The 114,619-nt window shown below is 66.2% G+C and carries 95 protein-coding genes, 7 tRNA genes and 1 pseudogene (2 of these 103 running past the window's edge); 50 read left to right on the plus strand and 53 right to left on the minus strand.

Going from position 1 to position 114,619, the window contains the following annotated elements; genetic code table 11:
- The 3 genes in view from icmH to tssJ are tightly spaced (at most 40 nt apart) and all read right to left on the minus strand, a layout consistent with a single transcriptional unit that may run on beyond the window.
- A protein-coding gene (gene icmH, locus NRS07_RS09465) for a type IVB secretion system protein IcmH/DotU (RefSeq protein WP_259212945.1) crosses the window boundary here: on the minus strand, positions 1-90 show its 5' end (the start). It extends 672 nt beyond the left edge of the window; the window shows 90 of its 762 coding nt (coding positions 1-90); the start codon lies at positions 88-90; the stop codon falls past the left edge of the window.
- The gene (tssK, locus tag NRS07_RS09470) at positions 87-1,538 is read right to left on the minus strand and encodes a type VI secretion system baseplate subunit TssK (RefSeq protein ID WP_259212954.1); all 1,452 of its coding nucleotides are present in this window, start codon (positions 1,536-1,538) and stop codon (positions 87-89) included. The genes icmH and tssK overlap by 4 nt, the downstream gene beginning before the upstream one ends.
- A gap of 40 nt (positions 1,539-1,578) precedes the next feature.
- On the minus strand, positions 1,579-2,139 hold the full coding sequence (tssJ, locus tag NRS07_RS09475) for a type VI secretion system lipoprotein TssJ (RefSeq protein WP_259212959.1): 561 nt from the start codon (positions 2,137-2,139) through the stop codon (positions 1,579-1,581).
- 197 nt (positions 2,140-2,336) lie between these two features.
- On the opposite strand from tssJ, the gene NRS07_RS09480 reads away from it, so the two are divergent.
- The 7 genes from NRS07_RS09480 to tssA all read left to right on the plus strand — a co-directional run bounded on the left by NRS07_RS09480 (position 2,337) and on the right by tssA (position 9,777).
- A complete protein-coding gene (locus tag NRS07_RS09480; RefSeq protein WP_259212960.1) occupies positions 2,337-2,933 on the plus strand; it encodes a M48 family metallopeptidase in 597 nt (198 codons plus the stop codon).
- A gap of 68 nt (positions 2,934-3,001) precedes the next feature.
- Positions 3,002-3,514 (plus strand): type VI secretion system contractile sheath small subunit, encoded by a 513-nt coding sequence (gene tssB, locus NRS07_RS09485; protein WP_259212962.1) that lies wholly within the window; start codon positions 3,002-3,004, stop codon positions 3,512-3,514.
- A gap of 1 nt (position 3,515) precedes the next feature.
- The gene (tssC, locus tag NRS07_RS09490) at positions 3,516-5,015 is read left to right on the plus strand and encodes a type VI secretion system contractile sheath large subunit (RefSeq protein WP_259212964.1); all 1,500 of its coding nucleotides are present in this window, start codon (positions 3,516-3,518) and stop codon (positions 5,013-5,015) included.
- 32 nt (positions 5,016-5,047) lie between these two features.
- Positions 5,048-5,539 carry a type VI secretion system tube protein Hcp gene (locus NRS07_RS09495; protein WP_259212974.1) on the plus strand — a complete coding sequence of 164 codons (492 nt, stop codon included), beginning with the start codon at positions 5,048-5,050 and terminating at the stop codon, positions 5,537-5,539.
- A gap of 68 nt (positions 5,540-5,607) precedes the next feature.
- Positions 5,608-6,069: a type VI secretion system baseplate subunit TssE gene (gene tssE, locus NRS07_RS09500; RefSeq protein WP_259212976.1), complete on the plus strand. Its 462-nt coding sequence runs from the start codon at positions 5,608-5,610 to the stop codon at positions 6,067-6,069.
- A 37-nt stretch (positions 6,070-6,106) separates the two neighbouring features.
- The gene (tssH, locus tag NRS07_RS09505) at positions 6,107-8,803 is read left to right on the plus strand and encodes a type VI secretion system ATPase TssH (protein ID WP_259212978.1); all 2,697 of its coding nucleotides are present in this window, start codon (positions 6,107-6,109) and stop codon (positions 8,801-8,803) included.
- Complete coding sequence (gene tssA / locus NRS07_RS09510; protein ID WP_259212989.1) at positions 8,797-9,777, plus strand: type VI secretion system protein TssA; 981 nt, start codon at positions 8,797-8,799, stop codon at positions 9,775-9,777. Before tssH ends, tssA begins: the two co-directional genes overlap by 7 nt.
- 93 nt (positions 9,778-9,870) lie before the next feature.
- On the opposite strand, the gene phaP is transcribed toward tssA, so the two are convergent.
- From phaP to NRS07_RS09535, 5 genes are all read right to left on the minus strand, one after another.
- Positions 9,871-10,422: a TIGR01841 family phasin gene (phaP, locus tag NRS07_RS09515; protein ID WP_259212992.1), complete on the minus strand. Its 552-nt coding sequence runs from the start codon at positions 10,420-10,422 to the stop codon at positions 9,871-9,873.
- Between the two features lie 52 nt (positions 10,423-10,474).
- Complete coding sequence (locus tag NRS07_RS09520; RefSeq protein WP_259212997.1) at positions 10,475-10,675, minus strand: hypothetical protein; 201 nt, start codon at positions 10,673-10,675, stop codon at positions 10,475-10,477.
- Between the two features lie 142 nt (positions 10,676-10,817).
- Positions 10,818-10,902: transfer RNA gene (locus NRS07_RS09525), tRNA-Leu, on the minus strand.
- Between the two features lie 73 nt (positions 10,903-10,975).
- A tRNA-Leu gene (locus tag NRS07_RS09530) sits at positions 10,976-11,060 on the minus strand.
- A 62-nt stretch (positions 11,061-11,122) separates the two neighbouring features.
- Positions 11,123-11,207: transfer RNA gene (locus NRS07_RS09535), tRNA-Leu, on the minus strand.
- A 370-nt stretch (positions 11,208-11,577) separates the two neighbouring features.
- Here NRS07_RS09535 and rnr point away from each other — a divergent pair.
- The 4 genes and pseudogenes from rnr to NRS07_RS09555 all read left to right on the plus strand — a co-directional run.
- Positions 11,578-13,795 (plus strand): annotated as a pseudogene (gene rnr / locus NRS07_RS09540) (ribonuclease R); the annotation flags it as partial.
- Between the two features lie 874 nt (positions 13,796-14,669).
- Positions 14,670-15,422 carry a 23S rRNA (guanosine(2251)-2'-O)-methyltransferase RlmB gene (gene rlmB / locus NRS07_RS09545; protein WP_259205818.1) on the plus strand — a complete coding sequence of 251 codons (753 nt, stop codon included), beginning with the start codon at positions 14,670-14,672 and terminating at the stop codon, positions 15,420-15,422.
- Between the two features lie 163 nt (positions 15,423-15,585).
- A complete protein-coding gene (gene cysE / locus NRS07_RS09550) occupies positions 15,586-16,323 on the plus strand; it encodes a serine O-acetyltransferase (protein WP_259205819.1) in 738 nt (245 codons plus the stop codon).
- 8 nt (positions 16,324-16,331) lie between these two features.
- Positions 16,332-17,021 carry a YceH family protein gene (locus NRS07_RS09555; RefSeq protein ID WP_259205820.1) on the plus strand — a complete coding sequence of 230 codons (690 nt, stop codon included), beginning with the start codon at positions 16,332-16,334 and terminating at the stop codon, positions 17,019-17,021.
- Here the strand turns inward: NRS07_RS09555 and NRS07_RS09560 are convergent.
- From NRS07_RS09560 to NRS07_RS09575, 4 genes are read right to left on the minus strand one after another with little or no spacing between them, the layout of a single operon-like run.
- Positions 16,981-17,778 (minus strand): hypothetical protein, encoded by a 798-nt coding sequence (locus tag NRS07_RS09560; RefSeq protein WP_259205822.1) that lies wholly within the window; start codon positions 17,776-17,778, stop codon positions 16,981-16,983. The two genes, NRS07_RS09555 and NRS07_RS09560, sit on opposite strands and share 41 nt — an antisense overlap.
- Before the next feature lie 2 nt (positions 17,779-17,780).
- Positions 17,781-18,749, minus strand: a complete 969-nt coding sequence (locus NRS07_RS09565) for an ABC-2 transporter permease (protein WP_259205825.1) — start codon at positions 18,747-18,749, stop codon at positions 17,781-17,783.
- Positions 18,746-19,618, minus strand: coding sequence for an ABC transporter ATP-binding protein (locus NRS07_RS09570; protein ID WP_259205827.1), 873 nt, complete (start codon positions 19,616-19,618; stop codon positions 18,746-18,748). Before NRS07_RS09570 ends, NRS07_RS09565 begins: the two co-directional genes overlap by 4 nt.
- Complete coding sequence (locus NRS07_RS09575; protein WP_259205828.1) at positions 19,615-19,995, minus strand: GntR family transcriptional regulator; 381 nt, start codon at positions 19,993-19,995, stop codon at positions 19,615-19,617. Before NRS07_RS09575 ends, NRS07_RS09570 begins: the two co-directional genes overlap by 4 nt.
- Before the next feature lie 199 nt (positions 19,996-20,194).
- On the opposite strand from NRS07_RS09575, the gene NRS07_RS09580 reads away from it, so the two are divergent.
- Positions 20,195-20,590 carry a type II toxin-antitoxin system MqsA family antitoxin gene (locus NRS07_RS09580; RefSeq protein WP_259205829.1) on the plus strand — a complete coding sequence of 132 codons (396 nt, stop codon included), beginning with the start codon at positions 20,195-20,197 and terminating at the stop codon, positions 20,588-20,590.
- 36 nt (positions 20,591-20,626) lie between these two features.
- On the opposite strand, the gene NRS07_RS09585 is transcribed toward NRS07_RS09580, so the two are convergent.
- From NRS07_RS09585 to NRS07_RS09595, 3 genes are all read right to left on the minus strand, one after another.
- Positions 20,627-21,382, minus strand: coding sequence for a UDP-2,3-diacylglucosamine diphosphatase (locus tag NRS07_RS09585; RefSeq protein WP_259205830.1), 756 nt, complete (start codon positions 21,380-21,382; stop codon positions 20,627-20,629).
- On the minus strand, positions 21,382-21,873 hold the full coding sequence (locus NRS07_RS09590; RefSeq protein ID WP_259205831.1) for a peptidylprolyl isomerase: 492 nt from the start codon (positions 21,871-21,873) through the stop codon (positions 21,382-21,384). Before NRS07_RS09590 ends, NRS07_RS09585 begins: the two co-directional genes overlap by 1 nt.
- Before the next feature lie 63 nt (positions 21,874-21,936).
- Complete coding sequence (locus NRS07_RS09595) at positions 21,937-22,581, minus strand: peptidylprolyl isomerase (RefSeq protein WP_259205832.1); 645 nt, start codon at positions 22,579-22,581, stop codon at positions 21,937-21,939.
- Positions 22,582-22,835: 254 nt separating this feature from the next.
- On the opposite strand from NRS07_RS09595, the gene cysS reads away from it, so the two are divergent.
- The 13 genes from cysS (at position 22,836) to NRS07_RS09660 (ending at position 40,467) form a co-directional block, all read left to right on the plus strand.
- Positions 22,836-24,224 (plus strand): cysteine--tRNA ligase, encoded by a 1,389-nt coding sequence (gene cysS / locus NRS07_RS09600; protein WP_259205833.1) that lies wholly within the window; start codon positions 22,836-22,838, stop codon positions 24,222-24,224.
- Complete coding sequence (locus NRS07_RS09605; protein ID WP_259205834.1) at positions 24,224-24,919, plus strand: DNA-3-methyladenine glycosylase; 696 nt, start codon at positions 24,224-24,226, stop codon at positions 24,917-24,919. Before cysS ends, NRS07_RS09605 begins: the two co-directional genes overlap by 1 nt.
- Positions 24,920-25,040: 121 nt before the next feature.
- Positions 25,041-26,018 carry an acetyl-CoA carboxylase carboxyltransferase subunit alpha gene (locus tag NRS07_RS09610; protein WP_259205835.1) on the plus strand — a complete coding sequence of 326 codons (978 nt, stop codon included), beginning with the start codon at positions 25,041-25,043 and terminating at the stop codon, positions 26,016-26,018.
- An 11-nt stretch (positions 26,019-26,029) separates the two neighbouring features.
- Positions 26,030-27,439: a tRNA lysidine(34) synthetase TilS gene (gene tilS / locus NRS07_RS09615; protein WP_373889819.1), complete on the plus strand. Its 1,410-nt coding sequence runs from the start codon at positions 26,030-26,032 to the stop codon at positions 27,437-27,439.
- A gap of 148 nt (positions 27,440-27,587) precedes the next feature.
- Entirely contained in the window at positions 27,588-28,835 is a 1,248-nt protein-coding gene (locus tag NRS07_RS09620) for an aspartate kinase (protein WP_259205836.1), read from the plus strand.
- Positions 28,836-28,930: 95 nt separating this feature from the next.
- Positions 28,931-29,023 (plus strand) — tRNA-Ser (locus NRS07_RS09625).
- A 195-nt stretch (positions 29,024-29,218) separates the two neighbouring features.
- Positions 29,219-30,742 (plus strand): pilus assembly protein TadG-related protein, encoded by a 1,524-nt coding sequence (locus tag NRS07_RS09630; RefSeq protein WP_259205837.1) that lies wholly within the window; start codon positions 29,219-29,221, stop codon positions 30,740-30,742.
- Positions 30,739-31,221 (plus strand): TadE/TadG family type IV pilus assembly protein, encoded by a 483-nt coding sequence (locus tag NRS07_RS09635; RefSeq protein WP_259205838.1) that lies wholly within the window; start codon positions 30,739-30,741, stop codon positions 31,219-31,221. Before NRS07_RS09630 ends, NRS07_RS09635 begins: the two co-directional genes overlap by 4 nt.
- Positions 31,208-31,807 carry a TadE/TadG family type IV pilus assembly protein gene (locus NRS07_RS09640; RefSeq protein WP_259205840.1) on the plus strand — a complete coding sequence of 200 codons (600 nt, stop codon included), beginning with the start codon at positions 31,208-31,210 and terminating at the stop codon, positions 31,805-31,807. Before NRS07_RS09635 ends, NRS07_RS09640 begins: the two co-directional genes overlap by 14 nt.
- A 195-nt stretch (positions 31,808-32,002) precedes the next feature.
- A complete protein-coding gene (locus NRS07_RS09645; protein ID WP_259205841.1) occupies positions 32,003-33,937 on the plus strand; it encodes a PAS domain S-box protein in 1,935 nt (644 codons plus the stop codon).
- A 346-nt stretch (positions 33,938-34,283) separates the two neighbouring features.
- Positions 34,284-36,902: an ATP-binding protein gene (locus NRS07_RS09650; RefSeq protein WP_259205843.1), complete on the plus strand. Its 2,619-nt coding sequence runs from the start codon at positions 34,284-34,286 to the stop codon at positions 36,900-36,902.
- Between the two features lie 334 nt (positions 36,903-37,236).
- The gene (locus NRS07_RS09655; RefSeq protein ID WP_259205844.1) at positions 37,237-37,638 is read left to right on the plus strand and encodes a hypothetical protein; all 402 of its coding nucleotides are present in this window, start codon (positions 37,237-37,239) and stop codon (positions 37,636-37,638) included.
- A gap of 150 nt (positions 37,639-37,788) precedes the next feature.
- Positions 37,789-40,467, plus strand: a complete 2,679-nt coding sequence (locus tag NRS07_RS09660; RefSeq protein ID WP_259205845.1) for a bifunctional acetate--CoA ligase family protein/GNAT family N-acetyltransferase — start codon at positions 37,789-37,791, stop codon at positions 40,465-40,467.
- Between the two features lie 17 nt (positions 40,468-40,484).
- Here the strand turns inward: NRS07_RS09660 and NRS07_RS09665 are convergent, their stop codons facing one another.
- From NRS07_RS09665 to NRS07_RS09675, 3 genes are all read right to left on the minus strand, one after another.
- Positions 40,485-41,732 (minus strand): DEAD/DEAH box helicase, encoded by a 1,248-nt coding sequence (locus NRS07_RS09665; RefSeq protein ID WP_259205846.1) that lies wholly within the window; start codon positions 41,730-41,732, stop codon positions 40,485-40,487.
- 90 nt (positions 41,733-41,822) lie between these two features.
- Positions 41,823-41,945: a hypothetical protein gene (locus NRS07_RS09670; protein WP_259205847.1), complete on the minus strand. Its 123-nt coding sequence runs from the start codon at positions 41,943-41,945 to the stop codon at positions 41,823-41,825.
- A gap of 106 nt (positions 41,946-42,051) precedes the next feature.
- Complete coding sequence (locus tag NRS07_RS09675) at positions 42,052-42,729, minus strand: hypothetical protein (RefSeq protein WP_259205848.1); 678 nt, start codon at positions 42,727-42,729, stop codon at positions 42,052-42,054.
- A 254-nt stretch (positions 42,730-42,983) separates the two neighbouring features.
- On the opposite strand from NRS07_RS09675, the gene NRS07_RS09680 reads away from it, so the two are divergent.
- Positions 42,984-43,499 carry a hypothetical protein gene (locus NRS07_RS09680; protein ID WP_259205849.1) on the plus strand — a complete coding sequence of 172 codons (516 nt, stop codon included), beginning with the start codon at positions 42,984-42,986 and terminating at the stop codon, positions 43,497-43,499.
- A 99-nt stretch (positions 43,500-43,598) separates the two neighbouring features.
- Positions 43,599-44,936, plus strand: a complete 1,338-nt coding sequence (locus NRS07_RS09685; protein WP_259205850.1) for an NAD(P)/FAD-dependent oxidoreductase — start codon at positions 43,599-43,601, stop codon at positions 44,934-44,936.
- Positions 44,937-44,939: 3 nt separating this feature from the next.
- Here the strand turns inward: NRS07_RS09685 and NRS07_RS09690 are convergent, their stop codons facing one another.
- Positions 44,940-45,704: a sensor histidine kinase gene (locus NRS07_RS09690; RefSeq protein ID WP_259205852.1), complete on the minus strand. Its 765-nt coding sequence runs from the start codon at positions 45,702-45,704 to the stop codon at positions 44,940-44,942.
- A gap of 252 nt (positions 45,705-45,956) precedes the next feature.
- On the opposite strand from NRS07_RS09690, the gene NRS07_RS09695 reads away from it, so the two are divergent.
- Both NRS07_RS09695 and NRS07_RS09700 read left to right on the plus strand, forming a co-directional pair.
- Positions 45,957-46,412 (plus strand): hemerythrin domain-containing protein, encoded by a 456-nt coding sequence (locus tag NRS07_RS09695; protein ID WP_259205854.1) that lies wholly within the window; start codon positions 45,957-45,959, stop codon positions 46,410-46,412.
- A gap of 201 nt (positions 46,413-46,613) precedes the next feature.
- A complete protein-coding gene (locus tag NRS07_RS09700; protein WP_259205855.1) occupies positions 46,614-47,033 on the plus strand; it encodes a hypothetical protein in 420 nt (139 codons plus the stop codon).
- 243 nt (positions 47,034-47,276) lie between these two features.
- Here the strand turns inward: NRS07_RS09700 and NRS07_RS09705 are convergent, their stop codons facing one another.
- From NRS07_RS09705 to NRS07_RS09720, 4 genes are all read right to left on the minus strand, one after another.
- Positions 47,277-48,281, minus strand: a complete 1,005-nt coding sequence (locus NRS07_RS09705; RefSeq protein WP_259205856.1) for a diguanylate cyclase domain-containing protein — start codon at positions 48,279-48,281, stop codon at positions 47,277-47,279.
- Between the two features lie 129 nt (positions 48,282-48,410).
- Entirely contained in the window at positions 48,411-51,485 is a 3,075-nt protein-coding gene (locus tag NRS07_RS09710; RefSeq protein WP_259205857.1) for an ATP-binding protein, read from the minus strand.
- Positions 51,482-52,564: a 5-methyltetrahydropteroyltriglutamate--homocysteine methyltransferase gene (locus NRS07_RS09715; RefSeq protein WP_259205858.1), complete on the minus strand. Its 1,083-nt coding sequence runs from the start codon at positions 52,562-52,564 to the stop codon at positions 51,482-51,484. The genes NRS07_RS09710 and NRS07_RS09715 overlap by 4 nt, the downstream gene beginning before the upstream one ends.
- Positions 52,565-52,676: 112 nt before the next feature.
- Positions 52,677-53,519 carry a response regulator gene (locus NRS07_RS09720; RefSeq protein ID WP_259205859.1) on the minus strand — a complete coding sequence of 281 codons (843 nt, stop codon included), beginning with the start codon at positions 53,517-53,519 and terminating at the stop codon, positions 52,677-52,679.
- 647 nt (positions 53,520-54,166) lie between these two features.
- On the opposite strand from NRS07_RS09720, the gene NRS07_RS09725 reads away from it, so the two are divergent.
- Positions 54,167-54,766, plus strand: a complete 600-nt coding sequence (locus NRS07_RS09725) for a YfiR family protein (RefSeq protein ID WP_259205860.1) — start codon at positions 54,167-54,169, stop codon at positions 54,764-54,766.
- A gap of 2 nt (positions 54,767-54,768) precedes the next feature.
- The gene (locus tag NRS07_RS09730) at positions 54,769-56,655 is read left to right on the plus strand and encodes an ATP-binding protein (RefSeq protein ID WP_259205861.1); all 1,887 of its coding nucleotides are present in this window, start codon (positions 54,769-54,771) and stop codon (positions 56,653-56,655) included.
- 165 nt (positions 56,656-56,820) lie between these two features.
- Here NRS07_RS09730 and NRS07_RS09735 read toward each other — a convergent pair whose 3' ends face one another.
- The 4 genes from NRS07_RS09735 to NRS07_RS09750 all read right to left on the minus strand — a co-directional run bounded on the left by NRS07_RS09735 (position 56,821) and on the right by NRS07_RS09750 (position 58,467).
- Positions 56,821-57,366, minus strand: coding sequence for an FxDxF family PEP-CTERM protein (locus NRS07_RS09735; RefSeq protein ID WP_259205862.1), 546 nt, complete (start codon positions 57,364-57,366; stop codon positions 56,821-56,823).
- A 487-nt stretch (positions 57,367-57,853) separates the two neighbouring features.
- Positions 57,854-57,930: transfer RNA gene (locus tag NRS07_RS09740), tRNA-Arg, on the minus strand.
- Between the two features lie 200 nt (positions 57,931-58,130).
- Positions 58,131-58,207 (minus strand) — tRNA-Arg (locus NRS07_RS09745).
- 183 nt (positions 58,208-58,390) lie between these two features.
- A tRNA-Arg gene (locus NRS07_RS09750) sits at positions 58,391-58,467 on the minus strand.
- Between the two features lie 108 nt (positions 58,468-58,575).
- Between NRS07_RS09750 and NRS07_RS09755 the strand changes: the two genes are divergently transcribed.
- Complete coding sequence (locus NRS07_RS09755; protein WP_259205863.1) at positions 58,576-62,508, plus strand: two-component regulator propeller domain-containing protein; 3,933 nt, start codon at positions 58,576-58,578, stop codon at positions 62,506-62,508.
- Between the two features lie 20 nt (positions 62,509-62,528).
- Here the strand turns inward: NRS07_RS09755 and NRS07_RS09760 are convergent, their stop codons facing one another.
- Positions 62,529-63,476: a D-2-hydroxyacid dehydrogenase gene (locus NRS07_RS09760; RefSeq protein ID WP_259205864.1), complete on the minus strand. Its 948-nt coding sequence runs from the start codon at positions 63,474-63,476 to the stop codon at positions 62,529-62,531.
- A 149-nt stretch (positions 63,477-63,625) separates the two neighbouring features.
- Between NRS07_RS09760 and ligD the strand changes: the two genes are divergently transcribed.
- Complete coding sequence (ligD, locus tag NRS07_RS09765) at positions 63,626-66,142, plus strand: DNA ligase D (RefSeq protein ID WP_259205866.1); 2,517 nt, start codon at positions 63,626-63,628, stop codon at positions 66,140-66,142.
- Positions 66,143-66,155: 13 nt separating this feature from the next.
- On the opposite strand, the gene NRS07_RS09770 is transcribed toward ligD, so the two are convergent.
- Entirely contained in the window at positions 66,156-67,610 is a 1,455-nt protein-coding gene (locus tag NRS07_RS09770) for an App1 family protein (protein ID WP_259205867.1), read from the minus strand.
- Between the two features lie 148 nt (positions 67,611-67,758).
- Between NRS07_RS09770 and ampC the strand changes: the two genes are divergently transcribed.
- Positions 67,759-68,928 (plus strand): class C beta-lactamase, encoded by a 1,170-nt coding sequence (gene ampC / locus NRS07_RS09775; RefSeq protein WP_259205868.1) that lies wholly within the window; start codon positions 67,759-67,761, stop codon positions 68,926-68,928.
- Positions 68,929-68,965: 37 nt separating this feature from the next.
- Here the strand turns inward: ampC and NRS07_RS09780 are convergent, their stop codons facing one another.
- The 3 genes from NRS07_RS09780 to NRS07_RS09790 are packed head-to-tail and all read right to left on the minus strand — an operon-like array spanning position 68,966 to position 71,355.
- The gene (locus NRS07_RS09780; protein ID WP_259205869.1) at positions 68,966-69,199 is read right to left on the minus strand and encodes a hypothetical protein; all 234 of its coding nucleotides are present in this window, start codon (positions 69,197-69,199) and stop codon (positions 68,966-68,968) included.
- 3 nt (positions 69,200-69,202) lie between these two features.
- On the minus strand, positions 69,203-70,321 hold the full coding sequence (locus tag NRS07_RS09785; RefSeq protein ID WP_259205870.1) for a Ku protein: 1,119 nt from the start codon (positions 70,319-70,321) through the stop codon (positions 69,203-69,205).
- 32 nt (positions 70,322-70,353) lie between these two features.
- Entirely contained in the window at positions 70,354-71,355 is a 1,002-nt protein-coding gene (locus NRS07_RS09790; protein ID WP_259205871.1) for an SDR family oxidoreductase, read from the minus strand.
- A gap of 163 nt (positions 71,356-71,518) precedes the next feature.
- Between NRS07_RS09790 and NRS07_RS09795 the strand changes: the two genes are divergently transcribed.
- The 3 genes from NRS07_RS09795 (at position 71,519) to NRS07_RS09805 (ending at position 76,764) form a co-directional block, all read left to right on the plus strand.
- Entirely contained in the window at positions 71,519-72,988 is a 1,470-nt protein-coding gene (locus NRS07_RS09795; RefSeq protein ID WP_259205873.1) for a diguanylate cyclase, read from the plus strand.
- Between the two features lie 69 nt (positions 72,989-73,057).
- A complete protein-coding gene (locus tag NRS07_RS09800) occupies positions 73,058-74,713 on the plus strand; it encodes a SulP family inorganic anion transporter (protein WP_259205874.1) in 1,656 nt (551 codons plus the stop codon).
- A 209-nt stretch (positions 74,714-74,922) separates the two neighbouring features.
- Positions 74,923-76,764: a DUF1302 domain-containing protein gene (locus NRS07_RS09805; protein WP_259205875.1), complete on the plus strand. Its 1,842-nt coding sequence runs from the start codon at positions 74,923-74,925 to the stop codon at positions 76,762-76,764.
- Positions 76,765-76,774: 10 nt separating this feature from the next.
- Here NRS07_RS09805 and NRS07_RS09810 read toward each other — a convergent pair whose 3' ends face one another.
- Entirely contained in the window at positions 76,775-77,407 is a 633-nt protein-coding gene (locus NRS07_RS09810; RefSeq protein WP_259205876.1) for a 1-acyl-sn-glycerol-3-phosphate acyltransferase, read from the minus strand.
- A 190-nt stretch (positions 77,408-77,597) separates the two neighbouring features.
- On the opposite strand from NRS07_RS09810, the gene arsC reads away from it, so the two are divergent.
- Positions 77,598-77,945: an arsenate reductase (glutaredoxin) gene (arsC, locus tag NRS07_RS09815; protein WP_307729877.1), complete on the plus strand. Its 348-nt coding sequence runs from the start codon at positions 77,598-77,600 to the stop codon at positions 77,943-77,945.
- Positions 77,946-77,979: 34 nt separating this feature from the next.
- On the opposite strand, the gene NRS07_RS09820 is transcribed toward arsC, so the two are convergent.
- From NRS07_RS09820 to NRS07_RS09840, 5 genes are all read right to left on the minus strand, one after another.
- Complete coding sequence (locus NRS07_RS09820) at positions 77,980-79,206, minus strand: right-handed parallel beta-helix repeat-containing protein (RefSeq protein WP_259205877.1); 1,227 nt, start codon at positions 79,204-79,206, stop codon at positions 77,980-77,982.
- Between the two features lie 164 nt (positions 79,207-79,370).
- Complete coding sequence (locus tag NRS07_RS09825; RefSeq protein WP_259205878.1) at positions 79,371-79,757, minus strand: VOC family protein; 387 nt, start codon at positions 79,755-79,757, stop codon at positions 79,371-79,373.
- A 54-nt stretch (positions 79,758-79,811) separates the two neighbouring features.
- A complete protein-coding gene (pepN, locus tag NRS07_RS09830; protein WP_259205879.1) occupies positions 79,812-82,481 on the minus strand; it encodes an aminopeptidase N in 2,670 nt (889 codons plus the stop codon).
- A 151-nt stretch (positions 82,482-82,632) separates the two neighbouring features.
- Entirely contained in the window at positions 82,633-83,688 is a 1,056-nt protein-coding gene (locus tag NRS07_RS09835; RefSeq protein ID WP_259205880.1) for an alkene reductase, read from the minus strand.
- 11 nt (positions 83,689-83,699) lie between these two features.
- Positions 83,700-83,996 (minus strand): helix-turn-helix transcriptional regulator, encoded by a 297-nt coding sequence (locus NRS07_RS09840; RefSeq protein ID WP_259205881.1) that lies wholly within the window; start codon positions 83,994-83,996, stop codon positions 83,700-83,702.
- 165 nt (positions 83,997-84,161) lie between these two features.
- Between NRS07_RS09840 and sugE the strand changes: the two genes are divergently transcribed.
- Positions 84,162-84,482 carry a quaternary ammonium compound efflux SMR transporter SugE gene (gene sugE / locus NRS07_RS09845; protein ID WP_259205882.1) on the plus strand — a complete coding sequence of 107 codons (321 nt, stop codon included), beginning with the start codon at positions 84,162-84,164 and terminating at the stop codon, positions 84,480-84,482.
- A 19-nt stretch (positions 84,483-84,501) separates the two neighbouring features.
- Here sugE and NRS07_RS09850 read toward each other — a convergent pair whose 3' ends face one another.
- Positions 84,502-85,476, minus strand: a complete 975-nt coding sequence (locus tag NRS07_RS09850; protein WP_259205883.1) for a succinylglutamate desuccinylase/aspartoacylase family protein — start codon at positions 85,474-85,476, stop codon at positions 84,502-84,504.
- Positions 85,477-85,586: 110 nt separating this feature from the next.
- On the opposite strand from NRS07_RS09850, the gene NRS07_RS09855 reads away from it, so the two are divergent.
- A complete protein-coding gene (locus tag NRS07_RS09855; protein WP_259205884.1) occupies positions 85,587-86,693 on the plus strand; it encodes an acyltransferase in 1,107 nt (368 codons plus the stop codon).
- Here the strand turns inward: NRS07_RS09855 and NRS07_RS09860 are convergent.
- The 3 genes from NRS07_RS09860 to NRS07_RS09870 all read right to left on the minus strand — a co-directional run bounded on the left by NRS07_RS09860 (position 86,690) and on the right by NRS07_RS09870 (position 88,765).
- The gene (locus NRS07_RS09860; RefSeq protein ID WP_307729878.1) at positions 86,690-87,145 is read right to left on the minus strand and encodes a hypothetical protein; all 456 of its coding nucleotides are present in this window, start codon (positions 87,143-87,145) and stop codon (positions 86,690-86,692) included. The two genes, NRS07_RS09855 and NRS07_RS09860, sit on opposite strands and share 4 nt — an antisense overlap.
- 100 nt (positions 87,146-87,245) lie before the next feature.
- Positions 87,246-88,115, minus strand: a complete 870-nt coding sequence (locus NRS07_RS09865; RefSeq protein WP_259205887.1) for a pirin family protein — start codon at positions 88,113-88,115, stop codon at positions 87,246-87,248.
- Positions 88,116-88,168: 53 nt separating this feature from the next.
- On the minus strand, positions 88,169-88,765 hold the full coding sequence (locus NRS07_RS09870; protein WP_259205888.1) for an FMN-dependent NADH-azoreductase: 597 nt from the start codon (positions 88,763-88,765) through the stop codon (positions 88,169-88,171).
- Between the two features lie 103 nt (positions 88,766-88,868).
- Here NRS07_RS09870 and NRS07_RS09875 point away from each other — a divergent pair, with 103 nt between their 5' ends.
- The gene (locus NRS07_RS09875; RefSeq protein ID WP_259205889.1) at positions 88,869-89,786 is read left to right on the plus strand and encodes a LysR family transcriptional regulator; all 918 of its coding nucleotides are present in this window, start codon (positions 88,869-88,871) and stop codon (positions 89,784-89,786) included.
- 58 nt (positions 89,787-89,844) lie between these two features.
- Here NRS07_RS09875 and asd read toward each other — a convergent pair whose 3' ends face one another.
- Positions 89,845-90,645 (minus strand): archaetidylserine decarboxylase, encoded by an 801-nt coding sequence (gene asd, locus NRS07_RS09880; protein ID WP_259205890.1) that lies wholly within the window; start codon positions 90,643-90,645, stop codon positions 89,845-89,847.
- Between the two features lie 310 nt (positions 90,646-90,955).
- On the opposite strand from asd, the gene NRS07_RS09885 reads away from it, so the two are divergent.
- Complete coding sequence (locus NRS07_RS09885; protein WP_259205891.1) at positions 90,956-93,139, plus strand: TonB-dependent siderophore receptor; 2,184 nt, start codon at positions 90,956-90,958, stop codon at positions 93,137-93,139.
- Between the two features lie 4 nt (positions 93,140-93,143).
- Here NRS07_RS09885 and NRS07_RS09890 read toward each other — a convergent pair whose 3' ends face one another.
- The 5 genes from NRS07_RS09890 to NRS07_RS09910 form a co-directional block, all read right to left on the minus strand.
- Positions 93,144-94,421 carry an MFS transporter gene (locus NRS07_RS09890; RefSeq protein WP_259205893.1) on the minus strand — a complete coding sequence of 426 codons (1,278 nt, stop codon included), beginning with the start codon at positions 94,419-94,421 and terminating at the stop codon, positions 93,144-93,146.
- A 64-nt stretch (positions 94,422-94,485) separates the two neighbouring features.
- A complete protein-coding gene (locus tag NRS07_RS09895) occupies positions 94,486-95,178 on the minus strand; it encodes an HD domain-containing protein (protein ID WP_259205894.1) in 693 nt (230 codons plus the stop codon).
- Positions 95,162-95,878, minus strand: a complete 717-nt coding sequence (locus NRS07_RS09900) for a reverse transcriptase-like protein (RefSeq protein ID WP_259205895.1) — start codon at positions 95,876-95,878, stop codon at positions 95,162-95,164. Before NRS07_RS09900 ends, NRS07_RS09895 begins: the two co-directional genes overlap by 17 nt.
- Before the next feature lie 65 nt (positions 95,879-95,943).
- Positions 95,944-96,606 carry a thrombospondin type 3 repeat-containing protein gene (locus tag NRS07_RS09905; RefSeq protein ID WP_259205896.1) on the minus strand — a complete coding sequence of 221 codons (663 nt, stop codon included), beginning with the start codon at positions 96,604-96,606 and terminating at the stop codon, positions 95,944-95,946.
- Between the two features lie 186 nt (positions 96,607-96,792).
- Positions 96,793-97,008 (minus strand): hypothetical protein, encoded by a 216-nt coding sequence (locus NRS07_RS09910; protein ID WP_259205897.1) that lies wholly within the window; start codon positions 97,006-97,008, stop codon positions 96,793-96,795.
- A 270-nt stretch (positions 97,009-97,278) separates the two neighbouring features.
- Between NRS07_RS09910 and NRS07_RS09915 the strand changes: the two genes are divergently transcribed.
- From NRS07_RS09915 to NRS07_RS09945, 7 genes are all read left to right on the plus strand, one after another.
- Positions 97,279-100,479 (plus strand): penicillin-binding transpeptidase domain-containing protein, encoded by a 3,201-nt coding sequence (locus NRS07_RS09915; protein WP_259205898.1) that lies wholly within the window; start codon positions 97,279-97,281, stop codon positions 100,477-100,479.
- A gap of 32 nt (positions 100,480-100,511) precedes the next feature.
- Positions 100,512-101,867: a hypothetical protein gene (locus NRS07_RS09920; RefSeq protein ID WP_259205899.1), complete on the plus strand. Its 1,356-nt coding sequence runs from the start codon at positions 100,512-100,514 to the stop codon at positions 101,865-101,867.
- The gene (locus NRS07_RS09925; protein ID WP_259205900.1) at positions 101,867-102,418 is read left to right on the plus strand and encodes a hypothetical protein; all 552 of its coding nucleotides are present in this window, start codon (positions 101,867-101,869) and stop codon (positions 102,416-102,418) included. Before NRS07_RS09920 ends, NRS07_RS09925 begins: the two co-directional genes overlap by 1 nt.
- A gap of 15 nt (positions 102,419-102,433) precedes the next feature.
- Positions 102,434-103,477 carry a hypothetical protein gene (locus NRS07_RS09930; RefSeq protein ID WP_259205901.1) on the plus strand — a complete coding sequence of 348 codons (1,044 nt, stop codon included), beginning with the start codon at positions 102,434-102,436 and terminating at the stop codon, positions 103,475-103,477.
- Positions 103,474-104,520: a hypothetical protein gene (locus NRS07_RS09935; RefSeq protein ID WP_259205902.1), complete on the plus strand. Its 1,047-nt coding sequence runs from the start codon at positions 103,474-103,476 to the stop codon at positions 104,518-104,520. Before NRS07_RS09930 ends, NRS07_RS09935 begins: the two co-directional genes overlap by 4 nt.
- Positions 104,521-104,585: 65 nt before the next feature.
- Positions 104,586-106,580, plus strand: a complete 1,995-nt coding sequence (locus tag NRS07_RS09940) for a hypothetical protein (RefSeq protein WP_259205903.1) — start codon at positions 104,586-104,588, stop codon at positions 106,578-106,580.
- 8 nt (positions 106,581-106,588) lie between these two features.
- The gene (locus NRS07_RS09945; RefSeq protein ID WP_259205904.1) at positions 106,589-108,802 is read left to right on the plus strand and encodes an SUMF1/EgtB/PvdO family nonheme iron enzyme; all 2,214 of its coding nucleotides are present in this window, start codon (positions 106,589-106,591) and stop codon (positions 108,800-108,802) included.
- A gap of 214 nt (positions 108,803-109,016) precedes the next feature.
- Here the strand turns inward: NRS07_RS09945 and NRS07_RS09950 are convergent, their stop codons facing one another.
- From NRS07_RS09950 to NRS07_RS09960, 3 genes are all read right to left on the minus strand, one after another.
- Positions 109,017-110,585, minus strand: coding sequence for an FHA domain-containing protein (locus NRS07_RS09950; protein ID WP_259205905.1), 1,569 nt, complete (start codon positions 110,583-110,585; stop codon positions 109,017-109,019).
- 115 nt (positions 110,586-110,700) lie between these two features.
- A complete protein-coding gene (locus tag NRS07_RS09955; protein WP_259205907.1) occupies positions 110,701-111,684 on the minus strand; it encodes a PP2C family serine/threonine-protein phosphatase in 984 nt (327 codons plus the stop codon).
- 78 nt (positions 111,685-111,762) lie between these two features.
- Positions 111,763-113,142 carry an MFS transporter gene (locus NRS07_RS09960; RefSeq protein ID WP_259205909.1) on the minus strand — a complete coding sequence of 460 codons (1,380 nt, stop codon included), beginning with the start codon at positions 113,140-113,142 and terminating at the stop codon, positions 111,763-111,765.
- A gap of 71 nt (positions 113,143-113,213) precedes the next feature.
- On the opposite strand from NRS07_RS09960, the gene NRS07_RS09965 reads away from it, so the two are divergent.
- Positions 113,214-113,684, plus strand: a complete 471-nt coding sequence (locus tag NRS07_RS09965) for a GNAT family N-acetyltransferase (protein WP_259205910.1) — start codon at positions 113,214-113,216, stop codon at positions 113,682-113,684.
- Here NRS07_RS09965 and NRS07_RS09970 read toward each other — a convergent pair.
- Entirely contained in the window at positions 113,681-114,133 is a 453-nt protein-coding gene (locus NRS07_RS09970; protein WP_259205911.1) for an SH3 domain-containing protein, read from the minus strand. The genes NRS07_RS09965 and NRS07_RS09970 overlap by 4 nt on opposite strands.
- Positions 114,134-114,140: 7 nt before the next feature.
- A protein-coding gene (locus NRS07_RS09975; protein ID WP_259205912.1) for a hypothetical protein crosses the window boundary here: on the minus strand, positions 114,141-114,619 show its final stretch. It continues 1,096 nt past the right edge of the window; the window shows 479 of its 1,575 coding nt (coding positions 1,097-1,575); the start codon falls outside the window, past its right edge; it ends in the stop codon at positions 114,141-114,143.

The following is a 114,619-nucleotide window of genomic DNA, read 5'->3' on the forward strand; positions in this document are numbered from 1 at the left end:
TTCGTACATGATGTCGCTAAGGCGCTGCGGCGGGCGCGCCACCCGTTCGCCCGGCTGCGGCGCGACGCGGCGTTCGACAAAGGCGTTCATGCCGCCACCGCGATCAGTTCGAGGCGCAGGTCGCGGATCCGGTTCGGGACATGCCCGTTCGGGACATGCCCGTTTGGAACGTGCCCGTTCGGGAGATGTCCCTCCGGGACGTAGACCGAGATCGCCTGCGCTTTGAGCATCGTTTCATACAGCATGCCACGGTTCTCCAGGATGAAGTAATAGGTATCGGGCCGCACCGGCACCGCCGCAGGCACCTGCGGCGCGTGCACCAGCTTTACGCCGGGCAGGGCCGACAGCACGAACTTGTCGACGTCTTCGGGCGCCCCGATCTTGAACTGCAGGGGCACGACTTCAACCAGTTGCAGCGCAGGCATATCGGCCGCCACCGCCAGGTAGAGCGTGGTCTGCAGGTTGATGCGTCCCGAATCGAGCGCGCCCAGGTAGTAGCAAGGGCGTTCGCGGTTCAGGGCGATCGTGAAATAGCGCGACGAGATCACGGTATCGAGCAGTTCGCGGATGATGCCGTCGAGCCGTGCGAACTGGGGGCCGGGGTCGGCATGGACATAGGACGGCAGGTCTTCGAGCCGGTAGCTGCGCGAATAGGTCATCAGGCCCCCGGCCAGCGACAGCAGCTCGCCGAACAGGCGTTCGGGATGCAGGTCGCGGTGGCCAAGAAAATGCGACAGCCCCGCGTAACCGGTGCTGGCGGTATGCAGCAGCCAGAATGCCGAGACGTCGCCGCCGCGGATCTCGACCACGTTCTTGCTGGGCTCGCGCAGGTGCCCGTACAGGGCGTTGACCTTGGCCAGCAGCTTTTCCATCAGGCGCGCCAGGTTCAGGTGCAGGCCGGGCACGGCGTCAATCGACATGCTCGGCGGCACGAACGACGGGTCGGCTTCGAAGCCCCCAAGCGCGATGCGCCGCAGCCGCAGCAGCGGAAAGCTGTCATAGGCTTCGAGCGCGTCGCTGTCGGCGACCAGCTTCAGGCTCTTGCGCAGGTAGGTGACCGGCGCCTCGGCCGCGCCGGTGAACAGGTCCTGGGTATCGCGCTCGTGGCTGGTGAAGCGTGCATCAACACCTAGGCTGTCCGGCCCATCGACGGTGCCCGGGTGCGCGCAATTGTCGCCATAGGTCTTGAGCGAGGGCAGGGCGGCGTGGAAGGTCACGGTCTGCACGCCGGCCGGCAGCTCGCCCAGGCGTACCTGAAGGGGCAGGGGATCGGCGCACGGTGCGCGGTAAACTTCGCCATCGGGGAACAGGATCGACAATTCCTCGATGCGCAGCACGTCGTGGCGCAGCGCGTCGTGGTCGATTGTCAGCTTGCGCACCCCCCAGGCATACGGATGAAGCGCACAAGCGGTCTGGTTCAGGCGCGCCTCGTGGTAGCGGTCCTGTTGCTGAAAGTGCTGGGGCCGCAGGAACAGGCCTTCGCCCCAGAGTAGTTTCGCTGGCATGCTCACATCGACCTCGCCTTCAGTGCCCGCCATTCGTGCGGAAATTCCTAGCTTGGCGGAAACAACAACCGATTCATTGACAGCGCACAGACGAAAGCGACGGCGCCGGTGAACTGGCGCCGGCCGTCAAGGCGCAGGCATGCAAGCCCAGCGTCAGGCCGGTGCGCTCGGCCTCGCCGGCCGGGAAACTGGCGCGCCAGCGCCCGGCGGCCGGCCGCTGGAACAAGGCGACCACGGCCAGGTGGCTGGCTTCGCGGCCGACCTTTTCCAGCACCTCGTAGCGCTGGCCCGGCACCAGCATGATTTCCCGCACCTGCACCAGGTCGCTACCCAGGTTGGCGCGCTCGGCCTGGGGGCTCAGAAAGACGGCATAGGGCGCCTGCTCAAAGGCTTCCTTGTGGCGCAGCTGGTAGATGCGCACCGCCAGCGCCAGTGGCTGCCCGTTCCTGTCGGCGTTGAGCTTGTGCGATGCATGCAGGCGTAGCGCCACCGTACGCGCTGCCTTTTGCGCATCGGGCAATTCGGGCGGCTTGCGCAGCCCGACCGCTTCCAGTGCCGCGCCCGCCATCCCGTTGCTGGCACACCCGGACAGGGCGGCCGCCAAGCCCAGCGCCAGCAGATAAATTTTTCTCATTGCTATGTCCTCTGATCAAAAACCGCAAGGCCAAGCAGGGATTGAACCGGACTGGCGCATGACTGCGCTGATCGCGCGCAAGTTCATGCCGTCGCGTGCAGGTTTGAGCCGAACTCGGCGTTCGTTGACAGTGCGCAATTTCGCAAAGTTGGGTATGCGAATAATGGTGGCTGGTTTAACTGTCGTGGAGAATCAACATGATGTTGAAACGCTTGATGCCCCTGATCGTGGGAGTCGTCACCCTGGCCGGGTGCGCCACTGGTCCGCAAGGCGTGGCCCGCCAATCGCATGTCGCCGTCGGAGAACAGGTCTTTGCCGAAGCCGACCAGGCGATCGCGGCGAAACAGGAAGAAAAAGCCTATGCGATGCTCAAGGCCGCCGGCGATGCCCACCCGGTCGACAAGCGCCCTTGGGTGAAAATGGCGCAGATCCGCTTCAACGCTGGTGTGTACGGCGAAGCCATCTCTCATGCCCACGAGGCGCTCGAACGCGATCCGGACGACAAGGTGGCGCACAGCATCGTCGCCGTCAGCGGCCTGCGGGTGGCCAGCAAGGCGTTGGCCGACCTGACCCGCAAGAACAATCTGCAGGGAGACGTCAAGAGCGAGGCCCAGGACCTGGCCCTCATGCTGCGCACCAGCCTGGGTGAGCCCAACCTGTTCAAGCCCGCAGCCGCGACGAAAAGTCCCACGGCGCGGGCGCGGGCGCCACGCGACGCCGCGCCGGCCCCGGCCAGGGCGGCCAGCAGCAGTAGCGCCAGCAACGACAAGGACCCGTTCAGCGGTCTTAAGTAATCTCCCCGGCCGGCTTCCTGGCCGGCTTCCCGGCCTCAACTTATCCCATCCCGCAACCTGGAGTCGACATGTCCAAGAATGAAAGCGTCCAGAAACGCTTGCAGAAGGTGCGCGCGCCGCGCGTGCAGATGACCTATGACGTCGAGATCGGCGACGCCACCGAGAACAAGGAACTGCCGTTCGTGGTGGGCGTGGTAGGTGATTTCGGCAACGACCCACACGCCGAAAAGAAGCGGCTCAAGGACCGTAAATTCGTCAATGTCGACGCTGGAAATTTCGATGAGGTGCTCGGCGCGGTGGCGCCGGTGGCCAGCTTCATGGTGGAAAACCACCTGTCGGCGCCGGGTGGCCAGATCGGGGTGGAGCTGCAGTTCAAGACGATGGACGACTTCCGCCCGGAGTCGGTGGTGCGCCAGGTCAAACCCTTGAGCGGCCTGCTCGAAGCGCGTACCAAGCTGGCCGACCTGCGCAACAAGCTGGCCGGGAACGACAAGCTCGAGGATATCCTCAGCGAGGTACTTGGCAACACCGAAAAACTCGACGGCCTGCGCAAGCAAGCCCTGCCACCCAAGGAGGCCTGAGATGGCGGCCGTCCTCGATATTCCGGCCAGCCAGGGTGCGCCGGCCCAGGCCGTGGAGCTGGAAACCTCGCTGCTCGACCAGATCGTCGAGCAAAGCCGGGTGGCCAGGTCCACCAGCGAGCACGAACGCGCGCGCGACCTGATTTCGGAGCTGGTGACCCAGGTCATGCAGGGCACGATGGTCGTGTCGAACAACCTGTCGGCCACCATCGACGCGCGGCTGGCAGAGCTCGACCGCATGATCTCCGAGCAGCTATCAAGCGTGATGCATGCGCCCGAATTCCAGAAGCTCGAGCGCAGCTGGACCGGGCTGCATTACCTGGTGAAGAACAGCGCCACTGGCGCCAACCTGCAGGTGCGCATGCTCAATGCCAGCAAGCGCGAGCTGGTCAAAGACTTCCAGACGGCCATGGAGTTCGACCAGAGCGCCATATTCAAGAAGGTCTACGAAGAAGAATTCGGCAGCTTCGGCGGCGCGCCCTACGGCACCTTGATCGGCGACTTCGAGATTTCGCGCCAGCCCGAAGACATCTACTTTCTGGAGCAGATGTCGCACGTCGCTGCCGCCAGCCACGCGCCTTTCATCACATCGAGTTCGCCGGAACTGTTCGGGGTCGACAGCTTCGGCGACCTGGGCAAGCCGCGCGATCTGGCCAAGGTATTCGACACTGTCGAATACGCCAAATGGAAGGCCTTTCGCGAGTCGGAAGATGCGCGCTATGTCGGCCTGACCCTGCCGCGCTTCCTGGGACGCCTGCCTTACCATCCGGCCGATGGCATGACCACCGAAGGCTTCAATTACGTCGAGGATGTCGATGGCAGCGACCACCAGAAATACTTGTGGTGCAATGCCGCCTACGCGTTTGCCTCGAAATTGACCAAGGCCTTCGAGGACTATGGCTGGTGCGCCGCGATCCGCGGCGTCGAAGGCGGCGGCCTGGTGGAGAACCTGCCGGCGCATACTTTCAAGACCGACGAAGGCGAAGTTGCACTCAAGTGCCCGACCGAGCTGGCCATTACCGACCGCCGCGAAAAAGAGCTGTCGGACCTCGGTTTCATCTCGCTGGTGCACTGCAAGAACACCTCGTACGCGGCCTTCTTCGGCGCCCAGTCGGCGCAGAAGGCCAAGAAATACAACAACGAGGCGGCCAACGCCAATGCGGTGCTGTCTTCGCAGCTGCAGTACATCTTCGCGGTCTCGCGCATCGCGCACTACATGAAAGCCATGATGCGCGACAAGATCGGCAGCTTCGCCGCCGCCGCCAACGTCGAGGATTACCTGAACCGCTGGCTGACCCAGTACGTGCTGCTGGACGACAACGCGAGCCAGGACCAGAAGGCCCAGTTCCCGCTACGCGAAGCCAGCGTCCAGGTGTCGGAAGTTGCGGGCCGTCCGGGCGTATACCGCGCGGTGTCCTTCCTGCGTCCGCATTTCCAGCTCGACGAGCTGTCCGTTTCGCTCCGACTGGTCGCGGAGCTGCCGCAATCGACCAAAAGCTAAGCAGTTTTCACTCACCCTCAACGGAGTAGAACATGGCAATCGACGTATATCTGCAGATCGATGGTATCAAGGGCGAATCGATGGACGACAAGCACAAGGATTGGATCGAGTGCATTGCCGTCGACTGGGGCGTGAAGCAGCCGCGCTCGGCGACTGCGTCAACTGGCGGTGGCCACACCGCCGAACGCTGCGAGCACGAAGAAATCTCGTTCAAGAAGCTGGCCGACCTGGCCTCGCCGATCTTGCTGCAGACCTGCTCGGCCGGCAAGACGATCCCCAAGGCGAAGATGGAGTTCATGCGCGCCGATGGCCAGGGCGACCGGGTGAAGTATTTCGAGATCGAACTCGAGAACGTCCTGATCGGCGGCGTCCAGCCCAGCGTCAAGGAAGGCAGCATTATCCAGGAAGAAGTCGGCCTGAAGTTCTCGAAGATCAAATGGAAGTACACGCAGCAGAAGATTGGCGGCGGCACCGGCGGCAATACCTCGGGTGGTTGGGACCTGGCGGCCAACAAGGTGGTCTGACAACGCTTCGTCGTTCTGCGCGGCGCCACGCAGCTCAGCGCGGCGCCGCGCCTGTTTCTGGAGAGACCATGAAGGCCCATACCCCGGGGCTGCTTGATCGCCTCATGGACCAACGCCCGCCGGACGCGGCCGGCACACCGGTCACGGGCGAACAGCTCAAGGACAGCGTGGCGCGCGACCTCGAGGCGCTGCTCAACACGCGCCTGGCCTTCGACCCGGCGCTCCTGGCCCCCTATGCGGAGGCGCGCGGCTCGCTGCTGCACTACGGCCTGGCGGATTTCGCCGGCTACTGCCTTACCAGCAGCGTCGACCGCGCCGTCGTCTGCGCCAGTATCCAAAACGCGATCAAAGCCCACGAGCCGCGCCTGGTCGACATCAGTGCCACGCTCGAACCCGACCAGGGCAGTGTCAACCGCCTTCACTTCGCCATCCATGCCCGGCTCGCCGTCTCCGCGGGCGCAGAGACGGTTAACTTCAATGCGGTGCTGCAGCCGTCGTCGCTGCACTACGCCGTCAAGCGCAAGCGCTAGTCCCCCGCTAGTGCCCCCTTTCTTAGAAAGCGACACCATGGACATCAATCTGAAGACCCTGATCGGCAAGCTTAACGACACGACCCGCGCCGCCGCGACGCGCGCGGCCTCGATCTGCGTTGGCCTGGGGCAGTACGAAGTCGAGATCGAGCACTTGTGCCTGGGCCTGATCGAGCAGCCGGACAGCGACCTGGCCATTGTCGCGCAGGCCAGCGGTATCAGCCTCACGGGCCTGGAGAGCGATCTGCGCAACGAGGTCGCGCGCTTTGCCACCGGCAGCACGCGCACGCCGGTGTTTTCGCGCCACCTGCCGACACTGTTCGAGCACGCCTGGCTGATCGCGTCGCTCACGCCAGGCGCCAATGGGCAAGCCATCCAGATCCGCAGCGGCCACCTGCTGCTGGCGCTGCTCACCGAGCCTTCGCTGGCGCAACTGGCGCAGCGGGCCTCGCCGCTGTTCAGGGCATTCCCGATCGACCGCCTCAAGCACGATTTCGTCAAGATTACGCATGGCTCGCGCGAAGCGCAGCCGGTAGCGATGCCAGTGGAGGAGAGCGCGGGCGACGCCGCCAGCGAGATCGCGGCCAGTCCAGGGCGCGCCACCGCGGCGCTCGACCGGTACACCACCTGCCTGACCGGGCGCGCACGCGCGGGCCAGGTCGACCCGGTGATCGGGCGCGATCCAGAGATTCGCCAGGCCATCGATATCCTGATGCGGCGGCGCCAGAACAACCCGATCCTGACCGGCGAGGCGGGCGTGGGCAAGACCGCCGTGGTCGAGGGCCTGGCCTTGCGCATCGCGCTGGGCCAAGTGCCCGAGGTGCTGCGCGGGGTCGAGATCCATACGCTCGACATGGGTCTGCTGCAGGCTGGCGCCAGCGTCAAGGGCGAGTTCGAGAACCGCCTCAAGAGCGTGATCGACGAGGTCAAGCGCAGCCCGCACGCCATCATCTTGTTCATCGACGAGGCGCATACCATGATCGGCGCCGGCGGCGCGGCCGGCCAGAACGACGCGGCCAACCTGCTCAAACCGGCGCTGGCGCGCGGCGAACTGCGCACCATCGCGGCCACCACCTGGAGCGAGTACAAGAAGTATTTCGAGAAAGACGCAGCCCTGGCGCGCCGCTTCCAGGTGATCAAGGTGGAAGAACCCGACGAAGCCACCGCCGGCGCCATGCTGCGCGCCATGGCGCCGCTGATGGAAAACCATTTCGGCGTACGCATCCTCGACGAAGCCGTGCTCGAGGCGGTACGCCTGTCGCACCGCTATATCAGCGGGCGTCAGCTGCCCGACAAGGCGATCAGCGTGCTCGATACGGCCTGCGCCAAGGTGGCACTGGGTAGGAGCTCGACGCCGGCTGCGCTGGAAGACTGCAGCGGCCAGATCGAGCGCATCGACGCCCAGGTCAGTGCGCTGCAGCGCGAAGCCAATGCCGGCGCCAGTCACGAAGACAAGCTGGCGCAGCTGCGCCAGCAGCGGTCCGCGCTGGACGACGAGCGTATCGGCCTGCAGCGCCGCTGGGACGAAGAGCAGCGCATCGTCGCCGAGATTGGCGCCATGCGCTGCGCGCTCGAGGACGCAGCCGTGGCCGACACCGATGACGGCCGGCCGGCCGGCGTGGCCGCGCTGCGCGCCCGCACCGAGCTCTTGCGAGGCCTGCAGGGCGAGTCGCCGCTGGTGCCGGTGCAGGTGGACAGCCACACGGTGGCGGAAATCGTCGCCAGCTGGACCGGCATTCCGCTGGGCCGGATGGTCAAGGACGAGCTGCGCACGGTGGTCAAGCTGCAGGCGCTGCTGGACGAACGCATTCTGGGCCAGCCGCAGGCCAGCGGCGCGGTGGCCCAGCGGGTGCGCACGGCGCGCGCCAACCTCGATGACCCCAACAAGCCGAAAGGCGTGTTCCTGTTCGTCGGCAGCTCCGGTGTTGGCAAGACCGAGACCGCACTGGCGCTGGCCGACATCCTGTATGGCGGCGAGCGCAAGCTCATCACCATCAACATGAGCGAATACCAGGAGTCGCACAGCGTCGCGAGCCTGAAAGGCTCGCCGCCGGGCTATGTCGGCTACGGCGAGGGCGGGGTGCTGACCGAAGCGGTGCGGCGCAATCCCTACAGCGTGGTACTGCTCGACGAAGTCGAGAAAGCCCATGCCGACGTGCTGGAATTGTTTTTCCAGGTGTTCGACAAAGGCGTGCTCGACGATGCCGAGGGGCGCCAGATCGATTTCCGCAACACCATCATCATCCTGACCTCGAACGTCGGTTCCAGCCAGATGATGGGCGCCTGCCTGAACAAACCCGTACACGAGCTGCCGGATCCGGCACAGCTGGCCGACCTGATTCGCCCGCAACTGATGCGGCACTTCAAGCCCGCCTTCCTGGGGCGCCTGTGCGTGGTGCCGTTCTACCCGATCCGCGACGAGGTCCTGGGCCGGATCATCCGGCAAAAGCTCGACCGCATTGCAGAACGCGTCATGAGCAATCACCGCGCGCGCTTCGAGTACGACGAAGCACTGGTGGCGGCGGTGCTCAGGCGCTGTACCGAGGTCGATTCCGGCGCGCGCAATGTCGACCACATCCTTAATGGCACGCTGCTGCCCGAGATCGCCGACAGCGTGCTGGCGCAGATGGCCGAAGGCGGCGCGATCGCCCGCGTGAAGGTAAGCGCGACCAAGGCCGGCAAATTCAAGTACGCGATCGATGCCGCCGAGCTTTCCCGGGAGCTGGCATGCTGAACCTCGCTGCACTGCTGGTCCCGATCAGCATCGAACAGCCCTGCGGCGAGGACCTCGCGTTCGCGCCCGAGCTCGACGCCATCAGCCGCGCGCGCCAGGCCGACGATCCATCGATCGAGCAGGGCGCCTGGGTCACGACGCTCAAGGAAGCGGACTGGAAGTTTGTCGCGCAGCGCTGCATCGAATTGCTCGAGACCCGCAGCAAGCATCTGCAGCTGGCAGTCTGGCTGGCCGAGGCCAGCGCCAAGACGGCCGGGCTGCGCGGCCTGGCCGATAGCCTGCGCCTGGTGGCCGGATTGTGCGAACGCTACTGGGAGCAGGTGCATCCGCTGCCCGACGAAGAGGGTCACGAGCGCCGCATCGGCAACCTGGCCTGGGTGGCGGCGCGGGTGGCGCCGCTGGCCAGGGACATCCCGGTGGCCGACGGCGTCACCGTGCTGGCCTGGGAAGCGGCGCGCGCGCGCGGGCCCGAAGCGCTGGCCGAGCTTGAGGCGGCGCGGGCGCGTGCCACGCCGGCCGCGCGCCAGGCTTTGCTACGCGATGCACAAGACTGCAGCGCGGCCTTGGACGAACTCGAAAGCGTGCTAGATGGCCGGCTCGGTACCGATGGCCCCAGTTTCGGTGCGGCCCGGGTGGCCTTGCGCGACCTGGCCGACCTGGTCGCGCCCGCGGTGGCGGCGCTTACGCCGCTGCAGGCGCGGCCGCCAGCTTCGGCGAGCGCGGTCGCGATGGCGCCCGCGCAGTCGACGCTCCTGCTGGACGGTCCGCTGCAAAGCCGCGAACAGGCCCTGGCGCAGCTGCGCGGCGTGGCCGAATTCTTCCGCCGCACCGAACCGCACAGCCCGGTCGCTTACCTGGCGGAGAAAGCGGCGCGCTGGGGCGAGCAGCCCTTGCATGCATGGCTGCGCTCGGTCATCAAGGATGACGCGTCGCTGGCGCGGCTGGAGGATTTACTGGGAATAGAGGACAGCTGAGGGCGCTGATTGATGCTTTGGAATGTGAAAGAAAATTTCATATGGAGCAACAATTTGAAATTTTCTTTCACGGTATGACGAAGTGATCGTTGACTATTCAGCCGGTTTCTGGGTTCCCGGCTGGACCATCGAGCTGGCCTTGGCGATCTGTTCCTCGACGCTCTGCACCGCCTGGCGGGTAGCCTGCGTCACCTGCTCATAACCCTTGAAGGCGTTGTCGATCGCGGTCTTGATGATCTCGACGGCGTTCTCGGAACCCGGCTTGACGTTCTGGGTGACGTCGTAGATCAGTGCCGACAGCGTGCTCTTGGCTTCGGCCACGTGGGTATCGGCGGCCTGGCGGAACTCCTGCTGCATTTCGTCGATGATGGTCTTCATCTGCTCGCGGTACTCGCTGGCGCCGGCCGCGCCAGGCTGCATGCGGGCATGCAGGGCGGCGATCGCCGCTTTCGGGTCGCTGGCCTTGGCCATCTCCTGGCCGGCGGCAATCGAGCCTTCCATCGAGCTCTTCGCTACATTCATGTTCAGCGCCACTACTTGCTCCACGCCTTTCACGGTCTTGCTGGCGAGGGCGTTAAAGGTCTGCATCTGCAGGTCGAACAGGGTCTTGGTGGCGTTGGCGAACTGCTCCGGACTGGTGAACATCGGTGTCTCCTCCGTAATTGGAATGGATCGTTGAGCTGCGCTTGCAACCCCATTATTTAGCAACAATGGGTTTTTCGCAACGCGCGTCCCGATACGGCCCGCTGGATTTTTCCCAGCCGGGTCCGAGCGGCGTTTGCGAACAGGCCAGCGCACCGTTGAGTTTGCTGCGCCACTGGAACCAGGGCGCCGGGCCCGCCAGCGCGGTATTCGCCGCGAGGACGAGGATCAGGAGACAGGGAACAATGATTTTCATGGCCAGTCGAGCTTACCCTCATGGTGCTGCAAGTCAAGCGGCGCCTGGCCTGCATGTGAAAATCGAACGCGCCAACGCAAAACGCCGTAAGCCTTTTTCAAAGCTTACGGCGTTTTGCGGGATATGACATCCAGGTAGAGTTTGGTGCCCACGGAGGGACTCGAACCCCCACACCTCGCGGCACATGGACCTGAACCATGCGCGTCTACCAATTCCGCCACGTGGGCACTGTTACTGCTACTGCAAACACAAACAACGGTGAAACGGTACAACGAACTGCTGCGGATAAAGCCAGTAGAGTGGTGCCCACGGAGGGACTCGAACCCCCACACCTCGCGGCACATGGACCTGAACCATGCGCGTCTACCAATTCCGCCACGTGGGCACTGGTACTGCAACAACAGACAACGATGACAACGAACTGCTGCGGATCTACTACCGGTAGAGTGGTGCCCACGGAGGGACTCGAACCCCCACACCTCGCGGCACATGGACCTGAACCATGCGCGTCTACCAATTCCGCCACGTGGGCACTGAACTGCTTACTCTGATACAATAACAGGCTTTGGCGCTTTTCGCCAGATCAACTTTCTGAACCATCCAGTCGATCATCGCTGCAAAACCCACTTCCTGCTACTGCCTTTTCTTCTGCTGCGGCTTGCGCCCCTTGCTGAAGAGACCGAGATTATAGCGGAAGGTTTGCAAAAGTCAAAGACCCCGCAGTGGCGATGCGCGCGGGTTCCTGCAAGCACGCTGCGCGCCCGCTTGACGCCATATGCTAGGCGAATCGCCGCGTCCTCCGTTACACTACGCCTGTCAAGGTGTCAATCAAACCCAATCCCGCGCGTCTGCTCAGGTCCTGCAATGACGGCGCCCACAATCAAGAGAAATAAGAAAACGATTTGAAGCAACCTACTCATACCATTCCGAGCCGCGAGGACATCCTCGCCGTCTTTCGTACTGCCACCGGCCCGCTCGATGCGGCCGAACTGGCACGTGTTCTGCAGGTCAAGCCTGCCGCCCAGGAAGTTCTGGGCCGCCGCCTGAACGCCATGGAGCGTGACGGCCAGATCCGTTCCGACAGCAGCGGCACCTATTCGCTGGCCGACCAGTCCAGCTTCATCACCGGGCGCGTCAGCGCGCACCGCGATGGCTACGGCTTCGTCATTCCAGACGAGAGCGGCGACGACCTGTTCTTGAACGACAAGGAAATGAACAAGGTACTCAACGGCGACCGCGTGCGCGCACGCGTCACCGGCACCGACCGCCGCGGCCGCCTGGAAGGGACGATCGTCGAAGTCATCCAGCGCGCCAATACCCACATCATCGGACGCCTGATGAACGAGGGCGGCGTCTGGATCGTCGCGCCCGAGGACAACCGCATGAGCCAGGACATCCTGGTGGCGGGCGGGCCGGGCAAGGCCAAGGCCGGCCAGATCGTCAGCGTCGAAGTCATCGAGCAGCCGTCGCGCTTCCAGCAGCCGACCGGCAGAATCCACGAAGTGCTCGGCGAGCTGGACGACCCGGGCATGGAGATCGAAATCGCAGTGCGCAAGTTCGGCGTGCCGCACGTGTTTTCGGCTGCCGCTCTGAAGCAGGCCAACCGCCTGCCGAGCGAAGTCATCGATGCCGACCTGGCCAACCGGGTCGACCTGCGCGACGTGCCGCTGGTAACCATCGATGGCGAAGATGCGCGCGACTTCGACGATGCGGTGTATTGCGAGCCAGTCATGCTGGGCGCGGCGCGCGGCTACCGCCTGCTGGTGGCGATCGCCGACGTCAGCCATTACGTCAAGCCGAACGACGCGCTCGACGAAGACGCGATCGAGCGCAGCACCTCGGTGTATTTCCCGCGCCGCGTGATCCCGATGCTGCCCGAGAAGCTGTCCAACGGCCTGTGCTCGCTGAACCCGGCGGTCGACCGCTGCACCCTGGTATGCGACATGGTCGTCACGCTCGACGGCGAAGTCACGGCCTACCAGTTCTACCCGGCCGTGATCCATTCGGCCGCGCGCATGACCTATAACGAGGTGGCCGACATCCTGGGCAACACCAAGGGTCCGGAAGCGGCGCGCCGCCCGGGCATCGTGCCGCACCTGCTGCACCTGAACGAAGTGTTCCGCGCGCTGCTCAAGGCGCGCCAGGAGCGCGGTGCGATCGACTTCGAAACCACCGAAACCTATATCGTGTGCAACGCGGTAGGCAAGATCGAGAAGATCATCCCGCGCACCCGCAACGATGCGCACCGCCTGATCGAAGAGTGCATGCTGGCCGCGAACGTGTGCGCCGCCGACCTGCTGATCCACCACAAGCATCCGGGCACCTTCCGCATCCACGCCACCCCGACCGAGGAAAAGCTCAATCAGCTGCGCACCTTCCTGAAGCTGGTGGGCCTGAACCTGGGCGGCGGCACCAAGCCGACCGCGCGCGACTACGCCGACACGCTCCAGAAGATCAAGGAGCGCCCCGATGCCGCGCTGTTGCAGACCATGCTGCTGCGCTCGATGCAGCAGGCGGTCTATAGCCCGGACAATGTTGGCCACTTCGGCCTGGCCTACGAGGCCTACGCCCACTTCACCAGCCCGATCCGGCGCTATCCCGACCTGCTGACCCACCGCGCCATCAAGGCGATCCTGCAGGGCAAGAAGTACGAGCCGAAGGGCATCGAACTGGCCAAGCTCAATACCACGGTGTCGAATTCGGCGCGCAAGCAGGCGGCCAAGGACAAGGCCGATGGCAAGCCGAAGAAGGGCGAGAAAGACCTGACCATCTGGGATGCGCTGGGTGTGCACTGTTCGGCCAACGAGCGCCGCGCCGACGAAGCCTCGCGCGATGTCGAGAACTGGCTCAAATGCTTCTTCATGCAAGACAAGCTGGGTGAAGATTTCACCGGCACCGTGTCCGGCGTGACCGCCTTTGGCATTTTCGTGACCCTCGACGACCTGTATGTCGAAGGCCTGGTGCATATCAGCGCCCTCGGGACCGATTACTTCCAGTACGACGAAGCGCGCCACGAGCTGCGCGGCGAGCGTTCCGGCCAGCGCTACGGCCTGACCAGCAAGGTGAACGTCAAGGTCGCGAAAGTCGACCTCGAGTCGCGCAAGATCGACCTGGTGCTGGCCGATAGCGCCGATGGCGCACAGAGCAGCCCGGCGCCGGTCGAGCGCGCCCGCCAGGACGCCGGCGAGACCACTGAACCGAGGACCCAGAAATCGGACAAGTCCTCGGGTTCGCGCCGTGGGCGCGACAAGGAGCGCAGCCGCAACAATAAAGGCAAAGGCAAAGGCAAGGGCAAGGGCGAGAGCCGCGCGCCTGAAGCCGGCGCGGGCGTCGCACCGTCGCGCTTCGCGAGCACCGAACCGGCGGCCGCGAGCGAGCCGGACGTGGCAGCGCCATCGAAGCGCCTGTCGCGCAGTGCGCGCAAGGCCGCTGCCGCCGCCAGGAACGCGGGCGACGGCGCAGGCCACAGCGCAGGCCATAGCGCAGGCCACAGTGCAGGCGCGCGCAGCCCGAAAGTCGTGGAGGCGCCTGCCGTCACGGCTGTCGTGGTTCCTGCCGTGTTACCTGCCGCGATACCTGCCGCAATACCTGCCCAGGTACCGGTCGCTGCGGCGCCAGCCAAGCCAGCCAAGGCCCCGGCCAAGGCGAAAGCCAAGCTGGTAGCCGAGGCTGCGGCACCGGTCGAGGCGCCGATCAAGGCCAAGGCACCGGCCAAGGCCAAAGCGCCGGCCAAGGCCAAGGCACCGGTCGAAGCTGCAGCAGAAGCCCCGCTCAAGGTCAAGGCCCCGGCCAAGGCCAAGGCACCAGCCAAGGCTGCGGCCGACGAGGCGCCGGCCAAGCGTGCCGCCAAGGCGCCGGCCAAGACCGCAAGCAAGACCGCAAGCAAGACCCCAAGCAAGAGTGCCGCCAAGACGAGCGCACCGCAAACCGAGGCGCAGGCTGCGCCACCTGCCGCCAAAACTAGCCGGAAGAAGTAAGCAATGAGAGCAAAGCAATGAAAAATAAAATGTTATTCGGGTTCCACGCGGTGACTTCGCGCCTGCGCCACGAGGCGCAGTCGGTGGAAGAGATCTTCGTCGACGCCACGCGCCAGGACCGCCGCATGCACGACCTGATCGCCAACGCCAAGTCGGCCGGCGTGCGCGTGATGCCGGTCGATGCCGCGCGCCTCGACAAGATCACCGGTACCCGCCGCCACCAGGGCGTGATCGCCTTCGCCAGCCAGCTGGCGCTGGCGCGCAACCTCGACGAGCTGCTCGACGCAGTCGACGGCCCGCCGCTGCTGCTGATCCTCGACGGCATCACCGATCCGCACAACCTGGGCGCCTGCCTGCGCGTGGCCGACGGTGTCGGCGCGCATGCGGTCATCGTCCCGAAAGACCGCGCGGTGGGCCTGAACGCCACCGCCGCCAAGGTCGCCAGCGGCGCCGCCGAGACCGTGCCCTACATTACGGTCACCAATCTCGCGCGCACCATGCGCGAGCTGAAGGAACGCGACATCCTCCTGATCGGTACCACCGACGACGCCGACAAGGGCCTGTACGAAGCCGATTTCACCGGCCCGGCCGCACTGGTGATGGGTTCCGAGGGCGAAGGCATGCGCCGCCTCACGCGCGAGACCTGCGACGTGCTGGTCGGAATTCCCATGTTCGGCTCGGTTGAGAGCCTGAACGTGTCGGTGGCATCGGGCGTGTGCCTGTATGAGGCACGCCGTCAGCGCATCGCGCGCGAAGGCGCGGTGGGCTAGCGCTCGCTGTAACCGGTTTCACGCACGATTTGGGGGGAACCATGCCACAGGCGTCGTTCCCCCCAAGTTCGTTCCGGGCACGCAGCCCGGGCTTTCCCTTGCCCCTCAAGCAAACCCCCGCCACATACGCTACCATCGCATCTAGCCGGCGATCATCCACATTATGTTTTCTCATCTACGCGAAGATATTCGCAACATCCTCCAGCGCGACCCTGCCGCCCGTAACGGCTGGGAAGTCCTGACCTGCTATCCTGGCCTGCATGCCGTGATCATGCATACCTGGGCGCATGCCTGCTGGAAGCGCGACCTGAAATGGATCGGCCGCTTCATTTCCTACCTCGCGCGCGTCGTCACCGGCATCGAGATCCATCCCGGCGCCGTCATCGGCCGCCGGGTATTCATCGACCATGGTTTCGGGGTGGTGATCGGCGAGACCGCCGTCGTCGGCGACGAATGCACGATCTACCAGGGCGTGACCCTGGGCGGCACCACGCTGGTGGCCGGCACCAAGCGCCATCCGACGCTCGAGCGCGGCGTGATCGTCGGCGCCGGCGCCCAGGTGCTGGGCGCCTTTACGGTCGGCGAATACGCCAAGATCGGCTCCAACGCCGTCGTCGTCAAACCGGTGCCGGGCGGCGCGACCGCGGTCGGCAACCCGGCCCATATCATCCGCAAAGAAGAGCAGTCGCGCAGCGCCCAGCTGTTTGCCGCCTACGGCGTCACGCCCAGCGGCGACGATCCGCTGTCGAAGGCGCTGCGCGGCTTGATCGACCATGTCGCGCGCCAGGACGAACAGATCGAGCGCCTCACCAACACCATGCGCGAGGCCGGCCTGTGCTGTCCGAAGGTCGAGGAGGGTGCTAAACTCGACTCGGAACAACTGAACCGACTGGTCGACTAAGGAAACGCATGACGAATGAATTGACCGCAGCGCCGGCAGCGGGCGGCAATGCCGCTGCCGTGCTCGATCCCCAGGAAATCCGTGTGCTCGCGGTGCTGGCCGAGAAAGAAGCGCTGACACCCGATAATTATCCGATGTCGCTCAACGCGATCGTCAACGGCTGCAATCAGCTGACCAGCCGCGATCCGATCATGCAGATGACCGACGACAGCGTGCAGGACACGCTGCAGCGCCTGATCGAACGCAAGCTGGTCAGCGCGATTTCTCAGGCTGGCGCGCGGGTCGTGAAATACGAGCACCGCATGCGCATCAAATGGACGCTCGAGCAAGACAAGGTGGCGGTGCTCAGCATCCTGATGCTGCGCGGCTTGCAGACCGCCGGCGAAATCCGCACCCGTAGCGGGCGCCTGCACGACTTCAAGAGCGTGCCGGATGTCGAGACCGCGCTGCAATTTTTGATCGATAAATACCCGCCGCTGGTGGCGCGGCTGGAGCGCGCGCCGGGCACCAAGGAATCGCGCTACGGCCACCTGCTGGGCGGCGAGCTCCCGGCCAATGCCTACGAACCCGCGGCCGCCGGCACTGCAGGTAGCGGCGGCGGCCGCGTCGGCCAGCTCGAACACGAAGTCGCCGTACTGCGCGGCGAACTCGAAGACCTCAAGGCGCAGTTCGAGGCGTTTCGCCAGCAGTTCCAGTAGGCGGCCCGGCGAAGTGCAGTTCGACGATTGCGTCGTCGCTCCAGGTGGAGTTGCCGATCGGGACGTTAAACGAGCTGCCGCTGACCTCCAACAATGCCGAGCGGTTCCCGTCGATCAGCACGGCCTGCGCCAAGGGGGCTTCGGCGCGCGAGCCAAAGGTCGCCTCTTTCGCCACGCCCCCGTAGGCCGTCGACGTTTCATCGCCGAAGAAACTGCACCAATCGGTTCGCAGCAGGACGCCGTTGACCAGGGCCACACCCCAGAGCGGCATCTCTTCCTTGCCGATGGCGATCATCACCTTGCATTCCAGCCGCAGGTCGCCCAGCCGGCGCTGGTTGGCGGCCAATCCCGGTGTGCGGATGTCGGGCTCGATCCGGTAGGCGCGCCGCTTGCGGTTCAGTTCCAGCTCGCTCTTCGCAGCCAGCGCCGCCGCGTTGCGCGGCACCTCGAACCGGTTCCCGGCGTCTAGCGCCAGCGGCAGCCGGAAGCCGTCATCGCCGGCCAGGCGCACCGCCAGCGGCTCGGGCATCTCGTCCTTGCCGCGCGCGCTCAAGCGAAACTGCAGCTTGCCGACCGCAGGTGCCAGCCCGTGGTACTTGTCGAAGGTGTCCAGGCCGGCCAGAATCGCCTTGTATTTCTTCACCTCCGGGTTGCGCATGGCATTCACATGCACCGGGTCGAGTTCCTTCACAGGCGCAGCCGGTGCGGCGCCACTCAGGAGCAGGCCGCCGATAACAATAGCCTTCAGTGCGCGCATGCTCAACCCTCGTCGCGGAAGCGGCGCAGGCGCACCGCAGCGAACAGCATCGCCACCCCGGCCGCCACGCCCAGCCACACACCCGGCGTCGCCAGGGTCAGGTAGGACTGGGCCAGCAGCAGCGCCGGATCGAGGCCCTCGTCGTTGTTCACGAACGCCGACATGTCGGCCGCGCCCAGCCAGATCCCCGGCAGCAGGCCGCCCAGGCCGCGCACCACCACCTGCTCGACGAACCAGTCGAGGTCGATGAGCGTGGCCGACACCTGGCCGAGCAGGAAATTGAACCACTTGAGCAGCACGACCGTCACCAGTGGAATGCCAACCGCCCACAGGAAGACCTTCGAGCGCGCCCAGCTCGACACCATCAGCAGCCAGCCCACGGTCGGCAGCGCCCACAGGATGTAGAGCGGCAAAAAGGCCAGCAGGTACAGGGGGCTGAGGTAGAGGTTCGGTTGGGTCAGCACCGGTGCGAACAGGTTCAGGCCCTTGCCCGCCGCGCTGAACATGCCCAGCACCAGCAGCAGCAGCGCGACCGCCACCGCGATGGCGATCGTGATCAAGGGCACCACGCACAGGGCGGTGATGACTTTCGAGGCCACGGTGTCACGGTCCGACAGCGGCAGCGATTTCCAGAACAGGATGCTGCGGTCGCGCCGGTCGTCATGCAGCGCCGACAGGCAGTAGAAGAACACCACCACCGGCAGCACGACGAACAGCGGCGCCGCAATGCCCATGTAGCTCGATGCCAGGATGTGCGCGATCTTGTAGCGCAGCTCAGGCGGGAAGCCCTGGATCGACACCACGTTGTGGCCGTCGATCTGGATGTTGTCCATGCCGCCGAAGGTCATCGTGTACATGAAGCCGCCGCCGATGAACAGCACCAGCGCGCAGCCCACCGCGACCGGCGCCCAGAAGAATGCGCCCTTGTGCTCCCAGAACTCGCGCCGGAGCAGCCATTTCATCGTTTTCATGCGTAGCTTCCTTTCATGGTCGCGACGAACAGGTCGGCGACGCTGGGGTTACGGGTTTCGCCCAGCTGGGCCAGCTGGCTGCGCGCGACACCGCCCGGCCTGCTCGAATCGAACAGCATCACCGATTTGCCGAACACGGTGCGCTGGTCGATCGGCTGCAGCGCATTGGCGGCGGTGAGCTTGTCGGCCGAGACCATCACTTCGGTATAGCGCTCGCCGATTTCTTCCATCGACGCGGCCAGCACGATCTTGCCGTCGCGGATGAACATCAGGTCGGTCAGGATATGCTCGACCTCTTCCACCTGGTGGGTGGTGATGATGATGGTTTTCAGTTCGTCAAAATAGTCTTCCAGCAGGTTCTGGTAGAACTGCTTGCGGTAGATGATGTCCAGGCCCAGCGTCGGTTCATCCAGTACCAGCAGCTTGGCATCGATCGCCATCACCAGTGCCAGGTGCAGCTGGACGATCATGCCCTTCGACATCTCCTTGACCTTCATATTCGGGGCGAGCTTGGTATTGGCAATGTAGCGCTCGGCCTTGCTGCGGTCGAAGCGCGGGTGCACCCCTGCCACGAAGTCGATCGCGTCGCGTACCCGCAGCCAGCGCGGCAGGATCGCCACGTCGGCAATGAAGCAGACGTCCTTCATCAGGTCGTCGCGCTGGGTGCGCGGGTCGTAGCCCAGTACCGACAGCTGGCCGTCGAAGGCAATCAGGCCGAGGGCGGCCTTGAGCGTGGTGGTCTTACCCGAGCCGTTGGGGCCGATCAGCCCGACGATGCGCCCGGCGGCAATGTCGAAATCGATGCCGTCGATGGCGGTACGCTTGCCGTAGCGCTTGGTCAGGCCGCGTGCTTCGATCACGGCGCTCATGCCCTGCCTCCGGGCGCTGCGCCGGGCTGGGCGGCGCGCAGCAGCTGTTCGATGTCCAGGCCAAGGCGGCGAATGCGCTCGACCATGGCGGGCCACTCTTCGCGGATGAAGCGCTCGCGTTCGGTGGTCAAGAGTTTCTCGCTTGCTCCTTCGGTGACATACATGCCAATTCCCCTTCGCTTTTCCACTAAGTTCTCGTCGACCAGTTCCTGGTAAGCCTTCGATACGGTGATCGGATTGAGTTGATATTCAGCCGCGACCTGGCGCACCGAGGGCAGGGCGTCGCCCGCCTTGAGCAAGCCGTCGAGCATCATGCCCACCACCCGCTCCTTGAGCTGGCGGTAGATGGGGGTGTTGTCATTCCAGCCGACTGTCATGTCCAGCCCTCCTTGGTCGTAAAGCGGTGTGATGCATCGCTGCCTCCGGTTTGGGTAAGTGGTTGATATGGTGTGGTAGTAAGGTATAACAGTAGTGTGGAAAATGTCAACATACAGACGCGAGATTGTTCTCACCTCCGGACGGGCGCGCCCCGGGCGCGCTCTTTGGTAGGATGGCTGTCAAGCAAACAAGGAGAGCATGATGCATCACTGCCCGAGCTGCGGCCTGGCTCCACTGGTCCACGCCACCCGCGACATGGTCTACAGCTACAAGGGGAAGCACACCACCATCCCCGAAGTCATGGCCGACTGCTGTGCCGGCTGCAACGAGGTGATCTTCACGGTGGGCGAGTTGGAGCACTATGGCGACCTGATCCGCGCCTTCCGGCGCGGGGTGGATCGAGCCGGGCCGCGTGACATCCGCGCCATGCGCAAGGCGCTCGGACTCAGCCTGGGCAGGGCCGATGCGATGTTCGGTGAAGAAGAGGGTGGATTTGCCCGCTACGAGGCGGGGCAGGCGCAGGCGCCGGTGGCGCTGGTCAAGCTGCTGGAATTACTGGGACGGCACCCGCGCCTGCTCGATGAGCTGGCCTAGCCCGGGCGGGCAGGGCGCTAGCCCTGCCGAAGCAGCTCAGTCGATCGTGTGCGCCGCAAACTGCCCTGCAGCATCAAGCTCCAGCCAGCCACCGCGCAGGGGCTCGCTGTCGCGCTCCCAGTCCGGCAGTACATAGCGCAGCTTGCCGCCCACCGCATGCACGGCCGGCCGGTGCGTATGTCCGTGGACGATCACGTCCGCCCCGGTATCGGCAAACAGCGCCTCCACCGCGCTCGGTGTCACGTCCATGATCTCGTAGGCTTGCCCGGCCTGTGCTTCGCGGCTGCCTTCGCGCAGGCCGGCAATGATGCTCTTTCTCTGTGCCAGCGGCATGCCGAGAAAATGCTGCTGCCATGCGCGGTCGCGCACCTGGGCACGGAAGGCCATGTACTTGAGGTCGGCCGTGCACTGGGCGTCGCCGTGCACCAGCGCGATGCGCTTGCCGCCAAGTTCGATCACGTGCGGCTCGGCCAGCAGCTCCAGGCCGGCCGCTTCGGCCAGGCCCGGACCTACCAAAAAATCGCGGTTGCCGGCCAGCCAATAGACACTCACGCCCGCGGCGCTAACGGCGCGCAGCGCCGCGATGACGCTCTGGTGGAAAGGCTCGTCCAGATCGTCGTCGCCGGCCCAGTATTCGAAAATATCGCCGAGCAAATATAGCCTCTCGGCATGCACCGCGCGCTCGGCCAGGAAGCGGAAGAAAGCCTCGGCCGTGCGCGGATGCGCCGCCTGCAGGTGCAGGTCGGAGACGAACAGCGCCAGGGTGCGCGCGGGCGCGCGCACGGTGCGCATCAGATGACTTCGGCTTTTTCGATGATGATCGGGTCGACCGGCACGTCCGCGTGCATGCCAGTGCGGCTGGTCTTGACGGCATTCATCTGGTCGACGATGTCCTGGCCTTCGGTGACCTTGCCGAATACGGCATAACCCCAGCCGTCCTGGCCCGGATAGTTCAGGAAGGCATTGTCCTTGGTGTTGATGAAGAACTGGGCCGATGCCGAGTGCGGGGCCGAAGTGCGGGCCATGGCGACGGTGTACTTGTCGTTCTTCAGGCCGTTCTTGCCCTCGTTCTCGACGGTGGCATCGGTGTCTTTCTGCTTCATGCCCGGCTCGAAACCGCCGCCCTGGACCATGAAGTCCTTGATCACGCGGTGGAAGATGGTGTTGCTGAAGTGGCCCTTGTTGACATAGTCAATGAAATTGGCGACCGTCTTCGGCGCTTTTTCCGCGTCCAGTTCGATGGTGATGTTGCCCATGTTGGTAGTCATGCGTACGCTGGTCATCGATGATCCTTTTAGTGGTTGTTGTTTAAGGGGTGCAAGAACGGAATGCGCCTCCACAGCGCGCTATTTTACAAGCTTGTCGCCCTTGAGGACGCTCACCGACTGAATGTGGATCGGGATCACCGGCACGTTCTGCATGCCCTTGACGTCGTCCACCAATACCATCTTGATCTTGTCGACGACGTCCTGGCCTTTCACGACCTTGCCGAACACGGTATAGCCCGAGCCTTTGTAGTTCGGAAAATCGATGCCGGAATTGTCGGCCACGTTGATGAAGAACTGCGAGGTCGCCGAATCGGGATGGTCTTCGCGCGCCATGGCCACCGTATACGGCTGGTTCGACAGGCCATTGCTTGATTCGTTCTTGACTGGCTTGTTGGTCTTGCGACCCTCGAATTTTTCGTTCATGCCGCCGGCCTGGATCATGAAGCCTTCGATCACGCGGTGGAAGATCGTGCCCTTGTAGAAGCCTTGCTTGACGTACTGCATGAAGTTGTCCACGGTCCTGGGCGCCCGGTCCTGGTCGAGCTGAAGGACAATCTCGCCCTTCGAGGTCTTGATCGACACTTGCGGGCCGTTGACGGGTGCAGCGGCAGTCTCGACGTTCGCCAGGGCAGGCGCGTCGGCCCAGGCCGCACCGGCGAGCAGCAGGGCGCCGGAGCCGAGCGCGAGGCGGCGCAGAAGGACAGTGCGGAAGGATCTGGTCATCGGCGGGACTCTCCTGGAGTGGGCATCGCGCAAGGCGATGTCAAGTCTTTTACGGAAAAATAAAGCTGAACCATATGCGGACAGCCGGGATTTTAACAATGCTATACTTTGCGCAGAACGTCCCATTCTATCAAAGAAGAACAACACCAAGGGTCCAGGCGATCTCGACGCAATCCCGCCGTGCCGGCACACGCCTAGCAAGCGTTCGTGCCGCTACCGCATTGCCCGATCCCTCCCCTTGTTAGAACACATCCATGAGCCAACTCAAGATCTACAACACGCTCGCGCGTGACAAGCAGGTATTTGTCCCGATAGAACCCGGCAAGGTCGGCATGTATGTGTGCGGCATGACCGTCTACGACTACTGCCATATCGGGCACGCGCGGATGATGATGGCCTTCGACGTCATCTATCGCTGGCTGATGGTGTCGGGCTACCAGGTCACCTATGTCCGCAACATTACCGACATCGACGACAAGATCATCAAGCGCGCGGTCGAGAATGGCGAGAGCATCAAGCAGCTGGTCGACCGCAACGTTGCCTACATGGACGAGGACATCGCCGCACTCAACATGCTGCCGCCGAGCGTCGTGCCGCGCGCCACCGACTACGTGCCGCAGATGCTGTCGATCATCGAGCAGCTCGAAGCCAAGGGGCTGGCCTACCGGGGTGATGATGGCGACGTCAACTATGCGGTGCGCGGCTTCCAGGGTTATGGCAAGCTCTCCGGCAAGTCGCTCGACGACCTGCGCGCCGGCGAGCGCGTCGACGTCAACAGCGGCAAGCGCGATCCGCTCGACTTCGTGCTATGGAAGGCCGCCAAGGATGCCGAGCCGCTGGACGCCAAATGGCATTCCAAATGGGGTCAGGGCCGTCCGGGCTGGCATATCGAATGCTCGGCCATGTCCTGCGCCACGCTCGGCGAGCATTTCGACATCCACGGTGGCGGCGCCGACCTGCAGTTCCCGCACCACGAGAACGAAATCGCCCAGTCCGAAGGCGCCTTCGGCGGCGACATGGTCAACTACTGGATCCACAACGGCTTCGTGCGCGTGGACAACGAAAAAATGTCCAAATCGCTGGGCAATTTCTTCACCATCCGCGACGTGCTCAAGCAATACGATGCCGAAGTCATCCGCTTCTTCATCCTGCGCGCGCACTACCGCAGCCCGCTGAACTATTCCGATGCCCATATCGACGACGCCAGGGGCGCCCTCAATCGCCTGTACACGGCGCTGTCGATGGTCGAGCTCGGAAGTGAAATCCCCGCGGTCAACTGGGACGAAGCCCACGCGCTGCGCTTTCGCGAAGCCATGGACGACGACTTCAATACCGCGCTGGCAGTGGCCGAGCTGTTCGACCTGGCCGGCGAAGTCAACCGCACCAAGTCGGTCGACGCCGCGCGCCAGCTCAAGGCCTTGGGCGGTGTGCTGGGACTGCTCGAGCGTTCGCCGCAGGCTTACCTGCAAGGCGGCAGCAAGGGTGGCGACGACGCCGGCGTCGCCGACGCCATCGCGCGCCGCAGCGCGGCCAAGGCGGCCCGCGACTTTGCGCAGGCCGATGCCATTCGCGCCGAACTGACCGCCGCCGGGATCATCCTGGAAGACAAGCCGGACGGAACGACGACCTGGCGCCGCGCATAATGGCTGCCGACCAGGACAAGCCGGTGGCGGCCCCGGAGCTGGTGACCGAGCCGCGGGTAGAGCGGCGCGGCGACCCGCTGGGCGAAGCGCAAGTGCCCGCCTACTGGGCCGAAGCGAAGGCCGCGCTGATGGCGCGCGACCGCATCATGAACAAGCTCATTCCGCAATTCGGCGACCTGCACCTGCGCGGCCATCCCGACCCGTTCACCACGCTGGCGCGCTCGATCGTCGGCCAGCAGGTCACGGTCAAGGCCGCCGACCTGGCCTGGGGCAAGCTGCTGGCGATCTGCCCCAAGCTGTCGCCGGCGCAGGTGCTCAAGGCCGGCGCGCCAGAGCTGGCCGGTTGTGGTTTGTCCAAGCGCAAGACCGAGTACATCCTCGATCTGGCCGACCATTTCAAGGCCAAGCGCGTGCATGCCGACCAGTGGTCCGAGATGGACGACGAGGCCGTCATCGCCGAACTGGTCCAGATCCGTGGCATCAGCCGCTGGACAGCAGAGATGTTTTTGATCTTTAATCTGCTCCGGCCCAATGTCCTGCCACTCGACGACGCTGGCCTGATCCAGGGCATCAGCCAGAACTATTTTTCCGGCGAGCCGGTCTCGCGCAGCGACGCGCGCGAGGTGGCGGCCAACTGGGAACCGTATCGCACGGTCGCGACCTGGTACCTGTGGCGTAGCCTGGACCCGGTTTAGGCATTCCTCGGCTGGCAGGGGTACGGTAAAATAGCGCCCGCAACGTGGCCTGTGCAGGGCAGGGTCCCAAGCGTGCCGTAGCAAAGAAACCGCTGCGGCCACGAAATAATCCGGAGGTACAATGACTAAAACAACTTTCCTTAATTTCGAGCAGCCTATTGCCGAGCTCGATTCCAAGATTGAAGAGCTGCGCTTCGTGCAAGACGATTCCGCGGTCGACATTTCCGAAGAAATCGACCGCCTGGCCAAGAAAAGCCAGCAGCTGACCAAGGATATCTACGCCAAGCTGACCCCCTGGCAGGTGTCGCAGATTGCCCGTCACCCGCAGCGTCCCTACACCATGGACTACGTGAACGAGATCTTCACCGACTTCCACGAGCTGCATGGCGACCGCAGTTTCGCCGACGACCAGTCGATCATCGGCGGCCTGGCCCGTTTCAACGGCCAGGCCTGCATGGTCATCGGCCACCAGAAGGGGCGCGACACCAAGGAACGCGCGCTGCGCAATTTCGGCATGCCCAAGCCAGAAGGCTACCGTAAGGCGATGCGCCTGATGAAGGTCGCCGAGAAGTTCGGCCTGCCGATCTTTACCTTCGTGGATACCCCCGGCGCCTTCCCCGGCATCGACGCCGAAGAGCGCGGCCAGTCCGAAGCGATCGGCCACAACCTGTACGTCATGGCCGAACTGAAAGTGCCGCTGATCGCCACCATCATCGGTGAAGGCGGTTCCGGCGGCGCACTGGCCATTGCCGTGGGCGACGCGGTGCTGATGCTGCAATACGCGACCTATTCGGTGATTTCCCCGGAAGGCTGCGCGTCGATCCTGTGGAAGACCTCCGAGCGCGCCTCCGACGCCGCCGACGCCCTGGGCCTGACCGCGCATCGCCTGAAAGCCATGGGCCTGATCGACAAGATCGTCAGCGAGCCGCTGGGCGGCGCGCACCGCGATCCGAAAGGCATGGCGCAGATGCTCAAGCGCGCGCTGGCCGACACGCTGCGCCAGTTCACCGGCGTCAAGACCAAGGACCTGCTGGAAGCCCGTCACCAGAAACTGATGAGCTACGGCAAGTTCAAGGAAACATTGCCGAGCGAAGAGTAAGTGGGCTTATCTTGAGCCGCACCCGGGCCGGCCAGGTGCCGGCAGCCTTTGCCCAGGCCATGAACGGCCTGTGCAGCGCTTACGCTCCGGCATCCATTGCCATCGCCTGCAGTGGCGGCCTCGACTCGATGGCGCTGCTGCGGCTGGCGCACGACTGGGCGCGTGACCAGGACATTGCGCTGCATGCCCTCCATGTCCACCACGGACTGAGCCCGAACGCCGATGCCTGGCTGGCGCACTGCGCGCAAGCCTGCGCGGCGCTGGGCATAGCTTTTGACCACCGCCGGGTGGACGTGGTCAAAGGCCGGGATGGCCTCGAGTCAGCTGCGCGCACGCTGCGCTACCGGGCACTGGGCGAGATGTGCCGGCGACACGGCGTGTCCCTGCTGCTTACCGCCCACCACCTCGACGACCAGGCCGAAACCGTGCTGCTGCAACTGCTGCGCGGCTCGGGCCCGGCCGGCCTGTCCGGCATGGATAACGCCAACCATGCGCCCGAGCTGCTGGGCGACCCTGGCCTGGTCATGGCGCGCCCGCTGCTGCCGGTGGCGCGCGCCGCGCTCGAAGCGTATGCGCAGGCGGAACACCTGGCATGGGTAGAAGACGAATCCAACAGCGATCCGCGCTATGCGCGCAATGCCCTGCGTCACACGGTGATGCCGGCGCTGGGCGCCGCCTTTCCCGGCTTCCAGCAGCGCCTGGCGCGCGGCGCGGCGCACGTCCAGGCGGCCCAGCGCATGCTCGACGAGCTGGCGGCGCAAGACCTGGCGCATTGCCGCGATGGCGAGACGGTCGACCTGGCACGCCTGCAATTGCTCAGTCGCGAACGGGTCGACAACCTGCTGCGCCACCTGTTCGCGCTGCGCGGCCTGGCCATGCCATCGACGGCCTGGTTGGCCGAGATGGTGTCGCAGCTGTTTTCCGCGCGCGAAGATGCCCAGATCAAGGTCACGCACCCGGCCTGCCATATCCGCCGCCATCGCGGCAAGCTGCACCTGACGCCGCGCTTGCCCGACCTTGCTGGCATGCGCGACCCGGACGATGAAGGCGTGATCGAGAAACTGGGCCAGGAGTTTCGCTGGACGGGCGAGCCGTCGCTGGCTTTTCCTGCCTATGGCGGGGTGCTGCATTTCGATGCCGCGCCGGCAGGCCTGGATGCCCTTTGGCTGCGCGCCCAGCCCCTGACGATCGATTTCCGCAAGGGTGGCGAGCGCCTCAAGCTGGCGCCGAATCGCCCGACGCGCGGCCTGAAAGCGCATTTCCAGTCGCTTGGCGTGCCGGCCTGGGAGCGCGAGCGCGCGCCGGTCGTCAGCGCCGGGCGCGCGCTCTTGTTCGCCGCCGGCATCGGCATGGATTGCCATCACCTGGGCGCGGAGCAGGGCGGCGGCATCGTGCTGCGCTGGGTGGCGGACGCGCGCTAGTTCCTGCACCCGGCAGGCATACCTATATTTTCTTTTCGTATAGCATTTTTGAATGCCCTGCCTTGTGATACTGCGCTGCAGCATGCTAGAGTGAGGGTCGCTTTCTGGTCTTCTTATTGATCCTTCTACATGCTGGAACCCTCCTGATATGGCTTTAATTGTCCACAAATACGGCGGGACGTCGATGGGCTCGACGGACCGTATCAAGAATGTCGCCGCGCGCGTGGCCAAGTGGCACGACGCCGGCTACCAGATCGTGGTCGTGCCGTCGGCGATGTCCGGCGAAACCAACCGCCTGATCGGACTGGCCAAGGAAATCATGGCCCAACCCGATCCGCGCGAGCTCGACATGATTGCCTCGACTGGAGAGCAGGTCTCGGTCGGCCTGCTGGCGATGGCGCTGCTGGCGATCGGCAAGGATGCGGTGTCCTACACCGGCTGGCAGGCTGGCATCCGCACCGACTCATCGTTCACCAAGGCGCGCATCCAGTCGATCGACGACACCCGCGTGCGCGGTGACCTCGCCGCTGGCAAAATCGTGATCATCACGGGCTTCCAGGGCATGGACGACGATGGCAATATCTCGACCCTCGGCCGCGGCGGCTCGGATACCTCGGCGGTGGCGATCGCCGCTGCGCTCAAGGCCGACGAATGCCTGATCTATACCGATGTCGACGGCGTGTACACGACCGATCCGCGGGTGGTGGACGAGGCGCGCCGCCTGTCCAAGATCACCTTCGAGGAAATGCTCGAACTGGCCTCGCTGGGCTCGAAAGTGCTGCAGACGCGCTCGGTCGAATTTGCCGGTAACTACCAGGTCCCGACGCGCGTGCTGTCGTCGCTGACCGATCCCCTGATGCCGCTGGACGAAGAAGCCAAGTCCGGCACCCTGATTTCGTTTGAGGAAGAAAGCAATATGGAACAAGCCGTTATCTCCGGTATCGCCTTCAATCGCGATGAAGCCAAGATCACCGTCCTGGGCGTGCCCGACAAGCCGGGCGTCGCCTTCCATATCCTTGGCCCTATTGCCGAGGCCAATATCGAAGTGGACATGATCATCCAAAACCAGTCAGTCGACGGCAAGACCGACTTTACCTTTACCGTATCGCGCAACGACTACGTGCAGGCGATGAGCGTGCTGGAAGGCCAGCGCGAGGCGCTGGGCGCGGCCAAGGTGCTGGGCGACGCCAAGGTGTCGAAGGTGTCGGCTGTCGGCGTGGGCATGCGCAGTCACGTCGGCGTGGCGTCGCAGATGTTCCGCACGCTGTCGGAAGAGGGCATCAATATCGCGATGATCTCGACCTCGGAGATCAAGATCTCGGTACTGATCGACGAGAAATACATGGAGCTGGCCGTGCGCGCGCTGCACAAGGCATTCAACCTCGAGCAGGCGTAATTATTTTCAGAAATTTTGCCGTGCAATCTTGACCAATCCGGGTCCAGACCTTAAGATGCCTGCACTCAGCGCTGACTGCGAAGTTGGTCCTGACTGGAGACGTGGCCGAGTGGCCGAAGGCACATCCCTGCTAAGGATGCATACGGCTTATACCTGTATCGTGGGTTCGAATCCCACCGTCTCCGCCAAGTTTGATGAAAAAAGCCACCGCAAGGTGGCTTTTTTCTTTCCGCCTCTGCCAACTGCTCGCTTGGTGTCCGCCAGCGTCGCCACCTCCGTTACCACCTGATAACTTGCGCAGGCGCAATCTTCACCCCCGCTCTTTGTCTAAACTTTCTTGCAGCCGATAGTTTATCGGATACATCCTAGACAATGGCTGACCCATGCTCGATCAGGAACCTCTCCAGCGCGTTGCCATCCCTTGCCGTCAGCACCGTGCCTGCCACCGTCAGCAGGGGGCCATTGCCGTCATGGCGGCCGGCTGCCTGCTGCTGATGCTTGCCGTGTGCGGTATCGCTCTCGACATCGCCCAGGTCTACAATCGGAACATGGAACTGCAGTCGCTGGCCGACGCCGCCGCGCTGGCGGCGGCGAGCCAGCTTGACGGCACCCAGCAGGGTGTTTCCAACGCGCTGGACAAGGCGCGCGATGTTGTCGAAGAAGGAAGCAAGACGCTGCGCGTGAAATATGGCGCCACCAAGGTGAACTGGAATGACGCTGCGATTTCGTTCGGCAGGTCTGCGGCCACAGATGCCGAATGGTCCGATGCAGCCAGCGCAGCGCAGGCTGCCGCGGGCATGCTGTACGCGCGGGTCGATACCCGGCCCCTGGGCGACGGGTACGGGCTCGTCAGTACTGTATTCATGCACGTGCTGGCGCCGCAGTCCGGCAACGCGGTGCTGTCGGCGCGTTCGGTCGCGGGGCGCTCGTCGGTGAACGTCACCCCGCTCGCGGTGTGCGCCATGTCGCCGACTGACCGCGAAGGACGCAGCAATCCCGCCAACGGCAGCACGCCGGCCAATGTCGAGCTGGTCGAATTCGGCTTTCGGCGCGGCGTCAGCTACGACCTGATGCAGCTCAATTCGAACGGCACCACGCCGGCCCATTTCATCGTCGATCCAGTGACGCCGCCTGGCGTGCTCGGCTCTGCTGCGCATGTCACGACCAGTGCCGTCGCGCCGTTTGTGTGCAGCGGCACGATGGCAGTTGGGGAACTTACCAGTGGCAACGTCACGGTAGTTCGCAACTTTCCCCTCGACGAACTTCATGGGGCGCTGAACTCGCGGTTCGGCGACTACTCGAGCGGACTGTGCACCGCCAATGGCGCACCGCCCGACTTCAATGTCAGGCCCTACCAGTATTCCAGCGGTGTCAGCTGGATGAGCACGCCGCGCAGCGGGCAGGCTGCCCAGTCCTTTTCTGGAAATGGCAAGCTGCAGACGATCGCCGACCCGAGTCCGCCGCCGGTTGCCGCCACTGCCGCCGCGTATGGCCCCTTGTGGGCCTATGCCCGGGCCGTTCCGTTCTCGGCATACAGGGCCGGGGTGCCGGAACCGGCGAGCGGCTACACGCCGTTTGCAACCAACACCTGGCCCGCCCTGTACGGTCCGGGCAAGCCGGTTGCCTCGGGCTATCCGAGCGGCAGTGGGACGCCTTACACGTCCTATGGCGGAAGTTTTTTCATGGCGGCCCCGATGGCGTCGCGGCCGGGCGTGCGGCAGCGCAGGGTGCTCAATGTCCTGCTGCTGCGCTGTCCAGTGGTTGGCGCCGGCCTGGGGCAGGCCACGGTGGCAGGAATCGGGCGCTTCTTCATGACGGTGCCGGCAACGACAACCACGCTTGTCGCGGAATTCGCTGGGCTGGCTTCCGAATCGGTGCTGGGCAGGCATGTGGAGCTATACAGATGAGCAAACTGTGCAATTGGCGACGGCGGCATCGAGAAGCGGGGGTGGCAGCCGTCGAACTGGCCCTGTTCATGCCCATGTTGGTTGTCTTGTTCGCGGCGCCCCTATTTTTCGGTCGCGTCTTCCTGCACTACAGCATGGCCCAGAAAGCTGCGCACGATGCAGTGCGCTTCCTGGCCACCGCACCACGGCGCGATATCATGTGGTACACGGTCGAAGGCAACGAAATAGGATCCGCAGCGCTGGCGCGCGCCATTGCCCGCGCCGAGTTGGGCGAGGCGAACACCGGCCGCGCACGGCCTGTTATCGACGTCTTTTGCGACGGCGAGACCTGTGCCGGAAATTCGATCCCCAGCAGGGTTCAGGTCATCGTAACGATGCGCATGGCCGATGTTCTGTTCGACGGACTCACCGGTGCCTATGCTGGCGATGCTGGGCTCGCAATCCGCGCAGATGTGACGATGGCCTATGCCGGCAAATAAGCGCTACGGGGTGCCGCCAGGACCGACGAAGCGCCAGTCAGGCGTGGCAGCGGTCGAATTCGCGCTGGTCGCGGTGCTGTTCTTCACCTTCGTGTTTGGTATCGTCGAAGTCGCCCGGGCAATGTATGTGTTCAATACCCTGCAGGAAGTGACCCGGCGCGCCGCGCGCGACGCGGCCAACACCGACTTTCGCGACGCCGCCGCGCTGGCGCTGGTGCGGCAACGGGCAGTGTTCCGCACGGCGCCGGGTGCCTTGCTGCTGGCCGATCCGGTCAGCGATGCCTACATCCGGATCGACTACCTTGCGATCCAGCGCGGCCTGGAGGGCAGCCAGACCATGCTGCCGATTGCCGACGCGAATCTGCCGGCATCCGCGGCCGAGAATCGGCGCCTGTGCCTGGCCGACCCGAACGACGCCCAATGCATCCGGCTGGTCCGGGTCCGGGTTTGCATGCCCGGCGAGGACGGCTGCGCGCGTGCGCAGTTCCGGACCATGCTTGCCTTCGTCGAATTGCCCCTGTCTTTACACAGTGCGACCACCATCGTCGCGGCTGAATCGCTGGGCGAGATTCCCGGCGCCCCGTAGGCAGGCCTGGTCACGCGCGCCGCCGCTGCCCGCCAGCCTTGCGTCCCGGATAGGACAGGATAGTCACGGTGATGCCCACGATCGACACGAGTCCGGTGTTCAAAACTCGGTAAGTCTGCATTGGAAACGTGCGTATCTGGTACAGTTCGCTGTGGGCGGCGCACATGGCGCAACCCCTGACCATGACGGACGTTTATGCCTGCTGCCCCCTTGCCACCGGACGAACTTGACCGGCTGTCGCTGCTCGACGCACTCGACCTGCTCGATACCCCCCCCGAACCCGTATTCGACCGCGTCACCCGTCTGGCGAGCCACATGCTCGGGGTGCCGATGGCGCTGTTTTCGCTGGTCGACGCCGACCGCCAGTGGTTCAAGTCGCGCGTCGGGCTGGACGTCGTGCAGACCCCGCGCGAGCACGCCTTTTGCGCGCACGCGATTGGCATGTCCGAGCCGCTGGTCGTGACCGATGCGCAGCACGACGAGCGCTTCAGCGGCAACCCGCTGGTCGATGGCGCGCCCCATATTCGCTTCTACGCCGGGGTGCCGATCCGCACCAGTGCCGGGCTGGCGATCGGCACGCTGTGCGCGCTTGACACCCGGCCGCGCGAACTGAGCCCCGCAGAAGCCGAGATACTGGAAGACCTGGCCGCGATCCTGACGAAAGAAGTGCAGTATCGCGAGCGCCTGACGCTGGCGCGCGACCAGCTGCGGCGCTCGAACGATGTGCTGGGCGCAAGCGACGCGCGCTTTCGCACCATCTTCGATATCGCCAGCGTCGGAATCGCGCTGGTGGCGCCAGGCGGCGGCTGGATCCGGGTCAACGCAGCGCTGTGCGACATCGTCGGCTATTCCGAAGAAGAACTGCTCGGCCGCACCTACAAGGACATCACCCACCCGGATGACCTCGCGCTGGATGTGGCCCTGCTGCAGTCGATGCATCGCGGCGAGATCAACCAGTATCAGCTCGAGAAGCGCTACATCCGCAAGGACGGGAGCGCGGTCTGGGTCAACCTGAACGTGTCGCCCAAGCGCAACGAGCAGGGCGACATCGAATACCATGTCGCCCTGATCAAGGATATCGAAGCGCGGAAACGGGCGCAGGAAGGCATTGCGGCGCTCAACGCCGACCTCGAGCGCCGCGTGGCCGAACGCACCGCCGAGCTGCAGCAAGCCAATCAACAATTGCTCGATGCCGCAGAACGCGAGCGCATCGTGCAAGCAGAACTGCGCGCACGCGAAGCCGAGATCCGTAGCGTCGTCGAGAACGCCAACGACGCCTATATCGGGATGGACGAGGCAGGCGTCGTCACCGCCTGGAACCGCCAGGCCGAGAAAACCTTCGGCTGGTCGTCTGGCGAGGCGCTCGGCCAGCCCCTGGAACACTTGATCATTCCGCTCGACTTCCACGAGCGCCACCGCAACGGCATGCGGCGCTACCTGGAAACCGGCGTGGCCACGATCGTCGACCAGCGCCTCGAGCTGCCGGCCCGGCGGCGCGACGGCAGCACGCTGACGGTCGAGGTGCGTATCCGCGCGCTCGACGTCAATGGTCGCATCATGTTCAGCGCCTTCCTGCACGACATCACGCAGCGCAAGCAGGAGCAGGCCCAGCGCGAGTACGAAAGCCGGCACGACATCCTGACCGGCTTGCTGAACCGGCGCGCGCTGATGGAAGCGGTGCCGCTGGCGCAGGCACGTTCCAGCCGCAGCGGCAAGACCGTCGGCATGCTCTTCATCGACCTCGACGGCTTCAAGGCAGTCAACGATTCGCATGGCCACGAAGCGGGCGATACCTTGTTGCGGGTGATTGCCGAGCGGCTGCGGCAAGGCGTGCGCAAGACCGACAGCGTATTTCGGCTCTCCGGCGACGAATTCACGGTGCTGCTCGAAGAAATGGCTGACACCTTCGACGATGCCCACGCCGTGGCCGAGAAGCTTATCGCGAGCATCTCCGAGCCGGTGGAACTGCCGGGCCGCGCGGTGCGCGTGCGCGCCAGCGTCGGCATCGCCCTCGACTTCTCCGGCTCGGTGCGCACTCCGGACGAGCTGCTCAAAGAGGCCGACAACTTCATGTACCAGGCCAAGAAGGCCGGGCGCGGACGCGTGTGCTCGGCCAAGCGAGCCTGCTGACGGTGCAAGGCATCGGCCTGCAATCTGGCCAGAAGCGTGGCGCGCACGTGCGTATCATGCGGGGTGGGTAGGCCGGCCTCTTATTTTGGTCGTATCGCGTAAATATCGCTCACAAGCCCAGCCTTTTGGGCTATATTTTTGATAAGTATCAAATCACGGCAGCATCTTGGCAGCAGCAGGGAGCTTGGGCAGGCACAGCACGATTCCATCGGTCCGCATTCCATCGGGATGACACATGCGATACGGTGTTCTGGCAGAACCAGCAGATCTCGCGAAGCACCCCCCCACCCGGCGACAGCTGCGCACTGTCCTAGGCGTCCTCGTTTTCCTCGCAGTGGTGTTCGGCATGCTGGCGCCGTTTGCCAGCATGCCGCTGCCATCGGCTCCCGCATTCGTACCGATCTTCCAGTCGATGCTCATCAGCAGCAACGTGTTGATCGGCATCCTGCTGCTCGGCCATGTACACACCAGCCGCTCCTGGTCGCTCGGCATCCTGACGCTGGGCTATCTGTTCACGGCGCTGATGGCGCTGGCGCACATGCTGACCTATCCTGGCCTGTTCTCGGCTGGTGGCGTGCTGGGTGGGAACGGCCAGACCACGCCGTGGCTGTTCGTGTTCTGGCATGCGCTGTTCCCGCTGTTCGTGCTGGCCTACACCGGCAACTACCGGCGTCCGCTGCCGCCGCATTTCATCCGGGTCGGGCTGCTGCTCGCCACGCTGTTCGTGGCCTTGCTGGTGCTGGCCTGCACCGCCGGCGTGCGCTACCTGCCGGCGCTGGTGGCGGCTGGCCAGTACCTCGATACCCAGCGCTGGGTCGGGCTGGCGATCCTGGGCTTGCCGCTGCTGGCCCTGTGGAAGCTTGGTACCAAGCAGCCGCGCGCGGTACTCGACGCCTGGCTGATCGTGGCCATGACCGCCTGGGTCTTCGAGATTTTGCTGACCTGCGTGCTCAACAGCGGGAGCTACGACCTGGGTTATTACGCGGGCCGGCTGTATGGCCTGGCGGCCTCGCTGTTCGTTCTCGGCGCGGTCGCCATCGATAACATTGCGCTGCACGCGCGCCTGCGCGATACCTTCGAAGAGATGATCGAAACGCGCGCCCGGGCCCAATGGCAAAGCCTGCTCGGTTCGGTGCTGCAGCAGTTGCCCGACGGGGTCGTGATCGTCGATGCGGGCGGCCGCTGCATGATGGCGAACGACCAGGCTACGCGCATCGCCGCGCGCTTCGCCCACGCCAGCAAGGGCGGCCTGGGCAGGGAGCACGGTCCCGAGGCCATGCTGGCGCTGATCGGCGAGCCGGTGCGGCGGGCCATCGACGGGGTGCCGTTTCGCGGGGCGATGTTGGAGAGCGTCGGCGAGGACGGTCGCCGCATGTTTACGGTCAGCGGAGCGCCTCTGCGCGAGGGCGCCTCCGAGCTGGCGGCGGCCGTGATCGTTCTTGATGACATCACCGAACGCAGCGCAGCCAGCGTGGCGCTGGCGCGGGCGCTCGACCAGGCCAGGTACCTGATCGAGAACACACCGCTGGCGGTCATCGAATGGGACCGCGATTTCGTCATCCGCCTGTGGAACCGGCGCGCCGAGGAGCTGTTCGGCTGGAGCGCGGCGCAAGCGATAGGCCAGCGCATCGACGGCCTGCCGGTGATCCACGAAGACGATGCCGGCAAGGTGGCAATGACGATGGGGCGCCTGATCGACTCGGCTGCGAAATACGTCAAGTCGAGCAACCGCAACCGCACCCGCGATGGCCGCACCTTGCGCTGCGAGTGGTACAACTCGGTGCTCTACGACGAGCAGGGCGAAATCGACAAGGTGTTCTCGCTGGTGCTGGACGTGAGCGAGCGCGAGGAGGCGATGGACCGGCTGACCGAAGCCGACCGCCGCAAGGACGTGTATATCGCGACGCTGGCGCACGAACTGCGCAACCCGCTGGCGCCGATCGCCAACGCGGCCTCGCTGCTGCGCTCCAAGCAACTGGCGCCCGAACGCATCGAATGGATCGCCGCCATGATCGGCCGCCAGACGGCACAGATGTCGCGCCTGCTGGACGACTTGCTGGACGTGTCGCGCATTAGTCGCGGCAAGATCGAATTGCGGCGCGCGCCGCTCGAACTGGGGCGGCTGGTACGCGAAACCCTGCAAAGCAGCATGCCGCTGGTCGAAGCCGGCCGCCACCAGGTGGCGCTGGAGGTGTGCGAGGAGCCGCTCTGGGTCGATGGCGACGCGATGCGCCTGACCCAGGTGCTGGCCAATTTGATCAACAACGCCGCCAAGTACACGCCACCGGCCGGCCAGATCGAGATCAGCCTGACGCGCGAGGGCAGCGAGGCGCAGGTGCAGGTGCGCGACAACGGCATCGGTATCGAGCCCGAGATGCTGGGGCGGGTATTCGGCGCTTTCGTGCAGGTCAGCAGCGCCAGCCACCTGGCCCAGGGTGGGCTCGGGATCGGTTTATCGCTGGCCAAGGGACTGGTGGAGCTGCAGGGCGGGAGCATCGAGGCCTACAGCGCCGGACCGGGCCGGGGATCGAGCTTCACCGTGCGCCTGGCGCTGGTCGCGCGTCCGGAAGCGCCGGGCACGGTGGCTGCCGCCGGCAGCGCCATCGCCAAGCTGTGCAAGACCATCCTGATCGCCGACGACAATGTCGACGCGGCCGATTCGCTGGCGTGGTTGCTGCGCTCGGAAGGCGCAACGGTGGAGGTCGTGCATGACGGCGCCAGCGCACTACGGATGTACAACGAACGCCCGGCCGACATCGCGGTGCTCGACCTGGGCATGCCGGAAATGGACGGGCTGGAAGTGGCGGCGGTGCTGTCGCACCGTTCGCCGCGTCCCTATATGGTGGCGGTCACCGGACGCGGGCGCCAGGAAGACCGCGCCGCTTCGCTGGCGGCCGGGTTCGACGAGCATTTCACCAAGCCGCTCGCCCCGCAAGAACTGATCGACCTGCTGCGCAGGCTGTAGTGCGCAAGGCCAGGATCACTGCTGGCGGCTTTTCTCTTCTTTCTTGACCTTTTTGGCTTCCTTTTTTTCCTTCATGGTCTTGGCAGGTTCTTTCTTGGTGGTTTTCTTTGCATCCTGGCTTTTACTCATTGCATGACTCCGGTGAATTATTCAAACAAGGGACGATCTCTCTGGTGCACTGAATATACAGGAAGGCGCGCATGCTGGAAGGCCCTTTAGGGGTGCCGCCGCAGCCTTAATGCATGGGGTTTTTTACAACACTGGCATCTTGATAAATTGCAAGCCTGTAAAGTGACTGTTAGTATTCTTCAGCATATTGACAAGGAGCTAAGCGATGGAGATGCTCTCCCGCCTGTTCGGACCCCGCCGCAGGAAAAACCAGGAAGAGATCGCCGCGCGCGCCGCCCAGATCATCGGCCATGTGCTGTTCGACGTGGGCGTGGACCGCTTCTTCAATGGTACCGTCCAACTCGACCGCCAGTTCCGCCTGCGCTTCTACGCCGCGCCGCCGCACGCATCGAGCGAGACCCTGGTCAGTATCGCCGTGCACGAACTCGACGAGGCGCGCATGTTTCGCCATCATGTCGCCGGTACCCGGCTCGACAGCGCGGCCGTGGGCCGTCATACGCCCTTTCTGGCCGATGGCCTGATGCGCGAAATGCGCGCCCGTTCGCCTGCCTTGCGCGCGCTGCCGGCGGCGCGCAGCAGCAAGGCCTGGCCACTAGTCGCCGGCTGATCGGTGCGGTGCGCGCCGCCTTGCGAAGCGGCGCTATGCTTGTTACCTGGGGCCCATCCGGGCCTGGGTTCACCGACCAAGAAAGCAAAGCGCCATGGTGCCAGCGATCCGCCCCGTCTCTCACTGCCGATTGGCATCCGGGAGCACCGCATGAGCATTCGCAATCTGGCGCACCTGTTCGCTCCTGGCTCGGTGGCGCTGATCGGGGCGTCCGCGCGCTCTGGCAGCCTGGGCGCGACCGTGCTCGAGAACTTGCTCGCCGGCGGCTTCAAGGGCGACATCTGGCCGGTCAATCCCCACTACCAGGAACTGGGCGGGCGGCGCTGTTATGCCAGCGTGGCGGCGTTGCCGCAGGCTCCTGCGCTGGCCGTGATCTGCACGCCGGCGCCGACCATTCCGGCCATCGTGCGCCAGCTGGGCGAACGCGGCATCCGCGCGGCGGTGGTGCTTAGCTCAGGCTTGCGCGATGGGCGCGACGAGCGCGGCCGCAGCCTGCGCCAGGCGATGCTCGATGCCGCCCATCCCTATCTGCTGCGCTTGCTGGGACCGGACAGTGCCGGCCTGCTGGTGCCCGGACTCGGCCTGCATGCCAGCGCTGCCCCCAGTGGCGCGCTGCCCGGGCGCATTGCCTTTGTATCGCAGTCGGGCGCCTTGATGTCCGGGGTGCTGGACTGGGCGCGCACCCGCGGGATCGGCTTTTCGCATTTCATCGCGCTGGGCGAAGCTGCCGACGTCGACCTGGGCGACGTACTCGATTACCTGGCTGGCGACGGCGCCACCAGCGCCATACTGCTGTACGTGCAAGACCTGCGCTATGCGCGCAAGTTCATGTCGGCCGCGCGCTCGGCTGCGCGCAGCAAGCCGGTGCTGGTGCTCAAGGCGGGCCGTGCCGACGGCGGCGCCGCTGCCGCCGCCAGCGAAAGCGGCGCACTGGCGCAGCCCGACGACGTGTTCGATGCCGCGATCCGGCGTGCCGGCATGCTGCGCGTGTTCACCACCGAACAGCTGTTCTCGGCAGCCGAGACGCTTGCCTACGCGCGCGCGCTGCACGGCGAACGGCTGGCCATCGTCAGCAACGGCGCCGGCCCCGGCGTGCTGGCGCGCGATGCACTGGCCCACGGCGGCGGGGTCGAGGCGCAACTGTCCGAATCGTCGAGCGGGCGCCTGGAGGCCTTGCTGGGACGGGGCTGGCGGCGCGCGAACCTGGTTACGCTCGGCGCCGGCGCGCTGCCCGCGCACTACCGCGAGAGCATGGAAATCCTGCTGCAAGACCCGCAGGTCGATGCGGTGCTGGTGATCCATTCGCCTAGCGCCACGGTGGCCAGCCGCGCCGTCGCCGAGGCGATCGCGCCACTGGTGGAGAGCGCCTCGAAGACCATCTTGTCGTGCTGGCTCGGCGGAGCCTCGATGCTGGAGGCGCGCGCGCTCGCTTCCAGCGCCCGCCTGCCGGCTTACCGCACGCCCGAGGATGCGGTGGCCGGCTTCATGCAGCTGGTGCACTACCGGCGCAACCAGAACCTGCTCATGCAAGTTCCGCCCTCGATGGCGGGCACGGTGGCGCCCGACCGCGCGGCGGCGCGCGCGCTGGTACGCGAGGCCCTGGCCAGGGGCCGCACCTTGCTGTCCGATCCGGAAACCAAGGCCATCTTGCGCACCTACGGGCTGGCGGTGGTCGAAACCCGCGCGGCGCTCGACGTCGACGAGGCGGTACAGGCGGCCCAGAACATTGGTTATCCGGTGGCAGTCAAGATCATCACGCCGGACGTGATGCACAAGTCGGATTTTGGCGGCGTGACGCTCGACCTGGACAGCGCCCAGGGGGTGCGGGCGGCCGCGGCGCGCATGCGGCGGCGCCTGGGCGAACTGTTCCCGCAGGCGCGCTTTGACGGCTATTCGGTGCAGGCCATGGTCCGGCGCAGCAATGCGCACGAGCTGATCGCGGGAGCGGCGCTCGATCCGGTCTTTGGCCCGGTGATCGTGTTCGGGCAGGGCGGCGTGACGGTAGAAGTGGCCGACGACCACTCGGTCGGCCTGCCGCCGCTGAACCTGGTGCTGGCGCGCGACCTGGTCGGGCGTACCCGCGTGGCGCGCCTGCTGGCGGGCTACCGCAACCGGCCGGCGGTGAACATGGACGCGCTGCTGGCGGCGCTGGTGCAGGTCTCGCGCATGGTGTCGGACATTCCAGAGATCGTCGAGCTCGACCTGAACCCCTTGCTGGCCGACGCCAACGGCGCGGTGGTACTCGATGCGCGCATGCGCCTGGCGCTGGCCGGCCGTTCCGGCAGCACGCTGGACCGGCTGGCGATCCGGCCCTATCCGCGCGAGCTCGAAGAAACCGTGGCGTGGAACGGCGCCCCGCTGCTGCTGCGGCCGATCCGTCCCGAAGATGGCCCGGCGCACCTGGCCTTTTTCGATGCGCTCACGCCGGACGACGTGCGCTACCGGATGTTCGTACGCATCCGCGAGCTGCAGCCTTCGCAGCTGGCGCGCTTCACCCAGATCGACTACGACCGCGAAATGGCTTTTATCGCGACCCGGCGCAACGCCGACGGCGTGGCCGAAACGCTGGCGGTGGGCAGGGTGGTGGCAGACCCCGACAACATCACGGCCGAATTCGCCGTCACCGTGCGCTCCGACCTGAAGGGCATGGGGCTGGGCAAGATGATGATGGAAAAGCTGATCGCCTACTGCCGTTCGCGCGGCACCCGCGAGATCGTGGGCGAGGCGCTGCCGCAAAATTCACGGATCACGGGGATGGTGAAAAAGCTGGGCTTTACGGTCAGCTCGACGGGGCTTGAAGGCATGCGCGAAATGAAGCTGGTGTTGTAGCGCGGGCGCCGCACATTTCACCGCCTGAAACGCACATCTTCCGTGACTACCGGGGCGCTTGCCTTGGGCTTCTTGGGTTTTTTCGGTTTTTTTACGATCTGTCCGCCCGCTTGCGTGACCGGAACCCGGTGATCCGGCACGAATCCATTTTCTTCGACGCGTTCCAGGGTCTGGCGCGTCAGTGCCTCGATCGCGGCCAGTTGCTCGACTTCGTCAGCGCACACCAGCGACACCGCCTCGCCCGATGCGCCGGCGCGGCCGGTGCGGCCGGTGCGGTGCACGTAATCCTCGGCCACGATCGGCAGGTCGACGTTGACCACCACCGGCAGGTGGTCGATATCGAGTCCGCGCGCGGCCACGTCGGTGGCCACCAGCACCCGTACGTCGCCGGCCTTGAAGCGCTCCAGCGCGCGCAGGCGGGCCGGCTGCGGCTTGTCGCCGTGGATCGAGTCGGCCGAAATGCGCTTGCTATCGAGCAGCGCAACCAGTTCGTCGACGCCCTTGCGGGTCTTGCAAAAGGCCAGCACCTGGGGCCAGTCGTGTCGCTCTAGCAGGTGCAGGAACAACTCGGACTTGCGCTTCTTGTCCACCGTCACCAGCCACTGCTTGATTGCCTTGACGGTCGAATTGCGCGGCGCTGCCTCGATCCGCACCGGCTCGCGCAGCAAGCGGTTGGCCATGGCGCGGATCTGGTCCGAAAAAGTGGCCGAGAACAGCAGGGTCTGGCGCTTTTTCGGCAGCGCGGCGAACACCTGGTCGAGCTCGCGCGAAAAGCCCAGGTCGAGCATGCGGTCGGCCTCGTCGAGCACCAGGGTCTCTACCAGCTGCAAGCCGAGCGCGTTCTGGCGATGCAGGTCGAGCAGGCGGCCCGGGGTGGCCACCAGCACGTCCACACCTTTGCGCAAATTCATCATCTGCGGATTGATGCTGACCCCGCCATAGGCGACCATGGTGCGTAGCGCCAGGCCGGCACCATAGGTACGAAAGCTCTCATGCACCTGTTCGGCCAGCTCGCGAGTTGGCACCAGCACCAGCACGCGCGCGGCATTGCTGCCCACCGGCGTAGTTTTTCGGGCCAGGCGCTGTAGCAGCGGCAGCGCGAAACTGGCGGTCTTTCCGGTTCCGGTCTGGGCGGCGGCCATTACGTCCTTGCCGGCCAGGACCGCGGGGATCGCCTGTTCCTGCACGGTGGTCGGGGTGGTGTAGTCGAGCGAGGCGAGGGTCTGAACGATCTGGTCGTTCAGGCCGAGGGAAGCAAACGGCATGGAATCGGTAGGGGAATAAATGAACAGCCGCTAGTGTCTCACATCGGGACACCGCGGCGGCGGCAGTTCGGCCGCACGGTGCCTGGCCGCTTAGCCGGTGACGACGCGTGACAGCTCGACAATGGGCTTGGCGGGCTCGCGTTGGTCCTTGCAGCCAGCAAGGGCCAGGCAGGCGAGGGCAAGGGCGGCGGCAAGCAAATGGCGCGAATGCATGGCGGATCCTCCAGTGGAAGAACCATCATACGCCGATTCAAGCCGATTCGCGCCGGAGAGGCCGATGGGGTGGTTTTTTTGGAAACCGTTTCGTAGCGACGCTGGCTCAGAACCGATACGAGACGCTGGCGCGCAGCACCGGATAAACCTTGAAGTCCGACGCTTCCCCGGCCAGGCGCACTTCTTCCAGGGCCACGTCGCGCGCCAGCTGGGTGCAGATGGCATTCGAGGTGACGCAGCCGAACGGGGTCAGGTTGACGTTAGCCTTGCCCTGGTAAAACGCGCCAAGGTCAGCGCTGAAGTTCCAGCGCTGGTTCGGGTTCAAGGCATTGCCCCAGCCGATCCCGAGGTAGGGCGCGGCGCGGCGGAAAGTCACGTCGCCTTCGAGGGTGCCGATGTCGCTGCCGCCATAGCGCACGCCATTGAAGGTGAATACACCGTCCACCGACGGCCGTCCGGTCGCTTTGAAGCGGCTGCCGTTGTACATGATGCCGCCGGTCAGGCGAAAATTGCCCTGCGGGCGCAGGTACCAGTCGAACAGCACGTCGAAGGTCTGCAGCTTGCCGTCCAGGTGGTAGTCGACCAGGCCGGAGCGTTGGTCGAAGCTGTGCTTGAAGTAGTTGACGCCAAAGCGACCGTTGAGCCTGGTCTCCATCGGAACCACCACATGCAAGCCTGCGCCCGTGCTGCCGATGTCGGCGCTCAAGGCGACGTTGACCTGGGCCTGGGCAGAGGCGCCGGCCACCAGGGCGGCAAGTGCGACGACGGAATGTTTCAGGGACATGCGATCAACCTTTCAGTAGCTTTTTTCAATGCCTGTTGGCGTGGAGCATTGTAGCCGCAGAGCAAGGTTTCGCGCGAGCGCGGCGAGTGACGGTGAGTCCGTTACGCAACAGCGGGCCAGGGCCGGAAAGTGCCGCCGATGCGCAGCGTGCAAGCGTTGCCGAATGGGAAGGCGATGCGGGTGTGTTCGCTGCCGTACATCCATCGGGTCTTGCCAATGGTAACTTCATCACATCAACTCGTTGAAAGGCATCCATGAAATCCCTGCTCCTGTGCGCCGCCCTCGCGGCCGCGTCCTTCCCGGTACTGGCCCAGCCCAATATCACCATCAATATTGGCCAGCCCGACTTCTACGGACGTCTCGATCCGGGCAACTACGGCCCTCCCCAGGTACTGTACGCCCAGCCTATCATCGTCGAGCGCCAGCACCGCGCCAACCTGCAGCCGGTCTACCTGCGGGTGCCGCCGGGCCACAGCAAGAACTGGAAAAAGCATTGCCGCAAATACGGTGCCTGCGGCCAGCCTGTGATGTTCGTGCAGGACCGCTGGTATTCGGAAGTGTACGCGCCACGTTGGCGCGAAACCCATGGCCGGCACGAGCGTGGCGACGACCGGTACGATGACCGCGACGAAGATCGTGGCCACGGCAAGCGCCACGGCAAGGGCCATGACAAGGGTTACGACAAGGGTCACGGCAAGGGCCACGACAAGGGTCACGGCAAGGGTCACGGCAAGGGTCACGGCAAGGGCCACGGCAAGAACGACGATTAAGCGCGCCCGGCGCTGGCTGCAGCGGCCTGGACGCTAATGCCGCGCAAACGGTGTAAGATTGTCACATCGCCCATGTGCTGGCATTGCCGGACGGGCGCCATGAAGGAGCGTGCCGTGCGTAGCGATATCGTGATCGTGGGTGGTGGGGCAGGTGGGCTTGAGCTGGCCTGCAAGCTGGGCCGGAAACTCGGGCCGGCGAAGGTGACCTTGGTCGATAGTCGGCTCTATCATATCTGGAAGCCGTCGCTGCACGAAGTCGCGGCCGGCACCCTCGACATCCACCAAGAAGGCATGTCTTACCAAATGCTGGCGCATGACAATGGCTTCAGTTTCGTGTTAGGGCCATTGAGGGCGCTCGACGCCAGCGCGAAGGCGATCACGGTCGGGGCCGTCGTCGGCGCCGCCGATGACGACGAAGTCCTGCCCGAGCGGCGCCTGGTCTATGGGGCGCTGGTGCTGGCGATCGGCAGCACGTCGAATTACTTCGGGGTGCCCGGCGCGCGCGAACATACCATTTCCCTGAACGCTACCGAAGACGCCGAGCGCTTCCGCCTGCGCATGCTGCGCCTGATGCTGGCCGCGGAGCAAGACCACGAGCAACACGAAGAGCAGGGCGAAGCTGGCCAGGGCGCCGGCCTGGACGTGGTCATCATCGGCGGCGGCGCCACCGGCGTCGAACTGGCAGCAGAACTGCGCGAAGCATCCGGGGCCTATGTCACCTATGGTTTCGACCAGCTCGACGTGCGGCGCGACGTGCGCATCACGATCCTCGAAGGTGCGCCGCGCGTGCTGGCGCCACTGCCCGAGAAGGTATCCGAGGCCGCCACCCGTCTGCTCGAACAGCGCGCAATCCGGGTGGTTGCCAACTGCCGCGTCACGGCAATCGAGAAAGACCGCGTCATCGACGAGCAAGGCAATATCTATCCGTCGAACCTGTGCGTATGGGCGGCCGGCATCCGCGCGCCCGAGCTGCTCGAGACGCTCGGCCTGCCGCTGGTCAAGGGGGGGCAGGTCGAGGTCGATGCCCATCTGCGCGTGCGGGGCATGCCGGATATTTTCGCGCTCGGCGATTGCGCCGCCTGTACCGACGCCAATGGCACCGTGGTGCCGCCGCGTGCCCAGGCCGCGCACCAGCAGGCCGATTATCTGGCGACGGCGTTCCTGCGCCAGTCCAGGGGCGAAGCGCCCCGCGCCGGGGCCTACGAATACCGCGACTATGGTTCGCTGGTGTCAGTAGGCCGCAGCACCAGCGTTGGTAGCCTGATGGGTTCGTTGCGGGGCGCGAGCTGGTTCGTGCAGGGCACGATGGCGCGCCTGATGTATGCCAGTCTTCACCTGATGCACCACCGCGCAGTGCTTGGCACGATGCGCACCGGTGTGCTGGCGCTGGCGCGCTTCCTGGTTCGGCGCGCGCGGCCACTGGTCAAGCTGCACTGAATATCAGGCGGCGGGCCCCGCCTTCGGCAGGGTCATGCGCAGCAGGGCGCCGCCGCCGTCGGCGGCGGACAGTTCGAGCTGGCCGCCCAGGAAGCGGGCGCGTTCGCGCAGCAGGCGCAGTCCGTGGCAGCGGGTGGTTTCCATCACGCTGGCATCACCGGGCAGTCCATCGCCGTCGTCGCGCACGGTCAGCATCACCTGTTCGCCATCGTCGTCGAGCACTACCTCGACCTGGCGCGCGCGTGCATGCGCCGCCACGTTGCGCAGTCCTTCCTCGGCGCAGCGCAGCAGCGCCACGCCCTGTTCACGGGAATACATTTCATCGTCTTCGGGCAGGCTGGCGCGTGCATTCAAGCCGTGCGCGGCGCCAAACTCCGACACCAGTTCGGCCAGCGCGGCCCGGATCCCCAGGAACTCGAGCTTGTCGTTCCAGAGTTCGAGCTGCATCTTGCGGTTGGTCTCGATGATGTTCGCCAGCAGGGCCTTCATCTGCGCACTGCGCTCGCGCATCGGGGTGTTGTCGGCCGGGATGTGCTGGCTCAGCAAGGCCAGGTGCATGGTCAACGCCGTCATCGACGAGCCAAGGCTGTCGTGCAGCTGGCGCGCCAGCATGCGCCGTTCGTCGTCCCAGCAAGCGCCAACATAGGCCAGCATCTCGGTGAGGTCGGCGCTGCGCTCCAGGGCCGGCGCATCGGGTAAGGCTGAATTGCCTGATGCGGCGGATGTCCCGGGTGCTGCCATGGATCGCGGATGTGCCGGTTCGGTCATCGTAAGCTCGGTTAAATGTTTCCCAAATAATACAACAGTTGAAGAATCGGCGGCGCGCGCGGCCACCGCGCGGGCCTGCTCCTCTGCTCCTGGGCAGTGGGGGCAGGCCGCCCGCAGCGGACAGCGTGCGCTGGCGTACGGTGCGCCCGGCTGTTTCGGGCGAAGCTGCAGTCTCGGCGCATGCCAAACAATTAACACAACCGATTAATACAAACGATTAACACAAACGATTAACTAACGGGGTATCACCACATGACGACCGCAAACAAACCACAAGACGCCATCACACTGCTGACCGCCCAACACCGCGACGTGAAATCCATGTTCGACGAATTTGACAACATGACCGACCGCGCCAAGGTCAGCAAGAAAAAGCTCGCCGACAAGATCTGCGACGCGCTCATCATGCACACCACGATCGAAGAAGAAATCCTCTATCCAGCTTTACGTGAAGCGACGAAGGATGCCGAAGACATGGTCGATGAGGCAGTGGTCGAGCACGCCTCGGCGAAAGACCTGATCGCCCAGGTCCAGGAAATGGACCCGGGTGATGACTTGTACGACGCCAAGGTGAAGGTGCTGGGCGAAATCGTTGAGCACCACGTCGAAGAAGAAGAAGAAGAAATGTTCCCGAAGATGCGCGAGCTGAAGCTCGACCTGGAGGGTCTGGGACAGGAAATGGCGGCGCGGGCCGCCGAGCTGCAGTAACAATCCGGTCACCAGGCTGGCCGCAGGCTCGGATTCGATCCTGCCGCGACCGATTCCGAGTGCCATTGAGCAAAATTATGGGCACGCTTACTGCATCGAGTACGCTGCCGCACATACGCCTCATCCCCCGTATGCGATAGTGGTGTTGTCCAGTTCAGCCGTATCGATGGAGGTCCGGGGCACCTACTTGAAAGGACAATCATGAATATCGACAATATAGTAAATAAACAATTCCACGGTAAGTCGCTCAGCGAGCTGGTCAGAGCGCCCCTGAGCGCACTGGTCAGCATGACCGAGCAGCAGGCCGAGGCATTCGCCGTCGCCGGAGTTCGCACGATCGGCGATCTCGCCCGGATGCCGGCCGTAAACTTTGCCGTGGCGATTCATTCGCTGGCCACCTGCGAAGCCGTCTCCAGCAAGGAGCAGGCCGAGGAATGCCTGCTCGACGATGCGGTCGAAATGACCTTCCCGGCCAGCGATCCGATCTCGGTCGATTCGGGCATCACGCGCATCGAAGTGGCGCCTGACAGGGTCGATGCTGCGCGCGACCACCAGGGTGCGCAGGCGATGGAAGTGCACAACGAGGATGCGCGACGCACGCCACCGGTGCGATCCGCTTAAGCGCAGAATAATGGAACCGGTAGGCGCCCATGCCAGGCGCTGCTCCGGTTCGAGGACAGGCCACGGGCGACACCAGCTACCCGTGGCCTGTTTTGTTTGGGGCGCGCTGCCGGCAAGCCTGCCCGTACGGAACCCTGGCAGGTGACGGGCGCAGGGCAAGAACGACATTGGGGGAGCGACGCCATCGGCATCGCTCCCCCAATTGCACTGGCAGCGCCGCAGGCGCGCCTGCTGGCAGGCCGGTTACCGGTGCGGGGCCAGCTCGGGCGCTGGCGCCGGGGCGGTGCTCGGCAACGGCAACTTGGCCGCGGCCTGGCGCTTGTCGGCCGGCGAGCAGTAGCGGTTCTTGCCTGAGCGCTTGGCTTCATACAGCGCGTAATCGGCAATGCTGATCAGGGAATCGACCGATTCAGCGTCGTCCGGATAGATACTGATGCCGATCGAGGTCGACAGGCGCAGCGTGAGATCGTTAATGAAAAATGGTTCCGACAAGGCTTCGACCAGCTTGGCGGCCGGTCCGTGGGCATCGGCCAGCGAGTGGATATCGCCGAGCACGACCATGAATTCGTCGCCTCCGAGGCGGGCAACGGTGTCTTCCTTGCGCGAACTTGCCAGCAGCCGTTGCGACACCATTTTCAGGATTTCATCGCCGTAGGCATGACCGTAGGTATCGTTGATTGCCTTGAAGCCGTCCAGGTCCAGGTACATGATCGCGGCCTTGGCGTGGCTGCGGTTGGCGTGCTGGAGGGCAGTTTCGATGCGGTCTTCCAGCAGGCGGCGATTGGGCAGGCCAGTCAGGGCGTCGTGCAGCGCGAGTTCTTGCTGGGCGCGACTATACTGGGCCAGCTCCTTGTAGAGCAGGCGTACCTCAAGCATGTTGTGGATGCGCTTGTGCACTTCGAGCAGATCGAATGGCTTGCTGATGAAATCGCGCGCACCGGCTTCGAGCGCGGCGATCTTGAAACTGGGCTGTGCGGTCAAGGCCAGCACCGGCAGGTAGCCGCCTTGTTCGATTTCTTTCAGGCCTTTCATGACCTGAAAGCCATTCATGCCCGGCATTTGCAGGTCGAGCAAGATCAGGTCGTAATTATGCTCGCGGTGCAGCGGGCATACCTGGTCCGGATACATAGTCGAGCTGACGCAAGTGTAGCCTTCTTCGCGCAATATCTCTTCCATCAATTCGATATTGTCCGGCGAGTCGTCTACCACCAGGATTTTTGCGTTCAAAATGTCTTGTCTGCTCGGCATGCGTCTCTCTTTTACTCAGTCTGAAGCCCATTCCATTTCTTTTCGGAATGGGCCTATACCATCTCTACCTAGTCTAGCAAAGCCTACAAAATTTCTTGTAGGACAGCGCCGCGTTTGCCGGTAGGAGCATCAACGGCCGTTCGTTCGGTGTCCTGAAAGCATCAATGGCGCGCCGGGCGCGGTGACGGTTGCAATCGTGGCAATCAGTTCGCTGGGCTCGACCGGCTTCGAAATATGGGTCGAGAATCCGGCTTCCAGTGCCTTGAGGCGGTCTTCCGAACGGGCAAAGGCGGTCAGGGCGATGGCCGGCATCTGGCCGCCCTGTTCGCGTGCCAGGGCGCGCACCCACCCAATAAATTCGAAGCCGTCGACCTCGGGCATGCCGACATCGCTGATCAAGATGTCCGGCTTGTTCGCCTTGAGCACAGCAAACGCTTCCCGGGCACTGGCGGCCACCTGTACCCGTGCGTGACAGTCGGTCAGGATGCGGGCGATGAGCTCGCGTGAATCGCGGTCGTCGTCCACTACCAGCACCGTGACACCGGCCAGGTCGCGCACCATGGCCTCGGGCGCTTCCGGCGCCGCCGACAGGGCAGGGCGGCCGTTGCCGCGGGGAGGGGCGCCGGTCGCCGCCTTGGCCAGCGGCAATTCAATCGTGAAGCTGGCACCCAGCCCCTCACCGGCGCTTTCGGCGCGAACCGTGCCGCCATGCTGCTCGACCAGGTGCTTGACGATCGACAGCCCCAGGCCCAGGCCACCGTGGCGACGCGTCATCGAGGCGTCTTCCTGGCGGAAGCGCTCGAACACATGGGTGATGAATTCTGGCCGGATGCCGGCGCCGTTGTCGCGCACCGTGATCGCCAGCGAATGTTCGTGCTGCGCCAGCTCCACCGCCACGGTTCCGCCGCGCGGCGTGAACTTGATGGCATTCGACAGCAGGTTCCATACCACCTGCTGCAAGCGGCCGCTGTCGCCGGCGACCCGCAGGCCGGCCGCCGCCGGCGTCCCATCGAGCCGCTCGATCGCGATCTGCTTGGCCTCTGCGGCCGGGCGCACGGTCTCGATGGCGGCATCGATGAAGGGGCCGGGCGCGATCACCTGCATCTCGAGCAGCACCTTGCCCGAGGTGATGCGGCTCATGTCGAGCAGGTCTTCGATCAGCTGGGCCTGGGCGCGCGCGTTGCGTTCGATCGTCTGCAGGCCGCGCTGCAGGTCGGCGCCGTCGCGACTGCCGCGGCGCAGCACCTGCGACCAGCCGAGAATGGCCGACAGCGGCGTGCGCAGTTCGTGCGACAGGGTGGCCAGGAATTCGTCCTTCATCTGGCTGCTGCGCTCGGCCTCGGCGCGCGCCTCGCGCTCGTTCTCGAGCAGCACCTTGCGTTCTTCGGCCGCGCGGCTGGTGGCCTCGTACAGGCGTGCGTTATCGACCGCGATCGCCGCTTGCAGCGCGATGCCGCTGACGATGCGTTCGCTGCGCTCGCTGAAGATGCCCGCGGCCGGGTCGCCGAACAGCATCGTGCCGAGCAGCTCGCCCGAACGGGCGATCACCGGCACCGCCATGTAGCTGCGCACCGGCGGATGGCCGTCCGGCAGCCCGAACTGCGGGGCGCTGCCGGCGTAGCGCGCGTCGCTTTCAATGTCGTCGATCCGGACCAGGCCTGGCGCGCGCAGCAGCGGGCCAAACAAGGTGGCCGCGCGCGCCGCGTCGACGCTGCAAAATGCTGTCGAGGTGGTGCCGGCCAGCGTGTACAGCGAGAACAGCGTACCTTCCTGCGCGCCTGGCTCGCTGGCGTCGCCAGCCTGGCCGACATGGAAGAAGGCGCCAAAGTGGGCGCCGCTGACGCCGGCGGCCGCTTCGGTGGCGGCGCGCAGCAGCGAGCGCAGATCGCGGGTCGAAGCCAGGATACTGCCAGTGTTGTTGAGCAGTTCGAGCACGTGCGATTCGTCGCGCAAAGCCTGCTCGGTACGCTTGACCCCGTCGACGTCGGTATTCGTGCCGAACCAGCGCAGCACGCGGCCTTCCGGATCGCGCACCGCGCGCACCCGCGTCAGGTGCCAGCGGTAGCGGCCGTCGGCCCCGAGCAGCGGGAATTCCATTTCGAATGGCGCGCCGCTCTGGATGGTGGCCCGCCAGTGCGCCATCACGCCGTCCAGGGCGCCCGGCTCGATCGCTTCTTGCCAGCTGCGTCCCACGCTCTGCTCGGGCGTGCGGCCGGTGTAGTCGTACCAGCGGTCGTTGAACCAGACGATGGCGCCGTCGACCCCGGCCATCCAGGCTAGTTGCGGAATCGTGTTGGCCAGTGCGCGCAACAGCTCTTCGCTCTGGCGCAGGGTTTCCTCGGCCTCTTTGCGGCTGGTGATGTCCTGCACCACGCCGCTCATGCCGAGCAGGGTTTGCTGGCCGCGGACCTCGGCATAGTCGGGACGCCCGACCAGGGCTACCCAGCGTGCCGGCTGGCCGCCTGGCCCGTCGCCGGCAACCTGGCATTCGATGTTGAGGTCGGAGCGCGACTTGATGGCCGAAAGCACCGCGCGCCGCACGGGGCGCTGGTGTTGCGGCAGCAGGCGTGCGCGTAGTTGTGGCCAGCGCAACGCGATATCGGCGGGCAGGCCAAGGATGCAGGCCGCGCGCGGCCCGAGCCGGACCCGGTCCGGTGCCGCATCCCAGCGCCAGTCGCCCAGCCGGCCGGCGGCCAGTGCCACCTGCAGACGGGTGTTGTTCTCGACCAGGGCCTGCTGGTCCAGCTTGCGCTGGGTGATGTCCTGGAAGTAAAGCGTCAGCCCGTCGGGCGACGGATGCAGGCGCATCTCGACCCAGCACTGCAGGCGGGCATAGTAGAAATCGCGTACCACGCTCTCGCGCAACTCCATCGCGCGCAGGCAGTCCTGTGCCACCGAAGTACCCTGCAGGTCTTCGAACTCGTCCCACAGGCTGCGGCCCACCAGCCCGGCCCGGCTCTTGTCGAGCGGCGCGATCATGTCGAGTGCGCGGCCATTGATATACGTGATGCGCCAGTCGCGGTCGACCGCGCAGAAGCCATCGCTCAGGCTTTCGAGCATGTTCTCCATACGCTCGTTGGCGCGGCGCAGGGCGTCCTGCGCGCCCAGCAGTTCTTCTTCGGCGCGCTGGCGCGCCGCCAGCACGCTTTGCGCGTTGCGCAAGGCGGCCGAGCGCATTTGTTCGAGTTCGTAGTCTTGGCTCATGCCACCCCCTCGAGCAGGCGCGCGGCCATGCGCGTGCCCTCAACGCGCGCGCCCACCTTGGCGAATGCGGTGGCGCGGCTGACGCGGTCGTCGTCGAAGAACGGCGCGAAACCGGCATCGTCGGTGCTGCCAAGGCGCTGCGGCGCAAGATAGCTTGCCGCGAGCAGTACCCGGTCGCACACCTGGCGCGCAGTTTCCACCTGCGGGTTGGACGGATCGGTCACGCCCACGAAAATGCGCTGATCGGGGCGCGCGTAGTCGCGCGCGATGCGCAGCACGCGCTCCGGGTCGGGTTGTCCGGCCATCGCGATATAGAAGCTGCCGGCGCGGATCTCGAACAGCGAAGGCAGCAGGTCGGCGTAATCGACCTGTGCAGGCGCGGCGCCATCGGTCGCTGCCGATACGCCCAGCGGCGAGACGTGCAGGCCGATCAGGGCCCGTTCGGCGGCCGAAAAACGACCCAGCGCCAGATTGTTCAAGTGGACGAAACTGGCCAGCAGCGCGCCACTCGGGTCGAGCCGCATCGCCAGCGGGCCTTCGGCGAAATCGACCTGCACCTTGTCGGCGCCGGCTTCGAGGCAGCGCCGGATTTCGGTTTCGTGCTCGCGAACCAGGTCGTCGAGAAACTGCTCGCGCGAGTAGCCATCAATGCCTTCGGGCGGATAGAGCAGCGACAGCGCGGACGGCGAGATGATGGCCTGCTTGAGCGGCACTGTCGCGTGCAGGCGCGCCGCACGCACGAATTCGTCGGCATAGCGCTGGTAACGGAACGGTCCCCGCGTCAGGCGCGGCATGCGGTGGTGGGCGCCCTCAGCGCCGCCATTGTCGAGCGGGATGCGCAAGCCGTCCGAGACGGTACAGGCGGCGCCGTGCACCGGATAGCTCCAGAAGTTCTCGAACTTGCCTTGTTCGCCGTCGCTGATGACGGGCGCGCCGCAGCGCTCGAACGCAGCCACGGTGCTGCGTACCGCGTCGTCGACCAGGGGCGCGAGCTCGCCATCGGGAACGCCGGCGCGCACGGCGGCGATCAGCTCGGGCGGGCGGGGAATGCTGCCAATCGGTTCAGTCGGGATATTCATCGGGTGCCGGCCGCCACGCCATGTGCGGGGCAGGGCGGTGCCTGTTCCAGTTGCCGCCATTGTAGCCCAGCCGCGTCACAGCGGTATCCGCATACGGGGCGCATGCGGGACCCTAGCCGCCGCGCGCCGCGTCGCGCGCCACTTTGGCCAGCGCGTCCTGGAGCTGGTCCAGCTCATAGGGCTTCTGCAGCGACAGGTAAGGAAATTCCAGGTGGCGCAACAGCGAGTCGCCGTAGCCGGACGCGAAGATCACCTTCAGCGCGGGATCGTCGCCTACCGCCTTGCGCGCCAGATCGACACCGGACATGCCGGGCAGGCTGACGTCCGAGAACAGCACGTCGTAGCGTCGCCGCGCCAGCAGATCGAGTGCGTCGTTTGGGTGCGCCACGCCGTCGGCCTCGTGCCCGAAGGCCTTGAGCATCTCGCACACCAGGTATTGGGAATCGAGATTGTCTTCCACGACCAGGATCGACAGGCTGCCATTGGCGGCGCCGGTCTGGGGAGCGGCTGCAGCCGGTGCCGGTGGGGCCAGCAGTACGTGTACCCCGCCCACGTTGCCATTGCCATCCAGGACCGGTGTCAGCCACAGGTCGCACGGATAGTCGAGCGGTCCCTCGGCGCGCCGGAACGAGGGCATCGCGCCTGCTACTACGTGCGCTTGTCCGTCCCAGGCGCCCTGCAGTGCGCTGCCCGCGCTCGACAGCGGCGGCGGCAGCACCGAAGGCACCGACCCGCCCGGCACACGGCCGCTGCCCAGCCCGGCGAGTGCCGCGTAGGCCTGGTTAAAGACGAGGACCGTTTCGCGGCCCCACACCAGTAACCCCGGGAAAGGCGAGTTGAGCAGCAGGTCGGCGGCCGCGCGCAGCGGCGCCGGCCAGAGCGCAGGTTCGCCCAGCGCGCTGGCGGACCAGTCATAAGAGGCGGTAGTTCGCGGCAACGATTCGAATTCAGACATGGGAAGTTTGTTGTAGGAACGAAAACATGGCGGCAATGCTACACCAAATGCGGGGGCGGTGCCGGTTCCGTCTGCGTGTTGGTTCGGACCACCGGACTCGTAGCCGCTCCGATGCGATGGCGCCAACAAAAAAAAAGCCCGCTTCTAGGAAGCGGGCTAAATCTATTTCTTTTGAGGGGAATAGAGGAGACAGGTGGATGATGCTGCAGTGCCATAAATACGTCCAATTTATATTTTGGATGACAGCTATCAATATTGCTGATGATGGTCACGAACTGCGCTGCCTTGTCAAGGTTCCTGCCTGGCATGCGACGGGGAAACCACAGCCGGTCGTGCACGCTTGGTGCATACGAGAAAATGTTCTACGATGGCAACTATGTCAAGAATCCCGCTGTCAGCCTGCTACAGATCCGCCCCGGCCCGGCTCGGCCGTCGGCCAGAGGTGGCACGTTACGCGGCGCCTGCAAGCGGCCGTGGCAAGCTATGATGAGCTTTACTGACGGATTGCAGGGCGGCTGCGGCACAATGTCGCGGCCCCGGTGGGCCGGTATTTTTTGCCTGTGCCATCCCGGAATCGGGGCGGCAGCTGCGTGCACGCTGCGCCCTGGGCGCAGAACCGAGTGCCCATCCGAGTGCCCATGATGACAATGACGATATTAGCTCCCGATCGAACGCGACGCCGCCTGGCTTGGCGCACGCTCGCCGTGCCCTTGCTGCTGGCGGCGGCGTCAGCGGGAACGGCGCCGCCAGCCCGCGCCCACGCGGCCGGCCCGCAGGCGCTCGAACGCCGGGTCAAGGCGGCGTTTTTGTACAAATTTCTCGGTTATGCCCACTTTCCGCCGAGCGCCTTTGCCGACGCCGCGGTGCCGTTGACGATCGCCGTGGTTGGCTCCGACGAGATGGCTGCCGAGTTGGGGCGCATCGCTAGCGGCCGCCTGGTCGGCGGACGCTCCATCACCGTGCGGCGGGTAGCCGAGAACGATGCGCTGCCACCGGCGCACCTGCTGTTCGTCGCCGGCGCCGACAGCGAGCGCGCCGGCCGCGTGCTGCGTGCTGCCTCCAGCTCCTTGCTTACCGTGACTGAATGCGAGCTCGGACTGCGCCATGGCAGCGTGATTAATTTCCTGATCGTGGATGAGCGGGTGCGCTTCGACGTCTCGCTCGATGCCGCCGACAAGAAAAACGTGAAACTCAGTTCGCGCCTGCTGACCGTGGCGAACCGGGTGCAGAAGGGAGGTTCGTGGTGAGCATGCACGATACCAATTCGGTCCGCAGCAAACTGATTCTGATGGCGGTGGCGACCACGATCGTGGCGCTGTTATCGGCCGCCGTTGCCATGCTGGCGGTCGATGTGCGCACCTTCCAGAAGGTCTGGGTCGACGACCTGACCACCCAGGCCGACATCCTCGCCGACGTGACCGCGCCGGCAGTCTCGTTCAACGATGCGGCCGCGGCCACGCGCAACCTGTCGGTCTTGCGGGTGCGCCCGCAGATCGTGGCCGGCGCCATTTATACCAATAGCGGCAAGCGTTTCGCTACCTATGCCAGGGCGGGCGCCGAGCGCAGTATCCCGGCCCGGCCGGGCGCTGTGGGTTACCGCATCGAGCGTGGCGAACTGGAGGTGTTCCGCCCGATCGTCGAGAACGGCGAGCCGCTCGGCACCGTCTACCTGCGCATGCGCTACGGACTGCTCGACCGGGTGGTCAGCTATGGCGCCATCCTGGGCGGCGTCATGCTGGCCGCGCTGGTGATCGCGGCGCTGGTGGCCTCGCGCCTGCAGGCGTCGATCACGCGGCCGCTCGAAGCCGTCACCAACGTGGCGCGCCAGGTCATGCTCAGGCGCGACTTCAGCTTGCGTGTGCCTGGCGACGAGAAAGGCGAGATCGGGGTGCTGATCGAAGCTTTCAACGACATGCTCGCCGAGATCGGGCGCCGCTCGGATGCGCTGCAGGCGGCCAACCGCACGCTCGAACACGAAATGACGGTGCGCGAGCGCGCCGAACAGGCCTTGATCCTGGCCGACCGCCGCAAGGACGAATTTCTGGCAACCCTGGCACACGAGCTGCGCAATCCACTGGCGCCGATCCGTACCGGCCTGGATATCCTGCGCATCCGTAGCGGCGACGCGCAGGCGACCCAGCGCGCCACCGACATCATGGAACGCCAGCTGCGCCAGATGGTGCGCCTGGTGGACGACTTGCTCGACGTTTCGCGCATCAACACCGGCAAGTTCACGATCAAGATGGGCCGGGTAGAACTCAAGGCCGTCGTCAATGACGCACTCGAAGTCGTGCGCTCGTATATCGAGCTGCACGGCCACGAGCTCGAGATCGATTTGCCCGACCGTCCGGTGTTCCTGCATGGCGACGCGACGCGCCTGGCGCAGATCCTGTCGAACCTGCTCAACAACGCCGCCAAGTACACCAACCGCGGCGGGCGCGTGGCGCTTACTGCCAGCGTGGACGACAAGATCCTGGTGCTCGACGTGGCCGACAGCGGCATCGGCCTGGCACCCGACATGCTCGATTCGGTATTCGATATGTTCGTGCAGGTCGATTCGACGCTGGAGCGCAGCAATGCCGGGCTGGGTGTTGGGCTGTCGCTGGCGCGTAAACTAGTGGAGCTGCACGGCGGCAGCATCGAGGCATACAGCGAAGGCCTGGGGCACGGTAGCCGGTTCGTGGTACGGCTGCCGATCGTGGTCGAGCCCGAGCCGCTCACCAAGCCAACCCCGGCCGCTTTCATCAGCACCGAGACCTATCGCATCCTGCTCGCCGACGACAATGTCGACTTCGTCAACAGCATTGGCGCCCTGCTCACGGCCATGGGCCATAGCGTGGTGATCACCCACAATGGGCGCGATGCGCTGGCCGCGGCCGCGCGCTTCTGTCCGGACTACGCTTTCCTGGACATTGGCCTGCCGCACATGTCGGGCTATGACCTGGCGCGCGGCATTCGCAAGCTGCAATGCGGCTCCATGACGGTGCTGATCGCCGTTACCGGCTGGGGCCAGGAGAAAGACCGCCAGCTTGCCTTCGAGGCCGGTTTCGACCATCACATGGTCAAGCCGGTACGCTTCGAGCAGATCGAGGAAATCCTGAGCAGCCGTGCGGTGATCAAGAAGCTGCGTACTTGAGCGCTGGCAGTTAGAACCTATCCCAGTAGGTTATGAGTCGTTGCTGGCGCGCCTGACAGGCGGGTGCTGCGTGGCCCGGCAGGGCAAGTTCGACAGCGAATTCGTTTGCTGCAAAAAAACGGAAGCGCAGGGCACGCTTCCGTCGATTCTCACACCAGGCGGCAGTCAAGCCGTTCTAGCCTTGCGGCGGCGTGCCAGGTAACCCAGTACGCCTAGCCCGCCGAGCAGCATGCCGTAGGTCTCTGGTTCTGGCACCGGGGCCAGCATGACAGCGCCGCCAAACGAGGCGCCGGCATTCGAGACCATGTTGCCGCTCACTTGCAGGTAGTAGTTGCCTGCTGCCAGGTTGTCGCTGGAGATACTCCACACATCGACTTCGCCGCTCTGCAGCGAGTTGCCGCTGGTGATCAGGGTATCGCCTTCACCGTACAGGGCCAGGCCCGTGATATCCAGGCCGGTGTCGGCGGTGCGGCTGATCGACGAGATGATCGCATCCAGATTCATGCCCAGGCCACCGCCGACTGAGAAGGTGAACTGGTCGGCGAAGGTGTTGCCTGCATTATCTGCTTCGAAGGTATCGCCGAAGAATGCGCTGTCATCGATCAGGTTAAGTGCTTGTGGAGAGTTTCCGATTACGTCCTGCGCCATGACAGCTGAGGAACCGAACGAAGCGGAAGCCAACACAATTGCAGCAATCAAAGATTTTTTCATGTCTTTCCTCGCATAGAGTCAGCCGCGTCCTGCAGCCTTGGTTTCTGAATCGGGGAAGTTCATGCTAACAAAACAACATGAAAATGCACGTGGATTCCTATTGGCCCCAAGACGTGCACATTACGTTCCACGTTTCAACCAATTGCCGTGATGACAGGCCAAAATGCTTCGCCCCATAGTGGAGACTCTCTCGCCAAGCTTGGCGAACAGAAAAAACTAGCCGCATTGCACAAAAACTGTAGGCGCAGTCTTACCTAAATTGAGGAGCGAGTCCTCTGCTGTCCCCGCTTTGCATCTCCGGGAATCGTATGGGGCTGAGCAAGGTCCCCTATGGAATAATGCAATAGGGTAGGGCGGCGGTCAGCAGGGTCGGCTGCGAGTCGTGTAGGACTGAGGGAAGCAGTCGAGGATGGATGGTGCAGCAAATCCAAGCGACGACCAGAAAAGAAAAATGGCCCAGAATTTCTTCTGAGCCATCTAAAAAAGTTGGTGCGGCTGGCAGGAATCGAACCCACGACCCCTTGGTTCGTAGCCAAGTACTCTATCCAGCTGAGCTACAGCCGCCCGAGGCACGCATTATAGCAGTACCTGGCTTAATGGAAAACCCCTATATTGCGGAAAAAATTTCCTGAGGCGGGGCGCCCCCCCCAGGTAATGGCGGCAGTTCTCATCGGATAACACGCTGCGCGCATTGACCAGCTCGAAGTCTGACTTACCCATGCGAAAAAGGGACCAGATCTCCCGATCTGGTCCCTCATATCTTCTGGTGCGGCTGGCAGGAATCGAACCCACGACCCCTTGGTTCGTAGCCAAGTACTCTATCCAGCTGAGCTACAGCCGCCCGATGCACGCATTATAGCAGGGCTTCGTCTGTTGGCAAAGCCTCATCGTGCATCCGGCCGGAATGGCTGGCGGATGCGGCGCAGAGCAGGTGGGGGCCAGGCGGCGCTCGCTTGGCTGAACAGACATTTTGGAGGCCAACGAAAAAGGGACCAGATCTCCCGATCTGGTCCCTCATATCTTCTGGTGCGGCTGGCAGGAATCGAACCCACGACCCCTTGGTTCGTAGCCAAGTACTCTATCCAGCTGAGCTACAGCCGCCCGATGCATGAATTATAGCAGCCCGATTTTGTTTTCGGAAGCCTCAATTTTTTCCGCAGGCAAACCAGCTCTGTTAGATTAGCCGGGTTGGATCGACATTGGAGTGGTATGTTTGCCTTGAAGCCGGGATCACGTCTGGCCCTGACCGTTTTGTTGCTGCTGTTAGTCTGGACCACCTGCGCGGCCGCTGCGCCGCGCAGCCTGCGTTTCGAACGGGTGTCGATCGACCAGGGACTGTCGCAGCAGTCGGTGCTGACGATACTGCAGGACCGGCGCGGTTTCATGTGGTTCGGCACGCAGGCCGGACTGAATCGCTACGATGGCTACCGCATGACGGTATTTCGCAACGATCCCGACCGCGAAGACAGCATCCCCGACAATTATGTGATGGCGGCGCACGAGGACGCCCAGGGGCGGCTGTGGTTCGGTACCAAGGGCGGCCTGACCCGCTTCGATCATGCCAGCGGCAAGTTCGTCCGCTATGCGCCGTCCGCGGACGGCGCCGCCCGCGCCGGCAACCGCAGCGTGCTGGCCATGATCGCCGCGGCTGGCGGCGGCTTGTGGCTGGCCACCGGCGACGGCCTGCTGCACTTCGATACCGTCAGCGGACGCTTCCGCAGTTACCGGCACGACCCTGACGATCCGACCAGCCTGCGCGACAATCGCGTCAACGCGCTTGCGCTCGACGGCAAGGGCCGGCTGTGGGTCGGCACAGCGGCCGGACTCGACCGGCTGGAGCCCGGCGGGGTGCGCTTCGAACACTTCAGCATCGATGCCAGGGATGCGCAGCGCAATACCGTGACCTCGCTCTCGATGGGGCCGCGCGATACGCTCTGGATCGGCACCGCCGCCGGACTGGAGGCCTGGCGCCTCGGCGACGCCGAGCCGCAGCGGCGCCGCATGGGCAAGGCCGAAGGCCTGGGCGGCGAGCCCGGCGAGGTACGCGTGCTGTCGCTGTATCACGACAGCAGCGCAGCGCTGTGGGTCGGCACCGACATGGAGGGACTCAAGTGGCTGGACCCGGCCAGCGGCCGCTTCATCAGCTACCGCCACGACCGGTCCGACCAGCACTCGCTCGGCGACAACCAGGTCAGCGCAATGCTGGTGGACCGCACCGGCACCCTGTGGGTGGGCACGCTGTTCGGTGGCGTCAGCCGTACCGACCTGGCCAGCGGCGGCTTCCAGCGCTACGGCCGCAATGTCGGACTCGGTCGGGCCAAGGTGCGCGCGATCATGGAAGCGCCGGACGGCGCTCTATGGATGGGCACTACGGGCAATGGCTTGCTGCGCATGGACCGCGCCAGCGGGGATGTCGAACGCATCGGCCGCGGCGCCGTTGGCAGCGATGTCGTCACCTCGCTGGCGAGAGCGCACGGGCGCACCTGGATCGGCACGCCGACCGGCCTGGCCTGGCGCGACGGCGCTGGTCGCTCCGGCCGGGTGCGTCTCGGCAGCGCCCCCGGCGCCAGTTACGTCCAGGCGCTGCATGCGGGCCGCAGCGGCACGCTGTGGGTGGTCACGCGCGGTGGCCTTTCGGCGCTGGCGCCGGACGCTGGCGCCGGCTTCACGATCCGCAGCTGGCGCCATGATCCCGACGACACGTCCAGCCTAGGCGAGAACTACGGTTTTACCGTGCTGGAGGATCGCGCAGGCATCGTCTGGATCGGCACCGAGACCGGGCTCGAACGGCTCGACCCGACCAGCGGCAAGTTCCGGCACTACCGGCGCGATCCGGACCAAGCCGATACCTTGCGCCATAACCGCGTGTACCACCTGATGGAGTCGGCGCGCGGCGCGCTGTGGGTAGGCACCGCGGGCGGGCTGCACCGCATGGAACAGGGCGCGACCGGTCCGCGCTTCCGGTATTTCCCTTTCAGTTCGCGCCACGAGGCGCTGCCAATTGGCGGCGTGCTCGAAGACCGGAACGGCATCATCTGGGCCAGCACCACGGCCGGGATCACCCGCCTCGACCCGGTCAGTGGGCAGACCAGGAGCTATACCGCCAAGGATGGCATGGTGGATGGCTCGTATTTCGTCGGTGCCGCGCTGCGCGCCACCAATGGCGAGCTGTACTTTGGGGGCGTCAATGGCATGACCTCGTTCCGGCCGGGCGAGGTGCGCGATAACCCCTACCCGCCGACGGTGGTGCTGACCGACCTGCTGGTGCTGAACCGGTCGCGCGCCGGGCCCAATTTCCACGAACAGAAAGAAATCACGCTGTCGCACCACGACTCCGTGTTCGCACTCGAATTCGCCGCGCTGCACTACGCCGACCCGGACGACAACCGCTACGCCTACCAGCTCGAAGGCTTCGATGCCGGCTGGGTCGATACCGACGCGCGCCGGCGCTATGCGACCTATACCAATCTCGATCCCGGGCGCTATGTGTTTCGGGTCCGAGCCAGCAACAAGGACGGGGTCTGGAATCCGCAAGCGGCGACCCTGACGATCAACATCACGCCGCCGTTCTGGAAAACCCCGTGGTTCCGGATCCTGGCCGTGCTGGCGATCGTGGCCCTGGTCACGGCGGGCTACCGTCTGCGCATCCGCGCCCTGGTGTCGCAGAAGCTGCTGCTCGAGCGCGAGGTCGGCACCCGCACCGAGGAATTGCGGCACCAGAAAGATTCGGCGGAACGCCGCAAGCAGGAGGTCGAGGCGCAAAAGGGCGTGGTCGAACAGGCACACCGCAACATCGCGCTGCTGTCTGACATCGGTCGCACCCTCACCGCCAACCTCGACACCGAGGCCATCATGCGCACGCTGTACGAACACGTGCGGGCGCTGATGGACGCCAGCCTGTTCGCAGTGGTGCTGCGCCATCCGGAACGCGCCACGCTGGAGTATGTCTTTACCGTGCTGGACGGCGAGCGCGGCGAACGCTTCGAGCTGCCGCAAGACCCGGACTCGCACCTGGCCGCCTGGTCGATCGCCCATGGGCGCGAAGTGCTGGCCGGCGACCTGCCGCGGGGACTGGTCGGCTATCTGCCCGCGCTGGCGCCGGAGCGCTCGCTGGAAGTGGCGCTGCCGTACGCCTGGCGCAGCAAGATGTCGCCGCGCTCGCTGCTGATGGTGCCGGTGATGGTGGGCGAGCGGGTACTGGGCGCGCTGACCGTGCAAAGCACGGCCGCCCAGGCCTATGGCCAGGTCCATCTCGATATGCTCGAGACGCTGGCTGCCTATGTCGGCGTGGCGATCGACAACGCCGAAGCCTATCACCGCCTGAAGGAAACCCAGGCCCAGCTGGCGGCGCAGGAAAAGCTCGCTTCGCTCGGCTCGCTGGTGGCCGGGGTGGCGCACGAACTCAATACACCGATCGGCAACAGCCTGCTGATGGCAAGCACGCTGCGGGAAAAAACCAGCGAAGTGGCCAGCCGGTTCGACGCCTCGACCCTGCGCCGCTCCGAGCTGGCCGACTACATGGCCGAGTCGCGCGAAGCGTCGAGCCTGATCATGCGCAGCCTGCACAATGCCGCGGAGCTGGTCAACAGCTTCCGCCAGGTATCGGTCGACCAGACCAGCGCGCAGCGGCGCCAGTTCGACCTGGCGCAGGCCTGCCATGAAATCTCTGCCACCCTGATGAACACGGTGCGCCTGTCCGGGCACCGGCTGGAGCTGGCGGTGCCGCCCGGGATCGTGCTCGACAGTTACCCGGGGCCGCTCGGCCAGGTGATCATCAATTTCGTGAACAACGCCCTGTTGCACGCGTTCGAGGCGCCGGGCGGCACCATGCTGCTGGCTGCCGCGCCGCTCGATAGTAATACGGTACGCATCGAGTTTCGCGACGATGGGCGCGGCATCGCGCCGGACCACCTGGCGCGCATCTTCGATCCGTTCTTTACCACGCGCATGGGGCAGGGCGGCACCGGCCTGGGCTTGAGCATCATCTGGAACATCGTCACCTCGCTGCTGGGCGGGACCGTGCGGGTCGACAGTGCACCCGGCCGGGGCGCGGTGTTCCTGCTCGACCTGCCACTGCACGCGCCGGATGGACCGGCGCTGCAGCCCATGACGCCGGAGCCGCAGGCTGCCAGTGGGGCTTGAGCGGCGATGCCCGTGGCAATTCAGGAGACCACATTGCGCGGCTTGCCGGCGACCCAGGCCTCGATGTTATCGACCAGCATATCGGCCAGCGTCTGCATGGCGCCGGCGCTGGCCCAGGCCACGTGCGGGGTCAGGATGAAATTCGGCAGCCGCAGCGCGAGCAGCGCATTACCGGAGGTCGGCGGCTCCTGGGACAGCACATCGAAGCCGGCGCCGCCGATCTGGTTTGCCCGCAAGGCCTCGGCCAGCGCCGCTTCGTCCACCAGGCCGCCGCGCGCGGTATTGATCAAGAGGGCAGTGCGTTTCATGAGCGCGAGCTCGCGCTGGCCGATCAGGTGGCGGGTCTGAGGCGTGAGCGGCAGGTGCAGGCTGACCACGTCGGCGCTGGCCAGCAGTTCGTCGAGCGGCAGCTGCACGACCCCGTCCTGCTGGATCGGCGAGCGCGAGGTCGCCACGATCTGCATGCCGAAGGCGCGGCCCAGTTGCGCCACCCTGTGCCCAAGCGCGCCATAGCCCACAATACCCAGCCGGCTGCCGGCCAGGTCGCCGATCGGGTGATCGAGCAGGCAAAAGCGGCTCGAGCGTTCCCAGCGGCCAGCCTCGACGTCGTCGACATAGGCGCGCAGGTTGCGTCGCAGCGCCAGCAGCAGCGTAAAGCAATGTTCGGGCACCGATACCAGTGAATAATCGCGAATGTTCGAGACCACGATGCCCTGCGCGCGGCAGGCATCAAGGTCGACATTGTCGGTGCCGGTGGCGGCGATCGCCACCATCTGCAAACCTGGCAGCTGCTGCAGCGCCGCGGCGCGCAGCGGTACCTTGTTGGTGATTGCGATCGTGGCGCCGGCCAGGCGTTCGACGACCTGGTCGTCAAGCGTGCCGTCGTGGTCCTGCCAGTCGTGGGCGAAGCCGGGCGCCCGTACGCTGGCCTGCAGGCTGTCGCGATCCAGAAAGACGATTCGGTGCATGTTTGCCTCGCGCTGGGGAAAACCGCATTGTAGTCGCAGCCTTGTTCGACAAGCGCGCCAACCCTGCCCGTCGACAGGGTTAGCTGGCGTACAGTCGCCCCGCATCGCCCCGGCCTACACTCTGGACAGACAGTTGCCAAGAGGCTCACATGCCAGACGCGCTCGCACTTTATCAGGCCAAGCGAAATTTCGGCATCACGCCCGAGCCCGCCGATGGCGGGGTTGCCGCAACCGGTGCCTTGAGCTTCGTGATCCAGAAGCACTGGGCCAAGCGGCTGCACTACGATCTGCGCCTCGAACTCGACGGCACCATGAAGAGCTGGGCCGTGCCCAAGGGCCCCAGCTACGATACCCGTGACAAGCGCATGGCCGTGCAGGTCGAGGATCACCCGATCTCGTATGCCGACTTCGAGGGCACCATTCCGGCCAAGCAGTATGGCGCTGGCAAGGTCATCATCTGGGACAAGGGCGTCTGGGAGCCGGTTGGCGATCCGCACCAGGGCTATCGCGATGGCAACCTGAAGTTCACGCTGCACGGCCACAAGATGCAGGGACGCTGGGCCTTGATTCGCATGAAGGGCAGGGGTGAAAAGCAAGCGGCCTGGCTCCTGATCAAAGAGAAGGACGAGTACGCGCGGGCGGCGCACGAGTTCTCGGTGGTCGACGCGCTGCCCGACAGCGTCAAGGCCTTGCCCTTGCCGGCCAGCACAGGCAAGGGCAAGGTGGCAGGCTTGCCCGACGCCGCTGTCGAAGCTGCATTGCCAGAAACCCTCGCGCCCGAACTTGCCACGCTGGTCGAGGCCCCGCCGCAGAACGCGGCCGACTGGGTATTCGAGGTGAAGTTTGACGGCTACCGCATGCTGGCGCGGGTCGAGGACGGCCGGGTGCGGCTGGTGACGCGTAACGACAACGACTGGACCGACAAGCTCCCCGCGCTGTGCCAGGAACTCGAGCGCCTGGGTTTGCCCGACGGCTGGTACGACGGCGAGATCGTCGTGCACGACCAGCACGGCAAGCCCGATTTCGGCCTGCTGCAACAGGCCTTCGATGGCGTACGCCGGGCCGATATCGCTTACTTCCTGTTCGATCTGCCTTACTGCGCAGGATACGACTTGCGCGAGGTCCCGCTGGTGGAGCGGCGTGCTGTACTCGAACGGGTGCTCGAGCGGGTGCTGGACGGGGCTGGTGCCGGCAGCGTGCGCTTCTCGGCCGAATTCGGCGCCAACCCGGACGAGCTGATGGTCGCTGCCTGCAAGATGGGGCTGGAGGGCGTGATCGGCAAGCGGCGCGACGCGCGCTATGTGTCGCGCCGCTCACCCGATTGGATCAAGCTCAAATGCGGGCTGCGCCAGGAATTCGTCATCGGCGGTTTCACCGATCCGAAAGGCGCGCGCAAGGGCATCGGCTCGCTGTTGCTGGGCACCTATGACCGCGAGGGCGTCTTGCGCTATGCCGGCAAGGTCGGCACCGGCTTGAACCACGCTACCCTGATGGACCTGCAGCAGCGGCTCGAGCCGCTGCGCACCGAAGCCAGCCCGTTCCCGCCACGCGCCGTTCCCGGCCGCCAGCATCACTGGGTCGAGCCGGTACTGGTGGCCGAAGTGAGCTTTTCTGAATGGACCAGCGCCGGCGCGGTGCGCCATCCGGTGTTCCAGGGTCTGCGCGCCGACAAGCCGGCACGTGGCATCACGCGCGAAGAGCCGCGCCAGATCGAGGACGGCGCCGGGCCGGCGGCCACCGACACTGCGGCGAAGACGCCCGCTAGCGGCCGGCGCGGCAAGCTGCCGGCGTCGCTGCGGGTGACCAGCCCGGAGCGGGTGGTCGATCCGTCCACCGGCATCACCAAGCTCGACCTGATCGGCTACTACGCGCAGGTGGGCGAGCTGATGCTGGAGCACCTCAGGCACCGCCCGCTGACCCTGGTGCGCGCGCCGGGCGGCATCGGGGCCGGGTTGGTCTTCCAGAAGCATGCCGAGGTCAAGAAGCTGCCCGGCGTCAAGCAGCTGGCCGCAGCGCTCGATCCCGCCAATCCGCCCATGCTCGAAATCGTGGAGGTCGACGGTATCTTGTCGGTGGCGCAGTGGAACGCGATCGAGCTGCATACCCAGAACGCGCTGGCCACAAGCTACGAAAAGCCGGACCGCATGGTGTTCGACCTCGACCCGGGCGAGGGCGTGCAATGGCCCGCGATGCAAGAAGCGGCGCAGATCATGCATGCCTTCCTCGACGAGCTGGGCCTGCCATCCTTTCTCAAGACCAGCGGCGGCAAGGGCCTGCACGTGGTGGTGCCGATCAAGCCCGAGTACGGCTGGGATACGGTCAAGGCCTTTTCGCAGGCCATCGTGCAGCACCTGGCCGCTACGCTGCCGGACCGGCTGGCGTTCAAGAGCGGTCCCAAGAACCGGGTCGGCAAGATTTTTATCGACTACCTGCGCAACGGGCGCGGCGCCACCACCGTCTGCGCCTGGTCGGCCCGGGCCCGGCCCGGCATGGGCATCTCGGTGCCGCTCGAATGGGACGAACTCATGACGCTCACATCGAGCACCCAGTGGACAGTGGCGAACGTGCACACGCGCCTAAGCCGGGGCAACGCGCCCTGGGCCGGGTATGCCAGGGCGGCCAAGCGCCTTGGCAAGGCGATGAAGGTACTGGGCTTCGAGGAATAAGGGCGCGCGCCGCTCAAGCGCCAGCACCCGGACTCACGCCGGTTGGCGCCGCCTTGGCCGTTTCGTCCTGCCGCTTGTCCGAGCGTACCGATGGCAAGCGGTCGACCGCGATCAAGCCCTCGGCGGCGGCGTGCGAGGCCGCGAATACGCTGTCGGGCGAGAGCACCAGCTGTGTGCCGGTGGTGCTGACCTCGTCGATCAGGCGGTCCAGTGCGTCGATCCGCGACGGGTCCGGGTTGACGTTGCGGATGTAGATCATGCGCACCGACTTCGGATGACGCCGCACCACCTCGGTATAGATCTCGGGATCCTGCTCGCCGCTGTCGCCGACCAGGATGAACTGCATCTCGGGATAGAAGTCGAGGATGCGTTCGATCTGTTCGAGCTTGTGGCTGCCGTGCTCGTTGAGCTTGATCACCTGGCGCACGCTCAGCTCGCGCAGCATCAGCGGCCCGAGCGGAATATCTTGCAGCCGCAGGAAATCGGTCAGCGGACCGAACAGATGCCAGGGGCTGCTCGACACATAGAACAGCGGGTTGTTCTCGGCGCCGCCGGCGCCGTCGCGCAGCGCGCGATAGAACGCGGCCACGCCCTTGAACGGCTTGCGCGTGTGGGCGTTGGTACGCGCCAGCATCAGCGCCATGTTCAGCTTATTGGTGACATTGGTCCACAACACTGTGTCGTCGATGTCGCTGATGATGCCGAAGCGGGCGCTGGCGGCCGGCACCATCACCTCGGCTTCGGCGCGCAGTACTTGTCCGTCGGGCTGCAGGTGCTCGGGAAATTCGAGCCCGATCCGGTGCCAGCCGCCGGCCAGCGGCGCGTCGAGCGTGATGTCGAAGGCGAAATAGCCGCCGCGGTCGGTCACGGCCTCGTGGGACTTTCCGTCCACATGGGCCAGTACCCGGGAATGGGCGACTTCGTCCGACTCCAGGCGCCGGTAGAGCGCGATCAGGTTGGCCCAGCCGCTGTCCGCGCCGGACTGCTCGCGAAAAGCCACTTCGTCGAGCAGCCGGCCCTTGATCCAGACGCGCCGGCCGTTGCCAAAGCCAAGATAGGGCACGGCCATCAGCATGCGGCCGACCCCGGGTGTGCGCAGCCGGCGCCAGGCGAGCGAAGCGAGCGAGCCCGCGCTGCGCGCCAGGCGCCGGCGCAGCGTACCAGCAGGCGCCGACACATCCGGCGCGCGCGGACCGGCCGCCAGCGGCAGGCCGCGCTCGACCCAGGCGCTGCCGCCCTCGCCGCGGGTGAGCAACAAGGCCTGCTGGACTTCGCCTGGTTTACGCGGGTCGACCGGCGTCGCCATCACATGCACGGCGGTGCCGGACTCGCGCAGCAGCGCGATGTCGTCTTCGGCCAGCAGGCCGGGATTGAGAAAAAGGGTGGCCCGGCCCAGGTCGACGCGCTGGGCGAGGTCGTCGAAACCAGTACGGGTCAGTACCAGGTAGGGCATGGGTTTGGTGGTCATGGTCGTGCGCGCGAATACGTTGTCGAGATAATAAGAACCTATCCAAGTATCGCTCACGCCACAAGAATCGAACGCACGCTTATCGCCGCCTTGTAAATACTCGGCAATAATAGTGTTTTTAACCATACAAAAAAAAGGAAGCCCTGCCTTGCTTACCACCTGCAGGCGCGCCGGACGCGCCATCTTGATTGCGGTTTGTTCGTCACTGTTACCCTACGGCGCCGCGGCGGCCGATGATGCATCATTGCGCGCCGTGGTCGATGCGGCGGTCGTGCCGCTGATGGCCGAGCACGCGGTGCCCGGCATGGCCGTTGCCGTCAGCGTCGATGGCCAGACATGGTTCTACAACTACGGGCTGGCCTCGCGCGAGACGCAGACGCCGGTCAGCCAGGACACGCTGTTCGAGTTGGGATCGATCAGCAAGACCTTCACGGCGACCCTGGCGACCTACGCGCAGGGGCAGGGCGCGCTCTCGCTGGAAGACCATCCGGGAAAATACCTCGCACAGATCAAAGGCAGCGCGCTCGACCAGGCCAGGCTGTTCGAGCTCGGCGCCTATGCTGCCGGTGGACTGCCGCTCCAGATGCCCGAGACGGTGTCGGACCTGCCGCAGGCAATGGCCTACTTCAGCACCTGGAAGCCGCACGCGGCGCCCGGCACCGTGCGCCGCTATTCCAATCCAAGCATCGGCCTGTTCGGCCATATCGCCGCGCTGGCGCTGAAGACCGATTTTGCGCAGGCCATGGAAGGCATCGTCTTTCCGCAGCTCGGCCTGCGCCATACCTATGTCAACGTACCGCCCGGTGCGCAGGCTCACTATGCGTGGGGCCACCGGGATGGCAAGCCGGTGCGGGTGGGGCCGGGTGTGTTCGCTGCCGAAGCCTATGGCGTCAAGTCGAGCAGTGCCGACATGATCCGCTACCTGCAGGCCAATATTGATCCGGCGCGGCTGCTCGGGCCGATGGCCCGAGCTGTTGCAGCCACCCACCTCGGCTACTTCGACATGGGACCGATGGTGCAGGGGCTCGGATGGGAGCAGTATCCGTATCCGGTGACCTTGACCCGCCTGTTGGAAGGCAATGGCGAGGCCATGCTGCGGCAGGCCAATGCTGCCAAAGCGCTGGTTCCAGCACGCCCGCCGGTCGAGCCGGCCTTGTTCAACAAGACCGGCTCGACCGGCGGGTTCGGCGCTTACGTCCTGTTCGTGCCCCAGAAAAAGCTCGGAATCGTGATGCTGGCAAACAAGAACTACCCCATCCCGGCCCGCGTCAAGGCTGCCTACGCAATCCTGGAACAGGCTGCGCGCATGGTGCAATGAGCCGGTACGGTGACTGTTGAGGGGCGGGCAAGCACCCTCATGGCCCGTTCTTGAAAATGCCGCGGATATTCGTCACCATCAGCGCCGCCTGCAGCGCGAGCAATGCCCAGGCCTGGTCGTGCCAGCCCCAGACGATCCACAACACGTTGCTGAGGATGAACATCGAGAAGCCGAACACGCGTCGTTCGGCGCGTTTCGATCCGATCAGCCATGCCGCAAACAGGGTCACCAGCATGGCTGGCCATTGAAGAAAATCGATGAATCCTTCCATGGGTCAGGCGGCTTTCTTGCGGCGCGCCGGGACCTTGCTCTGCGCGCTGGCGGATTTGGCGGAGGTTTTTTTTGCTGCCGGCTTGGCAGCCGCCTTGGCAGCAGGCTTTTTGCTGGCGCGCTTGGGCGCCGCGCCACTGGCGGCGACCCGGTCGACGCTGTGCGCCGGCTTGCGCGCGCGCGTGGGCGCTGCCTCTTTTTCTTCGTCGTCCTCGGCCGCGGCCTTGCGCTTCTTGCGCGGTGGCGGGTCGTCGTCGTCCCCGTCGTCCCCGTTGTCCCCGTCATCTTCGTCGTCTGTAGCAGCGTCCTGCGGCGCGGCCTTTGCCGGCTTCTTGCCCAGGCTGGCCTGCAGCAGTGCCACCAGGTCGATCACCTTGCCGGTTTCGCGTTTTTTCTCGCCCGCCTCGGGCAAGGTGATGGTCTTGGTCTGGTGCGCTTTGACCTTTTTCTCGATCAGCGCCATGATGTCTTCGCGGTAGGAGTCGTGATACTGCTCCGGGGCCCAGTCCTCGGCCATGCCCTGCACCAGCGCCATCGCCATCTTGAGCTCCTTGTCGGTCACGGCGGCCTTTTTGTCGCTGGTCGCCGGGATCTTGAGTTCGCCGGCGTCGCGGATCTCGTCGGCATAGCGCAGCGTGTTCAGGACAATGGTGTCGCCCACGCAGACCAGCGCGCACAGGTGCTGCTTGACGCGGATGACCACCCGCGCGATGCCGATCTTGCCGGCCTGGCGCAGGGTTTCGCGCAGCAGGGCGTAGACCTTGGCGCCGCCCTTGCCGGGCGCGAGATAGTAGGGCTGCTCGAAATACAGCAGCGAGACGTCTTCGGCGTCGACGAAGCCGACGATGTCGATGGTCTGGGTCGCCTCAGGGTTGGCGCGCCGCAGGTCTTCCTCGGACAGCACGACGTATTCGCCGCTGGCGTATTCGTAGCCCTTGACGATATCGTCCCAGGAGACTTCTTTGTGGTTGCCCTTGTTATAGCGCTTGAAACCGACCGGCGAGAAATCGCGCCGGTCGAGCATGGTCAGGTCGAGGCCCTGGTTCGAGACAGCGGGATACATGTCGACCGGGATGTGCACCAGCCCGAAGCTGATCGCACCTTTCCACATGCTGCGGGGCATGGCGTTACTCCTTATGGTGATAGTGACTTGCCTTATTCGCCCACCACGCCGGTAACCGGCAGCACGATTCCGGTAATGTAGCCCGAGCACACCGCCGACGCCAAAAACACGTAGGCGGGCGATAGTTCTTCGGGCTGGGCCGGACGCTTGTAGGTGGTGCCAGCGCCGAAGTCCTTGATCTTGTCGGGCGACTGGTCGGCCGGATTGAGCGGCGTCCAGACCGGGCCCGGCGCCACCGCATTGACGCGGATGCCTTGATCGACCAGGCTGGCGGCCAGCGACATGGTGAAGGCGTGGATCGCGCCCTTGGTGGACGAATAGTCGAGCAGCTTGCCGGAGCCTTTCAGGCCGGTGACCGAGCCGGTATTGACGATCGCCGCGCCACGCTTGAGGTGCGGCAGGGCGGCGCGCGCCATATGGAAGTAACCGTAGATGTTGGTACGGAAGGTTTCGTCCAGGCGCTCGTCGGTGATGTCGAGCAGCGAGCCGGCATGCTCCTGGAAGGCAGCGTTATTGACCAGCACATCCAGGCGCCCGAATGCGGCCACCGCCTGCTCCACCGCCGCGTTGCAGAAGGCCGGATCCTTGACGTCGCCCGCGATGGTAATGCAGCGGCGCCCCTCGGCCTCGATGCAGCGCCTGGTTTCCGCGGCGTCTTCGTGTTCGTTCAGGTACATCACGGCAACGTCGGCGCCTTCGCGCGCGAACAGCACGGCCACCGCGCGCCCGATGCCGGAGTCGGCGCCGGTCACGATGGCAGCCTGGCCCTCGAGCTTGCCGCTGCCCCGGTACTGCTCGGCCATGAACCTGGGCTTGAGCTCCATCTCGGCCTCGAGGCCGGGCTTGGCCAGGTGTTGCTGGGGAAAGGGCGGTACCGGCTGCTCGATGCCGGTCTGCACGGCCTGTTCGCTCTCCTGTTTCTTGTGCTGCGTATCGTTTTGGTCTTGCTGTTGCTGGATTGCGCGCTGCTTGTCCGCAACCTGGTCTGCGACCCTGGCTGCGGCCCGGGTCACGTCTTTGCCTGTAGTTGCCATCACATGCTCCCATGAACGTTCGATCGACCGCATGAGTATCGGCGCCGGCGCCGGCGCGGACGGTGCGCTCACGTACATTCGGCGGCAAATGCGCCACCGACAGGGGTGGCTTTGTGGCAAACTTGCCTCGGTTTAGCATTCAATGGTTTGTCAGGAGAAAACGATGTCTCAGCAGGAAAACGCGCGTGTCCGCACCACCGGCCTGTACGTCAATCCGGTCGGCCAGCGCCGCGCGGATTTCCAGAAGGCCTGCGCCGGCCTGTTCGACGGCCTGCGCGTGGCCGATGGCGCCGAACAGGCTGCCAGCATGCAGGCGCAGGAGCCGGCCGGGGTGCTGGTGCTCGACCTTGAGCGCTTCGATCCGGAGATCGATTTGCCGGCGCTGGGCGCCCTGGTGGCGGCGCGCGGCGGGCGCCCGCTGCTGGTGCTGTGCCCGTTCGCCAATGCGCGCTGGCTGGCGGCGCTGATGCAGCATGGCCCGCTCGAGTATCTGATCGGACCGCTCGACCCGGCCGCGACCCATGCCCAGGTCGAGGCACGCCTGCGGCAGGGATTCGCGGCGCCGCACGCGCCTGCGTCCGCGCAGGCCGATCTGGCCGCCTTGCTGGCGGTGCAGGGCCAGGCCCAGGCGGCGCTGGCCGAAGCCGACGACAGCGGTCGCTTCGGCGAGCGCCTGTGCGCGGCCTTGCTGGGCTGGCCCGGCGTGGTGCACGCGGCGCTGTTCCAGCTGCATGGCGAGCACGATCTGCGGCTCGAAGCGCAGCAGGGCCAGTCCGGCCTGGACCTGTCCAGCATCCTGCAGCGGCGCGACCGCCTGCTGCAGTCGCCGCTGCGCCATGCCTTTCCCGGCCTGCTGGCCGCGTCCAGCGGCGAGATGGCACTGCTCGACGCGCTCGACAAAGCCGGCGAGCCCGCGCTGGCGGTGGCGCTGGACGCCCATGGCGTGCGGATGGCGCTCGGGCTGCCGATTCCCGGCGCCGGTCCCGGCGCGCCGCGCGGCGCCCTGTCCCTGCTGTTCGATCATGCGCGGCCGTTTTCGCGCGCCGCGCTGGGTGCCTGCGACAACCTGGCGCAGCTGGCCGCATTCGGCCTGCGCATGGGGGAACTGCTGAGCGAAAGCGAAGCGTTGCTGGGGCGCGTGACCCACCTGGCGACGATGGATGCGCTCACCGGCGTGGCCAACCGCCGCCATGGCGAATCGCTGCTGGAACAAGAGATCAAGCGCGCGCGCCGCTACCGTCTGCCGCTGGCCCTGATCGCCTTCGATATCGATCGTTTCCGTAACGTCAACGACATCTATGGCCATCCGGTCGGCGACATGGCGCTGCGGGTGGTGGCCGACACGGCGCGCACGCTGCTGCGTGCCAGCGACGTACTGGTGCGCTCGGGCGGCGAGGAATTCCAGGTGATCGCACCGCATACCAGCGCGATCGACGGCCTCAAGATGGCGGAAAAGCTGCGCGCCGCGATCGCGGCGGCCCAGATTCCCGGCTGCGACCACGTCACGGTCAGCCTGGGCGTGGCCCAGTTGGGCGAGAACGAATCGGCCGATTCGCTGGCGGTACGCACCAACGCGGCGCTGGCAAGGGCCAAGCGGGCCGGACGTAATTGTGTCGAGCTGGCCATGCAGTAAGAAGGGTTCGAAGGGCGACCATCGGTCGCCGCTATGATAGGCTGCCGACTTTTCTTTCAGACATTTTCCATGCTTTCATGGTTGCAGCAATACCGGCGCGCGATGCTGCCGGGCGACATCAGCGCCGGTATCGTGGTGGCCATGATGATGATCCCGCAGGGCATGGCCTATGCCCTGGTGGCCGGACTGCCGCCGGTGGCGGGCATCTACGCCAGCATTGTGCCGCCGCTGCTGTATGCGCTGTTCGGCACCAGCAGCACGCAGTCGGTCGGGCCGATGGCGATCATTTCGCTGATGGTCGCGTCGGCGCTGGCGCCGCTTGCAACCCCCGGCAGCGCGCTGTACGGCGTGCTGGCGGCCCAGCTGGCGTTGATGTCGGGGGCCGTGCTGCTGGCCTGCGGGCTGCTGCGCATCGGCTTCCTGGCCAATTTCTTTTCGCGCCCGGTAATGAGCGGTTTCACCATCGGTGCGGCGCTCCTGATCGCGTGGGGGCAGTTGCGCCCACTGCTGGGCGGCATGCCGCCGGCCGGGCACTGGCCCAGCGCCATCATGGGACTGGGCGCGCTGGCGGCGCTGCTGTGGGCGCGCAGCTTCCTGGCCGGGGCGCTGCGCCGCGCCGGGCTGTCGGCGGCGGCGGCCGACATCGGTAGCAAGCTGGCCCCGATGCTGGTGGTGATCGGCGCTACGCTGGTGGTCGCCGTCACCGGGCTCGATGCGCGCGGCGTGGCCACGGTGGGCGCGGTGCCGGCCGGGTTGCCGGGGCTGAACCTGGCCGCCTCGAGCGCGCACTGGCAGCTGCTGCTGCAGCCGGCGCTCCTGATCGGCTTCATGATTTTCCTGATCAGCATGTCGGCTGCGCAGGCGCTGGCGCGCAAGCGCGGCGAACAGCTGGGCAGCAACCAGGAGCTGCTGGGGCTGGGAGCGGCCAATATCGGCAGCGCGCTGTCGGGCGGCTTTCCGGTCACCGGCAGCATCTCACGCTCGGCGGTGAATTTCGCGGCTGGCGCCAACAGCCAGCTGGCCAGCATTATCACGGCGGCGCTGCTGGCGCTGGCGCTGGTGGCCCCGACCGGCTGGCTGGCGCTGCTGCCTTTGCCGGTACTGGCCGCCACCATCATCGTCGCGGTGCTCGGCATGCTCGATTTGTCGCTGCTGCGCACGGCGTGGCGCTACGACCGCGCCGATGTGGCGGCGCTGGCGGCAACCGGCCTCGGCGTGCTGGTGATGGGCGTCGAGGCCGGGGTGGTGGTGGGCCTGGCGCTGTCGATGGGCGCCCTGATCTGGCGCGCCAGCCGTCCGCATATCGCCGTGCTGGGGCGGATTCGGGGCAGCGAGCATTTCCGCAATGTCGAGCGCTATGCAACCGAGACCGCTCCCGGCCTGCTGATGCTGCGGGTAGATGCTGGCCTGTTCTTCGGCAACGTCGAAGCGGTCAACGCACGCATCGAGGACGAACTCGCGGCGCACCCGGCCACGCGCCACCTGGTGCTGGTGCTATCGGCGGTCAATGCCATCGACACCTCGGCCTTGTTCGCGCTGGGCGAACTCAACAGCTCGTTGTGCCAGCGCGGCGTGCTGCTGCACCTGGCCGAAGTGAAAGGGCCGGTCATGGACCGGCTCAAGCACAGCACCCTGCTGCAGGCGCTGCACGGCCGCCTGTTCCTGAGCGCGGCCATGGCCTGGGACCAACTGGCCGTACAGGCCGGGATGGATCCCGGCGCATGAGTGATAGTCCAGGCGCGAAAAGCGGCGGCAGCAGCTGCCTATTCTGGCAGCATAAAACGCGCTGGAATCCCATATTTTTGTTGACCTGAAGCAGACCCCAACCTAGGATTCCTCCGGCGCCTATCGGCCTTCGACGCCGTGGCAAGGCCATCGCGGCTTGCTGCTGGCTGCGCGCCGCGCGGACACAACGATCACAATAAGGGGCGGGGATGACCCAAGACGCAAGGCCGGCGAGCGCTGTCGCCATTCGCAGCGGCGCGCTGGCGCTGGCGCTGGCCACGATGGCGGCAGGCAGCGCCAGCGCGGCCGAGGTCCAGGTCAGCGGCCGCCTGGTGGCGGGCAATATCTATCGCGTTCAAGATCGCGACCCGCATTTGCTCACCGGCGTGAACGCCGCCGCCATCGGGCTGCCAGGCTTTGGCAGCGGCGCCAACGCCGACGACGGCAATACCAACTACGCCAAGGGCGACGCGGTCTCGCGCGTGGTCAAGGCGGTCGTCGAGGTCGCGGCGCAAGACGGCAACTGGTCCGGCCTGATCCGCGTCAAGGCCTGGCACGATGCCGGCCTGGCGCATGACGGTCGGCCCTGGGGCAATGTGCCTAACCGGTATGCTGCCGGCGAGCCCTTGTCCGACCATGGCGCGCCGCGCCTGACGCGTTTTTCCGGTATCGCACTGCTCGATGCCTGGGTCGAACGCCGCTTCACGCCGGGCGCGACGGCGGCGCTGCTACGCATCGGCCAGCAAAGCGTTGGCTGGGGCAGCCGCTCGCTCACGCCTGGCGGCCTTGAGTCGCTCGATCCGCGCGACCTGCCCGGGCTGCATCGGGCCGCGCCCAGCGCCGCCGAAACCGTGGTGCCGCGGCCAATGCTGTTCGGGCGCCTCGCGCCTGGCGCGGGCCTGAACATCGAAGCCTATTACCAGGGCGCCTTCCGGGCCTCGGCACTCGACGCCTGCGGCACCATCTGGTCGATGGCCGATTACCTGGTCAATGGCTGCGGCAGCATCATGTCGGGCCAGCCTGTACTGAGCGATCGCGGGCGACTGGTCGCGGGTTCCTACAAGAAGCGGCTGCCCACGCCCAAGCCCGAGGCCAGCGAATTCGGCGCCGGGATCACCTGGCGTCCGGGCGGCGCCGCTAGCGGGCACAGCAGCTTCGGCAGCTTCGGCAGCTTCGGCAGCTCCGGCAGTGCGGACACCGAGTTCGGCCTGTATCACGCGCGCTATAACGGGCGCACACCGCAACCCGGACTGCGCCGCAGCACGCGCCCGAATGGCCCGGCGCTGATTGCCGGCGACCCGGATGGGCGCAACCAGGCTTTCTATACCGAGTTTCCCGAGGGCCTGCGCATCAGCGCGGCAACGCTGTCGCACCGGCTTGGCTCAAGCATGCTGCATGCCGAACTGTCCTACCGCGCCGACGTGCCCTTCATGCTGGCGCCGGGCGACGTGATGCCGCCCTTTCTGAGCCCGGTCGCGCCTTCGCTGCTACGCGCGCGCGCCAATGCGGTCGCGCCAGGTGCACTGTTTCGCGGCTATGACCTGTATGCGATGTGGCAGGCGCAGGTCGGGGTGAGCGGGGAGTGGACGGTGGCGGGCCTGCCGCTGGCGGCCAGCGCCGAAGTGGTAGGCAAGCGGGTACGCGGCTTGCCCGACCCGTCGGTGATGCGCTACGGGCGGGCCGACATCTTCGGCGCCGGCCCGGTATTTGGCAACTGCTCGGTCCACACTGGCAATGCGGCGCGCCAGTGCAGCCTGCGCGGCTATGCGACCCCGCATGCCTGGGGCTACCGCCTGCGGGTCGATGCGCGGCTGCCACTCCTGGCGCCGCATCTGACCAGCAACGCCAGCTTGCTGTTCGTGCACGACATGAAGGGCTGGTCCGGCGACCTGCTGCTCAATGAAGGCCGCAAGTGGCTGAGCATGGCAGTGCGCTTCGAATACCGCGAACGCTACCTGGCGGAGCTGGGCTACCAGCCCACCTGGGGTGGGCAATACAACCACGCGGCCGACCGCGATACGGCTTCGGTGGCGGTGGGGGTGCGCTTTTGAAGCCTCGCCCTCACGCGCGGCGGCGCTGCGGCTCGGCCGGATCGCGCGGCGGGGCAAGCGTGATCGGCGCGGCCTGGTCCGGATAGCGCGCCTGGCGGCCCGCGTAGACGGCGGCGATGGTCGCCATGTCGGTCTGGCTGTCGCCGCTGAGCTCCAGCGTATCGACCACGCTGATCAATCTGGTGCCATAGTCAATGTATACCAGCAGCAGCGGTACCCTGGCGGTGGTGGCAAGGTGGTAGAAGCCGCTTTTCCAGTGTGGACGATAGCTGCGCGTGCCTTCCGGGGTAATGCCGATCCAGCACCAGGGCGATGCCAGCATGGTGTCGGCCAGCTGGCGCGTCGCGCCCATCGACGCGCGCCGGTCGACCGCAATCCCGCCCCAGTAACGCATCAGCGTGCCCATCGGACCACGGAACAGCGAGTCCTTGCCCAGCCAGCGAAACTTCAAGCCGATGGCCCACTTTCCAAGCAGGCCCAGCGGAAAGTCCCAGTTCGAGGTATGCGGGTAGACCACCGCGATGCCATGCGGCCCCGGCAGGGGTTTGAAACGCAGCTTCCAGCCTGCCAGATTGAGCAGGCGAAGGGCAGTGCGCTGGCCCCAGGAAGGAAGGTCTGCCGGGCGCAGCAGGTAATCGCTCATTGAATCTCCGTCGCTAAACAAAATGTTGTTTTTCCATCATCGATGTTTCGACAGAAAAATACGCGACGAATTCTATAGGCAGGCAGGGAGGGGAACAAGCAAAAAAACTGGCAGCGCCCATGCGCTGTGGTTATCATGCCGCTCACCTGAGAGCAGCACGGCAAGCAGCCATTTACCTGTTGGAACCCCCATGACGATCACGATCTACCATAACCCGCGCTGCGGCACCTCGCGCAACACCCTGGCCGCGATCCGCGCCGCCGGCCACGAACCACAGGTGGTGGACTACCTGGCAAGCCCGTTGTCGCGCGAGCAGCTGCGCGTGCTCATCGCCAGCGCCGGTCTGGCGGTGCGCGACGCGGTCCGCAGCAAAGAGGCGGTGTTCGCGGAACTCGGCCTGGCCGCCCCGCAAACCAGCGACGAGGCACTGCTCGATGCGATGGCGGCGCATCCGGTGCTGCTCAACCGGCCGTTCGTGGTGACGCCGAACGGCACCCGTCTGTGCCGGCCGTTCGAGCTGGTGCACGAGATACTCTGAGCGGCGACGCGCACAGCCGGGTGTGGTTTGTCCGCTATTCGGGTGCGCTGGATGGGGGAATGGCAACGTCGGGCGGCGTGTAGGGCAGCGCGCCGACATCGGCCTGGCGTGCCGGCCCGGCCCCGGCCTTGACACCAGACCGGCCCGGCTCGCCCGCCGCGGCCGCGACGCCCTTGCCGATTGCCGGCGATCCCGGCTGCAGGCGAAAATCGGATTCGGCGCCGCCTCGCTGGTAGTCGACGAACAGCGGCGCCGCACTGATGGTGCCGACAGGTTCGCGTCCCGCCGGCAGCTTCCAGTCGCCGCCGCTGTTCTGGTACACCAGGTTGTTGCGGTAGCTCAGGTTGTGCCCGGTCTCGCCGCGCTCCACGATGCCCTGGCCATTGTCGTAGACGATGTTGTTGACTGTATGGGTCTGGTCGTTCGGACCCTTGCCGTGATAGTAGTCGCCGCCGCCGACCACGATGCCGATGCCCGACCCGACCACGGTATTGCCACGGATGGTCACGTGGGTGGCGTCATGCCACAGGTGGATGCCCGAGCCCGAGGCCCGGTAGACGATGTTGTCGCGCACGCTCGCGGTGGTACTGATGTAGATGCCGTGCATGGTGCGGCAATCTGGTGGGCCGATGTCGTGCACCTGGTTACCCACCACCTCGGCATTGCTGCCCTTGTAGTAGCTGTCGATCCCGATCCCGGCCCCGCCCTTGCTCTCGCACGGTACGTCGTTGCCGATGTGGTGAACGTGGTTGTGGTGGATGCCGTTGTGCGAGCCGCCGTTGTAGATGCCGCTAAGCCATTTAATTCCGCTCTGGTACTGGGCGCCGTCGATCTCGAAGCCGATGATGTCGAGGTAGTTGGCGCGGTTGACCCAGGCTGCCGGCTGGCGCGAATCGAGCGGCGGCACCAGCCGCGCGCCCCAGCGCTCGGTGGATTCGAACACGATGCGGGCCTCGGCCGTGCCATGGGTGGCGGTGCGCACGCCCCCGAAATAGGTGCCCGGCGCGACATGCACCGTGGTGCCGGGCGTGGCCGCCTGCGCGGCCCGCATCAGCGTGCGGAAGGGTTCGTCGCGGGTGCCGGGATTGCTGTCGGAGCCGGACGGCGCGACATACAGGTGCGTGCGCACCAGCTCGGGGATGACCAGGTCTTCCTGGCCGGCCTCGCGCAGGCGGCAGCCGCCAAGCAGGCCGGCCAGCACGGTTGCCAGTAACAGCCAGGTGAGCGAGACGGCGACAAGTGTCGAATGGCGACGCAGCATTGTTCCCTCATGGGAGCGTAGGTGACCAGGTCAGTTTGACCCGCCACAAGCGGCGACGAGGCCGGATGGCGCAAGGTATTCCTTGAGCGCGCTCAACACGCCGCAGTTTCACCTTGCTTGCCGCGAGCTGCTTGCTGTGCACACCTAGAACCCCAGGCGCGACATTACTGCCCGGCAGGCGGCTCCCACAGTTCGACCTTGTTGTTTTCCGGATCGATCACCCAGCCGAATTTGCCGAATTCGGAGTCTTCGGTGGCGTCCAGTACCTGGCAGCCTTCGTCGCGCAGGACCTGGAGCAGCGCCGCCAGGTCGGCGACGCGGTAGTTGACCATGAACGAGGCGCTGCCCGGGGCGTAGTGCTGGTTGTCGCTGGCGCCGATCGACCAGACCGTGGTGCCGCCGGCCGGCTTGCCGGCGTCGTCGGCCCAGGCGAAGGCGGCGCCGCCCCAGTCCTGCACGTCGATGCCCAGGTGCCGCGCGTACCAGGCGCGCAGGGCCACCGGGTCTTTTGCGTGAAAGAAAATGCCGCCGATACCGGTAACCCGCTTCATGTTTAAGATCCTCGCTCTAAAAAATTGCAAAACCTTGGCACACGCAAGTTGCTCTCAAGACGTCGGCGCCGTCAGCGCCTTCTTGATCGCCACGCAGCGCTGATCTTCCTGCAGCGTATCAAGCAAGGCGCGGCGGGTGCCGGCCGACAGGCCTTTCATGCTGTCGGCGGCACGCGCCAGGCGCTGCACGCTGGCCGCGGTGCAGCCGGCCGGGATCATGCTGCCGGCGTACGAACGCATGTAGACCGGACCGGCCGCCTTGTCGATCGCCGGCAGTTTCGCCAGGCGCGCCGCGGCGCTCTGCTCGGCCAGGGCGTTCTGCTCGGCCGGGTAGATGCTGCCCATCGCGGTGCGCACCCTGGAGAACGGCAGCTTGGTCTGCAGGTCCTGCACGGTGGCCAGCCATTCGGCCTTGAGCTTCGGATCGGGCCGCACCACGGTGGCGGCCAGCGCCGCCCGCTGGCCGGTGTCGGACTTGTCGCGTGCTTGTTCCGCCTCGACCAGCGCGGCGGCGCCGGCCGTGTTGTAGCGGTTCAGGCGGGCGATGATGGCCCAGCGCTGGTCCTGGCCGATGTTCAGGCCTTCGGTGCCGCGTCCTTCGAGCATGCCGGCCAGGCGCGCCAGCGCGTCCGGGCTGCTGGCCAGGCTCAGGTAGGTGGCGAACCAGCGGCGCTGGAAGTTGTCGTTGCCCCGGTAGTCGAGCACGCCCTGCCACGCCATGTCTTCCAGCGCCTTGCCGGTCTGCCTGCTCCAGGCGTTATCGAGCGCCATCGCATCGAGATAGGTTTTTGCGGTCGTGACCTTGCCCAGCACGTCGCCCAGCAGCGTGTAGTCTTTCTCTTGCGGGGCGTTGGCCAGTGCCACCTCGATGAAGTCGTTCAGCGGCAGCTTGGTGTCGCGCACGCCGTCCCACAGGCTTTGCCACAGCATCGCGCGCAGCAGCGGGTCGTCGACGCCGGCCAGGCTGGTGCGGGCGGCGTCGAACGAGCGCTGGTCCAGCTGCACCTTCACGTAGCCCCAGTCCTGGTAGTTCGGATACACCAGGTCGGGACAGGCCGCGCCGATCATGCCGGGCACTTTGGTATTGGCGCCGGAATAGGTGACCGGGACGTTCCTGGCCAGCACCAGCTTGCCATTCTCCCGCGTGAAGGCCGCTACCTGCACGCGCTGTTCGCGCAGCGTCGGGAGATCCTTGCCCGGCGCGGTCTGCTGCAGCGAGAAGGCAGTGATCTTGCCGCCGTTTTTTTCGCCGTTATGTCCACCGCTGCAGGTGTAGTTGGCGGCGATGGTGTTCACGCCGGCCTGGTACAGCCAGTCCTGGGTCCACTTGCCCAGGTCGCGCCCGGCTGCTGCACCGAGGCTGCCGATGAAGTCTTCGAGCTTCGCGTTCTGCCACGAGTATTTCACCAGGTAGTTATGCACGCCCTTGCGAAACACTTCTTCGCCCAGCATGTGGCGCAGCTGCTTGAGGGTCGAGGCGCCCTTGGAATACGTAATCGCGTCGATATTGTCAAAGGCATTGCTCGACGATGGCACCGGCACTTCGATCGGGTGGGTCGAGGCCTTTTGATCCTGGGCGTAGGCGGCCTGCTTGTCGTCCTGGAAGAACGACTGCCAGGCATCCTTGAATTCGGTCACTTCGGCGGTCGCCAGGGTGGCCATGAAGGCGGCGAAGCTTTCGTTGAGCCACAGGCCGTTCCACCACTTCATGGTGACCAGGTCGCCGAACCACTGGTGCGCCATCTCGTGCATGATGACTTCGGCCAAACGCGATTTTTGCGAGGCGGTCATCTCGGACTTGTACAAAAATCCGCCTTCGGCAAACGTGATCGCCGCCGCGTTCTCCATCGCGCCGTACAGGAAGTCAGGCACCAGCAGCTGGTCGTATTTCTCGAACTGGTAGTCAATGCCGAAGTAGTCGTCGAAGAATACCAGGCCGTTCTTGGTGTAGCGGAACCAGTCGGCCGGGGTCACCTGCGCGGCAACCGACTGGCGCGCAAACAGGCGCATCGGGTATTTGCCGCTGTTGTCTTGCCAGACCTGGTAGGGGCCGGCGTGCAGCGAGAAGTTGTAGGGGCTGAGCTTTTTCGTGGTGGGGAAGCTCCAGCGCTTGCCGTCCGCGGTGTCGACGATACCGCTCTCGCGGGTGGTGGTGACAACTTGCCAGTCGGCCGGCGCATTGACGGTGACGGTGTAGGTGGCCTTCAGGTCGGGCTGGTCGAATACCGCGAACATCTGGTGCGCGGCGGCCGGCTCGAAATGCGAGTAGGTGTAGACGCGGCCATCGACCGGGTCGACCATGCGGTGCAGGCCTTCGCCATTGGTGCTGTGCAGGCGCTCGTAGCTGACGCTGACGGTATTGCGGCCCCGGACCAGGTCTTGCGGGGCCAGGCTCAAGAACCACTGGTTATAGCGTGGCGCGACCTGCTTGCCGTTGACGATGAGCGACTTGATGCTGGCCTGGTTCAGGTCGAGCGTAACGGCCGAGTCGACATCCTTCAGGTCGAAGCTGACGGTGCTGGTGCCGGCAAAGATTTCCTTGCCGGCCAGGGTGAAATCGAGCACGTAGTCGACGTTGGCGATGCGCGCGGAGCGGGCCATGGCGTCTTGCTGCGATAAATAGGCATTCTGGGCCCGCGCCGGTGCTGGCGCCGCGTGGGCAGTATTAGAGGCGAAAGCACATGCGATGGCGAGCGCCATGATGCGTGGGACAAAAGTGGTCAACGAGGTCTCCCGGACAGCGCAGGCTAGGTGCGCAATAAAAATAATCGCGCAAGAATAGCATGGGAGACATGGTGTTTACACCAAGTGCATATACGATAAGAGGAAAGGCTTGCTCGCAAGCCTTTCCTCCATTTAGCTGCCTAGCGCCCGATCACGCCAGCGCCGGATAATCGACATATCCTTCCGGACCCGCGGCGTAGAACAGCTCCGGCTTGGGTGTATTGAGCGGCGCGTCTTGCGCGAAGCGCTGCGGCAGGTCTGGGTTGGCGATGAACGACACGCCGAACGCCACCGCATCGGCCTGGCCCGACGCGATCAGGGCCGCGGCGCTTTCCTTGGTCAGCTTTTCGTTGGCGATGTAGACGCCTCCAAATTCCTTCTTCAGGTGTGCGCGCAGGCTGTCTTCGCCGATGGCTTCCCGGGCGCAGATAAAGGCGATGCCACGCTTGCCCAGTTCGCGCGCCACATAACCGAAGGTGTCTTGCGGGGTCGAGTCGCCCATGTCGTGCGCGTCGCGGCGCGGCGCCAGGTGCATGCCGACGCGATCGGCACCCCAGACCTCGATGCAGGCATCGGTCACTTCCAGCATCAGCCTGGCGCGGTTCTCGACCGAACCGCCATACTGGTCGGTGCGCTGGTTGGTGGAATCTTGCAGGAACTGGTCGAGCAGGTAGCCATTGGCGCCGTGGACTTCGACGCCGTCGAAGCCGGCCTTTTTCGCGTTCTCGGCGCCCTTGCGGTAGGCCGCAACGATGCCCGGGATCTCGGACAGCTCGAGTGCACGCGGGGTAGTGAAGTCGCGCATCGGGCGCAGCAGGCTGACATGGCCTTGCGCCGCGATCGCCGATGGCGCCACCGGCAACTGGCCGTCAAGGAAATCCGGGTCCGAGATCCGGCCGACATGCCACAGCTGCAGGACAATCAGGCCGCCCGCCTTGTGCACGGCGTCGGTGACGATCTTCCAGCCCTCGACCTGCTCGTCGGACCAGATGCCGGGGGTATCGGCATAGCCCACGCCCATCGGGGTCACGGCGGTCGCTTCCGACAGGATCAGGCCGGCGGAGGCGCGCTGCACGTAGTACTCGGCCATTAGCGCGTTCGGCACGCGGTCGCCGCCGACGGCGCGGGCGCGGGTCAGCGGCGCCATGATGATGCGGTTGGGTAGTTCGAGTGCGCCGACGCGCAGTGGATCAAACATGGTCGTCATTAGAGATACTCCTAAAGTCCGTCGTTCAGTTGGTCGAGGAAGGTCTTGATCACTTCTTCATTGCGTTGGAAGAAAACGAACTGGCCGACGCGCCGCGTAGTCACCAGGCCGGCTCGCTGCAGCGTCGCCAGGTGGGCCGAGACGGTCGATTGCGACAGCCCTGTGCGCTGGTCGATCAGCTTGCAGCAGACGCCGAAATCGAGCGGGTACTCCTGCTCGGCGAAATGGCGGTGCGGATCCTTCAGCCACTGCAGGATCTGGCGCCGTACCGGGTTGGCCAGGGCCTTGTGGATCGCGTCGGTGTCCATGCATGCTTCCTTGTATCGGGTGGTTTCGATCCGAATATCGTCATCTTACGATATTCGCGAGTTCTTTGCTGGCGGGCCGTGTTTTACAAGCAGGGTAGTGCCGTGCCCGGTGGTATACTCGGCGCCCTCTCGATATTGGGCGCACACGCCGCGAAAGGGTAACGCATGAGCTGGTTTTATCTATTCCTTGCCGGGCTGCTGGAAATTGCCTGGGCCGTCGGCCTGAAATACACCGAAGGCTTCACCAGGCTGATGCCCTCGCTCTGGACCTTGCTGGCGATGCTGGGCAGTATTGGCTTGCTGGGCCTGGCACTGCGCCAGTTGCCGCTTGGCACGGCCTACGCGGTCTGGACCGGCATCGGCACCGTCGGCACCGCCATCGCCGGCATGGTGATGCTGGGCGAGCCGGCCGGCGCCATGCGCCTCGGGGCGATCGCCCTGATCGTCACCGGCATCGTCGCGCTCAAGTTCCTGTCGCCGGGCTGAACGCACGCACGCGCTGCGCTCATTCGCGCCCGAACGACGGGTTCGGGCGTGTCAGGTAATACCACTCGGAATTGGCATTCGCCTTCGCATCGGGGAACAGGATACGCCCGCTAAATTGCGCGGTGACCGGCGTGCCATCGGCGCGCACCCCGATCTGGTCGCCTTCGTGCACCGGGTCGAAGCTGGCCCAGTTGCGGGTGAAGCGGTCGTCTGCGTCGAACTTGTCGTGCACCACCACCATCGACAGCGCTTCCATTTCCTCGAACGGCACCGGCTCCGGGTCTGGCGCCCCGGTCAAGCCCAGGTGCGCGAGCGTATTCACGATGGCGCGGTAGGCGACTTCGGGCGCGGCCGCTTCGTCGTGCTGTCCGCATTCGAGCGTCAGCGCGTAACCGCCGGTAGTGCGCATGTATTCGGTGGTGCCGACACCGTAGCGCAGCACGGTTTCCAGTTCGGCCGCGTCGCCACGGCTGCGGCGCTTGACCCCGTCGCCGTAAGCGGCCAGCCAGCCATCGACGAAACGCTTCACGCCCAGGCGGCGCGCCCATGCGCGTTCTTTTTCGGCATGCTGGAACGGCTGCAGCGCGCCGTCGTTGTTGAGCGGACCGACCATCACGAAGGGCAGGCCACCGCTGGCATTGAACGAATGCAGGTCGAGCAGCACGTCGTGCCGGGCCAGCAGGGGACAGAGCCAGTTGGCGATATGGTCTTCGAAATCCTGCGGCGCGTCCTTGGGGAACAGGTTGCGGTTCAGGTTGCGGTCGCCGTTGCGGGTGTTCTGCTGGTAGGCCTTGGGGTTCACCACCGGCACGAAGGTGACGCTGCCGGCGGTGATCGCCAGGCGCCCGCTGTCGATCTCTTCCATGACGCGCCCGATCGCCACCGTGCCGCATTTTTCGTTGCCATGGGTCGCGCCCATGATGATCACGCGCGGGCCGGGCTGTGGGGCGGTGTAGTTGACGGATTTGAACTGGAAGGTGCTGGAAGAAGTCATTGCGGTGGCGTGCCAAGAGAAGTCGGGTGCCGTCATTTTAGCGGACAAAGCTGGCATGCAGCGGAGGGGCATGGCATGATCGGCCACCTTTTTTCGTCTCGTACTCTCGCATGCCGCAGCTACCCGCCACCGCCCGTATCCATGGTCTCGACAGCTTGCGCGCGCTTGCGGTCACGCTGGTGGTGCTGCACCACTACGGTTTGTTCGTGAGCGGCACGCCGACCTTTGGCTGGATCGGCGAGATCGGCTGGGTCGGCGTCGACCTGTTCTTCGCGCTCTCGGGCTACCTGATCGGCAATCAGATTTTCGCGGCGATGAAGCGCCCGGGCGGCTTTTCGCTGCGCCACTTCTACGCACGGCGCCTGCTGCGCACGCTGCCCAACTACTGGGTGGTGCTGGCGCTGTATTTCCTGTGGCCGGCCTTTCGCGGTGCGGCGCCGCTGCTGCCGCTGTGGGAATACCTGGCCTTCGTCCAGAACATCGCGCTCGAGCCGGGCAGTGCGTTTTCGCACAGCTGGTCGCTGGCGATCGAGGAGCAGTTCTACCTGCTGTTGCCGGCCCTGGCGCTGCTGGGAGCGGCGTGCAAGGGCTCGATCCGGCTGGCCTGGGTGGCCATTGCGCTGATCTTCATCGCCGGAATGCTGATCCGCAGCGAGTTGTGGCAGCAGATGGCCGGTCAAGAGCATAAGCTTTACTTCTATTTCAAGTACATTTATTACTCAAGCTTATGCCGCGTCGACGAGCTGCTGGCCGGGGTGGCACTGGCGCTGCTGCGCAACCACCATCCGGGTGCGTGGGACAGGCTCACGCGCCATGGCAACCTGGCGGCGCTGGCCGGGCTGCTGGTATGCGCGCTGAGCTTCTGGCTATTTCTGTACGACCGGTACGGCCAGCTCGCCACCGTGGTGGGCTTCCCGCTGCTCGCACTTGGTTTTTCACTGCTGATCGTTGCCAGCGTGGCGCCCGGCTCGCTGCTGCGCAGCCTGCGCGTGCCGGGCGCGGGGCCGCTGGCGCTATGGTCGTATGCGATCTACCTGCTGCACAAGCAGGTGAGCGTGCTGGGGGCGCAAGCAATGGCGGCACGGGGCTTCGGCGCGGAGCATCCGGCGACCATCGTGGCGATGATGGGGTTGTCGGTGCTGACCGGGTGGCTGCTCTACAAGCTGGTGGAAACGCCGTTCATGTGGCTGCGCGAGCGCTATGTGCCGTCGAACTAGTCGTGCGCCTCGATCACGCCGAATGCCGCCGGCGCATCGGCCAGGAACGCCAGTACCGCGCTGGCCTGCACCTGCGGCTCGTACATCGAGGCGTCGAGTATCGCGCGCCGCAGGCCCGGAACGGTTTCCACCGTATGCGCACTGCGGTACGCCACTACCAGCAACTGCGCCAGGTCGAGCGGCGCGCCGTGCCCGCGGCGCAGCCGCTGCTCGATGACCGCCAGCAGCGCGCGCTGCATGCGCGGAGTCGGATTGACGATCTCTCCGAACACCAGCGGCGTATTGGCAATGGCCTCGCACAGCGTCGTTTCGATAGCATCGGGCTTGAGGTCCGAGGCGATATCGAAATACGCCTTGTTCCACCGGGTGCGCGCGTAGGCGTGGCCGGGAGGGAAGGAATCGACCGTTTCCAGGCCAAGCGCGCGGCTGGCGCGCGCGAGCAACTCAGACACGGTGTCGATCAAGGGCATGGTGGGGAGCGGTGCGAGTACGTCATGCCGGCAGTGTAGCGCAAGCGGCAGGCGGCGTGCTGGCAGCCTGATCGAAAGCTCGCTACCGAAAGCGCCCGGCGCGCAAGTCGTCGAAGGCCTGTTGCAGCTGCTCGGTGGTGTTCATCACGAACGGGCCGTGCTGGGCGATCGGTTCGTTCAGCGGACGGCCGGCCAGCAAAATCAGGCGGGTCGGCGCGCTTGCCTCGATGCGCACACCGTCGGCGCCGGGCGCATTGTCGAGGATTGCCATGCGTCCCGGTTCCACCTCCTTGCCGTCCACCTGCGCTTGACCGCGGTACACGTAGAAAAACGCGTTATGGCCCTGCGGGATCGGCTGCTCGACGCTGACGCCAGCTGGAATCTCCAGGTCGAGATACAGCGGCTGGGTCGATTCGCGCTGCACCGCGCCGGCCACGCCATGGGTCGCGCCCGCGATCACCTGCACGGTCACGCCGTCGCCCGTGGTAAAGCGCGGCACGTCCTCGGCCGCGATATCGCGGTACCAGGGCGCCATCATCTTGTCCCTGGCCGGCAGGTTGAGCCAGAGCTGGAAGCCTTCCATCAGGCCCTGGTCCTGCTCGGGCATCTCGGAATGCATCACGCCGCGACCGGCCGTCATCCACTGCACCCCGCCGTTGGTGACCACGCCTTCGTTGCCGGCGCTGTCGCGGTGGCGCATGCTGCCATTGAGCATGTAGGTAACGGTCTCGAAGCCGCGGTGCGGATGCTCCGGAAAGCCGGCGAGGTAGTCTTGCGCCTGGTCGCTGCCAAAGGCATCGAGCATCAGGAAGGGGTCGAGGCGGCGTTGCAGTTGCCCGCTCAGCACGCGGTTGATTTTCACGCCCGCGCCATCGGTCACCATCTGGCCGTTCACCACGCGTTCGATGCTGCGCGAGCGTGCGATCGTGGGCGGCTTGAGTTGCTCGGTCATGCTGTTCTCCTGTCGATGCATATCATTTGCGTGAACTGTCCGCGCGTCCTGGCTCAGGCCAGCGCGGCTGCGACCGCTTCGTTGGCCGCCTGCTGGCCTGCGGCCGCGGCATCAAGGCCCATGTTCAGGCCCGACGAATAGATAAAGGTATGGTCGTTCAGGCCCAGGAAGTTCAGCAGCATGCGCAGATGCGGCACCTGCGGGTCTGCCTCAGGTGGATACACTCCGCCGCGGGCGGTCGCCACATATACCTTCTTGTCCTTGAGCAGGCCTTCCGCACCGGTGGCGGTATACCGGAAGGTCACGCCGGAGCGGGCGATCGCGTCGAACCAGCCCTTGAGCTGGGCCGGCATGCCGAAGTTGTACATCGGCGCGCCAATCACGAGGACGTCGGCAGCCTGGACCTGCGCGATCAAAACGTCGTCCAGCGCCACGCGCGCGGCTTGCTCGGCGCTGCGCTGCTGCGCCGGGGTGAACAGGGCGCCCACGGCGGCGCTGTCCAGCAGCGGGTGCGGCTGGGCGCCAAGATCGCGGCGCACCACGGTCGCATCTGGATTGGCCGCGAGCAGTTTGTCGACCACCAGGCGGGTCACGCGGGTCGATTCGGAATCCGCGCCGCGAACGCTCGAGGTGATATGGAGGATGTTCATGATGTGTCCTGGTTCAAAAGGTAAGATGGAATCACTGTAGCGGTTCCATAAACAATCTGGAAGCCAGTAGAATGGATAACATTATGCTGCTGGTGGAACAATCATGGATGTGGAACCGAACGACCTGCTGCTGTTTGCCCGGATCGTGGAGGCGGGCAGCTTCAGCCGCGCCGCCGAGCGCGTGCAGCTGCCCAAATCGACCGTCTCGCGCCGTCTCGCGCTGCTCGAGCAAAAGCTCGGCGAGCGCCTGCTGCATCGGACCACGCGCAAGCTGATGCTCACCGAGTTCGGCGCCAGCTTGCTCGAGCACGCGCGCAAGGTGGTAGAAGAAGTCGAAGCGGCCGGCGCACTGGCCCAGCACCGCCAGGCCGCCCCAAGCGGCAAGCTGCGGCTGTCGGTGCCGGCCGACTTCGCCCACAGCAGCCTGCACGAAGTAGTCGCCCGCTTCATCGCGCGCTATCCGGCCGTATCGCTGGAGATGGACCTGTCGCCGCGCCGGGTCGACCTGATTGCCGAGAATGTCGATATTGCGATCCGCATGGGCGACTTGCCGGACGACGCCTCGCTCAATGCGCGCCCGATCAAGCTCGAATATTTTGGTCTCTACGCCGCACCTGCCTACCTGGCGCGACGCGGCATGCCGCAGCATCCGGACGACTTGCTGGAGCATGATTTGCTGTGCATGCTGGCGCGCGGCGGCGGCGCGCCATCCTGGGTGCTCACGCGCGGCAAGCTGCGTTGGGAGCGCCAGCTGGCGGCGCGCCTGACGGCCAATTCGCCCGAGCTGCTGGCGCGCATCGCCTCGCGCGGCGCCGGGATCGCGGGCAGCGCGCAGACCTTCGCCAGCCCTTACCTGGCCGCCGGCGAACTGGTGCGGGTACTGCCGCAATGGGACTTGCCGACCGCCAGCGGCTGGGCGGTCTTCCCGGGGCGGCGCCTGATGCCGGCCAAGACCCGGGCCTTCCTCGACCTGATGGAAGAGGTGTGCCGGGAGCGCGGCGACGCCCAGGCCCCCGCTTGATTAGCGGAGCAGACTTGGCGGCGCCGACCTGGCGGCGCCGACCTGGCGGCGCCGGCGATCAGCCGGGATGGTTGCCCATCATCTCGCCCAGGCGCACCGAGCGCTCCGGCGCCCAGTCGCGATTGAACGAGATCGCGCCTTTCTTGAACAGCATGACCACGGTAGAGCCGAGCAGGAAGCGGCCCATCTCTTCGCCCTTCTTGAGTTCGACCTGGCCGGGTTCGTAGTTCCACTCGCAGATGCGGGTCATGCGCGGCGGGTTGACGATGCCATGCCAGGTGGTGGCCATGCTGCCGACGATGGTGGCGCCCACCAGGGTCATCACGAAGGGGCCATGCTCGCTTGATTCGAACACGCAGACCACGCGCTCGTTGCGCGCGAACAGGCCTGGAACGCCGCGCGCGGTGGTCGGGTTCACCGAGAACAGCTTGCCCGGCACATAGATCATGCGGGTCAGGCGACCGTCGCAGGGCATGTGGATGCGGTGGTAATCCTTCGGGCTGAGATAGAGGTTGGCGAAGTGGCCGTGCTGGAAATGCGCGGCCAGCGTGTCGTCGCCACCGATCAGCTCGCTCGAGGTGAACTTGTGGCCCTTGGCCTGGAAGATATGGTGGTCGTCGATATCGCCGAACTGGCTGATCGCACCATCGACCGGGCAGACGAAGTCGGCTTGCGCAAGTGGTCGCGCGTCGCTGCGCAGCGGGCGGGTGAAGAATTCGTTGAAGCTGCTATAGCTCGCGATGTCCGGGTTCGCGGCCTCGTTCATGTTCACACCGTACTTGCCCACGAACCAGCGGATCAGGCGCGTGGTCATCGCGCCCCCCTTGGCACCGGCAACGCGGCCGGCGAAATTGGTCATCGCCGTTTTCGGCATCACATACTGGGGCAAGACTTTTAAGCGGGACACTTTGATGGGCCTCTAGGTTTCTATTAGATGGCGAATTATAACGGCCTTCATGGTCTGGATGGCATGTTGCCAAGCTCATATTGCGCCAGCAAACGACCGGGTATGCGCTGGCACGGGCCGCTTTCTCAACCCGGGTGCCGCTTAGTGGAAGTCGAAATTACTATGGCATGGTAAAAATATATCTGGTTCTAGTATCCGAATTGCTCAGTAATAGCATATAGTTATTCGTACAAAACGAATAACTTGATCTGGAGACTAGAATATGTGCTTGCTGCGGCCGCGCCATCTTGCCATCGTCATCGCCGGGCTTTGTGCCCCGGCATTCGCCCAAACATCCTCCGACGGCCCCACCATGCAGCAGGTGGAAGTCAAAGGCAGCAATCAGGCCTATGACCCGCGCCGCGACGATACTGCCGCCCGCATCGTGGTGGGACGGGAGGAAATCGCGCGCTATGGCGATACCAGCGTGCTCGATGTGTTCAAGCGCATCCCCGGAGTCACGGTCACCACCGGATCCGGGCGCAGCACCCAGGTGCGCATGCGCGGGCTGGGGTCGGGCTATACCCAGATCCTGGTCAACGGCGAACGCACGCCCGCAGGCTTTAGCCTCGACAACCTGGCGCCCGAGACCATCGAACGCATCGAAGTGCTGCGCGTGGCCAGCGCCGAATTCTCCACCGCCGCGATGGCCGGCACCATCAACATCGTGCTGCGCAAGACCATCCGCAAGCGCGAACGCGAGGCCAAGCTGGGCTACCTGCTCTCGAGCGACTTTCGCGGACCGAGCTTCAGCACCCAATTGGCCGAGCGCGGCGAGAAGTCGTCGTGGTCGCTCTCTGCCAGCGGCAACCACGACACGCTGGCACGCCAGTGGAGCGGCTTCGAAGAAAATACCCGGCCCGACGGTACGGTGGACCTGCTGCGCACCACCTTCGGGCCCGAGCGCGGGCACATAAACCGCCTGAACCTCGGTCCCAGCCTGCACTGGACGCTGGACAACGGTGACAAGCTGGCCTGGGAGACGGTAGTCAATGGCAGCAGTTTTCGCAATCACCCGCAGCCGCGGGTCACCACGCTGATCGGCAGCCCCCCGCAGTCGCCCGATTTGCAGCTGTTCGGTGAATTCGACGACCGCCTGCTCAAGTCAGACCTGCGCTGGTCCAGGGAGCTGCCCACCGGCGCCAAGCTCGAGGCAAAGCTGGGCCTGGAATGGTCGTCGCGCAAGATGTTCATCCGGCGCGTGGGACAGGACAGCCTGGGCATGCCGGAATCGGACGGCAGCACGCTGCTCGATACCCACGCCAGGGGCGCGAACTCGGTGGGCAAGGCCACCCGCAGCGTCGATGGCGGTCACGCGTTGTCGCTCGGCTGGGACATCGGCGTCAATGCCAGTTCGGACATCCGCGTCGAGCGCGACAGCATCCGCCTGCTGGCGCCCGGGCTGCCGCTTGGCACCGCGCTTGACGAAAACTTTCGCGCCACCGCCACCCGCGCCGCACTCTACGTGCAGGACGACTGGACCGTCACGCCGCAATGGTCGGTCTACCTCGGCACCCGCTGGGAGGGCGGACGCACGCGGGTCTCCGGCAGCGGCTTCGAGCCGGCAACGATCAGCGCCGGGGTACTGAGCCCCATCCTGCAGTCGCTCTACAAGTTCCCCGGCAAGGACGGCAAGCAGGGCGGCGACCAGCTGCGCCTGGCGCTGAGCCGCACCTACAAGGCGCCAGACCTGCACAGCCTGGTGCCGCGCCGCTCGGCCTGGGAAAACAATAGCGCCACCGAAGCCGATTTCGTGGGCAACCCGAACCTCAAGCCCGAGCTGGCCTGGGGCATCGACCTGGCCTATGAACATTATTGGGCGCCAGAGGCGATGGTGTCGGTGAGCGGCTCGGTCAAGCGCATCGACGACTACACCAGCAACCACATCTATTTCGACGGCTGGCGCTGGATCTTCACCCCGGTCAACGACGACCGCGCGATGCTGCGCACGCTCGAAGTCGAGACCAAGTTTCCGCTCAAGTCGCTGTTTGCCGGGGCGCCGGCGCTCGACCTGCGCGCCAGCGTGAGCCGCAACTGGTCGCGGGTGGCATCGGTGCCGGGCCCACACAACCGGATGGAGCAGCAAACGCCGCTGACGGCCAACCTGGGCGTCGACTTCAAGTCGGGCGCACTGGCGGCGGGCGCCAGCCTGGCCCACCGGCGCGGTGGCCCGATCCGCGTGAGCGCCAACCGGGGCTTCTACAATTATTCGCGCACCGACGTCGATGCCTATGCGCTGTGGAGCTTCACGCCGAAGCTGAAGTGGCGCGTGGCCCTGGCCAATCTGCTTGGCGAAGACGGCGGCTTCGAGGTCTCCTACCTGGACCCGGTGCGCGGCCTGGAAAAACGCGGCTGGCGCTACCCGGGCGGCGTCAAGCTGCGCACCACGCTGGAAATGACATTCTGAAGAGTCAGGCCGCGCTGCTGTCGGCGAGCGTGCCGGCGTCGCGCGCGCTGTCGTGCACCCGGTGCGTGCGGAAATAGCGCCAGGCCACGAAGATCGCCAGCGCCTGCAGCGCGGAGCACAGCAAAAAGTGGCTGCCGACGCGCCAGTCGCTGCTGGGCAAATCGCTGACGCTGGCCAGGATCGCGGTGCCGACCAGCGGCGCAATGATCACGCCCAGGCTGCTGATCGATTGGAGTGAACCCATCAGTTCGCCCTGCTCGCTGGCCGGGGTGGCCTTGGACACGATCGCCTGCAGCGCCGGCGCCGCGGCAAAGGCCAGCACATTGCCCAGGATGATCGCATACAGCATCCAGCCCTGGGTCGCCAGGCCGTAGCCAAGAAAGGCGAGTGCGCCCGATGCGATTCCGAGCAGTGACAGCCGGACTTCACCGAAACGCCGGATCAGCATCGCCAGCAGACCCGCCTGGACAGTGGCCGCGACCAGCCCGACGCAGAACATCGCGATGCCGTTGTCGCGCGGCGTCCAGTCGAAGCGGAAGGTGGTGTACAACACCCAGGTCGATTGCAGCATCATCTGGCCAAAGGTGACCAGGGCGATCACGATGACCAGGCCGCGAATATCCTTGCGCTGCACCAGGCGCAGCAGCGCCGACAGCGGATTGAGCCGCTTCCAGGCGAACGGCGCCCGCGCCCCCGGCGGCAGCGACTCGGGCACCAGAAAATAGCCGTACACGAAATTGGCGGCGCTGAGCAGGGCCGCCACGTAGAACGGCAGGCGCAAGTCGGTGTCGCCCAGCAGGCCGCCCAGCATCGGGCCGCAAATGAAGCCCAGGCCAAAGGCGGCGCCGATCTTGCCGAAGCTCTTGGCGCGGTTTTCCTTGGTCGAGATGTCCGAGGCATAGGCCGAGGCCACCGACATGCTGGCCGAGGAGACGCCGCCAATGATGCGCCCAACGAACAGCCAGAGCAGGCTCGGCGCCCAGGCGGTGACCAGGAAATTGAGGGCCATTCCGCCCATTGAATACAGCAACACGGGGCGGCGCCCGATGCGGTCGCTGAGCGCGCCGAGCGCCGGCATGAAAATAAACTGCAGCACGCCGAACGCCGCCGCCAGTGCCCCGAACCACAACGCATGGTCTTCGCGGTCGGGCACGAACTGGCCGACCAGCAGCGGCATGACCGGAACGATCAGGCCGATGCCGAGCATGTCGATGAAAATGCAGACCAGGACGAAATTGAGCTTGCCGGTGGTGGACTTCGGATTCTCGGGAGTGCTGGTCATGCGGGCCTCTGGTTGGGGGACAGGCAGTCAGGCAGTCACCGTAGTCTAGCACCGCGCCGTGCGTTCAGGAATCTTTTGCTGCGTTCGGGGCGACGCCCCATTCGGCAGCGAAGGCGGTGCGAAACGACTCCAGCATGGCCAGCCGTTCGCGGCCCAGCGCGCGCCCGCCCTCGGTCTGCATCGTGCCCGGCAGTGTGGCGAGCTTGGCCGCGATATGGTCGAGCGAATAGGCACGGTCGTCGAGCGCTCGCGCATCCGCCAGCGGATCGTTGGGGTGGGCCAGGGCGCTGCCCATGCGCCCGGCGGTGTAGAACATGCGCGCCAGGCCGACCGCGCCCAGGGCGTCGAGCCGGTCGGCGTCCTGCACGATCTGCGCTTCGAGCGAGGTGGCGTCAATCCTGGCAGAAAAACTGTGCGCCGCGATCGCGTGCGCCACCGCGTCGAGCCGCTCGGGCGGGAAACCCAGCCCCTCCAGATGGTGGCACGCCAGGCTGGCCGAGCGGGTCGATGCCTGCGCCCGCTCGGGATGGTCTTTCGGCAGGTTGACCAGGTCGTGCAGGTAGCAAGCGGCCATCACCACCAGGGCGTCGGCCTGCGGATGGTGCGCGAGCAGGGCTTGCGCATTGCGCCAGACCCGTTCGAGATGGTTGGCGTCATGGGCGCCGTCGCCGCCGCCATCGTCTGTGCGCGCGACCAGCGCCGCCAGGCGCGGGCGCCAGGTGGCAAGGTCGGGGTCTGTTTCAAGTGCCTGGTTCATCGGGTTGATCCGTAGAAGGAAGAAAGACGGCGGCCTGCGACAGGGCGTCGGCGCGGGTGTTCTTGTGGCGCGGAATCCAGCGCAGCGTCGCGCCCGGCAGTCGGGCCAGCAGGGCGCGTGCGCGCGCCCGGTGACTGCGCAGGCTGGGAGCGCTGGCGCAGTCGGGCGCGTTGACGTCGTCGATCACTACCTGGCTGTCGCCGTGGATGGCCAGCGCGCCGGCGCCGTGTTCAAGCGCCGCTTCGAGCAGCGCGAGCAGGGCCAGGTATTCCGCTTCGCTGCTGTTGCCGTAGCCGCAGGCGCGCGAAATCTCGACCAGCACGCTGCCGGGGCCCTCGAGCACCGCGCCGATGGTGCAGCGGCCAGGGTTGGGGTGGGCCGAGCCGTCGAACCAGGCGCGCCAGGCCGGCGCGGGTGCGCTGGCGAGCCGCCGCGAGGCCGAGGCCGCCGCCCGCGCGTGCCGCACGGCCGCCTGCTGCGCGCCGCGCAGGCGCTCGGCCGCGCGCTCGGCCAGCAGCTGATCGAGCCCAGCGCTACCGGCGCGCGCCCGCAAGGTGGCGCGCAGGGCGTCGGCCGGCGTCAGGCCGCTACGTTCGGCGAGCCGGCGGCCGGCGGCAAGCTCGCCCTTGAAGGCGGCGGCGGCAAGGGCGGCGAAATCGGCATCGGGGTAGAGCTCGCGGTCGTGGTCATGGTCGAACATGGCGAGAGCATAGCAAAAAGCCGCCCGAAGGCGGCTGGAATGCTGTGCTGGGTCCCCGCAGGGAATCAGCGACGATAAGGATTGTTCGGATAGTTGTCATGGCGGTTGCGCACCCCGTCGCCGTCGCGATCGCGGTCGCGTCGATTGCGCACGCCATCGTTGTCGAGGTCGCGGTCGTAGCGGTTCGGCACACCATCGCGGTCGAAGTCGCGCCGGCCGCCGCGCTCGTAGTGGTCGGGGATGCCATCGCGGTCGCGGTCGCGTTCATCGCGGTAGCCGTGTCCATAGCCACGGCCGTCGCGGTAGCCATCGCGATAGCCCCCGCGACCGTCGTTATAGCCATAGCCAGCGGCGTACACCGGCTGGTAGTCGCGGCGCTCGTAGCGGTCGGGTACGCCATTGCGGTTACGGTCGCGGCCATGCTGGCGCCAGTGGGCCGGCTCCATGTACCAGCGGCCATGGCGCTGATGCCAGCTTGGCGCCGCATACACATAGCCTGGACGGGCGACGATGTAATGACCTGGGACCCAGTGGTGGCGATGGCCGCGCCATGCCCAGTAGCCGGGAGCCCAGACCTGGCCGCGCCGCGCCACCGGGATGCGTTCATATACCGGCGCCGGCGGGGCCGACCCGATGTAGAGTTGGAAGTCGGTTTGTGCCAGGGCCGGCAGCGGCGCGAAGGCGGCGCCAGTGGCGATCAGGGCTGCAACGGTAAGAGTGCGTGTCATGTCGGTCTCCAGATCCAAAACGGATGACCCACTATATCGCCGCCCTGGCTGGAAAAGGGCGCTTGAAGCAGATGCTTACAACTGAAACAGATGGCGATGTTGCGCCAGGGGGTTGCTGATACAAATGGCACAGCCTGCAGCCGCCCGCTGGCGCGCGGGGGCGACAGCGGGGGCGGCTCGCGGCACTCATCCGCGGCTGCCTGCAGACTGCTGTTCTGCACTGGACAGGCGTTTGGCGCTCACACTGACCACGGCCATCTTGGCGCCGCTGGCCACCTGCGTGGCATCGGCGCTGCGATCGCGGGCCTGGGCCTCGGGGATGGCGTCGAGCAGGTAGCTACCGGAGACGCCAAGGCTGATGGCGACGACGAAGACGGCTTCCATATGTTTCATGAGCTTCATGGTGGTTCTCCTTGCGGTTGGTTGCTGTTGGTTGCGGTTATCTGCTGTAGCAGGTGTCGACGGCTGGTCGATGAATCCACTGTAGGCCAGGCTGGTACGGGCCGCGAGCAGCTTGCGACAAGACGCGCGAATCGCGGGATGACCTGTCGAAAAGCGCGCGCGAATGTGTTCGTGCCTGCGCGCGGCAGCACCTGATTGATGGGTTTTCAGCGCCCCTCCGCTAGGCGTATGCGAGGCGGCCCCCTGGCCGCGCCAGCGAGCAGATACCGGATGACCAACCCCCTTGCCCAGTTAGCAGCGACGATGTCTGCCACCTTGATCAGGTGGCGGCGCGCACGCAATCTGCGCGCCGCATCGCGGGTCGCATCGCGTGTCGCATTGCGCGTCGCCAAGCGCGCGGCCGCGCCACGGCGGTTCTGGCTGGCCCCATGGGTGATGCTCGCGGGCGTGGCGGCGCTGCTGTGCGCCGGGGTGCTGGCACAGGCGGCGCGTGCGCTGTCCGGTACGGCGTCCGGTACGGCGTCCGCTACGGGTTCCGGTATGGCAAGCGCTACGGCGCTGCATGACCCGGCTGCCGGCGCCTCAGCCCTGGCCGGGCTCCAGCCGCTGCTGGGCGGCGCGCGCATACACGTGCCGCACCAGGCCGGCATTGCCATCGAGCAGCACGGCGCTGTGGCCCTGGTAGTGGCTTCCAGCATGCAGGCGCAGGCGCCGCTGCGGATCGACTTGTGCAGCCAGCTCTCTGGTTCCGGGCGCTCCATGCTGCCGCTGCGGATCGGGTATCCGTTTTCCGAAACGCGGGTAGCGGGCAGCGCAGCGCGCAATGCCCTGCTGGCTGCGCCCGGTTCGGCCATGCCGCGCATCGAACTGCGTGGCGATGCACGCGCCGCCTTGCGCCTGAGCTGGGATGCGGGCGCGGCGCAGGCAGCATGGATCAGCGACGCCGGCACGGGCGCGGTGATGCGCGCGGCGCGCGGCCAGGCGCGGCTGGGCCAGGCCGGCTGGCTGGTGTGGAACGACGGCGCGCTGCGCCTGACGCGGCGTGCGCTCCAAGCCTGTCCGCAGGCGGGCGAACTGGTGGTGCAGGCCTACCAGCCGCGCAGGGGCGGCTCCGGCGCCGGGCTGGTGCAGGCATTTGGCGGCGGGGCGGTCTCGCCGGCGCTCGCACTAGCTCCGGGCAACTACCAGGTACCGGCCGCGCCGGCGCGGGCGCTCGAAGATGCGCAGCTGTTCGAGCGCCTGCACCAGCGGGGGCTCATCCGTCTGGCGTCGGGCGGCAGCGGGCTGGTCGAGCTGGCACCGCGCGACCTGGCTGCGTGGGCCGCGACGGCGCCCGGCCAGCGCCTGCCGCTGCCGGGCTGGGACAGCCTGCGGCTCGACGCGACCGACCGCAAGCTGCTCGAGCGCCTGTACTACCGCGCCGACGGGGCCTTCGTGCGCGAGCAGGTCAGGGTGTTCAATAGCGAGCGGCGCCTGCTGGCATGGCGCCTGCGTCCAGAAGACCGGTCGACCTGGCAGGCCAGCGTCGGCGGCATGCCGGTGGCCCAGCTCGACGCCTTGCCGGTGGCGGCCATGCGGCTGTTCGCCCGCCTGCCGCAGGGCTGGGCAGGGTGGCGGCGGGTCGCGGCCTGGGATCATGGAGACGCCGCCCAAGGCAGCGTCACAGTCGCGCCCCGCAGCGCCTCCCTGAGCCTGGATGCGGGCCGGCCGGCCGAGCTGTTGCTGGTGGGCCGGGTGCGCAAGGTCAGTGGTGCCACCGCCAGCATCCGCGGCGAATGCGACGGTCGGGCCTGCGCCAGCCGCGACGCGGTGCAGCATGTGCTGCTGGCGCCGTTACCGGGCGCGCGCCGTATCGTGCTCGAGGTCGAACCACTCGACCTGGATGCCTTGTCAGGCGGCGCCAATGCGGCCTACCGGCACTTGCACAACGATGGGGGCCGGCTGGCCTGGCGCGCGCTGGCGGTGGCGCAGGTGCCGCTCCGCGCTGCCCAGGCCGACGTGCAGCTAAGCGACCGCAACGGCGTGGCGCTCTGGGTCGACGGCCAGCCCAGCGCAGCGGCCAGCAACGCCGGGCTGGGGACGCTGCTGGGCGTGCACCGCGATCACGCCGCCAGCGTGGCCGGCATGCTGGCGCGGGTGCCGGGGGCGGCGCATACGGCGCGCCTGAGCCTCGACCTGGCCATGCAGGTCCAGGCGCAGGCGGCGCTCGACTGCATCGGACTGCGCCAGGGCAGCCTGGTGGGCGCGCAATGCAGTGGCGCGCGCGCCGTGCCAGCCGGTCGCCAGGCTGGCCTGGTCGTGCTCGATGCCGGCAATGGCGAATTGCTGGCAGTGGCAGGCGGCGGCGTGGGCGACGTGCGGGCGTTCAAGTGGCCAGAAGTGCGCGATTTCGACCGTGCCGACCCGGCCCGCAGCCTGCTACGGCTGCCGGCCTTGCAGCATGACGGCGGTGCCCAGCGGGCGCCCGGGTCGACCTTCAAGGTGGTCAGCGCGCTGGGCCTGGAGGGGGCGGCGCGTACCGATCGGCGGCTTGAGCGCCTGCTGCAGGGCATGCCGCTGGCCGACATCGACCGCCTGCCCGGCGCACACGACTACGGCTTTCGCACCGCGGCGGCGGCCTACCCGGGCCCGAGCGGCGCGCGCATTACCAATTTTCGCGAGCAGCCGGCGGCAGCGCGGGCGCAAGAGGGCCGCTTCGGTCTGGAGCAGGCGCTGGCGCACAGCGTCAATACCTGGTTCGCCTGGACTGCCGAACTGAGCGACCGCAGCCTGGGCGCACGGGCGCAGGGCGGCGCACCCGGCGTGCGCGCACTCGAGCCGGGCGCTCTCGACGCGCTGCGGCCGATCGCGGGCATGGCGCGCAAGCTCGGGTTCGGCACGTCCCTGCGCCTTGACGGCGGCCTGCTGCCGGCCGACTTTCACTGGTCGGCCTGGGATGCGCTGCAGGCTAGCGCGGCGGCGCTCGACCCGATCCAGACCCGCCACGAAGTGCGCCAGATGGCGATCGGCCTGCGCATGCAGGCAACGCCGCTGCAGATGGCGCTGGTCGCCGGCGCGGTCGGGCAGGGCAGGGTGGTGACGCCACACCTCTTGATGGAACTCGACGGACGTGCGGCCGCCACCCAGGCGGGGCCTGAACTCGGGGTGCGGCTCGATCGCATCCGGGCCGGCATGAAGGACGTCATCGACAGCGGCACGGCGGCCGGCGCGTTCCGTGGCAGCGAATTGGCGCGCCTGCGCGCCGGCCTGTTCGGCAAGACCGGCACCGCGCCGACCGGAGACGACGGCATGGCCACGGTGTGGTTTACCGGCTGGCTGGAGCCGGGCAGCTTACCGGGCCAGACCCGCCGGCTCGCGTTCGCCGCCTTTGTCAGCCAGTCCGGCTCGAGCGGCGGCGCCCATGCCGCGCCGATGGTCGCTGCCATGCTGCGCTCGATGCAGGCCCGACCGGCCGAACAGAAGGCCGATTAGCCCTCTACTGCGCGCCTTGCAGATGTGTTTGTATGGCATCATCTGTTGACATGCCGCCCTTGCGCGTCCTTGCGCGGCCGGCCATCGAGGATGAGGAAAGCATGCGTTTGCCGGGAACCCGGTACCAGGAACACGGCTGGGAGCAGGTCCGCAAGTTGCTGGGCCAGTGCTCGCTGGCGGCGCTTGCGCGAATCGACCCGCTGCGCCTGCTCGACGCCGACTGCGACGCGGTGCTGCCCGACTATGTCGACCTGGTCGCTCACCTGCTGGCCGCCAGCGGCAGCCGCGGCGCGGTTTGCGCCAACAGCTATGGCGAGACCGCCATGGAACTGGCCTTGAGCCTGGTCTACGAACTGCAGGCGCGCCCGGCCGACTGGCACGCCTTGTGCGGCGCGCTGGCGGCCGAGCATGCGCGCATCGGGGCCTTCTGGAGCGCGCCCGGGGGCGAAGCCTCCCTGCGCAAGAAATTCAACGACCTGTATGCGCTCCTGCGCGACAAGGTCGACAGCGACAACTACCAGGCTGCCTGCGGCCGGCCCTGCAGTCCGAACCGGATTTACGCCTACCGCATGCTCGATACCGCCTATGGCGAAGTGGCGCGCCTGTTCGGGGCCTGGCGCGAGCACCGTGACCAGGTCGGCGCCATCCTTGGGCGCAGCCTGGATGCGGAACCGATCGAAGCGCGCCAACTGCGCTCGGTGGCCGACTGTCGCCCCGAGTGGATCATGCGCTGGAGCGAGACGCTCGAAGCCCATAGCGGCGCCCGCGGGCCGCTGCATACCCGCTCGAAGCGCTTCGCCAGCCTGAAGACCAGCCCTGACAAGATCGGCGCCATGCTGCGCGAAATCGGCGAATACGGGGCCCTGTCGTCGAACCAGGACCGCGCATGGCTGCACGACGCCAGCGACGCCAGCGTCTGGCTCGACGATTACTGGCGGGTGCTGGACGAGTCCGAAGCGGGCGCCACACCCGGACCGGACCAGTTGCTGGAAGCGCGCCAGGACGAGCTCGACCTTGCGCCGGTGGAGGACGCAGCCGTGTTGGCGCCCACCGACCCGCCGATGCCGCTCGAGCCGGACCTGGCGCTGCGCGTTTCACTCCCCCCCAGCTATCCTGCAATGGCGGCGGCGGCGCAAGATAGCGGCAGCTGGGCGCTGCGCACGATGGCCGGCGATTCGCTGGCGGTGCGGCTGGCGGTCTACCTGAAACTGCTCGGCGCGTTCGACGACAGCTATCCGCCCGCCTGGCTCGATCCGGCAACCGGCGCCTTGCCGACGATGCAGCAGCTCGCGCTGATCGATGGCGTGTCGCTGCCCACCCTGCGCAAACGGCGCGACGCCGCCATTGCCCGCCTGGGCGAGACGGCAGGCACCAAGGAGAACAACTGATGGCAACGACAGAACTGGACCGCAAACTGCAGGCGCAGCTGCTGGGCGCAAGGCGGCTCGAGGGCGACCGCTTGATGCTGGCCGATGCGGTGCTGTTGGCCGCGCTCGACGGCACCCGCCCGCTGACCGGCGCTGAGCGGGCGGCGCTGCAGGCTTCGCCGCTCACCGCGCGCCGGCTGCGGGTGCTGGCCACCGAGCGCCGCCAGGCCTCACGCCGCGAGCGGCCGGGCTGGCAGGGAAGCGCCGGCATGCTGCGCGCGGCCGACGGCGGTGCGCCGCTGGCAGTGCTGGTCACGGACGACGGCGCCTGGCGCCTGCACATCGTGGAAGGCCAGGTTATCTTGCAGCTCGATGCGCAATCGGCACTGGCGCCGCAATTGCTGCGCAGCGGGCAGGTGCTGCGGGTGCGCGATGGCGCCGGTGCGATCGTGCTCGAAGGGCAGCTCGACAGCGACGGCGAATGCGAAGGCCGGTGGCCGTTCGCCGAGGCGCCGAGTCGCCACTTCCAGCGTCACGGCGGCGCTTTTACCGTGGAGCCGGCGGGAGCCTGACATGCTGACACCAACATGCTGAACCTGTTCCCATGGCGCGTGCAGCAAGCCCCTGCCGACCTTGCCGGTCTGGGGGCGCAGGCGATCGCGCTGCCGCTTGCCAAAGGCTGCGCGGTGCCGCCGGGCTGCTTCGCGGTGCTGGCCAATGCGCAAGGCCATACCCGGCGCCAGGGCCAGGGCGCGCGGCTGGCGCCGATCGCAGGCGAGAGCACCTGGTGCGTCCATCCCGGGCCCTATGGCGCCGACCTGCTGCCGTTTGCTGCCGCACCCGAGATCGGACTGCGGGTCAGCTTCGCCATCGATAGCGCCGATCCGCGCCAGGCCCAGCAGCGCTTCGACCTGTTTCTGGCCAGCGAAGGCGGCGCCCGGGTGTCGCTGGAGGGCTTCACGGCGGCGCTGGAAGCGGCCTTGCAGCGCGAACTGGCGCAGGGCAACCTGGACCTGCCGCCCTGTACCAGTTTCGAAGAGTGGAACGCCTTTCGAGGCGGTTTCAATCAACTGCTGTACACCCGCTTTGGCGTGATGGTGGACGATTGCGTGCCGGTCGACCTGGGCGCCACGCGCGATCTGGCCGCGCTGCTGGCCGCACGCCTGGCGCTGCAGCCGGCGCCCGCGCTGGCCGTGGCGCCGCCGCAGGCCTTCGATGCGCCAGCCGAAGACGCCAGGTCGCTGCGCCGCCTGTTCCTGGAACTGCCGCGCATCCTGTGCGGCTTGCGCCTGGCGGTGTTCCCGCCCGATTGCGCTACCTTCCGACAGCATCAGGAGCTGCTACGCCGGCTCGACCTGGTGGGCCTGTCGGCCGCCACCATGCCGGCGCTGGCGCTGGCCGGCCCGCAGGTGCCGCTGGACGCTTCCGAACAACTGCGGCGCGCGCGGCATGCCCGCCGGGCCGCTGCCGCGCTGGACGAAGCCTGGGCCTTGCTGGCGCGGATCAAACAGCGCGAAGGCGCAATGGCGGGTGCGGTGGTGGGCAGCTTGCTGGACGAAGCCGACCGTATCGTCGCCAATCTCGAATCGGCTTGCGCCGCGCGCCGCGCGATCAGCGAGGTGGCCGAATGAACGCGCCGGCAAGTACCGGGGCGGTCACCTGCCGCAGCATGGCGCCCGATGGCGCGCTGCTCACCGTCACCGCCACCGTGCGTGCGCGCGCCGGGCGGGCCGAGGTCAAGTGCAGCGTGCCCGGTGCGCCGGAAGTTGCGCAGCACATGCAGCAGGTGGTGCGGCTGGCGCGCCATACCGAGCCGCGCTTCGACAGCCGCGACCAGGTGGTGCTCAGCCTCGACCGCGCGCCCGAACCGGGACAACGCGACTGGGAACTGGCGGCCGTGCTGGCCGACCGTATCGTGCGCGGCGTATATGTGCCGCCTGGGGTGCCGCCTGGGCCGCCTGGCCGATTGATCGCCAACGGCTGGTCCGACGCCTGGCATCTGGGACGCATCGACGGCCACGACCTGCGCCAGGTGCCGGTCGGGGTGCTCGCCGGCGGCGCCGACTTGCCGCATCTGGGCGCGCTCAATGGCCACCCCGACCCGGCCGCCGCCGTCTCTACTGCGCGCGCCTGGTTTCCGCTGCATAGCGGCGGCGCGGCCGACTCGCTGTGCTGGGTCGAGGCCAGCGTGCGCCCGGCGCAGCATGAGCAGGGCGCAGGCGCGGACGAATCCAGCGAAGAATCGAGTATTGCCGCGCCCGGGGTGGACGCGGCGCTGCAGGCGCGGGTGCGGGCGGTGCTGGCCGGCGCGCGCCATTACGACGGGCGCGGCTGCAACGGGTGGCGCACCACGGTGCGTTTCGGCGAAGCGCGCTTCCAGGGCGGTTCATTCGAACTGGCGCTGGTGATGGCCGACCGCATGGCGCGCGGGCGCGACTTTCTGCCACGCGGGCGGCTGCTGGCTACCGGACAGTCGTCGGGCTGGCATGGCGGCCGGGTCGAGACGGTCGAGGCCCTCGCGCCGAAATGCGCGCTGCTGCTGCGCGAAGCCGCGCCCGGCGACCGCATCCTGGTGCCGCGCGCCTGGGAGCCGCAACTGCCGCCCGGCTGGCGCGAGGCCGTGCGCGAGCGCGGCGCCAGTGTTGCTTGCGTGGAGCGGATCGGTATCATTTAGATCGCCGGTACGCCTGTTAGAATCGATCGCAGCAGTTCCTTGCTGGTCTTGATATGGAGTCGGATATGTTCCAGATGTTCGGAGTGAAAGGCGCCAGCTGCCCCCGTTGCGAGCGCAAGCAAGCTGGCGAAGCGCGTTACTGCGCCGGCTGCGGCATGATCCTCGGCGCTCCGCGCAATGTCCCGGTGCTGCGCGAGAACCGCTGGGTGGCCGGGCCCGACGAACTGGCCGTGTTCTTTGGCGTGCGCGAACTGTCCGGCGTGTTCGTCAAGACGCTGCGGGTGCCTGCCACGGCGCGCGCCTTTATCTTGCAAGGCGATAAAACTACCGAGGTGCCGCAGGGCGAATACGAGATCGAAGGCTTCTTCACGCGGCTGAACCACTTGCTGCGCGACCAGCACGCCGAGATCCTGGTTACCCGCACCGGCGCGCTGCCGGTCGAATTTCGCTTCGACGATGTCGCTACTTCCGAGCAGCTTGCCGTCAGCGCGCGCCTCACGGTCAGCCTGCGCATCGAGAACGTGCCGGCCTTTGCGCGCCATTTCATGACCATGCCAGGCACCATAGGCGGCGCCGAACTGGCCGCGCTCCTGGCCGCCCCGGTGCGCCAGCTGGCCGAGGAATTCGTCGGCGCGCGCTCGATTCGCGAAATGGCCGGCAACCGCGAACTGCGCGAGCAGATCGACGAACGGCTGCAGGGCGGCCTCAAGCTGCTGCTGGCCGAATACGGACTGGCGGTGGCCAGGGTCGATACGCTCGAACTGCGCCACGACAAGTACGACGCCAACCGCGCCAGGGTCGGCAGCCTGTGGCTGGCCGCCGACGAGCGCCATGTGCAGGTCGAGCACCGCAAGCACCTCGACGACTTGTACGATGCCGAAGAATGGCAGCGCCTGCGCCGCAGCGAACAGCAGGCGCGGGTGCGCCTGCGCGAGGCCGAGCTGCGCCAGGACGACGCCATCGGGCGCGCCGAGCTGTCGCTGGCCGGCGCCGGCCGCGCCCATGCGGTGCGCTCGCGCCAGATCGAGCTGTACGCGCGCATCCTCGACGCCCAGTCGCGCAAGCAGGCACTCGAGCACGGCGCCGGCGACGTGCTGGCCGAGCTCGAACACGACCTGGCCAAGAAGGGCGCCGCACGCTTGGACGAGACCCAGCAGTGGCAGCACCTGCGGGCGCTGGCGCAGCTGCGCATGCGCAGCGAACTCGAGCTGGCGCAGCAAGAAGCCCAGCAGGCACGCCAGGTCGCGCGCCAGCGTTTCTCGCAAGACCTGCTGCAGCAGCAGATTCGCAACAAGATCGAGCAGGCGGCACTGATCGAGGACGCCAGCCGCAGGCAGGCCGAGCTCGTGCGGCTGCGCGCCAGCGAAGAAGATGCCGCCCGCCGCGCGCAGGCGATCGACGAAGAAGAGCACGTTGCCCGCCACCAGGTGCTGGCGCTGGCCAACGCGGCGCGCCTGCGCGAGGCGCAGCGCCTGCAAGAATGGGAAGACGAGCGGGCGCGCCAGCAGGTCGAAAAGACCCGCAGCGCGCTGCAGCAAGACAAGCTCGAGCGCACGATCGCGCTCGATGCGCGTCAGTTGCGCGAGCAGGGAGCAATCGAGCTCGAGGGCGAAGAACGGCGCCACGCGCTGCACCTGCAAGAGGGCGAGGCCCAGGCCGGGCGCGAGCTGCGCCGCATGAATGCCTTTGCCGCCATGGACGATACCGCCAAGCTGGCGCTGGCCGCCGCGCCGAATGCCGCGGCCCTGAACGACTTCATGAAGACCCGCGTGCATGCCACGATGGACGCCGGCCAGTTGGCGGGCCTGGCCGCGGTTGCCGGGGCCGCCAGCCTGACCCCGGCCGAGGCGCTGGAGCAGGTACGGCAAGAGCAGGCGCGGCGCGATGCCGAGCTCGACAAGGATCGCCGCTACCAGCTCGAGCTGCTGGCGACCCAGGCCAGCCTGGCTGGCGCACTGGTGTCCGGCACTGTGGCAGCCGTGCGCCAATGCGCCCACGGCCATCCGGCGCGCGACGATGACCGCTTCTGCGCCCGCTGCGGTGCGCCGGTGGCGAGCTGACCCAGGCAATGCAGACAGCCATCGACAAGATCCGCGAACTGCGTGCGCTGCACGAAGATGGGCTGTTGAGCCGGCATGAGTTCGACCAGCGCAAGAACGCGATCCTGGATGCGGTGTATGCGCCCGCCGCGGTGTCCGCCGGGCTCACCTCAGAAGCTGCGCCCACGCGTTCCGGCACCGAGATCGGCCTGATGGCAGGGCAGGAACTCGGGCCGCAGAACCGGCGCTACCGGCTCGAACGCCTGATCGCACTTGGCGGCATGGGCCAGGTGTGGCAGGCCACCGACCTTGCCACCCACGCGGAACTGGGTCACAGTGCCCAGGTGGCGCTCAAGATCTTGCCGCCGCACCTGACCGAGTCGGCCAGTCATGCCAAATTGCTGATCCAGGAAGCCACCCGGGCGCGGCGCCTGGCGCACGAACACATCGTGCGGGTCTACGAATGGGCCCAGGACCCGGCCACCACCAGCTTTTTCCTGATCATGGAATGTCTCGACGGCGAAGACCTCGATGCCCTGCTGGCGCGTGAAGGGCGCTTGCCGTTAGAGCGGGCGTTGGCGCTGCTCGAGCCGGTGGCCGCCGCCCTCGACTACGCCTGGGACAAGCACGGCCTGGTGCACCGCGACATCAAGCCCGGCAATGTGTTCGTCACCCGGCGCGGCGAGGTCAAGCTGCTGGACTTTGGCATCGCGGCGCGCGTGCGCGCCAGCGGCGCTGCGGCCTTGCCACTTGAGCCGCCGGGAACGTCCGGCACTGCCGGCTACCGCGCGCCGGAGGCAGGCCGGCAGCAGGGCCAGCCAGCGCCCGCGCTCGACGTATATGCGGTGGCAGTGATGGTGTACCAGATGCTCGATGGCGCCTTGCCGCCGGGTTCAGGCAGGGCGCCTGGCGGCATGGAGCCGCACCAGTGGCAGGTACTGCGCACCGGCCTGGCCCGTGATCCGGCGGCGCGTCCGGCCAGCGTGCGGGCATTGCTGGAAGCCTTGCGTGGCGCCACCGGACCGACCCCGGACCAGATTGCAGCCCAGGCCGCGCTGGCGCAGGCCGCGCATGCGCAGCGCGAACGCGAGCTGGCGGCGCGGCAGCAGCAAGAAGAGCAGGAACAACTGGCCGCGCGTGCCGAAATCGACCGCCAGCGCCGCGAGCAGCAGCGCCTGGCACGCGCCAGCGCCGAACAGGCCCGGGCGGTGCGCAAGGAGGCGCTGCGCCAGCAGCTGCTGGCCAAGCGTGACGAAGTCACCGCCAAGACCCGAGAGGCGCAGGAACAGGCCCAGCGCAAGCTGGTACAGGCGCGCGCAGCCGCCAGCTACCTCGCCGAGCATCAGCGCGCGCGCGACCTGCAGGCGGCGCGCACGGCCGACGATCTCGCCAGGCTGATACCAGACGCTGCCAGCCCGGTGGCGGATGGCGAGGGTGTGTTGCGCGATGCTTTCCTGGCTGGCGCCGGCCGTGGCCCGGCGCTGGTCCTGATAGCGGCCGGCCGTTTCCAGATGGGCTCGCACGAACACGAACGCAAGATCGCGATGCAGGCCGGCGCGCAGGAGAAGTGGCTGCAGCGCGAAACGCCGCAGCGCTGGGTCGGGATCGAGCAGCCGTTCGCGATGGGGCGGCTGCCGGTGACGGTGGGTGAGTGGCGTGCCTTCGTGGCGGCCAGCAGCTGGCAGCCGAAGGGCGAGGTGCACTGGGACGCGCCGGGTTTCGCGCAGACCGACGCGCACCCGGTGGTCGGCGTGAGCTGGGACGATGCCCAGGCTTACCTGGCCTGGCTTAGCGCGGCAACCGGCCAGCGCTATCGCCTGCCGAGCGAAGCAGAATGGGAGTACGCCTGCCGCGCCGGCACCAAGAGCGCGTTCAGCTTTGGCGACACGATCAGCCCGGCACTGGCCAATTACGATGGCCGCTTCAGTTATCACGGCGGGGCGCTCGGCGCCTACCGGCGCGGCACCACCCCGGGCGGCATGTTCCCACCCAACGCCTGGGGACTGTACGACATGCATGGCAACGTCTGGGAATGGGTGCAGGATGCGCTGCATGCCAATTACGAAGGCGCGCCGCTGGACGGCAGGGCCTGGGAAAGCGGCGGCGACGCCAGCCGCCGCATCCTGCGCGGCGGCTCCTGGCAATATCATCCGCGCTACCTGCGCTCGGCGCTGCGCAATGCCTATGCCGGCACGCTGTCGAACGACATCATCGGCTTTCGCGTGGTGCGCGAACTGAACTGAACCCTGGCGCAGCGCGACAGGAAACCAATGCGAACCGCGCGATGTCCAATACAGGTTTCCAGTTCATGCATCGCGAGGGCGCCATGAAAATTCCTGAACACCTGCAAATTCCGTTTGTCGTCTTCGCCCTGCAGGCAGCCCTGCTGGGCGGTATTGCGCTGATCTTCCTGGTGCTGCGCCCGGCTTGAGGCGAGTGGGCGGGCGCCGGGCCGGATCAAGCGTCGAGCCAGGCCGGCGGGGCGAGTCGGCGTTCGCTGCTTCGCGGGGTGCGCTCGCGCATTTCCGGATACGGCCGCGCGACAAAGCGCACTCCTTGCCCAAGCCCGCGGGAGCGATCAAGCGCCATCCCTGGTGCCAGCGGCGTGTCTTGGCCACTTGCCCGGTCGCGGTGCCAGAAGCCGCCGTCGCGGTGGAACAGCAGCGGCATGGCGGCGGCGCGCGGCAGGGCACTAGCACCCGCCTTGCCCAGGGCGCCGCCCGGATCGCTGTCTGGTGCCAGGATATAAAAGGCTTCGGCCCCGGCCCCGGCGTCGGCGCGATGCAAGATGACCCCGTTGGGCAGCAGCGCGCTGACTTCGAGCTCGACCACACCGCGGATGCTGGCGGTGAGCGCAATGCGCATGCCCAGGCGCAGCGGCACCGGTACATGCTTGCCGGGCCAGCTGCCGTCGAGCAGCAGGCCGTAGCGCGACACGTCTTCGATCTCGAAGCCGTGGCGGCTCGGCCGGATCACGGCATGGCGTGCGGACAGGCGCCGCGTCAGGCCGCCGAGCTCGACGCCATGCTCGCCATGCTGCGCCAGTAGCAAGTCGGCTTGCAAGGCAGATGCTTCGAGCCGTCCCAGCACGCACTCGTCGAGCGCGAACAGGCGCAGGTGGCGCGGGGTGGCCGAGTCCGGCTCGGCATGCACCAGGCATGCGCTGGCGGTGGCACAAGGGTGGTCTTGCACGGCCGGCGGCACGTCGATCTCGATCAGGTCTTCGTCCCAGGCGATGGTAGAAAAGCCCAGGGCGACCTTGCCGCTGTCTTCGCCCAGGTTCACTTGCGCGATCGAGGCGTTGCGGGCGGTGACGTCGATGTCGACGCGCCCGCCGCCGGGAGCCTGGACGCGGGCGATGCCGGCGTCGTCGGCCGTCACGCGCACATTTTTACAAGTGGCAAGAAAAGTCTGGTGGATCTCGCTCAGGCTGGCGTCCTGGCGCGGCACCAGGATTACCGGGGTACAGGTCCAGGTGCGGCCGGCGTCCGGGCGCTGCGCATGGCGGCTGTGCAGTTCGATCTCGACCCGGTACTGGCCATGCTCCAGGCCGCGCGAGGAAAACTCGAGGAAGACCGGGCGCCAGTCGCCGCGCGAGGTGCGCTGGAATGCATAGCTTTCGCCGTCGCGCAGGCGCAGGCCCGAATGCACCAGCATGCGCACCTCGGGGGCGCAGTCCATCGGCATGCCGCGCAGTTCGAGTTTGATGGCCTGGCGCCCGCCAGCGGCGCGCGGATCGAACCCGCTGATGTGCAACTGGGGACGCTGCAAGCCGACCCTGGCCGGCGCCGGCTGGGGCGCAAACGGCGTGGCCGCTACCGGACCGCGCCCGGCGCGCAGGGCGCTGATGGCATCGAAACTGGACGGCAGGCCTGCTGGCGGAACCACTGGAGCCGGGGGCGGCATGGCGCTGGCCACCGGTAGCGGGGCTTGAACCGGTTGCGCATGCCCGTGCGCGCACACGCTGTCGCCAGGCAAGACCCAGACAGTGCAGTGCGGATGGTCGGGATGGCGGCAGCGGTTCATGATACAGGTGACGTATTGTGACGTTTTTCGCTCAAGACTGGAGCTTACGCGGTTTTGACGGCGGGCGGCGCGCTGAATTCATTGCAAGGCAACATTATTTACTAATGGGAATCTTTTAGTCCCGGCCATCGTGAGGTAGAGCTGTTTCTTCGCCTTCGCAGTGGCGAAACAGCAACGGCCGCAGCACCAGCGCGGTCAGGTTGTCGGCTTGCAGTCCGGCGGGCGGCGCCCGGTCCAGCGCATCGAACAGGCGCGTCACCATGGCGCCGGCATCGGGCGCGTTGGCCAGCAGCGCCGGCCACCCGGCAACGAAGCGCTCGGGCGCGGCGCAAGACCAGAAACCGTCGGTTGCCAGCAGGTAGGCAGCGCCGGCGCGCAGGGTCAACACGCGGCGGTCCGCCAGCTCGCCCAGCCAGGTTGGCAGGTTCAGTGGCGTCAATCCAAGCAAGGGATCGGACAGCTGCGCCGGGTTGCTGAAGGTATTGCCGAGAATAAAAGCCTGGGCGATGTGCGGCGAATGCGAACCGTGCACCCGCTGGCGCCAGCCGTGCTCGTCGATCTGTCCGGCCATGGCCGCGGCAGTAGCGGGCACATGGTCGACCGTCAGCGGCCTGGCCTGTTGCGGCCCGATTTCGTACAAGCGCGAGTCGCCCACGTGGTAAAGCAGCGGTGCGGCGCCGGGCGGCAGCTCGAGCAGGGTCAGGGTGGTGCCGGGCCGGGCCCCAGTGGCCAGGGCGGCGGTGGCGAAATGGCGCTGCAGCCGCGCGTGCAGCAGGTCGAGCTGGCCGGCCAGTTCGGCCACCGTGCGGCAGGGCGGCAGCGCCAGCAAGCCTTCGGCCACGGCTTCGGCCGCCTCGCGTCCATGGCCGTGCCCGCCCATGCCGTCGAGTACCGCCACGCGCCCATGGCCGGCGGGCCAGCCGGCCAGCTGCGTGCGGCGTACCCTCTGTTCGAGCAGGCAGCAAGCCTGGCCGGCGAAGTCGATGACGACGAAATTGTCCTGGTTCTCGGCCCGCTGGACCGGCCCGCAGCCACGCCGGCTGGCGACGGCGACGTCGTAGTAGGGGGCAAACTGGAACTGGGCGAGGAGAGCGGACAAGGCTGGCGGCATGGGTTGGGGGGCGATCCGGTGACGATCCCGACACTTTACACGCAAGCCATTGGCACGGAGCCCGGCTCAGATGGGGTTGTCCCGGTTCTTTCCGCTTCCGATGGCCAGCGTAGCCGCATTAACTAGTACGCAGGCCCCGGCGGCGGCCAAGGCCGCCGGCACGCCCCAATGGTCTGCAACCTGGCCCCAGAACACGCTACCCATGACATAGCCGCCCGACATCACGAACAGGTAAATCGACAGCGTGCGCGCCCGCACTTCGGCCGGAAACGACAGCTGGGCCGCGGCATTGAGCGTGGAGACCGTGGCCGACCAGGCCATGCCGCCGCAGATGGTCATGGGCACCAGCAGCGCCAGCGAGCGGCTGCCGGCCAGCGCCAGCAGCATCAGGCCATATACCAGCAGGGCGCCGACCAGGACCCCGGTCTTGTCGACCCGGGCCCGCACTTGGGGCAGGAAGAAGGCGGCGATGACTGCGCCGCCGCCCAGGCAACCCATCAGCAGGCCATAGGTGCTCGACTGCCGCTGCAGCACGTCGCGCACGAACACCGGCAGCAGGCTGGCAAAGGCGATGGTGGCAAAGAACACCGAGCACACATTGCGCAGGATGCGCCGGTAACGCGCACAACCAAGGGCGGCATCGAGACCGCAGCGCAAGCGCTGCTGGAAACTGGCGCGCGCGCTTGCCTGCGGCGTATGCTCCTGCCACCAGGCCCAGTACACCCCAAGCAGTCCCAGGAAGGACAGCGCATTGGCCAGGAACAGGGCGCTGGCGCCGATCCAGCCGAACAGCAGCCCGCCCAGCGCCGGTCCGATGATGGCCGACAGGTTATACGACAGGTTGTTGAGGGTGGCGGCGGCTTCGACTTCGTCGGGTTCGACCAGCCCCGACATTGCTGCCTGCCAGGCCGGCCACACGAAGGCGGTGCCGACACCCACGCAGAACGTGATCACCAGCACCGCTGTGCTCGAGACCAGCCCGGTAGCGGCCAGCAGCGCCATGGCGGCCGCGCACAAGGCCATGTACAGATTGCAGAAGAACAAAAACTTCGGCCGGTGCACGGCGTCTGCCACCACGCCGGCGAGCAGTGCGCACAGCAAAATCGGGACATAGGTCGCGGTCTGCACCAGCGAGGTGATCGAGGCCGACTGTGTCATCGAGGCCACCAGCCAGGCCGAGGCGAAGGTCTGGATCCAGGTGCCGAGATTCGATACCATGTTGGCCAGCCAGAGCTTGCGGTAACGCGGATGGCGCAGCGGCTGGGTCAGGGGCACCCTGCGGCGCGCGCTGGTGCGCACGGCAGGTGAGGGTAGGGGCGGCGCGATGGTGGCGCTGGCGCTGACGTTTGTACTGTCTTGGGTGCAGGTAGAGGGGTAGGGGCCCGGGCATGGGCTGGCATTGGGCATGGTCAGGACAGTGTAGAAGCCTTCCCTGCCGCTGGTCAATAAAATTGCCAAACAGAAAGAGCTATTCTAATATCTTGATCATATTGTTGCTTTCCGAGAACACGCGCCCCATGAACCAGATGCTGATCCGACCATTGCAAGCCGGGGATATACCAGCCGTGGCCGCCATGCTGCGCGAACTGGCGCGCGAATTCATTGTCCACGAATCGACGCTTGAAGGCGCATCAACCTTTCTCGCAGAGAACAACGCACAAGGCATACGGGGCTTCCTGGCCAGCGGCCATGTCTACCATGTGGCGCTGATCGAAGGCGAGCTGGCCGGCTTCGTGGCGATACGCGGGTGCAACCACCTGTTTCACCTGTTTGTCGGCAAACGCTGGCAGCGGCGCGGGGTAGGCCGGGCATTGTGGGTGACCGCGCGCGCGGCAGCGCAGGGCAGTGGCGGCGATGGCAGCTTTACCGTGAATGCCTCGAATTTCGCGGTACCGGTGTACGGGGCTCTTGGCTTCGTACGCACCGGCCCGACCGCGTGCGTCAAGGGCCTGTATTTCAACCCGATGCGGCTGGCCAGGCGCGATTAATGTCCCTCGTGGCGCTGGCGTAGCCACAGGCTGCTGGCCCAGCCCTGCTGGCGCTGTCCGTCGAGCTCGACACTTAGCTGCCACCAGTCTCCCTGACGGCGGCCGGTCGCAATCACTTCTGTGCCGGCCGGCACCACCGCCAGGCGCGCCGCGTTGACGCCCACGGCGGCACGCAGGTTCAAATCGTCGCGCACGCGGTAGCGTTCGCCCGCGAGCGGCGTGTTGCCATGGTGCGCGGCCGCTTGCACGCCCGCCGGCGCGCCGAACAGGCCTTGCAGCAGGGCGCCAACGAGCGCCGTGCCGCCAACCAGCACCGCCAGCGCGCGCGCGTTCGGCCGCCGCCACCAGGCGCGCGGCGTGAACCAGGCCCCCAGGCACAGTGTCAGCAGCAGGCCCGCGGCGTACCACAGGTACGGGCCATAGTGAGAGATCGAAGCGGTCGGTTGCATGGCTGGCTCACGCGTCGAAGCGCAGCACGTAATGGCCGGCGACCAGGTGGTGGCCGGGCGGTATCAGGTAAGGCTGCTGGGCGCTTGCCTCGAGCACCTGCGCCACCAGGCCCAGCTCGCCATCGAGGTGGAACAATGCCTGGGTGTCGGACAGGCGCACGATCCGCATGCCGTCGCTGGCAGCCTCCCAGCTGAAGGCATTGCGCGACAGCCCGAGCCGGTCGGCGCTGGCGGCGGCGCTGCCGTCGGCGTGGCGCAGGAACTGCGGCGCATCGAGCACACGCAGCGCAGCCAGCGCGGGCATGCCGCGTCCGAACACCAGGCTAGCGCCGGCCGCGGCCGGCTGGACCGGACCCTGCTCCAGGCCAAGCAGCGCGCAGTAGCGGTCCGCCATCTGGGGCGGCACCGCGTGCAGCCGGACGCTGGCGCCGTCTTGCGGTGCAAAGCTCGATGGCACGCTGACGCGCTGGCGCCCGGCTCCGGTGA

This window comes from Massilia sp. H6 (assembly GCF_024802625.1).
GTDB lineage: Bacteria > Pseudomonadota > Gammaproteobacteria > Burkholderiales > Burkholderiaceae_D > Telluria.

Bases quoted from the DNA above. Each gene is read 5' to 3' on its own strand.
- tssK (WP_259212954.1), bottom strand. From the start codon at position 1,538: ATGGCGGGCACTGAAGGCGAGGTCGATGTGAGCATGCCAGCGAAACTA.
- tssJ (WP_259212959.1), bottom strand. From the start codon at position 2,139: ATGAGAAAAATTTATCTGCTGGCGCTGGGCTTGGCGGCCGCCCTGTCC.
- NRS07_RS09480 (WP_259212960.1), top strand. From the start codon at position 2,337: ATGATGTTGAAACGCTTGATGCCCCTGATCGTGGGAGTCGTCACCCTG.
- tssB (WP_259212962.1), top strand. From the start codon at position 3,002: ATGTCCAAGAATGAAAGCGTCCAGAAACGCTTGCAGAAGGTGCGCGCG.
- tssC (WP_259212964.1), top strand. From the start codon at position 3,516: ATGGCGGCCGTCCTCGATATTCCGGCCAGCCAGGGTGCGCCGGCCCAG.
- NRS07_RS09495 (WP_259212974.1), top strand. From the start codon at position 5,048: ATGGCAATCGACGTATATCTGCAGATCGATGGTATCAAGGGCGAATCG.
- tssE (WP_259212976.1), top strand. From the start codon at position 5,608: ATGAAGGCCCATACCCCGGGGCTGCTTGATCGCCTCATGGACCAACGC.
- tssH (WP_259212978.1), top strand. From the start codon at position 6,107: ATGGACATCAATCTGAAGACCCTGATCGGCAAGCTTAACGACACGACC.
- tssA (WP_259212989.1), top strand. From the start codon at position 8,797: ATGCTGAACCTCGCTGCACTGCTGGTCCCGATCAGCATCGAACAGCCC.
- phaP (WP_259212992.1), bottom strand. From the start codon at position 10,422: ATGTTCACCAGTCCGGAGCAGTTCGCCAACGCCACCAAGACCCTGTTC.
- NRS07_RS09520 (WP_259212997.1), bottom strand. From the start codon at position 10,675: ATGAAAATCATTGTTCCCTGTCTCCTGATCCTCGTCCTCGCGGCGAAT.
- rlmB (WP_259205818.1), top strand. From the start codon at position 14,670: ATGAAAAATAAAATGTTATTCGGGTTCCACGCGGTGACTTCGCGCCTG.
- cysE (WP_259205819.1), top strand. From the start codon at position 15,586: ATGTTTTCTCATCTACGCGAAGATATTCGCAACATCCTCCAGCGCGAC.
- NRS07_RS09555 (WP_259205820.1), top strand. From the start codon at position 16,332: ATGACGAATGAATTGACCGCAGCGCCGGCAGCGGGCGGCAATGCCGCT.
- NRS07_RS09560 (WP_259205822.1), bottom strand. From the start codon at position 17,778: ATGCGCGCACTGAAGGCTATTGTTATCGGCGGCCTGCTCCTGAGTGGC.
- NRS07_RS09565 (WP_259205825.1), bottom strand. From the start codon at position 18,749: ATGAAAACGATGAAATGGCTGCTCCGGCGCGAGTTCTGGGAGCACAAG.
- NRS07_RS09570 (WP_259205827.1), bottom strand. From the start codon at position 19,618: ATGAGCGCCGTGATCGAAGCACGCGGCCTGACCAAGCGCTACGGCAAG.
- NRS07_RS09575 (WP_259205828.1), bottom strand. From the start codon at position 19,995: ATGACAGTCGGCTGGAATGACAACACCCCCATCTACCGCCAGCTCAAG.
- NRS07_RS09580 (WP_259205829.1), top strand. From the start codon at position 20,195: ATGATGCATCACTGCCCGAGCTGCGGCCTGGCTCCACTGGTCCACGCC.
- NRS07_RS09585 (WP_259205830.1), bottom strand. From the start codon at position 21,382: ATGCGCACCGTGCGCGCGCCCGCGCGCACCCTGGCGCTGTTCGTCTCC.
- NRS07_RS09590 (WP_259205831.1), bottom strand. From the start codon at position 21,873: ATGACCAGCGTACGCATGACTACCAACATGGGCAACATCACCATCGAA.
- NRS07_RS09595 (WP_259205832.1), bottom strand. From the start codon at position 22,581: ATGACCAGATCCTTCCGCACTGTCCTTCTGCGCCGCCTCGCGCTCGGC.
- cysS (WP_259205833.1), top strand. From the start codon at position 22,836: ATGAGCCAACTCAAGATCTACAACACGCTCGCGCGTGACAAGCAGGTA.
- NRS07_RS09605 (WP_259205834.1), top strand. From the start codon at position 24,224: ATGGCTGCCGACCAGGACAAGCCGGTGGCGGCCCCGGAGCTGGTGACC.
- NRS07_RS09610 (WP_259205835.1), top strand. From the start codon at position 25,041: ATGACTAAAACAACTTTCCTTAATTTCGAGCAGCCTATTGCCGAGCTC.
- NRS07_RS09620 (WP_259205836.1), top strand. From the start codon at position 27,588: ATGGCTTTAATTGTCCACAAATACGGCGGGACGTCGATGGGCTCGACG.
- NRS07_RS09630 (WP_259205837.1), top strand. From the start codon at position 29,219: ATGCTCGATCAGGAACCTCTCCAGCGCGTTGCCATCCCTTGCCGTCAG.
- NRS07_RS09635 (WP_259205838.1), top strand. From the start codon at position 30,739: ATGAGCAAACTGTGCAATTGGCGACGGCGGCATCGAGAAGCGGGGGTG.
- NRS07_RS09640 (WP_259205840.1), top strand. From the start codon at position 31,208: ATGCCGGCAAATAAGCGCTACGGGGTGCCGCCAGGACCGACGAAGCGC.
- NRS07_RS09645 (WP_259205841.1), top strand. From the start codon at position 32,003: ATGCCTGCTGCCCCCTTGCCACCGGACGAACTTGACCGGCTGTCGCTG.
- NRS07_RS09650 (WP_259205843.1), top strand. From the start codon at position 34,284: ATGCTGGCGCCGTTTGCCAGCATGCCGCTGCCATCGGCTCCCGCATTC.
- NRS07_RS09655 (WP_259205844.1), top strand. From the start codon at position 37,237: ATGGAGATGCTCTCCCGCCTGTTCGGACCCCGCCGCAGGAAAAACCAG.
- NRS07_RS09660 (WP_259205845.1), top strand. From the start codon at position 37,789: ATGAGCATTCGCAATCTGGCGCACCTGTTCGCTCCTGGCTCGGTGGCG.
- NRS07_RS09665 (WP_259205846.1), bottom strand. From the start codon at position 41,732: ATGCCGTTTGCTTCCCTCGGCCTGAACGACCAGATCGTTCAGACCCTC.
- NRS07_RS09670 (WP_259205847.1), bottom strand. From the start codon at position 41,945: ATGCATTCGCGCCATTTGCTTGCCGCCGCCCTTGCCCTCGCCTGCCTG.
- NRS07_RS09675 (WP_259205848.1), bottom strand. From the start codon at position 42,729: ATGTCCCTGAAACATTCCGTCGTCGCACTTGCCGCCCTGGTGGCCGGC.
- NRS07_RS09680 (WP_259205849.1), top strand. From the start codon at position 42,984: ATGAAATCCCTGCTCCTGTGCGCCGCCCTCGCGGCCGCGTCCTTCCCG.
- NRS07_RS09685 (WP_259205850.1), top strand. From the start codon at position 43,599: ATGAAGGAGCGTGCCGTGCGTAGCGATATCGTGATCGTGGGTGGTGGG.
- NRS07_RS09690 (WP_259205852.1), bottom strand. From the start codon at position 45,704: ATGACCGAACCGGCACATCCGCGATCCATGGCAGCACCCGGGACATCC.
- NRS07_RS09695 (WP_259205854.1), top strand. From the start codon at position 45,957: ATGACGACCGCAAACAAACCACAAGACGCCATCACACTGCTGACCGCC.
- NRS07_RS09700 (WP_259205855.1), top strand. From the start codon at position 46,614: ATGAATATCGACAATATAGTAAATAAACAATTCCACGGTAAGTCGCTC.
- NRS07_RS09705 (WP_259205856.1), bottom strand. From the start codon at position 48,281: ATGCCGAGCAGACAAGACATTTTGAACGCAAAAATCCTGGTGGTAGAC.
- NRS07_RS09710 (WP_259205857.1), bottom strand. From the start codon at position 51,485: ATGAGCCAAGACTACGAACTCGAACAAATGCGCTCGGCCGCCTTGCGC.
- NRS07_RS09715 (WP_259205858.1), bottom strand. From the start codon at position 52,564: ATGAATATCCCGACTGAACCGATTGGCAGCATTCCCCGCCCGCCCGAG.
- NRS07_RS09720 (WP_259205859.1), bottom strand. From the start codon at position 53,519: ATGTCTGAATTCGAATCGTTGCCGCGAACTACCGCCTCTTATGACTGG.
- NRS07_RS09725 (WP_259205860.1), top strand. From the start codon at position 54,167: ATGACGATATTAGCTCCCGATCGAACGCGACGCCGCCTGGCTTGGCGC.
- NRS07_RS09730 (WP_259205861.1), top strand. From the start codon at position 54,769: ATGCACGATACCAATTCGGTCCGCAGCAAACTGATTCTGATGGCGGTG.
- NRS07_RS09735 (WP_259205862.1), bottom strand. From the start codon at position 57,366: ATGAAAAAATCTTTGATTGCTGCAATTGTGTTGGCTTCCGCTTCGTTC.
- NRS07_RS09755 (WP_259205863.1), top strand. From the start codon at position 58,576: ATGTTTGCCTTGAAGCCGGGATCACGTCTGGCCCTGACCGTTTTGTTG.
- NRS07_RS09760 (WP_259205864.1), bottom strand. From the start codon at position 63,476: ATGCACCGAATCGTCTTTCTGGATCGCGACAGCCTGCAGGCCAGCGTA.
- ligD (WP_259205866.1), top strand. From the start codon at position 63,626: ATGCCAGACGCGCTCGCACTTTATCAGGCCAAGCGAAATTTCGGCATC.
- NRS07_RS09770 (WP_259205867.1), bottom strand. From the start codon at position 67,610: ATGACCACCAAACCCATGCCCTACCTGGTACTGACCCGTACTGGTTTC.
- NRS07_RS09780 (WP_259205869.1), bottom strand. From the start codon at position 69,199: ATGGAAGGATTCATCGATTTTCTTCAATGGCCAGCCATGCTGGTGACC.
- NRS07_RS09785 (WP_259205870.1), bottom strand. From the start codon at position 70,321: ATGCCCCGCAGCATGTGGAAAGGTGCGATCAGCTTCGGGCTGGTGCAC.
- NRS07_RS09790 (WP_259205871.1), bottom strand. From the start codon at position 71,355: ATGGCAACTACAGGCAAAGACGTGACCCGGGCCGCAGCCAGGGTCGCA.
- NRS07_RS09795 (WP_259205873.1), top strand. From the start codon at position 71,519: ATGTCTCAGCAGGAAAACGCGCGTGTCCGCACCACCGGCCTGTACGTC.
- NRS07_RS09800 (WP_259205874.1), top strand. From the start codon at position 73,058: ATGCTTTCATGGTTGCAGCAATACCGGCGCGCGATGCTGCCGGGCGAC.
- NRS07_RS09805 (WP_259205875.1), top strand. From the start codon at position 74,923: ATGACCCAAGACGCAAGGCCGGCGAGCGCTGTCGCCATTCGCAGCGGC.
- NRS07_RS09810 (WP_259205876.1), bottom strand. From the start codon at position 77,407: ATGAGCGATTACCTGCTGCGCCCGGCAGACCTTCCTTCCTGGGGCCAG.
- arsC (WP_307729877.1), top strand. From the start codon at position 77,598: ATGACGATCACGATCTACCATAACCCGCGCTGCGGCACCTCGCGCAAC.
- NRS07_RS09820 (WP_259205877.1), bottom strand. From the start codon at position 79,206: ATGCTGCGTCGCCATTCGACACTTGTCGCCGTCTCGCTCACCTGGCTG.
- NRS07_RS09825 (WP_259205878.1), bottom strand. From the start codon at position 79,757: ATGAAGCGGGTTACCGGTATCGGCGGCATTTTCTTTCACGCAAAAGAC.
- NRS07_RS09835 (WP_259205880.1), bottom strand. From the start codon at position 83,688: ATGACGACCATGTTTGATCCACTGCGCGTCGGCGCACTCGAACTACCC.
- NRS07_RS09840 (WP_259205881.1), bottom strand. From the start codon at position 83,996: ATGGACACCGACGCGATCCACAAGGCCCTGGCCAACCCGGTACGGCGC.
- sugE (WP_259205882.1), top strand. From the start codon at position 84,162: ATGAGCTGGTTTTATCTATTCCTTGCCGGGCTGCTGGAAATTGCCTGG.
- NRS07_RS09850 (WP_259205883.1), bottom strand. From the start codon at position 85,476: ATGACTTCTTCCAGCACCTTCCAGTTCAAATCCGTCAACTACACCGCC.
- NRS07_RS09855 (WP_259205884.1), top strand. From the start codon at position 85,587: ATGCCGCAGCTACCCGCCACCGCCCGTATCCATGGTCTCGACAGCTTG.
- NRS07_RS09865 (WP_259205887.1), bottom strand. From the start codon at position 88,115: ATGACCGAGCAACTCAAGCCGCCCACGATCGCACGCTCGCGCAGCATC.
- NRS07_RS09870 (WP_259205888.1), bottom strand. From the start codon at position 88,765: ATGAACATCCTCCATATCACCTCGAGCGTTCGCGGCGCGGATTCCGAA.
- NRS07_RS09875 (WP_259205889.1), top strand. From the start codon at position 88,869: ATGGATGTGGAACCGAACGACCTGCTGCTGTTTGCCCGGATCGTGGAG.
- asd (WP_259205890.1), bottom strand. From the start codon at position 90,645: ATGACCAATTTCGCCGGCCGCGTTGCCGGTGCCAAGGGGGGCGCGATG.
- NRS07_RS09885 (WP_259205891.1), top strand. From the start codon at position 90,956: ATGTGCTTGCTGCGGCCGCGCCATCTTGCCATCGTCATCGCCGGGCTT.
- NRS07_RS09890 (WP_259205893.1), bottom strand. From the start codon at position 94,421: ATGACCAGCACTCCCGAGAATCCGAAGTCCACCACCGGCAAGCTCAAT.
- NRS07_RS09895 (WP_259205894.1), bottom strand. From the start codon at position 95,178: ATGAACCAGGCACTTGAAACAGACCCCGACCTTGCCACCTGGCGCCCG.
- NRS07_RS09900 (WP_259205895.1), bottom strand. From the start codon at position 95,878: ATGTTCGACCATGACCACGACCGCGAGCTCTACCCCGATGCCGATTTC.
- NRS07_RS09905 (WP_259205896.1), bottom strand. From the start codon at position 96,606: ATGACACGCACTCTTACCGTTGCAGCCCTGATCGCCACTGGCGCCGCC.
- NRS07_RS09910 (WP_259205897.1), bottom strand. From the start codon at position 97,008: ATGAAGCTCATGAAACATATGGAAGCCGTCTTCGTCGTCGCCATCAGC.
- NRS07_RS09915 (WP_259205898.1), top strand. From the start codon at position 97,279: ATGACCAACCCCCTTGCCCAGTTAGCAGCGACGATGTCTGCCACCTTG.
- NRS07_RS09920 (WP_259205899.1), top strand. From the start codon at position 100,512: ATGGCATCATCTGTTGACATGCCGCCCTTGCGCGTCCTTGCGCGGCCG.
- NRS07_RS09925 (WP_259205900.1), top strand. From the start codon at position 101,867: ATGGCAACGACAGAACTGGACCGCAAACTGCAGGCGCAGCTGCTGGGC.
- NRS07_RS09930 (WP_259205901.1), top strand. From the start codon at position 102,434: ATGCTGAACCTGTTCCCATGGCGCGTGCAGCAAGCCCCTGCCGACCTT.
- NRS07_RS09935 (WP_259205902.1), top strand. From the start codon at position 103,474: ATGAACGCGCCGGCAAGTACCGGGGCGGTCACCTGCCGCAGCATGGCG.
- NRS07_RS09940 (WP_259205903.1), top strand. From the start codon at position 104,586: ATGTTCCAGATGTTCGGAGTGAAAGGCGCCAGCTGCCCCCGTTGCGAG.
- NRS07_RS09945 (WP_259205904.1), top strand. From the start codon at position 106,589: ATGCAGACAGCCATCGACAAGATCCGCGAACTGCGTGCGCTGCACGAA.
- NRS07_RS09950 (WP_259205905.1), bottom strand. From the start codon at position 110,585: ATGAACCGCTGCCGCCATCCCGACCATCCGCACTGCACTGTCTGGGTC.
- NRS07_RS09965 (WP_259205910.1), top strand. From the start codon at position 113,214: ATGAACCAGATGCTGATCCGACCATTGCAAGCCGGGGATATACCAGCC.
- NRS07_RS09970 (WP_259205911.1), bottom strand. From the start codon at position 114,133: ATGCAACCGACCGCTTCGATCTCTCACTATGGCCCGTACCTGTGGTAC.